The sequence below is a fragment of the Streptomyces tirandamycinicus genome (assembly GCF_003097515.1).
Taxonomy (GTDB): Bacteria; Actinomycetota; Actinomycetes; order Streptomycetales; family Streptomycetaceae; genus Streptomyces; species Streptomyces tirandamycinicus.
The window spans coordinates 5231789-5347131 of sequence record NZ_CP029188.1 but is presented as its reverse complement, the minus strand read 5'-3'; the positions used below and the strand labels follow the sequence as shown (position 1 = coordinate 5347131).

Genomic DNA, 115343 nt, shown 5'->3' with positions numbered 1-115343 from the left:
GCCGTGCGGGAATGGGCTGAGAGGGAGGCGTGATCCCCAGCGTGTGCCGCGGGGTCAGGGGACGGCCTTGACAGATGGCCGCGAAACTCTCCGGCTCCCAGTGGCAGTGCACCCTCACTTACGCCGCCACCTGCTCCCCCAAGACAGAGCGAGCCGAGGACGCGGCACGCGGCCGAGCCCACGCGATCGCCTCCGCCTTCGGCCTGCACGCCGACCGCAACTACCTCGCCCGCACCCGCCTTCGGCACCCCGAACCACACCTGACCGCCCGGCAGTTCCCGCCCACACGCCCCGCACTGCTGTCGGTACCGGAACTCGCCGCTCTCGCCCACCTTCCCCTCGACGCTGACGCGCCGGGTCTGCAACGGGCCGGCGCCCGCTCGGTTCTGCCGCCTCCGCAGATCCCCGAACCCACGCCCGGCAAGGGGGTCAAGCCCCTGGGCCACTCCGACACCGGCGCCCGCCGCGGCGTCGGCCTCGCCGTCCCCGACGCCCGCCACCACCTCCATGTCATGGGCGCGACCGGCTCCGGCAAGTCCACCCTCATCGCGAACCTCGCCCTGGACGACGTACGCAACCACCGCGGCGTCATCGTCATCGACCCCAAGGGCGACCTGGTCACCGACCTCCTGGACCGCCTCCCCGACACCTGCGCCGACCGCTTGGTGCTCATCGACCCCGACGACCCGCACATCCCGCCGTGCCTGAACGTCCTGGACGGCACGGACATCGACGTCGTCGTAGACAACATCACCGGCATCTTCCGCCGCATCTTCACCGCCTTCTGGGGACCACGCACCGACGACGTCATGCGCGCCGCCTGCCTGACCCTCCTCAAACACCGCGAGCGCACCCGCCAGCTGGTCACGCTCGCCGACGTCCCCCGCCTCCTGGGCGAGTCCGCCTACCGGCTGCGCATCATCCCCGCGCTCAAGGATCCGGTGCTGCGCGGGTTCTGGGCCTGGTACGAGTCGATGTCCGAGCCCTCCCGCGCGGCCGTGGTCGGCCCGGTGATGAACAAGCTCCGCGCCTTCCTGCTGCGCGACTTCGCCCGCCGCGCCATCGCCGCCGGCCCCTCCACCTTCGACCTCGCCAGCGTGCTCGACGGCGGCATCCTCCTCGCCCGCCTGCCCAAAGGCGCCCTCGGCGAAGAGACCGCCCGGCTCCTCGGCTCCTTCATCGTCGCCGGAACCTGGCAAGCCGCCGCAGCCCGCGCCCGAACCCCCGAACACACCCGCATCGACGCCACGCTCAGCATCGACGAGGCCCACAACTTCCTCACCCTCCCGTACCCGCTGGAGGACATGCTTGCCGAGGCCTGCGGCTACCGCCCGTCCATGATCCTGGCCCACCAGCACCTCGCCCAGCTCCCGCGCGACCTGCGCGAAGGCATCTCCGCCAACGCCCGCAACAAGATCTTCTTCAACGCCTCCCCAGAGGACGCCAGTTCGCTGGAACGCCACACCCTGCCGACGCTCGCCGCGCACGACCTGGCCCACCTCGGCCCCTACCAGGGTGCCGCCCACCTCCTCACCGCCGGCGCGGAGACAGCCGCGCTCACCCTCACCACCCGCCCCCTGCCGCCGCCAGTGCCCGGCAGGGCGGCCGATCTGCGTGCGGCAGCCGCCTCCCGCACCGGCCCCCGCCCTGCCACCTGCCCCTGAAGCACACCCCCGAAACCCCTCCGCCCGGTGGTGATCTGTCATGCCCGCACTCCCACGCCCCGCCCACGGCCCCGGCGCCCGCTACACCGCCCGCGCCGCCACCACTCGCACCCGACCCGGCCGGCACACCGACGTGGCCGCGCTCGCCCGCCGCCTCACCGACCGCGACCTGTGGCTCACCCGGATGCTGCACGAGCACCGAGTGCTCACCACCCACCAGATCGCCCGCCTCGCCTACACCTCACTGCGCTCCGCCCAGCGCCGCCTGCGCACCCTGCACCACCACGCCGTCCTCGACTCCTTCCGCCCCCTGACCACCTCGGGCTCAGCCCCCGAGCACTACACCCTCGGCCCCGCAGGAGCCGCCCTGCTCGCCGCACACGCCGGCCTCGACCTCGCCGCCCTCGGCTGGCGCCCCACCCACACCGGCCGCATCGCCTACTCCCCCTCCCTCGGCCACGACCTCGGCGTCAATGAACTCCTCACCCACCTCGCCGCCTACACCCGCAACACCCCCGGAGCCGGACTCGCGCTCTGGCTCTCCGAACGCTCCGCCACGCGCCGCTGGGGCGACATCGTCCGCCCGGACGCCTACGCCCACTGGCGCGACGGCGAGATGTTCCTGCCGTTCTTCCTCGAGTACGACACCGGCAGCCAGCCCCTCGCCCGCGTCGAGGCCAAACTCGCCAGCTACGCCGCCTTCACCTCCGCCACCAGCACCCGCCCGGCCCTGCTCATCCACACCCGCACCCACTCCCGCGACCAGGCCCTGCGCCACCGCCTGGCAGGCGCCGTGCGCGAGCTGGACCTGCAGGTGGCGACCTCGTCCGCGGACTTCACCACCACCGACCCGTGGGGCCCCTGGTGGGCCGCGCTCCAGCCCGGCGCCCGCCGATGCTCGCTCACCGACCTCGCCGCCCACCGGCCAAACCTCACCCCGGCCGCTGGCCTGGACCCGACCGACGCCGACACCGCCCTCACCCTCCCCGTGCCCCCGCTGCCACCCACCCCCGGGACCGGCGCATGAGCTCACTGCTCACCAAGGCCGTCGGCGGCATCGGGTGCACGGTCATCGCCCTGCCGCTGCTCGCCGCGCTCATCATCGCCGCGCTGCTTGGCAGCGCGATGCCCAGCAATGTGCCGGCGGCCCCGAGCAAGCACGCCGTGGCCGACATCCCGCCGCGCATGCTCGCCCTCTACCAGCGCGCCGCCCCCGAATGCCCCGGCCTGTCCTGGACGATCCTGGCAGCGATCGGCAAGGTCGAGACCGATCACGCCCGCCACCCCACCATGGTCTCCTCGGCAGGCGCCGCGGGCCCGATGCAGTTCTTGCCGTCCACGTTCAAGGCGTACGCGCACCCGGTGCCGCCCGGCGGGGTGAAGCCGCCCACACCCTGGGACCCCGTCGATGCCGTCTACGCCGCAGCCCGACTGCTGTGCGCCAACGGCGCCCGGAATGGCCGCAGCCTGCGCCGCGCGATCTGGCACTACAACCACAGCGAGGCGTACGTCGACCAGGTTCTGAAGATCGCCTCCGACTACGCGGCCGAAGCGCCCGCCCCCACCGGCGCTGCCGCCACGGCGGTCGCCTTCGCACGCGCCCAACTCGGCACCCCGTACGTGTGGGGCGGCGACGGCCCCGCCGAGGGAGGCTTCGACTGCTCCGGACTCACGCAGGCCGCCTATCGCGCCGCAGAAATCATCATCCCCCGCGTCGCCCAAGCCCAGTACGACCACGGACCTCGCCTTTCCAAGGGCACTGGGCTGGCGCCAGGCGACCTGCTGTTCTTCGGCACAAGCCCCCGCAACATCACCCACGTCTCCATCTACAGCGGCGGCGGCAGGGCCATCGACGCTCCACGCCCCGGAGCGGTCGTACGCGAAGGCCCCGCGAACACCAACGCCCCCTCCTTCCAGGGCTCTACAAGGCCGACAGCATCGCCGGGCGGTGGCACCCGGTGAAGCAGATCGACGCCCGCGAGGCCATCAGCCTGCTGCGAGCCATGACCAGGGTGCTGTGCGCGGTAGGGGTCCTGGCCCTGGTCTTCACCACGGTCAACGTCACCCGCTTCGCCACCAGCCGCGACGTCCCCCTGCCCGTCGCCATCCTCCTCGACCCGATGATCGGCACCGCGCTCGCCGGCGTGCTCTACGTGGACGCGCGCCTGGCCGCCTGGGGCATCCGGCCACCGACCTGGTCGGCCACACTGCGCTGGGGCGCCGGATGCACCGCCGCTCTCATGAACTCCTGGGAGAGCCTGTGGCCCGATGGACAGATCGGCTGGCCGCGGCGCGCCGATCCGGCAGCCGTCCTGCTGCACCTGACCCCAGCTCTACTCCTGATCGCCCTGACGGAAACGATCGCCGCGTATCGAAGGACCGTCACCGACCTCCTGGAACGGATCGGCCCCGCCGATCCTGTCGAGCACCTCACCCCGCCGACCACTGCCGCAACCCGATCGGCCATGCGCCCCACCGATCCGGAACCCGCCGATCCTCATGCGCTCAACTCCCCGCCCTTGGAGGACAGATCCGTTCCCGCTCGCGCCCCAGCCGATCACTCTGCCACCGGCGTCGACCACGACAGCCCCCACACTGGCGACAGCACGCCCGACAACCGGCCCTTGGTGCCCATTGTCGTACCGGCCGGTGAGAGCGCGTCAGACGCCGACGTCTGGCGGCGCGCTGTCACACTGGACGCCACGACCCGGGCCACTACTGGAAAACCAGTGAGCGTCTGGAGGCTGCGCACCGATCTGCGCATCGGACCACGGCGCGCCCGACAGATCCGTGACCAACTCCTCGCCCGCTACCCCGAACCACCACGCACGGCCGGATGAGCGGCTCTGGCTCACCGCCGGTCCGCCCCCATCCGATCGGGTGTACGGGGATCTCCCGACGCCCGCTCACCGATCGAGGCAGCGCCCTACGTCCCACACGCCCGACGTCCGTGACGCCCTCGCGAGCTGGCCCGATCCGGAAGCGATCGGGCCGCTTGACTTCCCGCACCACGCGAGCGTCCATGGTCGTGGCCGACGCACCGAGCGGGCTCACGGATCACCGTCCACCCGCCCGCGCCACGGCCATGTCCGCCCGGGAGAACCGCGCTGCGCACGCGCCCGGCGAACGCCTGCGGATCCGCATTGCGGGTCGGCACCCCGGCCGGGGACCTCAACCACCAGCAACCTCACGGAAACGAGGTTCCCTCATGTCCAACACCACCACCGACGGCACGCGTCCCCTGCACGCCGTGCCCGACCCCGAAACGCCGGGCTCACCGGCGCACCCGCAGCGATCTACACCCAACTGATCGGCCTCGCCGAAGACGCCACCGTCGCCGAGCTCGCCCTCGCCGCAGGCGTAGGCCGCTCCACAGCCGGAAAGGCCCTCACCGCCCTGGAGCAGCAAGGTCTGGCCGTACGCACCCCCGGCGGCCACGACGGCCCCCGCCGCACCCCCGACCGCTGGCACGCCGCGCCCACCCACAGCGACAACTCCCGTGACCAGGAACCTCTCGGCAGCAAGCCTGCATCCCCCGTCTCAGACGATCCGGAACCTGTCGGCTTCAGCTCGGCCCAAGAAGGTCCCCCCGCCGAAGAGGCCACACCGGACAGCCCAGCCCCGGATGACGGCCGCACGGATGCCACCACCGACTCGACCACAAAGGTTCCGCACGGCACACCGCTCGCGGACGCCGACCACGGCGAGGGTAACGACGACCGTGAGAACCGCCCGTCCGACGAGGACGCCGGCTACGACTCGGGCGACGAAGGTGTCCCTGCCCCGCAAGCACGCGCTGGACGGCAGGCGGCCCTGGCGAAATCGATCATCCTGCCGGGCCAGAGGAAGCGGCTCGCCCCTGGAGGGCTGCGGCAGTTGGTCATCGACCATCTGCAGGCGCATCCGAGTGAGGCATTCACCGCCACCAGGATCAGCCGCGTGATCGAGAAGTCCTCGGGGGCGATCGCGAACGCCCTGGCCACTCTCACTAGGCAAGGCATCGCCGAGCAGGTGAACGACAGGCCGCGCACTTACCGTCTGGCGGTACCGGAGGACGTCCGATAGCACGCCGGCCACAGCAATCCAGGCTGGTTCCCATGGGGGTTGGGAACCAGCCCTGCTGCTCGAGGCAGGCGAAGAACCACTCGATCGCACAGCGGTTTGTCACACGTTCCAGAATGCGACGCGCCCTTCCAGGCGGAAGTCGCCGAGGATGACGCTCGGCGATCCCGAGCCGTGCACTGCACACCACTTCGGAAGTTTTTCGCTATTTTGGACCTAGCATTGCGCTAGCCAATCATTATGCGGTGTGCAACCGTCGCGGCAATTCCACTTTGGACTCAATCAAGACCCAGAGCCGCCCCATATGCAGAAATTCCCGCCTCACGACCTTCCGTGTATCGCTTCAAGATTCGCTGCACCGGCCAGATCATACTTCCATTCGGCATGACAAGCGCAGCGTTGATCTCCCCCTCTGGGTCATCGTCATTGGCTTGCCAGGTTCCACCCGCTCGACGACGGATGGTTTCACCAACGTAGGCCCCCAGCGCGAAGAGCTTCATCCCGAGCCCCTCCGCAAGCAAGCCGTTGGGGTGAGCAGCACCCGGGGAGGAATTATCGTCGATGAATCGATCAATCTCCGCAAGGCTGGCAAAGGTGTAGTCAGCCGAGTATCCAGAGGATCGGAGAGCGTTTGCCATCCATTCCGACATCTGCGGCACATCATCCAAGATCCTGGACATCGAATACCTCTCGCTAGGTTCGAACGCCGAAGGGGGTGCCGACGCATCGTCGGCACCCCGCATACTAGCCGGTCTAGTCCATCTGGAGGATGGTGACGGTCACACCCTTGGCCACTGCGTCAGCCTTCACTTGATTGAGGACCTTCATCTGTTCAGCGGTTGCCGACTTCGGAACAGCGATCTGCAGCCCGCGGACCTTGATCTGCGACTTGTTCACCGTCACTCCGCTGTACGAAGCACCGTCGAAGTTCTCCATCTTTTTGACATAGCTGTTCGCAGTCCCCTTGAGCTTGGATGCTGTTTGATAGGTCTTAAGGGACGTGTCGATAGACTTGATGCTGGTTGCAACTCCGGATGCGGCATCCCAGTAGTCGATCGTTGGGAAATTGTTCGGCAGATTCCCGCCGAGTCGCCCCTCGATGGCGAATCCACGCTTGTTGGGCGGCAAGTCCCACGGAGAGTCTTTCTTGACGGCACCGCTCAGCAGCTTCTTGGCGAGGGACCTGACAAGCCCAACAAAGCCTGTGATGAAGCCTGCCGCTTCAGCCGCGGCATCACCCGCATCGAACGCTTTCGTATCCTTATCGACACCTTTACTGGTGACGAAGTCGTCGTACTGCTTCGTTCCTCCACTGCAGTCTTCGATATAGCACCAAGGGCTCAGTTTTGTGAGTGCTTCGCCGGCCTCCGCGAAGTTGTGCCCTATGCCGCCGAGGAAGTCCCCCCAACCACCCTGAGCCCTGGGGTCTTCCGGCTCCACATTTGTGTTGCATCCAGGCTTGTAGGCCGGATACGTGGAGCTGCAGTCCGTTCCGGTGCTGCTACTACTTCCGGTGCCCCAGGGGGAGATCCCGGAGCGTGAAGACGTCCTGGAGGCTCGCGTGCTGGACTGCTGCCGGTAGTAAGTGTGAATGACAGCGGTAACGTATCGAATGACGGCCTTGATCAGTTGGATGAGACCGAAGAGGAACTTGCCGTCGGGATCGGCGAAGGTTACCGGGTTGTTGTTGCTGTAGGCGTAGCCGTTGATCTGTTGCGGATCCTTCAAGTCCGAGATGGGGTCGGCGCTGATGAAGCGCCCGGTGGTGGGGTCGTAGTCGCGGGCGCCAAGGTGAGTGAGACCAGTCGGGTCCTGGGTTCCTCCGACGAATCCCCTATCTCCGACCCAGCTAGGCGGTGTGGCGCCACGGGTCTCACCGAAGGGCTGCATGTATCGCCGGGCAATCGCCTGCGTGGAGGCATCTATCTGCAGGTTGGCAGTGCCATTGTGGTCAGTGCACAGCCAGGTGAGCGCGTTAGGTGTGCGCATGGCCACGACCTGTCCGCCGTGGGTGTAGTACCTGGTGGCTTGAACCTTGTTCGTTACCTTGTCGAAGCGGAGTTCGGTCTCGCCCAGGTACAGGGTCGTACCAGCGGTGTCTCGGCGGATGAGCCTGTTGCCGGAGGCGTCGTTGAGGAACGACGTCTCGGAGTTGTCAGCCTCGGTGACTTTGGTGAGGTTGTTCTCCGGTCCCCAGTTCAGCGTCTGGGTCTTGGCGCCGATCGTGCGAGTAGTGGTGTTGCCCGCTGCGTCGTAGGTGTAGCTCGTGTTCGGCTTGGACGGGCTAGTGGGTGTAGTTGTGGTGCTTGCCAGCAGGTGTGGACGGGCCGTGTCGCCGTTCTTGAGGTCGTAGGAGTAGGTGGTGGTCGCCGGGCCGCCGGATGCCAAGTGGTTCGTGCCAGTCTTGCGGTTACCGGCGCTGTCGTAGGTGAACGACTGCCAGTACGGGGCGACGCCGCCGACATTGCCAGTGGTCGGCGCAGTGGCGCAGTCGGTGGTGGCAGTCCAGGCGCTCTTCAGGCGCCGGTGGCCATCGTACGTGAAGCACTGCTTGTCGCCCGCCGCGGTGGAGCGGTCATCGATTTCGATCGGGTTGCCGGCTGTGTCGTAACGGTAATAGATGTCGGCGTCGGTGCCGCTGTGGGTTTCCGAGACGACGGTCTGGCGCGCAAGACGCTTGGTGCCGTCCTGGTAGGAGTTGTTGATCTCAGTCCAGTTGGCGGTTGAGGAGACGCCGAGGGTGGTGCGGATCCTCTCGCCTGCCGGGAGGTAGGCAGTGGACTGCACGATGCCCGTCAGGCCCTTCAGGGTTTCGGGCATGCGCTGGGCGTTGTAGCCGTAGACGAGCACTTCTTGGGCAAGGCCGCCCATCGCGGGAATGGTGCGCTGCTGAAGGGTGCCGTCGAGGTTGTAGGCGTTGGTGATGGTGTAGACGCCGGTACCGGCGACTGCTCCTTCGCTGGTGCTGATCGAGTACTGCTCCTTCAGCACACGGTAGAGCTTGTCGTAGGAGGCGTTGGTGACTGCGTAGACCTTGCCATTCTTTCCGCCGTCGTAGCGGATGGCAGAGGTGGGCTGTCCCTTAGCGATGGTGTCGTAGGACCAGCGGGCCAGGTACTTGGAGTCGTCGATGACGGGGTTGCCGTTGACGACAGGGATGCGTCCGGTGAGTTTGCCCGTCGTACGTCCGAGGAGGTCGTAGGTGTAGCTCAGGACGTTACCGCGGGCGTCTTCGGTGACGCTGATCTGGTCGAGGTTGTTGTACTCGGTCTTGGTGGTGCCGGTCTCGGGATCACTAGCTGCGATCTTGCGGCCGAGGAAGTCGTACTCGTAGCTCCATGTGTTGCCGTCGCTGTCCTTGACTTGCGTGAACTGGTCGGACTTGTCGTAGGAGTAGGTGAGCTTGGTGTAGTCACCGCTGGCCTTGTTGCCGTCGTATTCCCGCTTCTCCGACAGGCGGCCGCGGCTGTCTACCTCTTCCCGCACTGCAGAGGCGCCCGTTGGCGGCTCCACGGTCGTGGCGTTGCCTTCGTAGATGGTCGTGGTGCGGGAGAATTCCTTGCCCTGCGCAAGGAGGATCTCGGTGGTGGGCCTGCCTGCTCCGTCGTAGATCTTCTGGGTTCCGGCCGGGGCCGCGGTCAGCAAATTGGCAAGGCCACCGGTGGGCGCGGTGGTGTCGATGTAGTCGGCGGCCGTTTCCACCTCTAGGCCGCGGGTGTCGTACTTCGTTTCCGTGATGACACGCCCGCCACCGACTGCCGGCGCCTGGGTCTGGCGAGGGCGCAGGAGTGCATCGTAGATGGCGTACGACGTCTGATAGGTGCTGCCGTCGTTGTTGAGCGACTTGGTGGCGACCCAGGATGTCTTGTCGCGCTGGACCTTGTACTCGAACTTGTTGCTGGGCGCCTGGTCGGCGGCGCGGTCGGCCAGCCAGATATCGGTGAGACGGCCAAGTGCGTCGTAGGCCATCTCGGTGCGCCCGTTGTTGGGATCGATGCTGGCCTTGTTCACGCCCCAGTCAGGAATGATCTCGGTGGTGACGGTGTGGCCAAGCGCGTTGGTCTCTTTGGTCGCGGTCAGCGGTCCGCCTGCTGCGGGTGTGTACTCGGTGTGCTTGGTGCGTGTGCCGTTGGTGTCATAGACGTCAGTGAGACGACCGAGACCGTCGAAAGTACCCGTGCTCACTGTCTGCAGTTGGGCGACACCAGATGCGTATCCGGTCACGCGGTGCGTGGCGGTGACGTCTCCTCGCGTGGGTGCGACGCCCCAGGCACTGCCGTCGTAGGACAGCCGGACGTCGGAGATGACGTCGGTAGTCTTGGGGTCGCCGGTCCGGATCGGTGTGGCGGCACAGCCGACGGAAACTTTCTCGACGCGCTTGGGGTAGGTAAGCATCCAGGCGGCATCGTTGGTGGCGTACTCGGTGCGGGTGCAGTCCTTCTGTCCGCCACCTTCCGTCTCGACGATCAGGGGCTGACCGCTCTTTGTGTCGTACGTTGTGGTCGTCGTCGAGGTGATTTCACCGCCCCCAGGGATCGGAGTGCGCTTGACTTCCTTGCCGGTGCGGACCATGTAGGCGTGGACGGTGCCGTAGGCGTGGGTTGCCGTGGCTGTGGTCCGGGACCAAGGTGTGGTGATGGTGCCGGAAACCTCCGCACCGGTCGTGCCGTTGTAGGTGATTTGCTCGCGCAACTGGCCGGCGAACTGCTCAGCGTCGGTGACCGCGGTGCCCTTGGAGTCGGTGACCGCCTCGTTGCGGGTGGTGCCGTCGGCCTGCTTGTCGCCGTGCATGCCACGGTAGAAGAGACTGACGCTCTTGGTCGGCGTTCCGGCGGCCTCACCGGTCGTGGTGGTTACCTTCTGGAAGCCGCGCCAGGTTCCCCATGTCCGGTACTTGGCCTGAGTGATCGGGGACTGGTCGTCGTACGCCCAGGCGCCGCCGCCGTGGTAGGTGTAGTCGGTCTGCTTCAGGGGGGCGCCACCGGTCGGGTCGGACTCATGGATCTGCTTGACCACGTACTTGTGGAACCAGTCCGTGCGCGGCTGCGGGTTTGTGCCGGGTGTGGGGTTGGATGGCGGGATCCATTTGACGGGGTAGCAAAGCTTGGTGTTCTTGTCGAGCGCGGCCGGGATGTTGCTGTCGGCGACGCACTCCGGGTTGGAGTAATTCACCGTCAGGACAGATCCGGTCTCCGATGTGATGGTGCGCACGCGCCACTTGATGAACGGCGCGACATCGTCACCGATCTTGTCGACACGGTTGGGCATCTGGACACCGGTGAACGTCACTGGGGGCAGTGTGATGGGGGTGCCGGACTTGCCGGTGTGCTGGATGGACTTCAGCCACAGGCCTGCGTTCGAACCGTCACCAGGGTCCGGGAAGGAGTGGTCCAGGGTCCAGGTGTTGACGTCGCGGTAGTCGGTGTCCGCTCCGGTGCCGGTGCCCTTGTAGACCTGGGTGGTGACGTCGGTCAGCCGCTTGCGGGAGAAGAAGGACGGCGAGGGCTGGTCGGTGCAGACGGTGTCCTTCTTGCAGATCTGGTCGAACGGTACGTCGGGCCAGGCGTTGCGATTGGACTCGGTCAGCGAGGTACAGGTCTCACCGCCGGAGACGGGGATGCAGCGTTCTTTGACAATGAACTTCACGCGGGCAGCGGCCGGCTGGGTGGTTGAGAAGATGGTGTCGGTGCGCTGGCCGTAGTCGATGCGCTTGAGGTAGCCGCCGCGGACGTACTCGGTGCCGTACCCGGTCGATGCGTTCTTGGCGTAGTAGTTGAGTTCCTTGTCGTACCAGTAGGTCATGACGTTGCCGTGCGGGTCGACGGCGTAGTCGAGGTTCCACCGCCATGCCTGGTTCTTGGCGCGTCCGGCGAAGCTGGTGCCGGACGAGTAGCCGGGTTCGCCCGAGTCGTCGCCGAAGACTGGCACAGTCCATACGGAGTTGGTCTCGGCCTTGCCGGTGGTCCAGCCTGGAAGGCGGTTCTTGCCGAAGATGTACTGGGTTCCGTCGGTGCCCGTGACGGTCCAGTACTCGCCGACGTCGCCGTTGGTGCCGGCGTCGCCGTCATCGCCATTGACCGCGCCGGTTCCGCGGACGACGCGCTCGGCGTCATCGCCCTGCACGTGCCAGGTGCCGGTGGTCTTGTCCTTGACGAGGGCGCTGGCCTTTCCGTTCAGGACGATGGAGGCGTTGTCCTCTTTCCAGCATTGGTCGTACTTCTGGTCCTGGCCGTCGTCGTCGCACGAGCCGTAAGAGCGCTCGATGTAGGAGGTTGGCAGGTCGAAGCCTTCGCCAATCCAGGACGGCTGGGCGCTCGTGGAGGAGGTGCGGCCGTCGACGCTCTGGGTCGAGTAGCTGAGCGACAGCGACGGTTCGGGACCCGCGGGGGCCTGTACGGCATCCAGGGGGTAGGACCAGGTGAAGTCGCCGTTGGAGCCGCCGCCTGACCAGGTCGCCGACGGGGACAGCGGGGTTGCCTCGTAGCCGCCTTGATCGGAGGCGGCACCTGCGGAGACCGCCAGAACGGTGAAGGCGCTCCGGGCCTGTGTCGTCTTGGGGGTGGTGACCTGGGCGGTGACCGTCTGATCTGCGGTGTTGTTGGTGGACGGCACCGGGTTGGTCGTGCGGCAGTCGGCCTTGGCCGGGGTTGTGAGTGCGCACGCCGGCAACTGGACCACGCGGAGGCGTGAGGCCCAGTTGCCGCTGTAGGCGTGGGCGAAGCCGCTGTAGTCGAGGCTGACGGACAGCTCAGACGGATCAGCCTTGCCGTCCGCGCGGCCCACGGTCATGACCACGCCGTCAATGCCGAGCTTGGCAGTCGTGCTGCGGTCCAGGATGCGCACACCAGCCTTTGCCGGCGCGGTCTGCCTCGGCGCAGGGGCGCGATTGGCCTTGCCGCCCTTGATGGACTTAGCCGGAAGCGGCTGAGCCAAGGTGACGGGCAAGTCGGCTGCGCGAGCGGTTGTGCTGGCTTTCGTCGGAACGGCGACGCTCGTGGCGCCGCCTGTGGGCCAGACGACCTTCTTCGTGGCCCGCTCGCGTGTCTTGGTCGCGGCCTGGCGCGTCGGGTCGGTGAGCTTCTTGTGCCGGGCCTTGAAGGGTTCGGCCTTGCCGAACTTGGCCTTCGCGAGGGCACTGTGATCGCGGTCGAAGCTCTGCGCGGGGGCGGCCCCCAGCAGTGTGGTGACGATGGCCGTGGTCACCGGGAGAGCGACGGCAGCTACGCGGCGCCGACTCGCTCTGCTCCATGACCATGACGGCAGCACTGATCTCGTGCTGGACAAATGGATTCTCCGCATCCTGGACAGCGCGGGGGTGTGTCCGGCTGCTGGGGCACACCCCCGCGTGTGGGGTGACTAGTGAGTGATGGGAACGCGCTGCAGAGGATCAGCCGATGTCGACCGGGGGCTCATCCACGGTCGCGAGCTGTTTGATCTCGGCGTCGGACAGCACGCCGGCGTAGACGCGCATGTCGTCGAGCTGCCCGTACAGGCGGTTGCCCCAGTCGCTGGTGTCGTGACGGCGTGCCTGGGCAACCATCAGTGGATGGTCGGACTGGAAGATGCTGTCGACGAAGACGCCTTCCTCGGCCCCCTCGCGCTGGCCGGCGAGATAGAGCTTGGCCGACTGGTTCGCGGAGTCGTACACGCCGACTACATGGATCCAGTTGCCGGGCGGGTTGACCTGCTCGGAGGTGACCGTCGCGGCCGGCCCTTGCAGCACGTCCGTCTCGTAGACGCCGAAGTTCCAGTCACCGACCACTTCGCCTACCTCTTGGCGGTACCAGAGGCGGAAGGCGTTGCGCTGCGCACCGGGATGGGCGAAGACCGTGGGCGAATGAGCGCCCGCGGTGTTCTCCAGAACAGTGGGGTCAAGGTTGACCCAGCCGGCCACGGTGAAGCTGCCGGAGTCATCGAGGGGGACCGGGGCGGTGGCGTATCCGCGCTGGGTACTTGGCAGGTCGAGCACGTTGCCGTGGGCGGGGTCGTCCGCCGCGGTGAATGCCGCACCTGAGAGCGACTGCAGGGTGTGGCCGCGGCCGGACTCGTCGGCGGCCGTGGTGCCGGAGGTGTTGTCCATGGTCCAGTGAGCCAGCAACGCAGCCTGCGGGTGCCCCGTGTCCGGGTTCTCCATGTTGGTCTGCACCCAGAGTTCGTCGGGGAACACCACACGGTTCCACGCCTGCACGTGGTCCAGGTCGCCCTTGAAGTAGCTGCCCATAGTGCCGCTGCTGGGGCTCTTCATCCGGCCGATCTCGAAAGCGCCCGTGGCCGCCCATGGTGTGGTGTACGCGGTGGTGGCCTCCAGACGGCCATTGACGTACAGGCGGATCTGCTGGGTATTCCTGTCGTAAACGGCCAGCAGGTGCGTCCACGCCCCGACGACACCCGGACGGGTGGAGATCGCCCGCACCAGGCTGGTGCCATCGGAGCTGTAGCGGTTGAACACCCACCGGTCGTAGGAGCTTGAGTAGTACAGCTGGAAGGCTCCGACCTGGGCGCCGCTCTGGCTGGCCACCGTGCTGATCTGGGTCCGGCTTCCCAGCCTGGTCCACGCGGACACGGAGAAGCTCCCCGTGGTATCCACCACGGGCCCGGATGTGGCCGCGTAGGCGCCGGTGCCGTTGAAACGAAGACCACCGTCCAGCCGGGCCGGAGTCGTCCATGCCGCACCGCCACCGAGAGTGAGGGCATGGTTCGAGCCGGCCGCGTTGAAGCCGGTGGCATCGAGCTTCCACTGGGCCACAGGATTCGAGGCCTTGGCCACCTTGAACAGGTAGTCCGCGCCCTCACTGACATTGCCCGCCAGGTCGAACGTCTGAACCCGCAGGACGTTGGAGAGCCGCTTGGTCGGGGTGACCTTGATCTCGTAGGTGGGCGTGTTGGCCGTGAACGTCTTGGTCTCCAGCAGCACACCGTTGAGCCAGATGTCGTAGCGCCGAACGTCGCTGGCGCCGGCGGTGATCTTGAACGTGCCGGTCTGCCCGACACTTCCGGTCTCCGGCGAGGCGTCACACGTGATCCCCGCGCACTGCGGATACTCCGAGGACGTCACAGTGGGCTTGGGCGGAGCAGTGGTGTCGACCTTGAAGTAGCAGTAGCCCGACCACGGTCCGTACAGGTAGCTCGTCGTGCCGTTGTACGTATAGCGGTACTGACTCCTGGCACGGAACTTGTATGTAGTGCCGCTCGTCAGCGTCGGGGTCGGGTCCGATCCGGGATGGCCGCTGACCGTCCATGTGTCCGGACTCAGGTTGGTCGGTGTCGTGCTCGATCCCGCGTACAGCTCGAAGTTGGGACGCAGACTCGCATTCGAGCCATCTGCCGACGTCGGCGTGGCCGTCACTCGCGGCGTGTTGTCCCGGATGAGTGCCGGACTCGTCGAGGCAGAGCAAGCGATGTTCGGCTCGGAAAGTTTCACCGCCGACGGAGCAGCCGTGAGTGGCGACACATACGTGATGGAAAGCCGCGGCTTGCGCTCCTTCGTCGCACGATCGTCGGCCGGTGACATGAACTGCTTCCACGCGATCGGGTCTGTGCTGCTCGCCGTCAGACCAAGTGTTGTGGTCGTCGACTTGGCCTTGGCTGTGTAGGCCACCGCGGCGGTCGCGTTGAACTCCACGTCGCCATCGGGGCAGCTTGACGAGTGACCCTTCGCCGCGGAGACCTTCGTGACGTAGGACCAGCCGGTGGGCGGCTTGTTCCACGTCGTCGAGCTGGAGATGGCGTTCGTGCGGTAGAGGTTGACATCCCTCTTCTCACAGTTCGCCGACCAGATCTCATAGGCCGTGAACGTCGCCCCCAGGATGTTCTTGCCCGCGACACTTCGGGTGTCGAACTGGAACAGCGACTTGGCCTGCTTGTTGTCGACGTACGCGTCGTAGCCGACACCAAGAGCATGCGAGGTCTTCCAGAACGACGTCCCCGACAGGTTCGACCAGATCGTCGTCCAACCGGTCAGCGTCGAGTTCACTGCCGGCGGGTCGATGACCACCGGGTACGACGTATCAGCGGCATCCAGGAAGGCCTGGTCAGGCGTCACCGACAGGGCATCGCTGGTCACGTCGACGTCCGCAATGGCGGTCTTCGAGCCCGGCTCAGGAAGCACTGGACTGTCCGCGTCAGCCTCGGCTTCGGCCGCAGCAGCGAACGACGCAGGCTTTGCCCCGGCCGGCCCGGACGGCGCTGGGGCCGTTTCCGCGGTGTCCCACATCAGCGCGGCGCTACTGGAGAACACCGCATGGCCACTGCCGTCGACGAGCGAAACGGTGCCGTTGTCCGCCGTCTTCACCGACAGGCCGGTGGTCTTGACAGGGAACTGGATCGAGTTCAGCGCCGGATCGGACGCGGCCTCACGGCTGTGGACCACCAGGTTCTGTGTGAAGCCATCCGGACGTACCTGGACCACCAGGTCAACGTCGGGACGCACAGATTCGTAGATCGCGAGGGAACCCGAGATCTTCGGCTCCGGCAGCGCCCAGGGAGTACCCAGCTCATACGCCTTGCCATTGCGCGTGATCTTCGCCAGCGGCGCCGTCGAACCGCCTCCCGACAGCACCACATCCTGCGCCGCCTTCGGCGCGAGCAGCCCGTCTTCACGCCTGACGAGCGACGTGTCGATGGGCACCCAGGAGCCGTCCTTGCGTACTCGCTCCGGACCTGCCGACGACTCGACGGTGAATGTCCCGTCGGGATTGGCGAAGACCTGGTTCGACTCGGTTGTGAGGCTGCCCACCTCGACGCGATGACCCTCGGCCACCGCCTTCTCCGAAGCCTTCTGCTCCTCGGACTTGGCAGGCAGAGAGTCGTCCTCCCAGAAGGCCTTACCGCGCGCAGCCTCATCCGAAGGCACACTCGAACTCGCCTCGGCAGCCTCAGCACCATCGTCCACACCCGCCGCCAGCGCGCTGCCGGACAACGGCTCGCTCGCCACACCGACAAGGGCCAGCAATGCAACGGCCGTTGACGCCACCCCTCGCGCCGCTCCCCAACGGCGCCTACGTCTTATCACTACGCAGCACTCACAATCTGAAAATTCCATGAAGATCAACGAAGTGGAGCGACCTTACTTATTAGTTGGGTTGGGGGTCCAGATCGACGCCTCGTCACATACCGGGCAGTTCACCTAGCATGAACGCAAACAAGGTGGTGATCCACCTCACATTGAAGTCTCGTGTAGGGCCACCTACTCACCCACCCCGGACCAGGGGATCTCGGGTCTGATGCACGATCGGGTGACATCTGAACTTGCTTGCCCTGCAGGGCAGGTGGGAAGGATGTCGCTGTGCCCAAGCCCTATCCGGAAGAGTTCCGCCAGGACGTCGTACGGGTCGCGAGAAACCGCGGCCCGGGGGTGACGGTCGAGCAGGTAGCCACCGATTTCGGGGTCCATCCGATGACGTTGTGGAAGTGGATGCGCCGGGCGGACATCGATGACGGTTCCAAGCCCGGGGTGACCAGCCAGGAGAGCGCGGAACTGCGGGAAGCGCGTCGGCGGATCAAGCTGCTGGAGCAGGAGAACGAGGTTCTGCGCCGGGCTGCGGCCTATCTGTCGCAGGCACATCTGCCGGGAAAAGGATCTACCCGCTCGTGAAAGAGCTGGCCGTGGACGGGGTGCCCGTCACGGTGACGTGCCGGGTGCTGAAGCTCGCCAGACAGCCCTACTACCGCTGGCTCGACAAGCCGGTGGCCGGCGCCGTGCTGGAGGAGGCGCATCGCGCGAACGCGTTGTTCGACGCCCACCGCGACGACCCGGAGTTCGGCTACCGCTTCCTGGCCGATGAAGCGCGTGGTGCCGGGGCCCGGATGGCGGACCGGACTGCGTGGCGGATCTGCCGGGACAACCGCTGGTGGAGCGTGTTCGGGAAGAGACGTGGCAGGGGCAGGAAGGCCGGGCCGCCGGTGCACGACGATCTCGTGAGCCGCAACTTCACCGCGACCGGCCCGAACCGGCTGTGGCTTGCCGACATCACCGAACACGCCACGGGTGAGGGGAAGTTGTACCTCTGCGCGATCAAGGATGTCTTCAGCAACAGGATCGTCGGCTATTCCATCGACGCGCGGATGAAGTCCCGCCTGGCCGTGACCGCCCTGGACAACGCCGTGACCCGGCGCGAACACGTCGACGGCTGCATTCTGCACAGCGATCGCGGATCGCAGTTCCGCTCCCGGAAGTTCGTCCGGGCGCTCGATCGTCACCGGATGGCCGGATCGATAGGGAGGGTCGGAGCTGCCGGCGACAACGCGGCCATGGAGTCCTTCTTCAGCCTGCTGCAGAAGAACGTCCTCGACCGCCAGGCCTGGGCCACCCGCGAAGAACTCCGGATCGCGATCGTGACCTGGATCGAGCGGACCTACCACCGACGCCGCAGACAAGCCTCACTCGGCCGACTGACCCCCATCGAATTCGAGACCGTCATGACCACACCGGCCCTCCAGGCCGCGTGACCAAACCTGTCACCCGAACCTGCATCAGACCCCTGATGATGGAGCGGCTCCCTGAGAGACCTCCGGCGTGGCTGCCCCGCGGTGAGCGAACCTTCGCGTACCCGTACAAGGACTGGAGGAAGCCACGCGTCTGGTGTCTCGCCTTCTTCACGGACCGTCACGCACGCTATGAGCAGCGCAAGATCATCGGGGTCGGCAGCGTCTTCCCTGGGAGACGATCGGGTACCTACGAACGGGCGCTGATCACACGCGACTTCACCGCACTCCAGTGGCCTCTGCCGCTTGTCGATCTCGAGGGCAGGATGGGGGCCAGCCGTCGATTTCTCCTCGACGACGGCCGTATGTCTCCTGCAGCCGGCGACAATCTACTCGACGCCGTCAGGCATCTGCGGCCGGAACTGAACGAGGCGCTGGACGGCCTGGAGGCCAGCCTGGGGGCCAATGCTCCGACAGGACGGGTGGGAGAACGGTTGAGCCTCGAGAAAGACGCGGTGGGAACCCTCCTTGAGACGTTCGGCACGGACCGCGATCCGCTCGAGGCGTGGCGGCCGCCATTCCGTGAGGACGATCCCCGCTCCCGATCCGTCCCCTTCCTCGAAGGGCTGCCCACCCTCCGACAGATTGAGGACCAGCAGATCGTCCATGACTACATGCGCTTCCCCGGCATGGAGGGCGAGGACGCCGTACAGGTCGGCTGGCGGATCTATCGCCGCAACTCCGAATCCCCCCACCGGCTGTTCGTGTACAACGCCAACCGCACACAGGCCGAGGCCGTCATGGGCGTCGACATGATCTATGTGAACGAGCACGCGCGCAGTGTGGCGACGGTCCAGTACAAGCGCATGCGCCAGAGCGGACGCAGCTGGGTCTACTGGCACGACGGTACCGGTGAACGGGAGCTGAAACGGATGGAGGCCGTGGACGACAAGTGCAGGGCAGAGGAGGAGTCGACTCGGACGAATCACCAGCGCTCCGGGGCGCTGGGAGATCCGCGCCTGGTCACCACGCCGAGCATGGTCAAGCTGTGCCGGACCGTTCCCTTCATGATGAACTCAGCGGCGCTCATATCCGGCATGTACCTCACACGGGAGCACTTCTGGGAGCTGCTCCAGCGCCCGGGGGCCGGTGGGCCGTCCGGCGGGACACGCATCGTCGAACACTCAGTTCCCCGCTATCTGAACAACACCACGTTCACCACATTGCTCAGGGACGGGTGGATCGGCACGCGCGGCACCAGCTCGGACTACGTCATCGACCTCATACGCGAGAGCCTGTCCGCCAAGGGGCCAGGCTCGGTCGTCGTCGGAATGCACCGCAGCGAGGTTCCGCCCGGCAATCGTCGAGTCAACTAACAGGCACCGCACTGTGCGGACGCCGAATCACGTAGCAGTCCCCACCGTCGACCACTGATCAGCCGATATCGTTCCCCCTACAGCCATCCGCCCACTACAAAGTGGTAAATCGCTCAAATTGTGACTTGCATCCCGGAAAACCGCTGGTCACTGACGGGACTCGAACCTGCGGTCAAGAGCATCCGCGCATCCTTGACAGAGCGGTAGCCAAAGCCTCTCGAACCAGAGATCAGGCCGAGGCGACCGGCAGTACGTCGGGCGAAAGCGCCGCCGCCCGCGCCGCGGCGCTCGTCATCCGTCGGCGATGGTGGCGACGGCACAGCACCTCGTAGCCGACGTCCTCGGTCGGCCGGTTCACGTCCCCGACCACGACCTGCTCCCCCTCGACCACCATCTCCCCGCCCACCGTACGGGCGTTGTGGGTGGCGCGGGCGCCGCACCAGCACATCGCCTCGACCTGCAGCGTCTCGAGGCGGTCGGCCAGCTCGATCAAGCGCTGCGAACCGGGGAACAGCCGGGTGCGGAAGTCCGTGGTGATACCGAACGCGAAGACATCCATGTCGAGGTCGTCGACGATGCGAGCCAGCTGGTCGATCTGCTCCGGCGCCAGAAACTGGGCCTCGTCCACGATCACGTAGTCGACCTTACCGCCCCGCGACAGCTGCTCCACCACGTACGCATACAGATCACAGTTCGGACCGGCCTCGACCGCCTCGGTCACCAGCCCGAGGCGCGACGACAGCTTGCCCTCCCCTGCACGGTCGTCGCGCGTGAAAATTACGCCCTGAAGACCCCGAGCCGACCTGTTATGCCCAATTTGTAGGGCCAAAGTACTTTTTCCACAGTCCATCGTTCCCGAGAAAAACACCAGTTCGGACATCAGTGGAGTGCGGCCTTTCGGGGCGAGCGAGACGAGACACGGACAACACCGGAACCACGTGCGACAACACCGTCCACAACACCATCAGTTGATGGCGAATACCCAAGGAAGTCGGTGCTCTTTCCGCAGTCCATCGTTCCGGAGAAGAACACCAGCTCGGGCATGGAGACGTGACAGCCTTTCCGTTGATTCCTGGGGACGGGTCGAGGTGGGCCGGACGTCAGGAGCGTACTTCGAGCAGGGGGACCAGCTGCTCGACGGGGGTCATCGACCCGTGCATGCCGACCATGGCCGACTCGTGGGGCTCGTTGACCGAGGCGGTGATCACGACGTCGTCGTGGGCCGCCGCGACGACGTCCCCAATGCGCCGGTACACCCGCTCGTCGGTCCGCGGTCCGAACCAGCCCGCCGCGATGGCCTCGTCCCGGCTCGCGATCCAGAACCGGTCACCCAGCACCTCGCGCCACACCGCGAGCACATCGGCCTCGGCACCGGGTACGGCGTAGACGTGCCGGGCGCGGCCCTCGCCGCCGAGCAGCGCGACGCCCGCGCGCAGCTCCCAGTCCTCGTCGAAGTCGATCCGCGACTCCTCGTCGAACGGGATGTCGATCATGCCGTGGTCCGCGGTGACGTACAGCGCGGCCCGGGGCGGCAGCTGCTCGGCGAGACGCTGGACGAGACAGTCGACGTATATCAGCTGGCCGCGCCAGGCGTCGGAGTCGATGCCGAAGCGGTGGCCCTTGCCGTCCAGCTCGCTGTAGTAGGTGTACACGAGCGACCGGTCCCCCGCCGCGAGCTGCTCGGCGGCGAGGTCCATCCGCTCCTCGCCGGTGAGCCGGCCGTGGAACGTCCCGCCGCTCAACGCGATCGTGGTGAGCGGGGTGTCCCGGAACGTCGGGGACGACACCTGGGCTGTGTGCACTCCCGACTCGTCGGCGAGCTGGAAGACCGTCGGGTACGGCTGCCAGACGCGCGGCGAGGTCCACGGCTTCCAGCGCAGCTGGTTCATCAGCTCCCCGGTCTCCGGGTTTCGCGCGGTGTAGCCGGGCAGGCCGTGTGCCCCGGGCGGCAGTCCGGTGCCGAAGGAGGCCAGCGAGGTGGCCGTGGTGGCGGGGAATCCGGCGGTCAGCGGCCGGCCGGTGCCGCCCAGCGAGCCGGCGAGGAGCGAGGTGAGGTACGGCGCGTCGTCGGGGTGGGCCCGCAGCTGCTCCCAGCCGAGGCCGTCGATCAGGAAGACGCAGTTCCGGTCCGCGGGCGTCAGCTCGGAGATGGCGGGGCGCAGGCCCGGCACGCCCTGCCCGGCGGCGAGCGTCGGCAGCAGATCGGCGAGCGAGGCCGTGCCGTACGCGGGGACGGGGGCCGTGTCGAGGCCGAGCGGGACGACGTCCTCGGGCCAGTCGGGACGGACCATCAGCGGGTGGCGGCCGTGGCCTCGGACAGCGCCTGCGCGAAGGCGAGCGTCTGGCGGACCGCCTCCGGGCCGTCGCCGGCCTCGCTGACCCGCAGGCTGAGGTCGTCGGCGGTGGAGCTGCCGGTGTAGCCGTGGTCGGCCTCGCAGTTGGTGTCGCCGCAGGCGGCGGGCTCCAGGTCGATCCGGGAGACCGCGCCCCAGCCGATGGTGAGGACCACCTCGCGGGGCACCGTGCCCGGGGTGTACGACTCCGGGTTGCCGACGACGCGGCTCACCACGACGGACGAGATCCTCGGGAGCTTCACCGACTCGGTGGAGGTCGTCGCGTAGGGCGTCGGGGAGCTGCCGTCGGCCGCCTGCTCGTCCGTGTGGCTCACGATGAAGCGGTTGCCGGTCAGCACGAGGACGGTGACATGGCGGCGCACCTCGTTGGAGTCGAAGGTCGTCTCCTGGTGCACGAGGTACGACGAGATCTGCTCGCCGCCCACCGCCGCCTCCACCGCCTCGGCCACGAGAGCCGGGTAGTAGCCGCTGCGCTCGATCGCCGTGCGCAGCCCCTGGGTCGTCGTACCGGTCTTCGCCATGGGCTCCATCCTACGGGGCCCGCGGACCCGGGAGTGCGCTCCGTGACCTCCCGTCCCGGCCCGCCGACCGGGGGTGCGCCCCCTGGCCTCCCGTCCCGGCCCGCCGACCGGTGGTGCGCCCCCTGCCTCCCGGCCACCTCCCGCCGCCGCCCCGCCGACCCGCCGACCCCGGGGACGCGCCCATGGCCTCCCGCCCCGGCCGGGCGCGACCGCGCCCGGTTCAGTAGCTCGGGAGGGTCCTGGGTCCCAGGTCGGTCCGGGCCGGCGGCGGGGCGAGCCGGACGGAGGCCCCGAGCACGGAGAGGCCGTGCGGGGCGACCACCACCGGTTCGAGCCCGACGCCGACGACCTCCGGGTGGTCATCGACCAGGCGGGAGACGCGGAGCAGCAACTCCTCCAGTGCGGCGGTGTCGACGGGCACGGACCCGCGCCAGCCGAAGAGGAGGGGGGCGGTCCGGATGGACCGGATGAGGTCGGCGGCGTCGCGGTCGGTGGCGGGGACGAGGCGGTGGGCCGTGTCGCCGAGCAGGTCCGTGGCGGGGCCCGCGAGCCCGAAGGACAGCACGGCGCCCACGGCGGGGTCGATCGCGGCGCGCACCACGGTGTCCACCCCCCGCGGGACCATCGGCTGCACGACGGGCCGGAGCTCCCCGGGCTTGCCGAGGTTCTCCGTCATCTCCGCGTACGCCTGGCGCACCTGCCGCTCGTCGGCCAGGTCGAGACGCACGCCGCCGAGGTCGGGGCGGTGGCGCAGATGGGGTGCGGTGGTCTTGAGGGCGACCGGGTAGCCCAGCCGGCCGGCGGCGCGGGCCGCGGTGTCCGCGTCGGGGGCGGGGAGCGTGGGGAGGACGGCGATGCCGTAGCGCGCCAGCAGCCGCAGCGCGTCGTCGTCGGGGAGGGTGACGCCGTCCTCGCCGGGGGCGGCGTCGAGCAGGCCCGCGATGAGCTCGGCGGCTCCGCTCTCGTCGATGTCGTCGTACTCCGGCACCTTGCCGGGTTCCGCCGCGTCGCGGCGCCACTGCGCGTACCTCACGGCCTCGGCCAGGGCCCGCACGGCCCGTTCGGCGGCGGGGTACGCGGGGATGCGGCCGGCTCCCCCGCGGGTCGCCGCGGGCGCGTCCCCACCGGCGGGCGCGTCCTCACCGGCAGGCCCGTCCGGGCGGGTGCCCGCGGCGGGCGCGGGCGCCAGGCCCCCGGGTGCCGAAAGGGTGGACGCCGCGGCGGGACCGCGCGCGCCCGGCCCACCGGCTGCGGGCCCGGCCGGGGGGACTGCCGGGGGGACTGCCGCGGACGGCGAGCCGCCCGGACCGGGCGCCGCACCGCGGGCGACCGCCGGGGAGCCACTCGCGGAGGGCCCGGCCTGCCGGACCGGCACTGCGCCCGGCGCCGCGGCCGGTGCGCGGCCCGAGCCGGATTCCGCCCCGGCGCCCGATCCGGCGTCCGATCCGGCGTCCTCGGGCGCCGGGGCGGGGTCGGCCGGGGCGCCCGGGGCGCGGTGCGGGGAGGCCGGGGCCGAACTGCTGGCCGCCGCGAGGGCGTCGGCGAGTCCGCCGAGTTCGACGTGGACGACGAGCACGGGCTTCGCCGGTGCGGAGGCGGTCGCGGAGAGCAGGGCGGCGGCGAGGACCTCGCCGTCACCGGACTCGGTGACGCCGTTCTCCCCCACCCACGGGATCGCGTTGACGACGACCGCGTCGCACGCGTCGTCCCGCAGCGCCGAGGCGAGCGCCCCGCGGAAGTCGTCCGGCGTCGCGGCCGTCGTCAGGTCGCGCGGCCGCAGCGGGCGCAGCCCCTCCGTCAGACAGGCGTCGTACGTCAGCAGGCCCAGGGACTCCGAGTTGCCGAGGATCGCCACCCGGGGCCCCGCGGGCAGCGGCTGGCTCGCCAGCAGTACCCCGGCGTCGACGAGTTCGGTGACGGTGTCCACGCGGATCACGCCGGCCTGCCTCAGCAACTCCGAGACCGTCGCGTACGGCACCCGTGTCGTCGGCACCGCGTGTCCCGGCGGAGCACTGCCGCTGTGCCGGGCGCCCTTCACCACGACCACCGGCTTGACCGCCGCCGTACGCCGGGCGAGCCGGGTGAACTTCCGCGGGTTGCCGATCGATTCGAGGTAGAGCAGGACGACGTCGGTGTCCGGGTCGTCGTAGCAGTACTGGAGGAAGTCGTTGCCGGACACATCGGCCCGGTTGCCCGCGGAGATGAACGACGACAGCCCGGCGCCCCGGCGGTGCAGTCCGCTGAGCAGCGCTATGCCGATGGCGCCGGACTGGGCGAACAGCCCGGTCCGGCCGCGAGCGGGCGACTCCGGCGCGAGTGAGGCGTTGAGCCGGGCCCCGGCCGCGGTGTTGATGATCCCGAACGCGTTCGGCCCGATGATCCGCATTCCGTGCGCACGCGCCTGGCGCACGAGCCGGCGCTGCCGTTCCAGCCCCTCCGGGCCGCTCTCCGCGTACCCCGCGGCGATCACGACGAGTCCCTGCACCCCGTGCTCGCCGCAGTCCTCGACGACTTCGGGGACGCGTTCGGCGGGGACGGCGACGACCGCCAGGTCGACCGGCTCCCCGGTCGCTGCGACGATCTCCCCCACCGAGCGGTAGGCGGGTACCCCGTCGATCTCGTCCATGTCGAGGACCAGGGAGCGGTTCACCGCGTAGGTCCGCCCGGTGTAGCCGGCGTCGAGCAGGTTGCGCAGCACCGCACGCCCCACCCCGCCCGGTGCGCGGCCCGCGCCGACCACCGCCACCGAGCGGGGGGCCAGGAGCCGCTGCACGGAGCGGGCCTCGGCCCGCTGCTCCCGGGCGCGCTGGACCGCGAGCGAGCGGGCGGTCGGCTCGAGGTCGAGGGTGAGGTGGACGGAGCCGTCCTCGAAGCTGCGCCGCTGGGTGTACCCGGCGTCCGTGAACACCTTGATCATCTTGTTGTTGGCGGGCAGCACCTCCGCCGCGAACCGCCTGATCCCCCGCTCCCGCGCGACCGCGGCGATGTGCTCGAGCAGCGTGGAGGCGACGCCCCGGCCCTGGTGGGCGTCCTGCACCAGGAAGGCCACCTCGGCCTCGTCCGCCGGGGCGGAGGCCGGCCGGCCCTGGGCGTTGATGCGGTCGTAGCGGACGGTCGCGATGAACTCGCCTCCGACGGTCACCGCGAGGCCCACCCGGTCCACGTAGTCGTGGTGGGTGAACCGGTGGACGTCCTTGGCCGACAGCCGCGGGTAGGGGGCGAAGAACCGGTAGTACTTGGACTCGTCCGAGACCTGCTCGTAGAAGCTGACGAGCCGCTCGGCGTCCTCGGTGGTGATGGGCCTGATGTGCGCGGTGCCACCGTCGCGCAGCACCACGTCGGCTTCCCAGTGGTCGGGGTACGCGTGATCCGACGGGGTCTGCATGGGGCAAGGGTAAGGCCCCGGCACGGGTCGCGTTCCCCGGAGTGCGGGGGCAGGCTGGGAGGGCCGATCCCGGCCCCGCACCGGCCGGATCCGGCGGCCGGGCACTCCGCACCTCATGAGAGACTGGTCTAGACAACCCGGGACTTCCCACCGAACTTCCCGCTGAGACCCGAAGGGCACCACCATGGCTGAGCGCCGCGTCAATGTCGGCTGGGCGGAGGGCCTGCACGCCCGCCCCGCGTCCATCTTCGTCCGTGCCGCCACGGCTTCCGGCGTTCCCGTCACGATCGCCAAGGCCGGCGGCACCCCGGTCAACGCCGCCTCGATGCTCGCGGTACTCGGCCTCGGCGCGCAGGGCGGCGAGGAGATCGTGCTCGCGTCGGACGCGGAGGGCGCGGAGGCGGCACTGGACCGTCTGGCGAAACTGGTCGCCGAGGGCCTCGAGGAACTTCCCGAGACCGTCTGAGCGCACCGGATTCATGAGCGGGTCGCGGTTCCGGAATTTCCGGGAACGCGGCCCGCATACATGACCAACCACTACCGGAATTCCTTTCCGGCAGCAGGAGAATACCCCCCGGGTTTTTCTTCCCCTCTTTGTATACGGCGCATGTGTTAAATGCGGTCGCCCGCCGTGTTTACGGAGTGTTGCGAGGCCCTCACTGCCGCCGGGATCCGAAGCCGGTGCGCGCCCGTCGTGCGCTCGGCGTGCAGCGCGGTCAGCGCGCGCGCCCGCTCCGCGTCCCCACGGGCCACCGCGTCCACGATCGCGCCGTGCTCGGCCCACGCCTCGAGCGGACGGGCGGGCTGCTCGACCGCGTACATCCACGCGATCTTGTACCGGAGCTGGGTCAGCAGCGCGGTGAGCCCCGGGCTCCCGCACGCCTGGGCCAGCGTCTCGTGGAACCAGGCACCGAGCGAGCGCAGGTCCTCGCCCTGGCCGCGCCGTGCCCGGTCCTGACCGAGCCGGACCAGTCCGCGCAGCACCTTGAGGTGCGCCTCGGTCCGCCGCTGGGCGGCCCGCGCGGCACCGAGGGGCTCCAGCAGCAGCCGGATCTCCAGCAGGTCGGCGGCCTCCTGCTCGGTGGGCTCGGCCACGCACGCCCCGGCGTGGCGGCGGGTGACGACGAACCCCTCCGACTGCAGGGTGCGCAGCGCCTCCCGGACCGGGACGCGCGAGACGCCGTAGCGGCGCGCCAGCTGCTCCTCGGTGAGCCGGCTGCCGCGCTCGAACACACCGGAGACGATGTCGTCGCGGATCGCCGTGCATACCGAGCGTGCGGGAACGCGCATACCGAACCTCCGCTTTAATCGCCGCGAAACCCCGTCGAGCGACGTCTGTTTCGGTGACTCTATGGCAGGTGGCCGGAATTTCCGAAGGCCTATCCTAATCCATGGATATCTTTTGGCCGGAATACGCCGAAAGCCCCGGCTCTGAGGAGCCGGGGCCTCGGTCGAAACGGTGCACGCGTCAGACGCGGACGCCGTGCGAGCGGAGGTACGCGATCGGATCGATGTCCGAGCCGTAGTCCTGTCCGGTGCGGGCCTCGAAGTGGAGGTGGGGACCGGTGGAGTTCCCGGTCGATCCGGCGAGGCCGATCTGCTGGCCCGGGGCGACCTGCTGGCCGACCGAGACGCTGATCGAGGACAGATGGCCGTACTGGGTGTACGTGCCGTCGTGCATGCGGATCACGACGTTGTTGCCGTAGGCGCCGCCCCAGCCGGCCTCCACGACGGTGCCCATGCCGACCGCGACGACCTCGGTGCCGGAGGCGGCGTGGAAGTCGACGCCGGTGTGGCTGCCGGAGGACCACAGGGCGCTTCCGGCGCGGTAGGCGGTGCTCACATAGGAACCTGCGACCGGGAGCGTGTAGGTCGTCAGGCGCTTGCGCTCGGCCTCGCGGGCGGCGCGCTCCGCGGCGTCGCGGGCGGCCTGCACCCGGAGCTCGGCCTTGCGCTTGGCCTCGGCCTCGGCCTTCTCCTGGGCCGCGGCCAGGGCGGCCTCCTGCTGCTGGGCATCCGCCTGGGCGCCGATCTGCTCGGCGAGCGAGTCGGCGGCGACGGCCTGGGTCAGTCCGGTGTCCTCGACGGGGGCGGGCCCGCCGGCCTCGGCGGCGAGGGCCGGGGAGGCGAGGGTACCGATGACGCCGGTGGTGGCGATGGCCGCGACGGAGGCGACGCCCGCCCTCCTGCGCGACAGGCGGCTCGGACCACGGTGCTTCCCGGTGGCACGGGTGAACGCCATGAAGTGGCTGATCCTTTCCTTCCTTCTCGCCTACCGGGTTAGCTGACGGGTTCGGAGCAGGAAGGTCTCCTACGAGCCCCTCCGCGCGAAGGCGAAGGCACCCGATTCACCCCAGGGGACATATGGGTCCCCGGCTCCCCAGGCTCGCGCCGGACGGGGACTCGGCGATGGCTGCCCGATGCCGCGGGTGCGGCGTGTGCAACTGGCGGACAGCGCAGAAGACGCTAAGCCGATCTTCGTTCAATCACCAAACAGACACGGATATTTGTAGTGCACGCCACAGGGCAGACACCGACCCTCCTCATCAAACCGGACATACGGGCGGATGGTCGGGGAGGTGTTCCGGGCAGGGGAAAGGGGGCCCCTCGGCGCGAAGCCGAGGGGCCCCCTTTCCCCTGCCCGGAGGAGGTGCGGTCAATCAGCCCGTGACAACGGTCACTTCGCCGATCCCGAGCGCCCGCACCGGCTCCTCGATCTCGGACGCGTCCCCGACGAGGACCGTCACCAGCCGGTCCACGGGGAAGGCGCTGACCACCGCGGCCGTCGCCTCCACCGTGCCGGTGCCGGCCAGCCGCGCGTACAACTGGGCCTGGTAGTCGTCCGGGAGACCCTGCTCGACCTGGTCGGCCAGCGTGCCGGCCACGGACGCGGCCGTCTCGTACTTCAGCGGCGCCACGCCCACCAGGTTCTGCACCGCGACATCGCGCTCCGCGTCCGTCAGGCCCTCAGCGGCGAGGGTGCGCAGCACCGTGAACAGGTCCTCGAGCGCGGGGCCCGTGTGCGGGGTGTCGACCGATCCGCTGATGGCGAGCATCGCGGCGCCGCCGGCTCCGCCCGGGGCCGCGGGGGCGTCGGAGCGCAGTACCTGGCCGAAGGCCCGTACGCCGTAGGTGTAGCCCTTCTCCTCGCGCAGGACGCGGTCCAGGCGGGAGGTCAGCGTGCCGCCGAGGCAGTAGGTGCCCAGGACCTGGGCGGGCCACACCCGGTCGTGGCGGTCGGGTCCGATCCGGCCGATCAGCAACTGGGTCTGCACGGCGCCGGGGCGGTCCACGATGACGACGCGGCCCGTGTCGTCCGCGGTGATCGGCGGCATCGGCCGGCTCTCGGCCGAGTCGCCCGTCCAGGCGCCGAGCGTGTCGGCCAGCACGGCGTCCAGATCCACGCCCTCGAGGTCGCCGACGACCACGGCCGTGGCCGTGGCGGGCCGGATGTGCGCCTCGTAGAAGGCCCGGACCGCGGCCGCGTCGATGCGCTCGACGGTCTCCTCCGTGCCCTGCCGAGGACGGGACATCCGGGAGGACGCCGGGAACAGCTGCCGGGAGAGCTCCTTGGCGGCCCGGCGGGCCGGGTTCGCGGTCTCGTGCGGGATCTCGTCGAGCCGGTTGCGGACGAGCCGCTCTACCTCGCTGTCGGCGAACAGCGGGGCGCGCAGCGCCTCGGCGAGCAGGCCGAGGGCCTTCGGCAGCCGGGAGACCGGTACCTCGAGGGAGAGCCGGACCCCCGGATGGTCGGCGTGCGCGTCGAGCGTGGCGCCGCAGCGCTCCAGTTCGGCCGCGAACTCCTCCGCCGTGTGCTTGTCGGTGCCCTCGGACAGCGCCCGGGCCATGATCGTGGCGACGCCGTCCAGGCCCTCGGGCTCGGCGTCCAGCGGCGCGTCGAGGAAGATCTCCACGGCCACGACCTGCTGGCCGGGGCGGTTGCAGCGCAGCACGGTCAGCCCGTTGCCCAGGGTGCCGCGCACCGGGGCGGGGAAGGCCCAGGGCTTGGCGTCGCCGGGCTGCGGCTGCGGATGGAGGTCCATGGTCACGGCAGCGTCGGTCACTGGTCCGTCCCCTCTGTGTCGTCGTTGCCCCCGGCCTCACCGGCACGACCGGTGCTCCCGGCGTCACCCGCGCTGCCGGCGTTTCCGGAGTCGTCCGCGGCCGCGGCGGGCTCGTACACCAGCACCGCCCTGTTGTCCGGGCGCAGCCGCGCCGCGGCGACGGCCCGCACCTCCTCGGCGGTGACGTCGAGCACCCGCTGGACGGCGGTGAGCGCCAGCTGCGGGTCGCCGAAGAGCACGGCGTACCGGCACAGCTCGTCGGCGCGGCCGGCGACGGTGCCGAGGCGGTCCAGCCACTCCCGCTCGAGCTGGGCCTGGGCGCGCTCCATCTCCTCCGCCGTGGGGCCCTCGGCGGCGAACCGCGCCAGCTCCTCGTCGACCGCGGCCTCGATGTCGGGGACCTCGACGCCCCCGGAGGTCTTCACGTCCAGCCAGCCCAGGGAGGGCGCGCCGGCGAGGCGGAGCAGGCCGAAGCCGGCGGCGACGGCCGTGCGGTCGCGGCGGACCAGCCGGTTGTGCAGCCGGGAGGACTCGCCGCCGCCGAGGACGGTCAGCGCCAGGTCGGCGGCGTCGGCCTCGCGGGTGCCGTCGTGCGGGAGGCGGTACGCGGCCATCAGGGCCCGGGCCGGAACCTCCTCCTCCAGCACCTCGCGTAGCTGCTCGCCGATGATCTCCGGGAGCGAGCCGTCGCGCGGCGGCTGCTTGCCGTCGTGCATCGGGATGGACCCGAAGTACTTCTCGATCCAGGCGAGCGTCCGCTCCGGGTCGATGTCGCCGACGACCGACAGCACCGCGTTGTTCGGCGCGTAGTAGGTGCGGAAGAAGTTCCGCGCGTCCTCCAGCGTCGCCGCGTCCAGGTCGGCCATCGAGCCGATCGGGGTGTGGTGGTACGGGTGGCCCTCGGGGTAGGCCAGCGCGGTCAGCTTCTCGAACGCGGTGCCGTACGGGACGTTGTCGTAGCGCTGGCGGCGCTCGTTCTTGACGACGTCCCGCTGGTTCTCCATGGACTCGTCGTCGAGGGCGGCCAGCAGGGAGCCCATGCGGTCGGCCTCCAGCCAGAGCGCGAGCTCCAGCTGGTGGGCGGGCATGGTCTCGAAGTAGTTGGTGCGCTCGAAGCTCGTGGTGCCGTTGAGCGAACCGCCGGCCCCCTGCACCAGCTCGAAGTGGCCGTTGCCGGGCACCTGGGCGGAGCCCTGGAACATCAGGTGCTCGAACAGGTGGGCCAGGCCGGTGCGGCCCTCGACCTCGTGGCGGGAGCCGACGTCGTACCAGAGGCACACCGCGGCGACCGGGGTCAGGTGGTCCTCGGAGAGCACCACGCGCAGGCCGTTGGCCAGGCGGTGCTCGGTCGCTGTCAGGCCTCCGGAGCCGGCCCGGGCTGTGGCCGTGTGACCCATGGGCATGTGGTCCCTTCGATCGCGTTGCAGGATGTCCTGCCACTGTATGCAAACCGTGCAGGTAACCGGCGAAGTTCCCGAGGCTTCCACCCCCCTGTCCCGGGTCGCGGTCCGCGTTGTCGGCGCGACGGTCCACAATGGTCGGCGTCAGATCACGTTCATGGTTCATGTTGGTGAAGGAGCCGCAGCAGCGATGGCCCGCCGCAGCACGAAGACGCCGCCGCCCGACGACTTCGAGGAGAGGATCCTCGACATCGACGTCGTCGACGAGATGCAGGGCTCCTTCCTCGAGTACGCGTACTCGGTGATCTACTCCCGCGCCCTGCCCGACGCCCGGGACGGCATGAAGCCGGTGCACCGCCGGATCGTGTACCAGATGAACGAGATGGGGCTGCGCCCCGACCGGGGCTATGTGAAGTGCGCCCGGGTCGTCGGCGAGGTGATGGGCAAGCTCCACCCGCACGGCGACGCGTCGATCTACGACGCCCTGGTGCGCATGGCCCAGCCCTTCTCGATGCGGCTGCCGCTGGTCGACGGCCACGGGAACTTCGGCTCGCTGGGCAACGACGACCCTCCGGCGGCGATGCGCTACACCGAGTGCCGGATGGCCGACGCGACGAGCCTGATGACCGAGTCCATCGACGAGGACACGGTCGACTTCGCCCCCAACTACGACGGGCAGGAGCGGGAACCGCTGGCGCTGCCGGCCGCGTACCCGAACCTGCTGGTGAACGGCGCGTCGGGGATCGCGGTCGGCATGGCGACCAACATGCCTCCGCACAACCTCGGCGAGGTGATCGCCGCCGCCCGCCATCTGATCAGGTACCCGGGGGCGGACCTGGAGACGCTGATGCGTCATGTGCCGGGCCCGGACCTGCCTACCGGCGGCCGGATCGTCGGCCTGGCCGGGATCAAGGACGCGTACGAGACCGGCCGCGGCACGTTCAAGATCCGCGCCACGGTCTCGGTGGAGACCGTGACGGCGCGCCGCAAGGGCCTCGTCGTCACCGAACTGCCCTTCAGCGTCGGCCCGGAGAAGGTGATCTCCAAGATCAAGGACCTGGTGGGCCAGAAGAAGCTGCAGGGCATCGCCGACGTCAAGGACCTCACGGACCGCGAGCACGGGCTGCGCCTGGTCATCGAGGTCAAGAACGGTTTCATCCCCGAGGCCGTCCTGGAGCAGCTGTACAAGCTGACGCCGATGGAGGAGTCCTTCGGCATCAACAACGTGGCGCTGGTCGACGGGCAGCCGCTGACGCTGGGCCTCAAGGAACTGCTGGAGGTCTATCTCGACCACCGCTTCGACGTGGTGCGCCGCCGCAGCGAGTTCCGACGGGGGAAGCGGAGGGACCGGCTCCATCTGGTCGAGGGCCTGCTCGTCGCGCTGGTCGACATCGACGAGGTCATCCGCCTGATCCGTTCCAGCGAGAACGCGGCGCAGGCCAAGGAGCGTCTGATGGAGCGCTTCTCCCTCAGCGACGTCCAGACGCAGTACATCCTGGACACCCCGCTGCGCCGGCTCACCAAGTTCGACCGGATCGAGCTGGAGGCCGAGCGCGACAAGCTCAAGGGCGAGATCGCCGAACTGACGAAGATTTTGGAGTCGGACGCCGAGCTGCGCAAGCTCGTCTCGTCCGAACTGGCCTCGGTGGCCAAGAAGTTCGGCACCCCCCGGCGCACGGTCCTGCTGGAGTCGGCCGGCGCCCCGGTCCCGGCCGCCTCACTGCAGGTCGCGGACGACCCGTGCCGGGTGCTGCTGTCCTCCACGGGTCTGCTGGCGCGTACCGTCACCGCCGAGCCGCCGCCGCAGGCGGGCAAGCGCGCCAAGCACGACGTGATCGTCTCCTCGGTGGCGGCCACGGCGCGCGGCGAGGTGGGCGTGGTGACCTCGTCGGGCCGGCTGCTCCGGCTGTCGGTGATCGACCTCCCGCAGCTCCCGGAGTCGGCGCAGGCGCCGAACCTCTCGGGCGGCGCGCAGGTCTCGGAGTTCCTGTCGCTGGAGGCGGACGAGACGGTCGTCTGCCTGACCGGCCTGGCGGAGTCCTCGCCGGGTCTGGCGCTCGGCACCCTGCAGGGCGTGGTCAAGCGGGTGGTGCCCGACTACCCGGCCAACAAGGACGAACTCGAGGTCATCGCACTCAAGGAGGGTGACCGGATCATCGGCGGCGCCGAACTGCGCACGGGCGAGGAGGACCTGGTCTTCATCACCTCCGACGCGCAGCTGCTGCGCTTCCAGGCGTCGCAGGTACGGCCGCAGGGCAGGGCGGCGGGCGGCATGGCGGGCATCAAGCTCGCCGAGGGTGCCGAAGTGATCTCGTTCACCACGGTGGACCCGGCAGCGGACGCGGTGGTCTTCACGGTCGCGGGGGCCGCCGGGACCCTGGACGACTCGGTGACGACGGCGAAGCTGACGCCGTTCGACCAGTACCCGCGCAAGGGCCGGGCCACCGGCGGCGTGCGCTGCCAGCGCTTCCTCAAGGGCGAGGACCGGCTGGTCTTCGCCTGGGCGGGAGTCAGCGAGGCCCGTGCGGCGCAGAGGAACGGCTCCCCGGCCGAGCTTCCGGAGATCGACCCCCGCCGCGACGGCTCGGGCACACCGCTGGACAAGCCGGTCGCGGCCCTGGCCGGTCCGGTGTCCTAGGCGCGGATACGCCGTCGCCCGGCGGGCCGCCGCCGGGTGACGGGATCGCCGCCCTTCCGTATGACGCCGCCCCCTTCCACGTCCCCGCGGAAGGGGGCGTTCCGCTTACCCGCGGAAGGAGGCGGCCGCCCCTCGAGGTGCCCATGGGGCCGGGGGTTCAGTCCCACGCCCCTTCCTCGGAGACGTCACGCTGCTCGGGTACATAGCGCAGCACACCCCACATGCTGTGCTCCTCCGGTCGGTCATCGGGACCGGTGATCCTGGCGGCGTCGAGCCCGCCGAGCAGCGACCCGGTGTCGGTGCCCGAACCGATGAGCACGAGCCGGGTGCCCCTCCCGGTGCCGTCGGCGGGCCAGGGCTCCGGGTGGAAACGCAGGAAGCGGCCGACCGCGTGGACCTCGTAGCGGTTGAGCGGATCGGCCTCGCCGAAGTCCACGAACCCCTTGATCCGGTACAGCCCTTCGGGCCGCGCGTCGAGGAAGTCCAGCAGCCTGCGGGGGTGGAGCGGTTCGGCGGCCTCGAACGACACGGTCTCGTAGGCCGCGTGCAGATGGTCGTGGTGGCCGTCGCCGTCCCTGCTGTCGCCGTCCCCTCCGTGGCCGTTGTGGCCGTTGTGGCCGTGGCGGTCACCGTGATCGTGGTCGTAGAGGTCATCGAGGTCGTCGAAGGAGAGCTGGCCCACCCGCTCGCCCGGAGGGCGGCAGTCGAAGAGCAGTTCCGGGTCGACACGCCCGTACCTCGCCTCGACCACCGCGGCCCCGCCCGCGAGCCGGGTGATCCGCTCCACCAGGCGCTGCCGCGCCTCGGCACCGACCCGGTCCGTCTTGTTGACCACCACCAGATCGGCGATGCCGAGATGCCGTTCGAGCTCGGGGTGCCGTTGCCGGGTCGCGTCGAACTCGGCGGCGTCGACGACCTCGACCAGGCCGCCGTACACGACCCGCTCGTTCTCGCTGGCGAGAACCATCCTGACCAGCTCCTGGGGTTCGGCGAGTCCGCTCGCCTCGATGACGATCACATCGAGGCGGGCGGCCGGCCGGGTGAGCTTGTCCAGGAAGACGTCCAGCTCGCTCGCGTCGACGGCACAGCACAGACAGCCGTTGCCGAGGGACACGGTGGAGTCGCCGAGTTGCCCGGCCACGGTCATGGCGTCGATCTCGATCGCCCCGAAGTCATTGACGATCGCGCCGATCCGGGTCCCGCGGCCGGCTCTCAGCAGATGGTTGAGCAGGGTCGTCTTTCCCGATCCCAGGAAGCCCGCGAGGACGATGACGGGGATCTGGGGACTGCTCAAGGCGGGACCTCCTGGGCTGCTCGTGCTTCGGCTCCCAGGATATGGGCGCGGCCCGGGCCGCCCGGGCCGCTCAGGAGGGCTCCGGGAACGGCCGGCGCGGCCGTCGCCGGACCTGCCGGTGACACCGGAGGGACCGGCCGCGGACCTGCCTGCGGCATCGGAAACGCCCGCGCGGAGTGGACGGGCAGCACACCCGACTCGTCCAGGTTCCGGGCTCGTCCGGGTTCCCGACTCGTCCAGGTTCCCGGCGCATCGTCCCGGCAGCCGCGGTACGGGGATTCCCCAACGCCGTCCGGCACGCATACCGTGCCTCGGATGAACCCCGCGTCGACCGGCCCCGCAGGCGTGCCCCCACAACGACGGCGGTTCCGCCGGCCACGGCGGGTCTTCGCCCAGGTCCTGCTGATGCAGCTGGCCACCGCCGCCGGTGTCGCCGTGCTGGCCACCGGCCTGTTCCTGGCACCGCTCAGCGCCCAGCTGGACGACCAGGCGATGCGCCGCGCGCTGGCCATCGCCGAGACGACCGCCTCACCGCAGGTGGCCGGGGCCCTTCTCGACTCGGAGCCGTCAGCGGACGGCCCCGTCCAGGCCGAGGCGGAGAGGATCCGGCGGAGCACCGGGGCCCGGTATGTCGTGATCATGGACAGGCGCGGGGTGCGCTGGTCCCACACCGATCCGCACAAGATCGGCGAGGTCGTCTCCACGGACCCCAGCCGGGCGCTCGCCGGCCGGCATGTGATGGGCATCGAGAGCGGGACGCTGGGCCGCTCGGCCCGGGGCAAGGTGCCGCTGCACGGCCACGACGGCAGGATCGTCGGCGCCGTCTCGGTCGGTATCGCCTACGACAGCGTCCGGGACCGGCTGCTCGCCGCGATCCCCGGGCTCCTCCCCTACGCGGGCGGCGCGCTCGCCGTCGGCGCCCTCGCCTCCTACGTGATCTCCCGCCGGCTGCAGCGGAAGACCCACGACCTCGCCTTCTCCGACATCTCGGCGCTGCTCGCCGAGCGCGAGGCGATGCTCCACGCCATCCGGGAAGGGGTGGTCGCCCTCGACGGGGCGGGCCGGATCAGGCTGTTGAACGACGAGGCGCAGCGGCTGCTGGGACTCGGCCCCGAAGCCGGCGGCGCTCTGCTCGAGGACGCGCTCGGACCGGGTCGTACCACGGACGTGCTGGCCGGACGGGTCGCGGGCGAGGACCTGGTGACGGTGCGGGGCCCTCGCGTCCTGATCGCCAACCGGATGCCGACGGACGACGGCGGCGCCGTCGCCACGCTTCGCGACCGTACCGAACTGGAGCGACTGGGCCGCGAACTGGACTCCACCCGTGGCCTGATCGACGCGCTGCGCGCCCAGGACCACGAGCACGCCAACCGCATGCACACGCTGCTCGGACTGCTGGAGCTCGGGATGCACCACGAGGCGGTCGAGTTCGTGACCGAGTCCGTGGGCGTGCATCGGGCCACGGCGGAGCAGGTCACGGAGAAGATCCACGATCCCCTGCTGGCGTCGTTGCTGGTCGGCAAGGCGACGGTGGCGGCCGAGCGGGGCGTGTCGCTGCGGATCGCGTCCGGCACGCTGCTGCCGGACCGGCTCGTCGACCCGCGCGGCCTGGTGACCGTCGTGGGCAACCTCGTCGACAACGCGCTGGACGCGGCCGCCACGTCCGAGGACCCGCGCATCGAGATCGAGGCGGTCGCCGAGGACCGGACCGTCGTCGTGCGGGTCTCGGACAGCGGACCGGGGGTGCCCGAAGAGCTGCGCGGACTGGTCTTCCTGGAGGGATGGTCCACGAAGGAGCCGCCGGCGCACGGCAGACGCGGGCTGGGGCTGGCCCTGGTCCGGCGGTTCGCGGAACGGCAGGGCGGTACCGCCCGGGTGGCCGAGGCCCGCGCGGCGGCCGGCGGGGGCGCGGAGTTCACCGTCGTCCTGCCCGAGGCGCTGGCCGACCCGGGACTGGTCCGGGCACTCGCGGCGGCGAACGAGGCGGGACGTCGGACGGGCCCGAGGCACTGACCGAGTTCCTCGTCCGCGGCGACGGCATGCGCCGTGCCGGGGCCGGCGGGAGCGGTGGCCGGGGGCCCGCCCCGGCTCAGACCGCTCCCGCTCCCGTCAGTGCCCGGACCTCCGTCTCCGCGTGCTTGGCCTCGTTCGGTTCCTCCGCGGACGTCACGGTGCCGAGCCAGCCGGCGAGGAAGCCGAGCGGAATGGAGACGAGACCGGGGTTCTGCAGCGGGAAGTACTGGAAGTCCAGGTGCGGGAACAGCGCCTCGGGGCTGCCCGACACCACGGGTGAGAGCAGCACCAGCAGCACCGCCGGAACGAGACCGCCGTACACCGACCACACCGCGCCCCGGGTGGTGAAGTCGCGCCAGAACAGCGAGTAGAGCAGCACCGGGAGGTTCGCCGACGCGGCGACGGCGAAGGCGAGGCCCACCAGGAAGGCCACGTTGAGGTCGCGGGCCAGCAGGCCGAGCGCGATGGCGACGGCGCCGATGACCGCGGCGGCGACCCGTGCCACCGCGACTTCGCTGTACCCCTTCCCGTGCCGCCTCTTCAGCGAGGCGTACAGGTCGTGGGCGACCGACGCCGACGACGCGAGGGTGATGCCGGCCACGACGGCGAGGATCGTCGCGAAGGCGACCGCGGCGACGACGGCGAACAGCACCGTGCCTCCGGTGGAGCCCGCCCCACCGCCGAGGTCGAGGGCGAGCAGCGGAACCGCCGTGTTCCCCGCGGCGTTCGACGAGCGCACCGCGTCGGTGCCGAGGATGGCGGCGGCGCCGAACCCGAGCACGATCGTCATCAGGTAGAAGCTGCCGATCAGCCCGATGGACCAGACGACCGAGCGGCGGGCCGCCCGCGCCGTGGGAACGGTGTAGAAGCGGGACAGGATGTGCGGCAGACCGGCGGTCCCGAGCACCAGGGCGAGCCCGAGGCTGATGAAGTCCAGACGCGCGGTCCAGTCCGTGCCGTACCGCAGTCCGGGCGAGAGGAAGTCCTTTCCGTGTCCGCTCTGCGCGGCGGCGGAGTCGAGCATTCCGTTGACATCGCCGTGGAAGCGGGTCAGGACGAGGACGGTGAGCGCGGTGGCGCCGGCCATCAGCAGCACGGCCTTGACGATCTGGATCCAGGTGGTGGCCCGCATCCCTCCCATCGAGACATAGACGACCATCAGCGCGCCGACGCCGACGACGGTCCACGAGCGCGCGGCATCGCTGGTGCCGCCGAGGAGCAGGGCGACCAGGCTGCCCGCTCCCACCATCTGCGCGACCAGATAGAGGACGGAGACGGCGACCGAGGACGTGCCGGACGCGATGCGGACGGGACGCTCGCTCATCCGGCTGGCGACGACGTCGGCGAGGGTGAAGCGGCCGCAGTTGCGGACCAGTTCGGCCACCAGGAACAGCACGACCAGCCAGGCCACGAGAAAGCCCACGGAGTAGAGCATTCCGTCGTAGCCGTACAGCGCGATCAGCCCCGAGATGCCGAGGAACGAGGCCGCCGACATGTAGTCGCCCGCGATCGCGAAGCCGTTCTCCATCGGCGAGAACAGCCGGCCGCCGGCGTAGAACTCCTCGGCCGAGCCGCGCCGGTTGCGGCTGACCCAGGTGGTGATGGCCAGGGTCACCGCGATGAACGCGCTGAACAGTACGAGGGCCAGCATCTGGTGATCGCCCGTCAACGCCCGTTCTCCCCCGTGTCGCCGTGCCAGGGATGGAAGGCGGCGGGACCCGCCCCCACGCCGTCCTCACCCGGTGCCTCGTCCGTGTCGCGCGTGCGGTCGAAGACCGCCCAGCGGAGGTCGAGTGCGGCACGGTCCCTGCGCAACCGGGCGTGACGCGCGTACGCCCAGGTCAGCAGGAAGGTGCTGAGGAACTGGCCGAGCCCGGCCACCATCGCCACGTTGACGGCGCCGATCACCGGTCGCGCCATCAGCGCGGGTGCCGCGGTGGCCGTGATCACGTACGCCACGTACCAGATGAAGAACGCAGTGGTCGCCGGTACGACGAACCGCCGGTAGCGGCTGCGGACCTCCTGAAAGGCCGCGCTGCGGTGCACTTCCAGGTAGATGTCGCTCGTCCGGTGGCCGTGCCCGCCGGCGGCCGCGGCCGGAGGCGCCGGGGGAACGGAGTCGTCCGCACCGCCCGGTTCGCCCCAGCCGGAGGCCAGCGCGTCGTACCACGGGTCGTCGATGCGGACCGCACCGTCGTCCCGGTCTTGCTGCTTCTCCACGCTCAGTTCTCCTTGTCAGCGAACCGTTACGGCCGCGTGCCCAAGGATGGACAGAACGGGGGGATCCCGGACTCTTCTCTTAAGCTCTTCACCCCATCAGGTGACGGAGGCTCACACTCCGCTCGCGGTCACGGAGGACGCACATCCAGCGCGACCCCGGCCGGGACCTCTCGGGCGCATCCTGCGCGCCCCGGGCCGGGACCGCTCGGGCACATCCCCCGCGTCAGGCGTCGATGCGCGAACGGTCCAGGGTCGCCGCGGAGCTGGTGATGAACTCCTTGCGCGGCGCCACCTCGTTCCCCATCAGCAGGTCGAAGATCTGCTCCGCCGCCTCCAGGTCCCCGATGTTGATCCTCCGCAGCGTGCGGTGGCGCGGGTCCATCGTGGTCTCCGCGAGCTGGTCGGCGTCCATCTCGCCGAGGCCCTTGTACCGCTGGATCGAGTCCTTGAAGCGGATGCCCTTGCGCTGGAACTCCAGCAGCGTGGAGCGGAGTTCGTTGTCCGAGTACGTGTACACGTACTTGTCCTGGCCCTTCCTGGGCTGGATCAGCTCGATCCGGTGCAGCGGCGGCACGGCGGCGAAGACCCGGCCGGCCTCCACCATCGGCCGCATATAGCGCTGGAAGAGGGTGAGCAGCAGGCAGCGGATGTGCGCGCCGTCGACATCGGCGTCCACCAGCAGGACGATCTTGCCGTAGCGGGCTGCGTCGATGTCGAAGGTGCGCCCGGAGCCCGCCCCTATGACCTGGATGATCGAGCCGCACTCGGCGTTCTTGAGCATGTCGGAGACCGACGACTTCTGCACGTTGAGGATCTTGCCGCGGATCGGCAGCAGCGCCTGGAACTCCGAGTTGCGGGCGAGTTTGGCCGTACCCAGCGCGGAGTCGCCCTCGACGATGAAGAGTTCACTGCGTTCGACGTCGTCGCTGCGGCAGTCCGCGAGCTTGGCGGGCAGCGAGGACGACTCCAGGGCCGTCTTCCGCCGCTGCGCCTCCTTGTGCTGGCGGGCGGCGATCCGCGTGCGCGCGGCGGCGACGGCCTTCTCCAGGACGGCCCGCGCCTGCGCCTTGGCGTCGCGCTTGGTCGAGGTCAGGAAGGCCTTGAGCTCCTTGGCGACCACAGTGGCGACGATGCGGTTGGCCGCGGAGGTGCCGAGGACCTCCTTGGTCTGCCCCTCGAACTGGGGCTCGGCGAGCCGTACGGTCACCACCGCGGTCAGCCCCTCGAGGGCGTCGTCCTTGACGATGTCGTCCTCTGCGACGCGCAGCAGTTTGGCGGAGCGGAGCACCTCGTTGACCGTCTTGGTGACGGAGCGCTCGAAGCCGGTGACGTGGGTACCGCCCTTGGGGGTGGCGATGATGTTCACGAACGACCGGACCGTGGTGTCGTAACCGGTACCCCAGCGCAGCGCGATGTCGACGCCGAGTTCACGGGTGACCTCGGTGGGTGTCATATGGCCGCGGTCGTCGAGGACGGGGACGGTCTCCTTGAACGTGCCGTGGCCGGTCAGTCGCAGGATGTCGCAGACCGCCTTGTCCTGGGCGAGGTATTCGCAGAACTCGCTGATGCCGCCGTCGAAGCGGAAGATCTCCTGCGACTTGCCCTCGCCCTCGAGGTCGCGCTCGTCGCGGACCACGATGGTGAGGCCGGGCACGAGGAACGCCGTCTGGCGCGCGCGCTGGTGGAGCGTCTCCAGCTGGAGCCGGGCGTCCTTGAGGAAGATCTGGCGATCCGCCCAGTAGCGGACCCTGGTGCCGGTGCGGTTCCTCGGCACCCGCTTGCCCTTGATCAGCCCGTTGGCCGGGTCGAACGGCGCGTCCGGGCCGGACTCGGTGAAGATGCCGGGGACGCCCCTGCGGAAGCTGATCGAGTGGGTCGCGCTGCCCCGGTCGACCTCGACGTCCAGACGGGCGGACAGCGCGTTGACGACGGAGGCGCCCACGCCGTGCAGGCCGCCGGAGGCCGCGTACGAGCCGCCGCCGAACTTGCCGCCGGCGTGCAGCTTGGTCATGACGACCTCGACGCCGGACAGCCCGGTCTTGGGCTCCACGTCGACGGGGATGCCGCGGCCGTTGTCGCGGACCTCGACGGAGCCGTCGTCGTGGAGGATGACCTCGATGTGGTCGCAGTGGCCGCCGAGGGCCTCGTCCACCGAGTTGTCGATGATCTCCCACAGGCAGTGCATCAGGCCCCGGCTGTCGGTCGAGCCGATGTACATGCCCGGCCGCTTGCGAACAGCCTCGAGCCCCTCGAGGACGAGCAGGTGCCGCGCGGTGTAGTTGGAACCGTCACGGTCTGCGGTCAGCAGCGCACTGGACGGCACGGACGTTTCGGCGGTCACGCGGTTCGCTCCTCGCTGAATTCGGATGGTGGCCGTGTGGGGGAGGCGGCCGGCGTCGGTCGACCGTCAGAGGGTACCGAGGCCTGGTAGAGCCGATGTAACGCCACCCTCATGATTCAACATGCTAGTCCACAGTCGCATACACGTTCGATACCTCGATGGAGTGACGTGCACATCACGTTCCCTTCCAGGCATGAACCATTTAGGCTCCGGGCACGTCCTCATGAACAACCGGCAACCCAGCCGGGGGGACCCAAGGCCCAGAGAGACCAAGCGAAACCGTAGAGCCAAGCAATACGGCACATTCGCCGCCAACCGGCAGCAGACAGCCACCTTGACGAAGAAGTTTCAGGGGAAAGGCACGAGCGGGAACGTTTTCGGCCTGGTTGGATGTTGACCCTGGTACGACAGCTCGTCGAGCTAGAGAAGAGGCGACGTGACTACTGTTCTGACCCCCGCGAGCCCGCTGACGGCCGCTGACCGCTGCGACCGCTGCGGCGCCCAGGCGTACCTGCGCGTCGTCCTGACAAGCGGCGGTGAGCTGCTCTTCTGTGCCCACCACGGGCGCAAGTTCGAGCCGGAACTCAAGAAGATCGCCGCTGAGATACAGGATGAGACGGACCGCCTGACGGCCGTACCGGCCAGCGCGGGAGACGACGAGCGCTGACCTCTCATTCGACGACGAGCCAGGGGCCGGTCCAGGACCGGCCGACGGGCGGCCGCCCCTCCCCGGGGCGGCCGCCCGTTCTCGTGCCCCCGCCGCGCCCGGTGACCCGGTGTGCACGCGCGGTGGCAGGTGGTGCGACGGGCCCCTCCAGCCCGGCCAACGGGGCGCCGTTCCCCGGCCGTCGGCGTCCGGCGGCGTCCGGCGGCACCGGATCCCCCGCCAACTGGCGCGGGGCTCAATGCCGGTCGGCCACCGTGGGCAGCACCTCACCGACCCGGGTGTAGACCCCGGGAGCGTCCGCCCGGCCGCAGCCGCTGCCCCAGGAGACGATCCCGATCAGCCGGCCCTGCGCCACCAGAGGGCCGCCGCTGTCGCCCTGGCAGGCGTCGCGGCCGCCTCTCGCGTCACCGGCGCACATCATGGTCGCCGGCATGTAGCGGCCCCCCATCACGCTTCCGGGGTACGCCCGCGCGCAGACCGCGTCCGGCTGGACCTGGACCCGGGCGGCGTGCAGCGTGCTGGAGTACGTCCCGACCCCCGTCGTATCGCCCCAGCCGTAGACCGTCGCCGGGGTGCCCGGCCGGTAGGCCGCGTCGCCGCGGCGGGCCGTCGCGATGGCGTAGTGCGCGGGCACCGCGGCTGCGAGGGTGAGCACGGCCAGATCCGCGGAGCTGGTCGCGGGGTCGTACCCGGGCGCGAGCCGGACCGTGCGCACGGGGATCTCGTGGCCGCCGGACCCGCGCAGGTCCTCGCGCCCCGCGATCACCCGGAGGTCCCGCACCTCGCTCACCGTCGTCCCCAGGACCTCGCGGCTGAGGCAGTGGGCCGCGGTGACCACCTGAGTGGGCGCCACCACCACGCCACCGCAGAACTGACCGGCCCTGGTACCCCCGAACCGGTCACGGCTGGACAACGCGACGACCCATGGGATCTCCGAGGAGCGCACCGCCGAGCCGCCGATGATCACGCTGTCGGCCGCCGCCGGGGCCTGGGTGACCAGTGGGGTCAGAGCTGCCACGGAGGCCAGGGCCAAGGCCGTCGGCAGGGGTCGGATGATGGGACGTCGCATGCGCTCTCCTGACTCTCCGGTGCTCTCCGTACACTCAGCGTCAGCCAGCCGGGCAGGGTGTGCACCCTCGCGGGAGCGGTACGCCCGGCGCCTGCCGGGCGGTCGGGCTTCGAAGCGGCCCGGCACGGGCAACGGCCGGGACGGCGAAGCGGGGAGGGCCCGGAAGCGGTTCGGCCGCGATGCCCCTGACATCCCGGATGCTCGCGCCGGCCCGCAACATCTGCGATGCCTGCGCTGCCTGGCGATGGCCGGGGCACCGTGTACAGTCCGCGGCGCCCCGGACACGGACAGTACCGGGCGCCGGACAGGCAGAGGGCCCGGCACCCTCCGGGACCTCCGGGTGCCGGGCCCTCTGCCTGGCGACTACGGCTTCGGCCTGCCCCGGCTAGTCCAGGTAGTCCCGCAGGACCTGGGACCGGGACGGGTGGCGGAGCTTGGACATCGTCTTGGACTCGATCTGGCGGATGCGCTCGCGGGTCACGCCGTAGACCTTGCCGATCTCGTCGAGCGTCTTCGGCTGGCCGTCGGTGAGGCCGAAGCGCATGGAGACCACGCCCGCCTCGCGCTCCGAGAGCGTGTCGAGCACCGAGTGCAGCTGCTCCTGGAGGAGCGTGAAGCTGACGGCGTCGGCCGGGACGACGGCCTCGGAGTCCTCGATCAGGTCACCGAACTCGCTGTCGCCGTCCTCACCGAGCGGGGTGTGGAGCGAGATGGGCTCACGGCCGTACTTCTGGACCTCGATGACCTTCTCCGGGGTCATGTCGAGCTCCTTGGCCAGCTCCTCCGGGGTGGGCTCGCGGCCCAGGTCCTGGAGCATCTGGCGCTGCACGCGCGCGAGCTTGTTGATGACCTCGACCATGTGCACCGGAATGCGGATGGTGCGGGCCTGGTCGGCCATGGCGCGGGTGATCGCCTGACGGATCCACCAGGTGGCGTACGTGGAGAACTTGTAGCCCTTGGTGTAGTCGAACTTCTCCACGGCGCGGATCAGACCGAGGTTGCCCTCCTGGATCAGGTCCAGGAACAGCATGCCGCGGCCGGTGTAGCGCTTGGCCAGCGACACGACCAGTCGGAGGTTGGCCTCCAGCAGGTGGTTCTTGGCGCGGCGGCCGTCCTCGGCGATGATCTCCAGCTCGCGCTTGAGCTTCGGGGCGAGCTTGTCGGAGTTGGCCAGCTTGTCCTCGGCGAAGAGACCCGCCTCGATGCGCTTGGCCAGCTCGACCTCCTGCTCCGCGTTGAGCAGGGGGACCTTGCCGATCTGCTTCAGGTAGTCCTTGACCGGGTCGGCGGTGGCGCCGGCCGCGGCGACCTGCTGGGCGGGGGCGTCGTCCTCGTCCTCGTCGGACAGGACGAAGCCGGCGCTCTCGGTGCCCTCCGGCTCGTCGCCGCCGGGCTTGCCGGCCTGCGGCTCCTCGAGCGCCTCCTCGCCCTCGAGCAGCTCCTCGGCGTCCTTCTTGGCCGCCGTCGTCTTCTTCGCGGCCGTCTTCTTCGCGGCGGTCTTCTTGGCGGGCGCCGTCTTCTTGGCCGCGGCCTTCTTCGCCGCGGTCTTCTTCGCCGGCGCGGCGGTCTCGCCGGCCGCCGTCGGGGCCTCTTCGGCGGCGGTGGCTGCCGCGGCGGAGGCGGCGGTCCTCGCCGTCGCGGTCTTGGCCGCGACGGTCTTGGTGGCGGTGCGCTTTGCCGGGCTCTTAGCTGCGACGCTCTTGCGGGTGCGCTTGGGCGACTCCGCGGCACTGACCATCAGCGTCACACCCTCTTCCTCGAGGATCTGGTTGAGGCTGCGCAGAACATTCTTCCACTGGGTTGGCGGAATCTGGTCAGCCTCGAAGGCCCGACGCACGTCATCGCCGGCGATCTGCCCATCAGCCTTTCCCCGCTCGATGAGCGCCATCACAGACTCGGACTCGGCGATCTCCGGCGGGAGCGTACGGGATGTGCTGGCCGACACGAACAACCTCTCGGAACGATGGAAACGGCTTCCGGCCCCGCCCGTGATCGGGCCGGAGCCGACGACCGCCGGCTGGGGATTACCGACGGCGCGGGCTGGACCTCGGAGAGTGAACAGCGCCGCGATCGGCGCCCGTATTCCCTCCTCGGCTGTCACCTCTTAGGTCATCGCGCTGTCTCGAGGAGTGTTACGCCCAATACGCGTGGCCCGAGTCACACCCCAAATGCGACTAAACAGCCGAATAGGGTGACCATTCGGCGTCCGGGCCCACGATCGTGTCGCCGGACCCCAGGGTCCGGCGACACACGACGGGTGCGCCTCGAACGCCCCGGCCGCAGCCGCGGGTCAGTGCTCGCGCGGCGCCGGGACCACGCGCTCCACCTCGGGGTGGGCGGTGAGAAGTTGCCGCATGGCCGACTCGGCGGCGTTCGCGTCGCCGGCGGCGAGGGCGTCCACGATCCGCGCGTGGTGCGCCAGGGAGGTTTCGGAAGGGCGGTCGCAGCCCGCGGCAGGCCCCCCGGACACCTGGAGCGCGGCGGCCACGATGCCGGAGAGGTGCTCCAGCATCCGATTGCCCGCGACCTGGATCAGGAGCGAGTGGAACTCGGCGTCGGCGCGGCCGAAGGTGATCCCGTCGCCCTGTGTGAGCGAGTGGCCCATGATCTCCACCATGTCGCCGAGGCGCTGCTGGACGTCCTCACGGCCGTGCCCCGCCGCCAACCGGGCGGCGAGCGGCTCGATCGTCCAGCGGAGCTCGGTCAGCTCGCGACGCTGGTCGTCGCGCTGGGGGCCGAAGGCGCGCCACTCGATGATGTCGGGGTCGAGCAGGTTCCAGTCGTTGACCGGACGGACTCTGGTGCCCACGTTCGGGCGGGCGCTGACGAGGCCCTTGGCCTCGAGGACCCGCAGCGACTCGCGGACCACGGTGCGGGACACCTCGAAGCGCTGGCCGATCTCCTCCGGCACGAGCGGACGGTCCGCTCCGAGGTCTCCGGAGACGATCATCTGGCCCAGTTGCTGGACGAGTTGACCGTGGAGCCCGCGGCCCCGGCTACCCGCGGCACGGCGGCCGACCCGGCCCAACTCGCTTTCCGCGGTGTCCCAGGCCGGGGGTCCGACCCGGTCGACGCCGGGCACCTCCGGGTAGGGGTATCGGTCGAGATCGCCCGGGCCGGCGAGGCCGGACTCGACGGGGCGGGCGGCGGTCATCATGGTGTGCGCAAGGGTACTCACGCATCCTTTGTCGGCGTGCCCTCAGCCGCCCTTGAGGTCTTTGGTGAAAAGCACACGAAAGGGTGATCGGCGCCCGCCCTGCAATTGACGCCTTATCGGGAAGAAACGGTCATTCTTCGGGGAGTTACGGGCAGCGCATCGCGCTGTGGTCGCACTCGGTCACCAACGAGCTTTGCCGCGAAGCCCGATGAGCAGGTACGAGCAGAGCAGAACAGAGAACGACAACGCCAGTGCCGCTCCCACAGGTTGAACGAGCGCTCGCAGCGCCACGAGCAACCAGCGGTCCACCTCATGCGGCCATTCCAGCCAGGTCAGCTCCCGCAGACGGCCCGGAAGTCCCACCACCGAGCGGCCGGACGGATCGGCGAAGGCCTTCCGCACGAGGGGGGCGACCACCATGGGTACGGCCGCCACCACGGCCACACCCGCGGCCGTGCGGCGGAAGGTGCCCGCGGCGAGCAGGCCCGACCATGCGGTGCCGACCAGGAGGCCAGCCCAACTCAAACTGAGAGTCGGCCAGTTGTGGAGCACGGGCAGGGGGTCGGACCCGTACAGAAGCCACAGCACCTGGGCGTCGAGCACGGCGACGGCGCCGCCGATCGCGAGGGCGGCCGCGGCCGTCACCGCCAGCTTGGCGAGGAGCAGGCCGAGCCGGCGGGGGACGGTTCCGCGGGCGGCGGCCAGCGCGGGGTAGCGGAACTCCTCCCCGAAGGAGAGGGCTCCGAGGACGCCGGCGCCGAGGACGGCCGGAGGCAGGGGCAGCGCATCGGGCCAGGCGGCGAGGAGGCCCGGCAGCGGGGTGCCGCCCGCGTACGCGAGCAGGGCGGAGAGCGCGGCCGAGGAGACCAGAACGGCGGCGACGACCAGGTATGTCGTGCGTACCCCGAGGAGGCGCCGCAGTTCGTACCGCAGCGGCTGGAGCGGCTGCGAGAAGGCCCGCCCGGCGCGGGACACCCCCCGGCGGGGTCGTACGGGGGGCTGCGCGTCCGCGACCGCCCGCACGTCGCACAGGGTCGCCGCTCCCCGACCGCCGCGGAGGGGTTCGGTGCGCGGTGCGCCGTCGGGGCCGGGGCCGTCGCAGACGTACGGACCGGACGCTCGGGGAGCTCGGACATGGAGACCGGGGGCCTCGGGGCCGGGGCCGTCGCAGACGTACGGACCGGACGCTCCGGAAGCCCTGGTGCCGGGACCGGGGGCCTCGGGGCCGGGGGCCTCGATACGCAGCGCGCCGGGTTCGAGGCCGGTAGCTCGGAGTGCCTGGCCGGGCGACGAGGCGGCCGGATCCGGGCCTGCGGCCGAGCGGCGCACGACCGGGAGGCCGGGCTCCGCAGGGTGACAGGCGGCCGGGCCGTGGCCCGGGTCCTGCGGCCGAGCGGGGCGGGGCTCCGAGCCGGGCGCGACCGCGGTCCCCGGGTCGTGGTCCGGGGATGCCGGCCGGGCGGCATCCCGCGCGGCGGGCCGCCGGCCTGCAGGACCGCCCGGAGAGGGTGCCGCGCCGGGTCCGGGCAACCCCACGAGGGCGGTGCCGTCCACGGCATCGCCCTCGTGCGCGGGTACGGATGCCGCACGGGGTCCCGCGTCACCGATCTCCTCGGCGAGCCCGTGGACGAGAACGCCGTGCCGAAAGGCGGCGTCGCCGATCTCCGCACAACTGCTGCCGTATACGGAGAGCCGGTTGCCGCCTTCCGCGACGACTTCGACGGAGCGGCGTGCGGCCCTCGACTCACGGCTGAGTGCAGCGGCGAGCCGGCCTGCCTGCGGAGTCCGGACCGCGACGCGGGGGCGGAGCCTGGTGCGGGCGAAGTCGGCTGCGTCCTGGTCGGCGACGAGACGGCCGTTGTCGATCGTGACCACGCGATCCGCGGTTCCGGCGGCCTCCTTGGGGTCCGCGGTCGTGTAGAGGACGGTCCCGCCCTGCGCGGCATGAGCGCGGAGCAGCCCGAACAGCCAGCTGTGCTCGCGCGGCGAGAGTCCCCGGGAGGGGGCGTCGAGCAGCAGCGTGTGCGGGTCCCCCAGCAGCGCGGAGGCCAGCCCCAGCCTGCGGTCCATTCCGAGCGAGAGCGAACCGAGCCGCGCGTCCCGCAGTGCGGCGATACCCACGAGGTCGAGCATGTCGTCCGCGCGCGACACCGGTACTCCGGCTGCCGCGCAGAGCATGCGGAGCTGCCCCCGCACGGTGCGCGCGGGGTGCCCGGGGACATCACCCAGCAGCACCCCCACCTCACGGGCAGGGCTCGCGACGGCGTGCAGGGGACGTCCACGGAAGTAGGTGACGCCCCGGCCGGCCTCGAGTTCGAGCATCAGCCGCAGGGCCGTGCTCTTGCCCGAACCCCTGGCCCCGAGAAGGGCGGTGACGTCGCCGGGCCCCGCCTCGAAGGTCAGGTCGTCCACGGCAGGCGCGAGGTACCTGCGGGAGGTGCTGGTGAGTCCGATGGCCTGGAGCATCGCTTCCCTTGCGGAGGTGAGACCGCTCGGCGGCTGTGCGGGTACAGGGCAGGTGCGGGTACCGCAGCACGATAACGCGACATTTCGAACTTTCTACGCAGCCATGAAGTGCCGGGTGTCAGGTGCCGTCACGGTTTGCGCAGCCCCTCCGCCCCTGTACGTCAGACCTCGGGACGCAGCATGGGCGGATTGAGCAGGGTCGCGCCACCGGCCCGGAAGAGCTGTGCCGGGCGGCCGCCCTGCCGGGTCGTGGTGCCGCCCGTGGGCACCAGGAAACCGGGGGTGCCGGTCACCTTGCGATGGAAGTTGCGCGGGTCCAGGGCGACTCCCCAGACGGCCTCGTACACCCGCCGCAGCTCGCCGACGGTGAACTCCGGTGGGCAGAACGCCGTGGCCAGCGACGAGTACTCGATCTTGGAGCGGGCCCGTTCCACGCCGTCGGCCAGGATCTGCGTGTGGTCGAAGGCGAGCTGACCGGACTGGTCCTCGCCATGTGCATCCGCCTCCTTGCCCAGCAGCAGCCCGACGGGCGCCCAGCGCGCCTGGTTCGCGTCACCACCGGCGCGCGGCGCCGGGAGGTCCGGAGCAAGTGCCAGATGCGCCACGCTCACCACGCGCATCCGCGGGTCCCGCTTCGGGTCGCCATAGGTCGCGAGCTGTTCGAGGTGGGCGCCCGTCGGGCTGCTGCCGGGCGCGGGTGAGTGGCGGTCGTGCACACACAGCCCCGTCTCCTCGGCGAGTTCACGCGCCGCCGCGGCCGTGAGGTCCTCGTCGGCCCTGACGAACCCCCCGGGCAACGCCCACCGGCCCTGGTACGGCTGCTCACCGCGTCGTACGACCAGAGCGCACAGCGCGTCGCGCCGTACGGTGAGCACCACCAGGTCGACGGTGACGGCGAAGGGCGGGAAGGCCGACGGGTCGTAGGGCATGCCGCGATCATAGTCGTCTTCCTGACGATAAACACTCCCTTCCATGCGGGAACGGCGACTTCCTGCGGGCCCCGGATGGACGGTCCCGTCGCGCGCCGCGCCGCGGCCATCACACCCCCCGACTACCCCGGCTGCTCGCTCGATTCGGGGGCCGGCTCGCCGATCCGGTCTGGGGACCGTTCACCGCCCCGCCCCGGCAGCACCGGGAACCGAGCGGCGCCGCTGCCGGGAGGGAGGCGCGTCGGGGCGAGAGGCGAACCGGGGTCCTGGCGCGCGGCGGGCCGGCCGGGGTTGAGGCGCAGGCCGGGGTTGAGGCATGCGGGGCCCGACCGGACGCCCGCGGCTCCCGGTGCCCTGAGGTACGGCATCACCGCTCAGCCGGACGGGGGCACCCGCTGCGAGACCGCGCCGATCACGCTCCGCCGCCTGTTCCTCTTCCCTTGGCGCTTCCCTTGGCGCTTCCCCTGCCGCTTCCCTTGGCGCCTCCCCTGCCGAGATCGCCCGAGCGGCCGACCGCGCGTGTCCGGTCGGCTGCCCCGGTGTCGCCGTCGATGCGTGAAGCGGCGCGCCGGTTGGAGGCCGTGTCCGCTCCCGAGGCGGCGGCGCCGGCTGACTCGTGCTGCTGACGGGCTGCCGGACGCGCCCTGGGCACGGGGCCCACCGGGCCGGAACGCGACCCGGGCCGGCGCACCTCGTCGGTCCGGCGGCAGGGAGGTCGTGCCGTGCCGGGGGTCCGCGGCAGGTCGTCACCCGCCCCGCCCGGCGTCGCCACGCGGGCGTTGGGCATGTCCCGGTCCGGCGAGGGAAGTTCGGCTGCGACGGGGCCCGGTGCCGCCGCTGCGGGACCCGGCACGGGAGAAGACGCGGGAGCCGGCACGGGAGAGGCGGGACTCGCAGCGTCCGGCTGTGAAACGGCCGGCTCCGTGACGGACCCGGAGGGAGCCTGATCGCTCCCGGCGGACCCGGCCGTGGGCTCCGCGACTGCCGGTCCGGACCCCGCGGACCCACACGTGAGCTCCGCGACAGCCTGCCGGCGCCCCTCGGAACCGGTCAGGGAGGCCTCGGCGGACGGGACGGGTGCGGACGTCCCCGCCCGCGGCGGCTCCTGCGCTCGCAGGCAGCGGCGCAGGTCCTCGGGATCCAGCCCGTCGTTGCAGGCCTGGTGGAGCAGGCGCGCGAACACGTACTCCGGATCGACGCGCAGGGCGAGGCTGAGGGCGACTCTCGCACTGGGCTCGTCACCCGTGGACCAGGACACCCAGCCGGCGAGCGAGAGCGGGGCGGCGGCATGCTCCACGTAGGGGCCGACGCAACGACGGGCGAGCGCGCGCCACAGCCTGAGTGCGCGATGGGCCTCCGGGCCCTCCATCCACGCGGCGGCCCGGTCCCGGGTGTCACGGTCCTGGAGTCCGAGGATCACCGCTGCGGCCTCGGCGTGGGAGAGGAGCCTGTCGTCGCGGGCGTCCGCCGAGGACCGGTCCATGTCCAGCGTCGCCCTCTCCCCCAGGCGCTTCATCAGCCGACGGGCGAGCCGCAGGGTCTCGGCCCCGACCTGCTCCCTGCTTCCTTCGTGCAGGATCCTCGGCAGAAGGGCCGCGCCGGCGGAGTCCAGGGCCCGCTCCTGGTCGGCCATGGACGGGGTCCCCAGCGGCTCCAGACGCGACTCCATCTCCCGCAGAGAGCCCCGGACCTGAATGCCCGCGTAGGCCGCGGCGGCGGCCATCACCGAGGTGCCCGGAATCGCCGTCGCCCTCCCCTCCGCCGGACAGCAGCGGGAGTCCGGGCAGCAGTAGCTCCAGAAGCGGCCGCCGGAGATGCACAGCGCCTCGGGGACCGGAACGTCGAGCGCGCCGCAGGAGGTCCGGAGCCACTGCGCGAGCGGGCGCAGCCGCTCCATCACCTCGCGGCCGGACTCCCCTTCCGCCGGGTCCCGGCACAGGAAGACGACGATGCCGTCGGGCCGGGCGCCGCGGCGCTCGCTGCCCTCGACGAGGCACTCGGCGAGGTGCCGGGCGACGGGCAGCCACTCGTGCGGCGATTCGGGGATGCCCAGGCGGAGCCGCCCTCCGAAGCGGCCCCGCCTGCCGTGGACCGCGACGAGCACGATCGAGTCGGTCGGGTGGAAGCCCAGCATGTACGGCAGGGCGTCGACGAGTTCGGCCGGCCCGCGCAGGACGACCTGCTGCTCGTCGCCGGCCGGCCCGGTGGGTTCGTGGTGCTTGTTCATGGCACGACGGTCCCGCGGACCTCGGCGGGACCGCGACCCCTGTGGATAACGTTATCCACAGGTGGACCGGCCCGTTCGCGGATTGTCCGCGCCATCGGGTTGCATGGGGGCATGACCAACGCAGATCGCGCACAGCTCAGGGTGTCGGCCGACGCAGTACTCGCACGCCTCATCGGGGACCCCGCCGGCGCCTCGGCACTCCGTGAGGACCAGTGGCGGGCCATCGAGGCGCTCGTGGCGGAGAAGCGCAGGGCGCTGGTCGTGCAACGGACGGGCTGGGGCAAGTCCGCCGTGTACTTCGTCGCCACCGCCCTGCTCCGCGAGCAGGGCAGCGGTCCGACGGTGATCGTCTCGCCGCTGCTCGCGCTCATGCGGAACCAGGTGGAGGCCGCCGCTCGGGCGGGTATCCGGGCGAGGACGATCAACTCGTCGAACCCGGAGGAATGGGAGTCCGTCCAGGGCGAGATCGCGGCGGGCGAGGTCGACGTGCTGCTGGTCAGCCCCGAGCGGCTGAACAACCCGGATTTCCGGGACCGGGTGCTGCCGGAGCTCTCCGCGGCGACCGGTCTCCTCGTGGTGGACGAGGCGCACTGCATCTCCGACTGGGGCCATGACTTCCGGCCCGACTACCGGCGGTTGCGCACGATGCTCGCCGACCTGGCGCCCGGTGTCCCGGTGCTGGCCACGACGGCGACGGCCAACGCCCGTGTGACCGCCGATGTCGCCGAGCAACTGGGCACGGGGGCGGGCACCGACGCGCTGGTGCTGCGCGGGCCGCTCGACCGGGAGAGCCTCAGCCTCGGCGTGCTCCAACTCCCCGACGCCGCACACCGGCTGGCCTGGCTGGCCGATCATCTCGGCGAACTGCCCGGGTCGGGGATCATCTACACGCTCACCGTCGCCGCCGCGGAGGAGGTGACGGCGTATCTGCGGCACTGCGGGCACTCGGTGGCGTCGTACACGGGCCGCACGGAGAACGCGGACCGGCAGCAGGCGGAGGACGACCTGCTCGCGAACCGGGTGAAGGCCCTGGTCGCCACCTCCGCGCTCGGGATGGGGTTCGACAAGCCCGACCTCGGCTTCGTGGTGCACCTCGGATCGCCCTCCTCCCCCATCGCCTACTACCAGCAGGTGGGTCGGGCCGGGCGCGGTGTGGAGCACGCCGAGGTTCTGCTGCTGCCGGGCAAGGAGGACGAGGCGATCTGGCAGTACTTCGCCTCGGTCGCCTTCCCGCCGGAGGACCTCGTGCGGCGCACCCTCGACGTCCTGGCGCAGGCGGAGCGACCCCTCTCGCTCCCGGCGCTGGAGCCGCTCGTCGAGCTGCGACGCACACGGCTGGAGACCATGCTCAAGGTCCTCGACGTGGACGGAGCGGTGCACCGGGTCAAGGGCGGCTGGACGACGACGGGCCAACCCTGGGTGTACGACTCCCGGCGCTACGCGTGGGTGGCGCGTCAACGCGAGAGCGAGCAGCAGGCGATGCGTGACTACGCCTCGGCCGTCGGCTGCCGGATGGAGTTCCTGCGCCGGCAGCTCGACGACGAGACGGCCGCGCCGTGCGGACGCTGCGACAACTGCGCGGGACCCCGTTTCGACGCCTCGGTGTCCACCGCCGCGCTGGACGCCGCGCGCGGGGAACTGGGGCGCCCCGGCGTGGAGGTGGAACCCCGCAAGATGTGGCCCACGGGTCTTCCGGCGGTCGGTGTGGACCTCAAGGGACGTATTCCCGTGGGCGAGCAGGCGTTCACGGGCCGGGCGCTGGGCCGGCTGTCCGACATCGGCTGGGGCAACCGCCTGCGGCCGATGCTCGCAGCGCAGGCTCCGGACGGCCCGGTGCCCGCGGATGTGGCCGAAGCCGTCGTCAGTGTGCTGGCCGACTGGGCCAGGGGACCGGGTGGTTGGTCCTCCGGAGCCCCGGACGCACCGGCCCGCCCGGTCGGGGTCGTGACCGTCGCCTCCCGTACCAGGCCTCAGCTCGTCGGATCGCTCGGAACCCGCATCGCGGAGGTCGGGAGGATGCCCTTCCTCGGCACGGTGGAGTACGCGGCCGGTTCGGAGGACCGGCACATCTCGCGTACGAACAGCGCGCAGCGGGTACGCGGGCTGCATGAAGCCTTCGTCGTTCCATCGGATCTGGCGCGGACGGTGACGGAAGCCGGTGGCCCGGTGCTGCTCGTGGACGATCTTTCGGACAGCGGCTGGACCCTTGCCGTAGCGTCACGGCTGTTGCGGCGGGCGGGAGCTGAGGGGGTGTTTCCGCTGGTCCTGGCAGTTCAGGCGTAAGGGTTGCGTGACAGGGCGCAGCGGCGGGCAGGGAAATGAGCACCATTTCCGCGCATTCCAGTCAGCGGCCTCAATTGCTCGTTGCCGCCCGCCCCTGGGCCCGCAAGAATTGGAACCACCGCCCTCCGCCCGGTCCGGTCGCGGTCCGCAAGGGCTATGCCGCGGTGCGCCCTCACCCGACCCTGCCCGCACTGTGGGCGCGTATGCGAAGGGAGGACCGTGACCTTCGGATTCGCCTCGTCCGCAGCCACATCGTTCAATGGATCGGCCGGCTCCGCCAGTCGTCTCGCCAGACTGCTGGAACCCGCGGAGTGGGCGGAAGCGGGGATACCTCTCCTTCGCAACCCGCGCGAGGTGGTCAGCGGCCTGCATGTCCGCCACGAACCCACGCCCTCGACCGCCGTCGTCGCCGTGCTCGATACCGAGGAGCGGCTGATCGCCAGTGCCTCGTTCGCGCGGCGCCCCGTCCCGGCCGACGGCTGGGAGTTCCGCAACACCCTGCTCGCCCAGCTGCGGCGGGTCATCCCTCACGATCTGCGCCGCCGTTCCCCCGTGCGCACCGCCGTGCTGCTCTACTGCCGCGAGGGCGACGAACGCTGGACGGAGGAGGACGGCGCCTGGATGTGGGGACTGCGGGACGCGTGCACCTTGCACGGACTGCGCTGCGGTGCGTACATCACGCTGACACGCGGAGGTTGGCAGGTGCTGGGCGAAGGGCGCGGCGGCCGCCGGCCCAGCTCCCAGTCGCGGTCCGGCGGTTTCGCCGACCTGGTCCCGGGCCCGGGGACGGAGCCCTTGCGTACGGCGAGCGGCGCCGCCGAAGCGATGCGCCGTACGGCGGCCCGCTGAGACGCGCCGGGAGCCGTTGCCCGGCCTGGTGAGTCCGGGTGGGGCGGCGCCGGCCAACCGTTCACCCCGGCCGGCAGCCGCGACGCCGACCGCCACTCGCCGGCGCCACCGGGCGAAGGGTGCGGGCGGCTCTTCCTGGCGAGGATGCCGCCGCCACTCGCCGGCGCGCGACGGGTCCCGCGGGCGCGGAGGCAGGGGCGCACTGGCCGGCGGTGCCCCGCACGGCGTACCGCACGGCCCTGAGCCGGCGCCCACCCGCACCGCGCCGGGCTGGAGCAGCCCGTCAGGGCAGAGCACGGCGCCGGACGCGCTGCGAGCGCAGCCCGGTCCGGGCGTACGCCCCGCCGGTCCGCTCAGACACCCGCGCCGAGCGCCGCGTCGATCCGCTTCGGGTCACCGCACACGATCAGCAGCGCACGCGCGTGCCCCAGGGCGACGGGCAGCACCCGCGCGGCGGCGTCGGCGGCGTCGTCACTGTTCATGGCGACGACGACCACGGGCCGGGGCGAAGCACGCCCCACCGAGGCGGCGTCCGCGTAGAAGACGTCGTCGGCGGCATCGTGCTGGGCCCAGTAGGCGCTCTCGCCGAAGGACAGCTCGTGAACGGCCCAGGGGTGCTGCTCACCCGTGGTCAGCACCAGGATCTCGCCCGGAGCACGCCCCGAGTCGAGCAGCAGGTCGACGGCCTCACCGGCCGCGTCGAGCGCCCCCTCGGCGGAGGCGGGAATGAGCTGGATCTGCGGCGCGGAACGATTCTGCTTCCGGGGCGACGCCGGAGTGGCGGAGCCGTGCGTGCGCTGCGCGGGCGGAGCGGGCCTGGCCGGACCGGGGCCGGGGCGCCCGGGACGGGGAGCGGCCACGCTGCGCGGACCGGGTACGGGACGGGGGGTCGGCGCGGTACGGCCTGCGGCCGAGGCTGCGCGGGGACCCTGGGCACTCTCGTGAATCTGAGGCTCCTCGGGGATGAGAGGCATGGGTGGATTTTTATCAAACGCCGGTGCGACGGGCATCGGCGGGTGGCACATAAGTTAAGTGCGACCGGCGGTCGGGCCGGTCGGCACAGTACTCCTGGTACGGCCGGTTCAGAAGTCGAAGCCGAGTTGGCCCCCGCTTTCCAGAGCGGCCGCCTCCGCGGCGATCCGGACCTTCTTCAGGTGCCGCCAGCGCGGCATCGCGTCGAGGTAGGCCCAGGAAAGCCGGTGGAAGGGCGTGGGACCGAGGTCGTGCAGTGCCGCCTTGTGCACCGGTGACGGGTAGCCGGCGTTCTCGGCGAACGCATACGGCTCAACGGCCGCCGATTCCAGCCCGAGCTCGGCCATCAGCTCGTCCCGCCGCACCTTGGCGATCACCGAGGCGGCCGCGACGGCGATGCACGACCGGTCGCCCTTGATGACCGTCCGGACCCGCCACGGCGCGCCGAGGTAGTCGTGCTTGCCATCGAGGATCACCGCGTCGGGCCGGACCGGAAGCCCCTCCAGGGCCCGCGACGCCGCCAGACGCAGGGCCGCCGTCATACCCAGGTCGTCGATCTCCTCCGGGGAGGCGTGGCCGAGCGCGTGGCAGGTGACCCAGCGCTCCAGTTCCGCCGCCAGGGCGGCACGGCGCCTGGGTGTGATCAGCTTGGAGTCGGTCAGACCCTCGGGTGGCCGCCGCAGCCCCGTGATGGCCGCGCACACCGTGACGGGACCGGCCCAGGCCCCTCGCCCGACCTCGTCGACACCAGCGATGATCTTGGCACCGGTGGTGGCGCGAAGAGAGCGCTCGACGGTGTGCGTGGGTGCTTCGTAGGGCATGGCGCCAGACAGATTACGCCGCGCGGCGCGGCCGCGACACCCCGGCTCCCCGTTCCCCGGACGCTTCCGCCGCCGCCCGCCGCCCGGACCCGGCCGCGGCACCGTGGCCCGGCCGGCGGCAGACGGCGAGAGCCCTGTCCGGGTATTCGCTTCCGCACACTCCGGATCGCTGTGGCGTCATCACCGGGGCATGTCCAGGACCCGGTGGGCGCATGAATCCGGGTGCACCGCCGACACCGCCGGTACCCAGGCGCATGACCTGCCGAAGGCGGTCCGCGGGACGCTCGACGGCACCGCCGACGTCCAGCCGGTGGAAGCACCCCTTACCGGCGTATCGCATTCGTGAAGGACCATACACGGGGCGCATCCGGGGTTCGGAGTGCGTCACCACCCCCGGACACGGGGCGAGTTGGCAGAGGTCCCTCGCGATGGCGCGGGTGCCACGCGTCACCCGGTAGAGGTGGCCTGTCACCCGGCCGGCAAGCCGGCCCCGGCACCGACGAACGCCACGTAGCGGCCCCGTCGAGGCACGACGGCGAGACGGCGCCGTGACGGCAGGGTCGCGGGACGGCAGGACGCGTGACGGCGAGACGGCGACGGGACGACGGGGCGGGGCAGTGCCTCACCGCGCCGGGGTGCCTCCCGGGGTCAGGCAGCCGGGGCGGGCAGCCAGTCGGGCAGGGCCTCGGTCTGCGCCAGCCAGGCCGCCGGCGGAGCCCCGGCCCCGGCCGCCGCGACCACTCCCCCCGCGATGGCGCAGGTCGTGTCGACGTCCCCGCCCACCTGCGCGGTGGTCCAGAAGGTCTCCTCGAAGTCCCCGAGGGCCCGGGCCGCGGACCAGAGAGCGAACGGAACGGTGTCGTGCGCGCTCGTACGGCGTCCCCGGCCGAGCACCGCCGCGACCGTGTTGACGTCGCCGTAGTCGAGCATGTCGCGCGCCCGGCGCAGCCCCTGCCCGACCGCGCTGCGCGGCACGAGTGCGATCACCCCGTCGAGCAGCTCGCCGGGCGACGGAGGCCCGTCCGGGGAGGCCGCGAGCGACGCGGCCGCCGCGACGGCCATGGACCCGACGACGGCCTCGCGGTGCTGGTGCGTCGTGTACGCGGAGATCTCCGCCTGGTGGGTGGCCTGCTCGGGGTCGTCGGCGTACCAGGCGCCGAGCGGGGCGATGCGCATCGCGGCGCCGTTGCCCCATGAGCCCTGCCCGTTGAAGAGCTCCGCAGCCAGCTCGCGCCAGTCGCCGCCCTCGCGGATCAGCCTCAGCATCCGGTTCACGGCGGGACCGTAGCCGCGGTCGAAGTCGTGGTGCTCGGCGAAGGACCGGGCGAGTGCGTCCTGGTCGATCCGGTTGTGCGCGGCCAGCACGGCCACCACCGAGCAGGCCATCTCGGTGTCGTCGGTCCACTGCCAGGGTCCGGACGGCGGCACGCGCCGCTTCAGCAGGGAATGGTTGGAGGGTACGAAGAACTGGGAGCCCAGGGCGTCTCCCACGGACAGCCCGCGCAGGCTGGCCAAGGCGCGGTCGAGGCGCCGGTCGAGAGTGGAGTGAGCGGTCATCGCACCGCCACTCTATCCGGTGACCCCGTACCACTCGGGTGTGCACCAGCGCTCGAAGGGCCTGTCCAGGGTGTACCTGCCGTCCTCGCCGAGCAGCAGCATCCTCGTCTCGCCGTTGTCGGGATTCGAGAGCGACTCGAATTCGGGCACCGTCCAGTGGAACCAGCGCATGCAGAAGAGGCGCATGGTCAGCCCGTGGGTGACGAGGAGGACGTTGGGCGGGTGCTCGGGCGACTCGAAGCTGCGGTGGAGACTCTCCAGGAACGCTCCGACCCGGTCGTAGACATCCGCTCCCGACTCGCCCTGCGGGAATCGGTAGAAGAAGTGGCCGTAGGCGTCGCGGTAGGCCTTCTGCAGCCGCACGGCGTCCCGCTCCTGCCAGTTTCCCCAGTCCTGCTCGCGCAGTCGCGGTTCCTCCCTGACCCGGACGAGCCGGGAGTCGAGCCGGAAGGCGTGGAGGGTCTGGTGGGTGCGTCGATAGGGCGACACATAGACACTGACGCGTTCATGACCAAACAGGGTGCGCAGCCGGCCGCCGGTGTCCTCGGCCTGGCGCCACCCCCGGTCGGTGAGGCTCAGCGCGTGATCGGGCTTGCGCTCGTACACCGAGTCGTCGGCGTTGCCCTCCGACTCGCCGTGCCGGACGAGGACGATGCGCCGTGGTCGTGCCATAGGACAAACCCTAACTTGATCTTTAACGTGTGCGGCGGCCGTCCGCCGCGGGCGTCGTCCGGTACCACGGTGGCGCCGTACACCTCCCCTGGCGGCGCCCCGGCCGGCCGGGGCGGGGCGCCGCCGGCCGGGGGGTAGCGCCGCAGGCATAGGCGTTCGGCAGGCCCCGCCTCCTCGCCGATCTCACCGAGGCCATCGCGACGGCGGGGGCGGCGGTCGTCTCCGCCATCGTCGAACCGCCGAGCGAGCAGCGCGTGCGGCACACGTACACGCTCCGGCTCCAGGACGCCGCCGGGCTTCCCGCGCTGATGCGCGCGATGCGTGATGTGGCGGGGGTGTACGACGTGAGCCGCGCCCGGCACCCGGCCCTGCCCTGACGGGGCGCCGCCGGCCGGGGCGGGGCGCCGCCGGCCGGGGCGGTCACACGGTCCAGGACGGCTCCAGTTCCACGACGTCACCGGCCAGCGCCGCGATGTCCGCCTCCGTCTGCGCCCTGAGGGACAGCCGCTCCACCCGCTCCACCCGGTACTTGCCGTGCTCCGCGGCCGACTGCCACATGGACAGCACCAGGAACTCGTTTCCCGGGGCTTCGCCGAAGAGCCCCCGCACCATGCCCGGGGACCCCGCCATGGCCGGGTTCCACACCTTCGCCTGCATCAACGAGAAGTGCTCGACCCTGTGCTCGTGCACCCTGCAGTGCGCCACGCGCACCACGTCCGCGTCCGTGAACCGGGGCTCGAATCCGGTCTTCACGTCGAACCGGTGATCGAAGAGCTTCGCCTGGAGATTCCTGTACGTACCCGACTGGGCGGACGCCAGGCGGTCGTGCGACCGCGCCATGAAGGAGTCGTAGAACGCACGGGTCTCCCAGAACGCGAACACATGCGCGACGTCCGGCCGCCCCCGGCTCCAGCCGCCGCCCTGCCCCCGGAAGCCCGGCTCTCCCAGTAGCCCCGCCCATTTCCGCTGCCCGCGCTCGAACCCCCGCCGGTCCACGACGGTGCAGCGAATCCACTTGACCAGCACCGCGCCATCGTACGGCCAGGGGCCGTGGCCTCGGTCACTCTCCCGGGTGAAGGAGTACCCGCAGTCGCCCTCCTCACCGGATCACGCCGGGTGAAGGAGCACCCGCAGTCCCCCCCACCCGATCACCCCGGGTGAAGGAGCTGCTCCGGTCACCCTCCCCACCGGATCAGGCCTCCCCATCCCGGTCGATCCCGGGCCGCGCCGGTCACATGACACGATGACAGTTCGCACACGGGGCCGGGAGTTGCCGGCACGCAGCCGGGCGGCCCGCGGGGAGCCTCCGCCGTCCACGAGGAAGGGAATTCGGGTGAGCAGTCTCAGCAAAGGGCTCCGGAAGGTCCAGGTGACGCTCAAGTGGGACCCCAGCCCCATCGGAGCCGCCTCCCACGACCTCGACATCGTCGCGGCCACCTACACGGCGGACGCCCCCCACGGCGCGCCCGCCTATCTCGTGCACTTCGACAGCCGGTCGCCGGACGGCACGATCACCCTCGACAGGGACAGCCGCACCGGGCAGGGCTTCGGCGCCGACGAGGTGATGACCCTGGAGCTCGAGCGGCTTGCCTCGGCCTACGCGAGGGTCGTGGTCGGCGTGGTCATCCAGCAGCCGTCCGCGGAGAAGACCTTCTCCGACATCCCGAACACCGGGACCCGGATACTCGACGGGCCGGTGGAGCTGGCGAGCGACGACCTCTCGGGCATGCCGGACGCCTCGGCCGCCACGATCGCGGAGTTCACCCGGGACGAGTCGGGCGCGTGGCGGCTGCGGCCCGTCCTGCGCGGCTTCACGGCTTCCCCGGCCGAGTTCGCCGAGCTGATGGGTGCCGCACCGGCCTGAACGGAGCGTCGGGACGTGCCCGGGGCGCGCCCCAACCCGCCGCCTCCCTCCCGGCCGGAGGCTTGCGCCGCGGACCGTTCTCCCCCGCGGCGGCTGTACGGCTCCGGGGAGGGGCGCCGGCACGAAGCCGGCGCCCCTCCCCGGGGGTTCACACCTCAGTCAGCGGCGTCCAGGATCAGCTGCAGCCGCTCGTCGAGCCGCAGCCCTCGCAGATGTAGCAGGAACCGGCGCGCTGCATCTTCGTGCCGCAGGAGAAGCACAGCGGGGCGTCGGCGCTGATGCCGAGCTGCATCTCCACGAGCTCCGCGCTGGTGTGCGCCTGCTGCGGGGCCGGTGCCTCGGCCTTCGGTTCGGCCACCGGCCTCGGGGGCTCCTGCCGGCGCGGGGCGGACTGGGCCAGGCCCTCGACGTCCACCTCGTCGTCGGCGGGCTCGTACGAGCCCGTCTCCAGGTGCCGCTGCCGCTCCTCGGCGGAGTGGATGCCGAGCGCCGAGCGGGTCTCGAAGGGCAGGAAGTCCAGCGCCAGGCGGCGGAAGATGTAGTCGACGATCGACTGGGCCATCCGCACGTCCGGGTCGTCCGTCATGCCGGCCGGCTCGAAGCGCATGTTGGTGAACTTCGAGACGTAGGTCTCGAGCGGAACGCCGTACTGCAGACCGACCGAGACCGCGATCGAGAAGGCGTCCATCATGCCCGCGAGGGTGGAGCCCTGCTTGGACATCTTCAGGAAGACCTCGCCGAGACCGTCGTCCGGGTAGGAGTTGGCGGTCATGTAGCCCTCGGCGCCGCCGACCGTGAAGGACGTCGTGATGCCGGGACGGCCCTTCGGGAGGCGCTTGCGGACCGGGCGGTACTCGACCACCTTCTCCACCGCGCTGCGGATGGTCTCCTCGGCCTTCTCTGCGATCTCGGCCTTCTCCTCCTTCTTCTTGGCGGAGAGCGGCTGGCCGACCTTGCAGTTGTCGCGGTAGATCGCGAGGGCCTTGACACCCATCTTCCAGGCCTCGAAGTAGATCTCCTCGACCTCCTCGACGGTCGCCGACTCCGGCATGTTGACCGTCTTGGACAGGGCGCCGGAGATCCACGGCTGGATCGCGGCCATCATCCGGACGTGGCCCATCGGGGAGATGGCCCGCTCGCCCATCGCGCAGTCGAAGACCTCGTAGTGCTCGGTCTTCAGGCCCGGGGCGTCGATCACGTTGCCGTGCTCGGAGATGTGGGCGACGATCGCCTCGATCTGCTCCTCCTGGTAGCCCAGGCGGCGCAGCGCCTGCGGCACGGTGCCGTTGACGATCTGCATCGAGCCGCCGCCGACCAGCTTCTTGAACTTGACCAGCGCGAGGTCGGGCTCCAGGCCGGTGGTGTCGCAGGACATCGCGAGCCCGATGGTGCCGGTCGGGGCGATGACGGACGCCTGCGCGTTGCGGAAACCGTTCTTCGCGCCGAGGCGGACCACGTCCTGCCAGGCCTCGGTGGCCGCGGCCCAGATCGGGGTGTCCAGGTCGTCCATGCGGACGGCGGCACCGTTGGCGTCGGCGTGCTGCTTCATCACCCGCTGGTGCGGTTCGGCGTTGCGGGCGTAGCCGTCGTACGGGCCCACGACCGCGGCGAGCTCGGCGGAGCGCCGGTAGGAGGTGCCCGTCATCAGCGAGGTGACGGCACCGGCCAGGGCGCGGCCGCCGTCGGAGTCGTACGCGTGGCCGGTCGCCATGAGCAGGGCGCCCAGGTTGGCGTAGCCGATGCCGAGCTGGCGGAAGGCGCGGGTGTTCTCGCCGATCTTCCGGGTCGGGAAGTCCGCGAAGCAGATGGAGATGTCCATCGCGGTGATGACGAGCTCGACGACCTTCTGGAAGCGCTCGACGTCGAAGGACTGGTTGCCCCTGCCGTCGTCCTTGAGGAACTTCATCAGGTTCAGCGAGGCCAGGTTGCAGGACGTGTTGTCCAGGTGCATGTACTCGCTGCACGGGTTCGAGCCGTTGATCCGGCCGGACTCGGGGCAGGTGTGCCAGTGGTTGATGGTGTCGTCGTACTGGATGCCCGGGTCGGCACAGGCCCACGCGGCCTCGGCCATCTTGCGGAAGAGCGACTTCGCGTCGACCTCCTCGATGACCTCACCGGTCATCCGGGCGCGCAGGCCGAACTTCCCGCCGGACTCGACGGCCTTCATGAACGCGTCGTTCACGCGGACCGAGTTGTTGGCGTTCTGGTACTGGACGGACGTGATGTCGTCGCCGCCCAGGTCCATGTCGAAGCCCGCGTCGCGCAGCGCGCGGATCTTCTCCTCCTCCTTGACCTTGGTCTGGATGAAGTCCTCGATGTCCGGGTGGTCGACGTCGAGGATGACCATCTTGGCGGCCCGCCGGGTGGCACCACCGGACTTGATCGTCCCGGCGGAGGCGTCGGCGCCGCGCATGAAGGAGACGGGTCCGGAGGCGTTGCCGCCGGAGGAGAGCAGTTCCTTGGAGGAACGGATCCGGGAGAGGTTCAGGCCGGCGCCGGAGCCGCCCTTGAAGATCATGCCCTCTTCCTTGTACCAGTCGAGGATCGACTCCATGGAGTCGTCGACGGACAGGATGAAGCAGGCGGACACCTGCTGAGGCTGGGGCGTGCCGACGTTGAACCACACCGGCGAGTTGAAGCTGAAGACCTGGTGCAGGAGGGCGTACGCCAGCTCGTGCTCGAAGATCTCCGCGTCGGCGGGCGAGGCGAAGTAGTCGTGCTCCTCACCGGCCTTGCGGTACGTCTTCACGATGCGGTCGACGAGCTGCCTCAGGCTCGTCTCGCGCTGCGGGGTGCCGACCGCCCCGCGGAAGTACTTGCTGGTGACGATGTTGACCGCGTTGACCGACCAGAAGTCGGGGAACTCGACGCCACGCTGTTCGAAGTTGACCGAGCCGTCGCGCCAGTTGGTCATGACGACGTCACGGCGCTCCCAGGCCACCTCGTCGTACGGGTGTACGCCGGGGGTGGTGTGGACGCGCTCGATGCGCAGGCCCCGCCGGGCCGCGGCAGCCTTGGTTCCCTTGGCTCGGGAGCCTCGTGCCGGGCCGCTCGCCGTCTCTGTCATGCCGCCTCCCATATACGGGCAAAAACGCCCTGAAGTGCCCAGATCTTCCCGGGGCACAGTCTCTGTCTGACGTCCCGGGCACCGCGCCACGCAGTACCTGGGACACATCTGCTTCAGCCGCTCTGCGGCCGGTCTCCGCCCGCCCTCGCGGGACGGTCGATCAGCCGGCGGCTTCGACGGGCTCGGGGGCCCCGTGGGGCGCACCGGGCCCGCTCCGCCCTGCGGGCGGCCGCTGCTCACGGAGCTCCGTGATGGCGGCCTCGAAGTCTTCGAGCGAGTCGAACGCTCGATACACGGACGCGAAGCGCAGGTACGCGACGAGGTCGAGCTCCTGCAGGGGACCGAGTATGGCCAGACCCACGTCGTGGGTGGTCAGCTCGGCGCTGCCGGTGGCGCGCACCGCCTCCTCGACCCGCTGGCCGAGCTGGGCGAGGGCGTCCTCGGTGACGGGCCGTCCCTGGCATGCCTTGCGCACGCCGGAGATGACCTTGGTACGGCTGAAGGGCTCGGTCACCCCGCTGCGCTTGATCACCATGAGCGACGCCGTCTCGACCGTCGTGAAACGACGGGAGCAGTCGGGGCACTGGCGGCGGCGGCGGATCGACGTGCCGTCGTCGGTGGTCCGGCTGTCGACGACACGACTGTCCGGGTGCCTGCAGAAGGGGCAGTGCATGGCTCCTCGACCCTCCTTCACAGCACGACTGAACAGCCTCGCAGAGGCGCGTCAGCCCCCTTGAAGCAGCCACAAGCATAGGCGATCGCCGCGACCTTCAGCGGACCGGGGACCACAACTTCTGGGCGGCCGGGACAATCCAACCACTAGATCTGGGGTTTGACCGCCAATCGCCCCTGACGCGTGTCGCGCGGCGGGGGCGCGCCGCCCAGCGGCCGAGACCTCTGCACCGGTCGGCGACGAGGGTACCCGGGGGCACCCGGCACGCCCGGCCCCGGGGGGCCGGGTCACCCCTTTGCGGGGCATCGGGTGCCAGACTGGGGGTGGGCACGCCCGGCCCTGTGGACCGCCGCGCACCCCCGCGGACCACGGCGCAAACGCAGGCCTCTATACACCCAGCCCCAGGCAAGCGTAAGGTGATCTGCGTTTTTTCACTCGAACGTGTGTTTGGCGCAACCTTTCGAAAGCAACTACCGTTGTCCAGCTAGGGAGACCATCTCGAGAGGGGCCGACGTGACCACCACCGCTGACAGTGCCACCATCACTGCCCAGGACAGCTCCCAGAACCGATTCGAGCCGGTGCATGCCATGAATGACGCAGCCACGAACCCGGAGGGCGCGGAGCCAGCGCGCCCCGCGCGCTCGCTGCCCGGTCGACCTCCCGGGATCCGCGCCGACAGCTCCGGACTCACGGACCGCCAGCGCAGGGTCATCGAGGTCATCCGCGACTCGGTGCAGCGCCGCGGATACCCGCCGTCGATGCGCGAGATCGGCCAGGCGGTGGGACTGTCCAGCACGTCGTCCGTGGCCCATCAGCTGATGGCACTGGAGCGGAAGGGCTTCCTCCGCCGCGACCCGCACCGGCCCCGGGCCTACGAGGTGCGGGGCTCCGACCAGCCGGCCACGCAGCCCACGGACGCCACGGGCAAGCCCGCCGCCTCGTACGTGCCGCTGGTCGGCCGGATCGCCGCCGGTGGCCCCATCCTCGCCGAGGAGTCGGTCGAGGACGTCTTCCCCCTCCCCCGCCAGCTGGTCGGCGACGGCGAACTGTTCGTCCTGAAGGTCGTCGGTGACTCGATGATCGAGGCCGCGATCTGCGACGGCGACTGGGTCACCGTCCGCCGTCAGCCGGTCGCCGAGAACGGCGACATCGTCGCGGCCATGCTGGACGGCGAGGCCACCGTCAAGCGCTTCAAGCGCGAGGACGGCCACGTATGGCTGCTGCCCCACAACGCGGCGTATCAGCCGATCCCCGGTGACGAGGCGACGATCCTCGGCAAGGTGGTGGCGGTGCTTCGGCGGGTGTGAGCGCACCTCGTCGGCTCTGGCCGGGCCCCGGGACCCACTGCGCCGGTCCCGGGGCCTGTTTGTACCCGCGGCCCGGGCCCGGTGACCCCGATGGGTCCCGCCGGCCGATGCCCGCACTCATGTGCGCCGGCCGCACCGCCCCGGCGGCGTCACGGCGGCCCTCCCGACCCCGGTCTACGCCCCGTCCGCCTTCGCCGCCGCGTCGATGGCCGCGAGGGAACGACGTACCTGGTTACGGTCCGTGGTGTACCAGAAGTCGGGCAGTGACGCCTTCAGATAGCTCCCGTACCGGGCGGTGGCGAGCCGCTGGTCGAGCACGGCGACCACACCGCGGTCTCCGGTGGCCCGCACCAGCCGTCCCGCGCCCTGAGCCATCAGCAGTGCCGCATGGGTCGCCGCCACGGCCATGAACCCGTTGCCACCGGCCTCCTCCACCGCCTTCTGGCGCGCGCTCATCAGCGGATCGTCGGGGCGCGGGAACGGGATCTTGTCCATCACCACCAGCTGGCAGCTCGGACCGGGGACGTCGACGCCCTGCCAGAGGGAGAGCGTGCCGAACAGGCACGTCCTGGGATCGGCCGCGAAGTTCTTGATCAGCTCCCCGAGGGTTTCCTCGCCCTGCAGCAGGATCGGGAACTCGGGGATACGGGACCGCAGTTCCTCGGCGGCGAGCTGGGCCGCCCGCATGGAGGAGAACAATCCGAGCGTGCGCCCACCGGCCGCCTGGATCAGCTCGGTGAGCTCGTCGAGCATGTCGTCACGCCCGCCGTCCCGGACGGGGCGGGACAGATGCTTCGCGACGTAGAGGATGCCCTGTCTCGGGTAGTCGAACGGCGAGCCGACGTCGACGCCCTTCCAGACGGGCAGGTCGTCGCCCTCGGCGCCCTCGGGGGCCAGCCCGAGCGAGGCCCCCACCCCGTTGAAGTCACCGCCCAGTTTGAGCGTCGCGGAGGTGAGCACCACCGAGCGTTCGGCGAAGAGCTTCTCCCGCAGCAGGCCCGACACCGAGAGCGGGGCCACGCGCAGGGAGGCCCCGAAGCGGTCGTGGCGCTCGTACCAGACCACGTCGTACTCGGAGCCGTTGCTGATCCGCTCGGCGACCTCGTGCACGGACTCGACCGAGGCGAGCGCCTGCTTGCGGACGGCGTCCTCGTCCTGCACGGACTTGTCGCGGGTGGCGCCCAGCGCCGAGGTCACCGTGCGGGCGGCATCGCGCAGCGCCAGCAGCGCGTACCCCAGGTCCTCCGGGATCTCGTCGAGGCGGCCGGGCAGCGCGAGCTCCATCAGCCTCTCGAAGCCCTCGGCCGCCGTCTGGAGCCGGTCGGCCGCCTTCTCGTCGACCAGCTTGGCCGCGCGCCGCACCGCGCGGTGGACCTGACCGGGGGTGAGCTCGCCGGTGGCGACCCCGGTGACCCGCGAGACCAGCTCGTGGGCCTCGTCCACGATCAGGACCTCGTGCTGCGGGAGCACCGGAGCGCCTTCGATCGCGTCGATGGCGAGCAGGGCGTGGTTCGTCACGACGACCTCGGCGAGCTTGGCGCGCTCCCGCGCCATCTCCGCGAAGCACTCCGCTCCGTAGGCGCACTTGCTCGCGCCGAGGCACTCCCGTGAGGACACGGAGACCTGCGACCACGCCCGGTCGGAGACGCCGGGGGTGAGGTCGTCCCGGTCGCCCGTCTCCGTCTCGTCGGACCAGTCGCGCAGACGCACCAGGTCCTGCCCCAGCCTGCTGGTGGGGGCGGCCGCCGAGGTGGGGTTCCCCGCGCCGAAGGCCAGGGGATGGTCGAAGAGCCCGTCCTCCTCTTCCTGCGGGACGCCCTCGTGGAGCCGGTGCAGGCAGAGGTAGTTCGACCGGCCCTTGAGCATGGCGAACTCCGGTCTGCGGCGAAGCAGCGGGTGCAGGGCATCCACCGTTCGCGGAAGGTCCCGCTCCACGAGCTGGCGCTGCAGCGCGAGCGTCGCCGTGGCGACCACCACACGGTCCCCGTGGGCCAGGGCGGGCACCAGGTACCCGAGCGACTTGCCCGTACCGGTGCCGGCCTGGATGAGCAGATGCGACCCGTCGTCGATGGCCTCGGAGACGGACTCGGCCATGGTGACCTGGCCAGGCCGCTCGACCCCGCCGACGGCGGCGACGGCGGCGTGGAGGAGCTCGGGGAGGGATGCCTTCGTCATAGAGCGCCCACCCTACGGGGCGCCGCCGACAACGCGATCCGGTTCCGGCCGGCACCCGGTGTCATAACGTGCTCAGGGGGTTGCGGACCGTGCCGTGGACGGCGGCATGCGGGCGCTCGGAGCGGTCGCGGTAGCCGTCGAGGTGGAGCCGGTTCCGGTTCAGGCAGAGGCGCTCGATCCGCGGAGTAAGCAGGTCGAACAGCTCGAAGCGGTCCTTGAGCTCGGGGAAGCGGGACTGGTGGCGCAGGATCTCCGCGCGGACCAGCGACCAGAACCGGTCCTCGGGGAGCCCCAGCTGCTCCTCGCAGAGCGGGGCGAGATAGCGGAACACCCCGACGAAGAGCCCGGAGTGGATGAACTGGGTGAGGAACGCGGGCTCCTCGGTGAGCAGGACCGCGCGCACGTCCCCGGGCATGGCGGCCAGTTCCGGCAGCGGCCTGGCGCAGACGTTCACGTCGTCGACGAAGTCCTTGATCGCGAGACGTACGGGCACGTCGTGGTCGTCGAAGACGACGATCGCGTTCTCCCCGTGCGGCGAGAACACCGTGCCGTAGCGGTACAGGAAGTGCAGCAGGGGCGGGAGCAGGGCCGCGAAGAGGTGGCGCAGCCATGCGGCCGCCGGAAGTCCGGAGCGTTCGACCAGCTCGGCCGTGAAGGCGCGCCCCGCGGGGTCGGTGTGCAGGAGCGAGGCGAGGGTGCGGGCGCGCTCTCCCGCGGGCAGCCGCAGGGGCTCACGCCAGATGGCCCCGAGCAGTTCCCGGTACTGGTAGGGCACTTCGGGCAGCCGGTCGTAGTGCGGGTGCTCGACGGTGACCGAGGCGACCTCCCCCAGCAGGACCACCCGGCACTCGTCGCGGAGGAAGGGGTCGGCGTCGCGCACACCGTGCACCCATGCGGTGACGGCGGGTGCGGCGAGCGTGCGTTCGGTGGGCAGCCCGCGCCAGACGAGGGTGTTGAGTACGGACAGGGGGAGCTTCACGGTGTGGCGGTCGGGCCGGCTGGTGTTGAGGAAGGTGCGGATGGACTGCTGGGGCAGCCGCAGGTCGCCGTCCGTGGTGAGCGGGACGATCTCACCGCGGGCGATCGAGGGGGCGTAGAGGGGCAGCAGCACCTGGTCCCACTGCCAGGGGTGCACGGGCAGGAAGAGGAATCCGGCAGGGTCGTGGCCGCGGTCCCGCAGCGCGGCCGAGAAGGCGTCACGGACCGGTGCGTCGAGTTCCGCGGCGTAGAGGCGCTCGGGCGTGTCGAGACCCGAAACGCCCCGGTAGGCGGCGAGGCCGGTACGGACGGCGATCCAGGGCAGCCGCGCCGGGGTGCGTGCCTCAGGGGCCCAGCGGGCGGTGTCGCGTGCCGAGAAGCCGAGGCGGCCCTTGTTGAGGACGAGCCAGGGGTGACCGGTCTGGTGGCCTTCCAGGGCGGCGTAGTCGAGGTCGGCGAGCCGTGCGGCGGGGAGCGCGGTGCTGTCGAGCCTGCAGTCGGCGGCCAGGGTGGTGCTCAGTTCGCGTACGAGGTGGCCGAGCGTGGCGCCGTCGAGTGCGAGGATATGGCGGGCCTCGGCCAGGAACCGGAGCGGATCGCAGAACGGGGACCCGTCGCACCGGACGGAGCCGGGTACCACCCGCCAGCCGCCGTACGCGCCGCGCCGGGCGCGGAAGGTGAGGTTCTGCCCGTCGTCGAGGCGGAGCGTGTAGCCGTCGTCGTGCCCCTGGGGCACCGGCTCGATGATCTCTTCGTAGGCGAACTCGCCGAGCATCTTGGCGAGCAGGCGGGAGGACGCCCGCTGCCAGGTCTCCGGAGTGAGCTCGGCGGGCGCGAGCAGGGCGTACGGCTCGGCGGAGTCTGGGGCGGCGGGGGAATTCGGCACGGGGGCTCCTCGGATGGAACCGATGCGGTTCGGGCGGTCTTGCGAGCGGTCTGTAGGGCGGTCGGCGGCGTGCGGCGGGTCGTTCACAGCACCTTGCTCAGCGCCCGGTCGCGGACCATGAGCGCGGCCCGCTTGCCGGGGAGGTCGACCTCCGCGGAGAAGCGGAAGCCGGCGCTGAGGAAGGCGGCGACGGAGGGGGTGTTGCGCAGGTCGGGTTCGGCGACGACACGTGCGCAGTGGGGGCGGCGGTCGAGTACGTGGTCGGCCGTGGCCCGGAGCAGGGCCGTGCCGACGCCGCGGCCCCGGTCGGCGACGCCCCCGATGAGGAGGTGGATGCCGGTGTCGTGGGGCCGGGCGGGGTAGTGCCGCGCGAGCGGGTCGAGGTCGGCGCGGTAGATCTCGAAGTAGCCCGTCGGTACGCCGTCGAGGACGCCGAGGCAGGGGACGCTGCGGCCGTCCCCCGCCAGCTGGCTGCCGAGATGGTGTTCGGTGACGGACTCGGGTCCGGCCAGCTCCCAGAAGGCCGCGACGGCGGGGTCGTTCATCCATCGGCTGATGAGTGGCAGATCGCGTTCGATCCGGACGGGCACGAGCTGGAAGGAGCCGATGGGGGTGGCGACCGCGCCCCACTCGGGGAGGGCGTCGAGCAGGTCCTCGCCGGGGAACGGCCCGTGGCCGGGGTTCTCTCCCTCGGAAGCGTCGCCGGGCGTGGCGCCCGGCGGTTCCCGGTCGGCCGATGCCGGTTCCCGGTCGGCCGGTGCCGGTTCGCGGGAGTCCCGGTCGTGCCCGAAGAGCGCCACGAATTCGCCGGGCAACCGCAGTTCGAGGGTGTCCTCCACGCCGTCCCCGCCGGCGGGGGTGTCCGGGCCGTCCGGTTCGGCGCTCGCTCCGGTGGGCGACATGTGGCGCTCTCCTCTCAGCAGTTCGGACGGGCCGGTCGTCGGTGGTGCCGGTCCCGGCGGCCGGCCTCCTCGGGTGGCGGATGCCCTTCGCGGTCGGCGCCTGCGAGGACGGTGCCCTTCGCAGGCGGCGCCCTCCGGGGACGGCACGCCTTCCGGGGACGGAACGCCCTTCGGAGACGCACGCCCTCCTCGGAGGCGGGTGCCGGGCGGGAGTTCCCTCAGGGATGCAGGGGGTTGGCGATGGTGACGTAGACGGACTGGGTGTCGACCGGGCCGACCAGTTCGTCGAGGCCGTGGAGGCGGGTGAGCAGGTTCGCCTTGCAGCGCAGGGTCGGGCTGTCCAGGAGCTGCGCCGGCAGCGGCGAGCCGAGGTGGCGGACGGCGTCGAGGAAGCGGCGGAAGCCGGCGATGAGCACCCGCTCGTCGGCGAGCCGCTGGGATCCGAAGGCGCCGATCAGACCGAGGACGTTGTTGATGCCGAGGTAGTAGGCGAAGCGTTCGTCCGTGACGGCGTCGTCCACGAAGGTGTCGCTGAGGGCGCCGATGCCCGGAAGCCGGCGGTCGAGCTCGGCACGGCGCGACTCCCGGAAGTAGTACCCCTGGTTGTCGCGGTAGCGGCCGCCGGCGGGCCAGCCGTGGGGGTCGAGGATCACCAGGGTGTTCTGCTGGTGGGCTTCGAGGGCGACACCCGCGGTGGCGTCCAGCCAGAGCACCGGGCGCACGACCTGGTCGAGGTAGCGCAGGAACCACTCGGCGGCGACGGCACCGGCGGGGCGGCCCGTCCTGGTGGAGAGCGCGCCGATGACCTCGGCGAGACGGGAGTGGGTGCCCGTCCGGCCCGGCCAGGGCCGGGGGGCGGTGAGGCCCGCGAGGCAGACGGCGTCGTCCCCGGCGCCGAACGGGTTGTGCCGGATCATGACGTCGAGTCCGGGCAGCGGCGCTCCGTCCGGGGTGTCCACGGCGAGCCATGCCGGGTCGCGGACGATGTCGAAGCGGGGGTGCGCGGTCCGCCACTGCGTGCTCAGGCCGCTGCGGAGAAGGCGGTGCACCTCGACCCCGCGGTGGAGTTCCTTGCGGAGGTTCTCACGGCGGGAGTTGGTGATGCGCAGGCCGAGGGAGAGCTTGAGCATGGCCGGCGCGCCGGACCGGTGGACGGTGCGGACGGAGGAGGTGGGATGCCAGGGTTCACCGGCGGGGCCGAGGTCGTGGAGCAGGCCGGAGTCGAGGAGCGCCGCGACGTCCGGCCGGTGGATCACCTCGCGGGCCTGCCAGGGGTGCAGCGGCAGGGCGGCGGTGCCCGGAGGGAGGGGCAGGTCGCCCGCCAGCCGGGAGGTGATCCGCTCGGCTGGCACCGCGCGGCCTTCCTCCGTCCAGGCCGAGTCGGCGGCCAGTACGGACCGGTCCACGGCGAGCCAGTGGAGGGGGAAGGAACCGTGCAGCTCCGGTGAGTAGAGCCGGGCTTCGGCGTCGGAGAGCCCCTCCCGGCTCTTGGGAGTGGGGTGCAGTGGATGCCCCAGGACCAGTGACTGCTCGGCGTTCAGGAAGAGGTCGGCGCCGTGCCGGGGGCCGGGGTGCCGCCGGCGGTCGTCGATGAAGCCGGCGGTACGGATGACGGAGTCCGCGACGCGTCCGGCGAGGTCGGCCGCTTCGGTCCGGCGCCCCTCACCCTCTCCCCGTACCGGACCGCCGGGACCGGAGGCGGCGTGGTGACCGCCCGGCTCGCGGGTGAGGAGGACCGCGACGGTGACGGCGTCGGCGGGCGGCGCGTCCGCCGGCGCACCCTCCAGCACGGGCGGGCCGAAGCGGTGCCAGCCGGCGGGGGACCAGTGCAGGACCGGCACCAGCAGGGCGGTGCCGCTGGCGCGGAGCGGGATGCGCAGGAGGTCCCCGGCGGGCTTCGGGAGGTCGTTCTCCCGGACCCAGCAGCGCAGCAGGTTCTCCACGGTGCCGGCGTCGGCGGCCACCAGCGGGTCGGGGTGGTCGAGCGGGTCCGCCGCGGCTCCCTGCGGAGTCGCGGTGGGCGCTGCCGCCCGTTCCGCGGCCGTCCCGGCCGCGGAACCGCCGCGCTGGTCGCCGGCCGACCCCGGCGACTGCCGCGGTACCGTCGCGGGCCCGGCCGCGGCGGGGGCGGCCGTCGTGCCGTTCCGCCCCGGGTGGTGGCCCGCGGTGGGGCGGCGGTCGGGTTCTGGGGTGCCGGCAGCGGGGGTGGGGTTCACGGGGACTTCCTTGAGGTGTCGTCCGGGATCACAGGGACGGTCCGGTGTCGTTGCGGCGGTGCGGTGCGCGCACGGCCGCTTCCAGGGAGTCGGCGAAGCGGTCGAGGACCGCCTCGGCCTGCTCGTCGGTGAGCGTGAGGGGAGGCAGCAGACGGACGACCCCGGAGTGGCGTCCGCCGAGTTCGACGATGAGCCCGCGGCGCAGGCACTCCCGCTGCACGGCAGCGGCCAGGACGGGGTCGGCCGGCGGGACGTCGGCCTGCGGGTCGCCCATGTCGGGGCGGACCAGCTCGACGCCGATCATCAGCCCTCGGCCGCGTACGTCGCCGACACAGCGGTGGGTCGCGGCGAGCCCCTGGAGCCGCCCCAGCATGCGCGCGCCGAGAGTGGCGGCCCGGTCCGCGAGCCGGTTCTCCCGTACGAAGGCCAGGGTGGCCGCGCCGGCCGCCATGGCGAGCTGGTTGCCCCGGAACGTGCCGGCGTGGGCGCCGGGCCGCCAGACGTCCAGGTCGGCGCGGTAGACGATCACGGCGAGTGGGAGGGAGCCGCCGATGGCCTTGGACAGCACCATCACGTCGGGGACGATCCCGCTGTGCTCGACCGCCCAGAAGGCCCCGGTGCGGCCCACCCCGGTCTGCACCTCGTCGGCGATCAGCGGGATGGAACGGGCCGCGGTGAGCTCCCGCATCCGCCGCAGCCAGCCGTCGGGGGCGGGGATGACACCGCCCTCGCCCTGCACCGGTTCGAGGATCATGCCGGCGGGTGTGGGGACGCCCCCCTTGGGGTCGTCCAGCAGGTTCTCGGTCCAGCGGGCGGCGAGCTCGGCACCGCGTTCACCGCCGACCCCGAAGGGGCAGCGGTAGTTCTGCGGAAAGGGCAGCCGCGTCACCCGGACGTCGGCGGCGCCCCCCGAGGCGTCCAGCGCCCCGGCCGTCATGCCGTGGTAGGCGCCGGTGAACGCCAGGAGCCCGGTGCGGCCCGTCGCGGTGCGCACCAGTTTGAGGGCGGCCTCGACGGCGTCCGTGCCGGCCGGCCCGCAGAACTGGATGCGGGCGTCGTCGGCGAGCGGCCGCGGCAGGGTGGCGAACAGTTCGGTGGTGAAGGCGTCCTTGACCGGGGTGGCGAGGTCGAGGACGTGCAGCGGCGCTCCGGAGGCGAGCACCTTCTTGATCGCTTCCAGGACCACGGGGTGGTTGTGGCCGAGGGCGAGGGTCCCGGCGCCCGAGAGGCAGTCGAGATACCGCCGCCCGTCCGCCCCCTCGATCGTCAGCCCCCTGGCGCGCACCGGGACGATGGGCAGCGAGCGGGCGTAGGTCCGCGCCGCGGACTCACGGAGCGACTGGCGGCGCAGGATGCCTTCGTGCGCGAGGGGCTGTGCCGGCGGAGCGGGTTCGGTCACGGCCACGGCTGTTCGTCCTCCGACTGTCACGGTTGTGTCGCACCTCGGTACGGCGGTCGACCGGCACCGGCACGACGGTGGACGCTGGAACCCGCGTCCCCCGTCCGTACCAACGACTCCGGAAGCGGCGGATCACGGTCATTCCGGAAGATCCTTGGACCCGGGAACCACGGCCCTGCCGCTCGCCGCCCCCACCGGCACCGGCATAGTGGGGGCCGCATCGCGGCACCGGCGGCGCCGCCGGACCGTGCGCGGTCAATCTCGTTCCGTTCGCCCGCACCTGACGAAGTCCCAGGGGGATCACCACATGCGACCCAACCGCCCGACCTTCGCGACACGCCGCGGGGGGAACGCCGCTCGCCGGCCGGTGCTCGCGGCGGCCGCGCTGGCCGCCGTGCTCACGCTGACGGCGACGGCCTGCGGCTCCGGTGAGAACGGTGCGGCGGACGGGCCGAGCGCCCCGGCGGCGGCCGGCGGCACGGCCGACGGGAAGATCACCATTCCGGACGATCTCAAGGACCGGCTCAAGGAGCACGGGATAGACCTGGACAAGTGGCGCGACGGGGAGTGGAAGGACTGGGACCGGGAGACCTGGCTCCGCGAGGCCAAGGACTTCGTCAACCCCATCATCGAGGACCTCTGGAACCCGGACCGGATGCGGGAGGCCGAGGAGCCCGACGAGCCGGTCACGGAGGAGGACATCTCCGGTGAGGAGGGTGTCACCGACCCGGCGCCCCGGCCGGTCGAGGCCACGGCGGTGGCCGCGCCCTACCACGGCAGCGCCCCCGAGGCCGGGAAGGTCTTCTTCGACGGCCCCAAGGGCTCGATGGTCTGCTCCGCGACCGTGGTGGAGGACCCGGCCAACCCCGGCAGGTCCAACCTGGTGTGGACCGCCGGACACTGCGTCCACGCGGGCAAGGAGGGCGGCTGGTACCGCAACATCGCCTTCGTGCCGTCCTACAACAACAGCGGCGGCACCTCCACCGAGGGGGACTCGAAGGAGGAGGTGGCCCCCTACGGCGTGTGGTGGGGCGACTGGGCGCAGACGTCCGAGCAGTGGATCTCGCAGGGCGCCGCGACGGGCGGCCGGGGCGCGGCGTACGACTTCGCCGTGATCCATGTGACGCCCGAGAAGGGCGGTTCCGGCAAGTCCCTGGAGGAGACGGTCGGTTCGGCGCTTCCGGTCGACTTCGAGGCTCCGGCCGTGTCGAGGATCGGCAGCATGAAGGCGACCGGCTTCCCGGCGGCGCCGCCGTTCGACGGCGAGCGGATGTTCCAGTGCGAGGACAAGCCGGGGCGGCTGTCGCTGAAGGCGGAGGAACCGACCATGTACCGCATCGGCTGCACCATGACCGGTGGTTCGTCCGGTGGCGGCTGGGTCGCGGCCGGCAGGGACGGCAGGCCGGCGCTGGTCTCCAACACCTCGATCGGACCGGTGTCGGCGGGCTGGCTCGCCGGACCGCGTCTCGGCGAGGAGGCCGAGGGCGTCTACGACGCCGTCAGCAGGAAGTTCGCGGGCCGGTAGCCCCGCCGCGGGCAGCGGACGCCACGGGCCCTTCCGGCGCGGTGCCGGAAGGGCCCGTGGCTCGTGTCCGGGTCCTGCTGGTGGCGGGCGCCGCACCCCGTGCCAGGGGGCGTGCCCTGCCGCGGCGCGGCGGCCGCACGGTGCCGACCGCCCGCGTCGCGGTCGTACGGCGCCACTGCCCGCGGTCGTACGGCACCACTGCCGGCACCGCGGCCGTACGGCGCCGGTCGCGGAGGACTCAGCGTGCCGCCGGTACGTACGGCCCCAGCGCGGCCGCGAGTTCCTCGTGAACCCGGGCCCTGAGCAGGGTGCCCTCGAGGGTGTGCTCCTCCGACAGCACCTCACCGTCGGCGTGGACCCGCGAGACGAGCGCTCCCTGCGTGTACGGCAGCAGGACCTCGATCTCGACCTGCGGGCGGGGCAGTTCGGCGTCGATGACCTCGAGGAGTTCATCGATCCCCGAGCCGGTACGGGCCGAGACGGCGATGGCGCGCCGCTCGATGCGCAGCAGGCGCTGCAGCACCAGCGGATCGGCCGCGTCCGCCTTGTTGATCACGACGATCTCGGGCACGTCCACCGCGCCGACGTCCCGGATCACCTCGCGCACGGCGGCCAGTTGCTCCTCCGGCGCGGGGTGCGACCCGTCGACCACGTGCAGGATGAGGTCGGACTGGCCGACCTCCTCCATGGTGGAGCGGAACGCCTCGACGAGGTGGTGCGGCAGGTGCCGGACGAAGCCGACGGTGTCGGCCAGCGTGTAGAGCCTGCCGCTGGGCGTCTCGGCCCGCCGCACGGTCGGGTCCAGGGTGGCGAACAGCGCGTTCTCCACCAGGACACCGGCGCCGGTGAGGCGGTTGAGCAGCGAGGACTTGCCCGCGTTGGTGTAGCCGGCGATCGCCACCGACGGGACCCGGTGCCGCTTGCGTTCCTGCCGCTTGATCTCGCGGCCGGTCTTCATCTCCGCGATCTCCCGGCGCATCTTCGCCATCTTCTCGCGGATCCGGCGCCGGTCCGTCTCGATCTTGGTCTCACCGGGGCCGCGGGTGGCCATGCCGCCGCTGCCGCCGCCCATCTGCCGGGACAGCGACTGGCCCCAGCCGCGCAGCCGGGGAAGCATGTACTGCATCTGCGCCAGGGCCACCTGCGCCTTGCCCTCCCGGGACTTGGCGTGCTGCGCGAAGATGTCGAGGATCAGGGCGGTCCGGTCGACCACCTTGACCTTGGCGATGTCCTCGAGGTGGATCAGCTGGCCCGGGCTGAGCTCACCGTCGCAGACCACGGTGTCGGCTCCGCTGTCGAGCACGATGTCGCGCAGCTCGTTCGCCTTGCCGGAGCCGATGTACGTCGCCGGGTCCGGCTTGTCGCGGCGCTGGATCACGCCGTCGAGTACGAGGGCTCCCGCCGTCTCGGCGAGGGCCGCGAGCTCGGCGAGGGAGTTCTCCGCGTCCTGGACGGTCCCGGAGGTCCACACGCCGACGAGCACGACGCGCTCGAGGCGCAGCTGCCGGTACTCGACCTCCGTGACGTCCTCGAGCTCGGTGGAGAGGCCCGCCACACGCCGCAGCGCGGCGCGGTCGGAGCGGTCGAGCTGATCGCCGTCCCGCTCTCCGTCGATCTCGTGGCTCCAGGCGACGTCCTCTTCCATCAGGGCATCGGCCCGGAGGCTCTCGGTGCGGGTGGTCTCCGCGAAGCTCTGCGCGTCCTGGGAAGTGGATGAAGAGGAGGTCATTGGATCCTTACGTCGATGGAGAGCCGATGCGGAACGCATGCACCCGGCATGCTTCCACGGTAGTCACAACGCGTCACGGTCCCGGAACATTCCCGGTGTGCCGCGCCCGGGCGGACGCGCCGGTGCGGGCCCGTCCGCCTTTCGGAGGACCGGCCCGGCGGCGGCGCCGCCGACCTGTCGATGGTCCCACGGCGCCGCCGCGGCCGTCACCCCGGTTTCGCCGCCCTCGCCAGGGCTGCCGGGCCTCCGCGGCCGGAGGGTCAGTGCTCCTCGGCCGGGGCTGCGGGCCCCCGCTCCAAGGGAGGTTCGCTGCGCCAGTCCGGGTGTCCCGGCATCTTCGGCGTCGTCGCCCCGTAGAGCCAGCCCTGGAAGAACCCGGTCAGGTCGCGGCCGGAGATCCGCTGTGCCAGGGCGGTGAAGTCGGCCGTCGTCGCCGTGCCGTCCCGGTGCTCGGCGACCCAGGTCCGCTCCAGCGTTTCGAACGCGTCCTTCCCGATCTCCTCGCGCAGCGCGTAGAGGACCAGCGCGCTGCCGTCGTACACGATGGGCCGGAACAGGCCGAGCTGCCGGCCGGGGTCCGCGGGCTTGGGGGCGGCGGGCGGTCCGCCGGCGGCGCGCCAGCGGTCGGACTGCGCGTACGCCTCGCGCATCCGGTCCTCGAGCGGCTGCGCGGCGTGCTCGTCCGCGTACAGCAAGCCGTACCAGGTGGCGTGCCCCTCGTTGAGCCAGAGGTCCGACCAGGTGCGGGGCGAGACGCTGTTGCCGAACCACTGGTGGGCGAGCTCGTGCACCATGACGGACTCGACGTACCACTTCGGGTGCCGGTCGCCGGTGAACATCGACATCGCGAAGAGCGAAAGGGTCTGGGTCTCCAGCGCGAAGCCGGTCTCGGCCTGTGCCAGGAGCACGCCGTACGTCTCGAGCGGGTAGCGCCCGACCTTGTTCTCCATCCAGGTGATGTGCGCGGGCGTCTTCTTGAGCCAGGGCTCGAGCCGCACGGCCTGCCCCGCGGGGACGACGTCCCGCAGGGGCAGGCCGTGCGGGCCCTCGCGGTGGACCACGGCGGACCTGCCGATGCTGACCTGGGCCAGCTCGGTCGCCATGGGGTGGCGGGTGCGGTACACCCAGGTCCTGGTGGCGGACGTGGCGCCGCCGTCCCCGGCGGCCGGGACCGGGAGGCCGTTGGCCACGGCGGTCAGCCCCGCGGGGGCGGTGACGCGGAAGGTGAAGTGCGCCTTGTCGGCGGGGTGGTCGTTGCAGGGGAAGACGCGGTGGGCGGCGTCGGCCTGGTTGGCCATCGCCAGGCCGTCGGCGGTGCGCACCCACCCGCCGGCCTCCCCGCCCTTCGGGTCGCTGGTGTGGGTGACGGTGATGGCGAGCGGGGTGCCGGCGTCCACGGTCTCCCGCGGGGTGATCACCAGGTCCTCGCCGGCGGTCGTGAAGGCGGCACTGCCCCCGTTCACCTCCACCGCCCTCACGGTGCCGCTGGTGAAGTCGAGGTTGATGCGCTCCAGGCGCGAGGTGGCCCGTGCGTCGATCTTCGTGACGGCGTCCAGCGGCTTGGTGTTGGCGCCCCGGTAGGTGAAGGCGATGTCGTAGGTGAGGACGTCGTACCCGGGGTTGCCCAGGTGAGGGAACAGCGGATCCCCGATTCCCAGCGGTTCCGGGCCGGGCAGTACGGCGGCGACCAGCGCGGCCGAGGCGGCGGCGAGCGACGCGGCCCGCAGGCGTCGTGAGGTGAGGAGCATGCCTCACCGCTACCAGCGCGGGGAACCCGGAGCGTGACGGCTCGCTCCGCGCACACCCGAACGGCGTCAGGCGGCCGGGCGGGAGCGCTCGCGCCCGGTCGCGTACGGGCCGGCGGCGGCCCGCTCAGGGCAGGGCCGGGTGCCGGGCGCGGCTCACGTCGTACACCCCCGCCACATCACGCATCGCGCGCATCAGCGCGGGAAGCCCGGCGGCGTCCTGGAGCCGGAGCGTGTACGTGTGCCGCACGCGCTGCTCGCTCGGCGGTTCGACGATGGCGGAGACGACCGCCGCCCCCGCCGTCGCGATGGCCTCGGTGAGATCGGCGAGGAGGCGGGGCCTGCCGAACGCCTCGGCGACCAGCGTGACGCGGCACTCCGCCGCCCGGCCCCAGCGCACCTCGACGGGTTCCCGCCCCATGGCACGCATCCGGGACACGCCCGGGCACTCGCCGCGGTGCACGGTGACCGCGCCACCGCGGACCGGGAACCCCGTCACCGCGTCGGGCGGCACCGGGGTGCAGCACCCGGCGAGCCGGACGGTGGCGCCCGGGAGTCCGGGCGCCTCGGCCACGGCGTCCGCGCCCGCCCGCCGACCGCCGCGGAGGCGCGCGAGCCGCAGGCGGCCGCGCGGGGCGCGGGCCTGGCTTGGCGGCCTCGGGGTGCTCGGCGAGCCAGCCGGTGATCGCGATACGGGCCGCCGGGGTACGGGCGTGCTGGAGCCACTCCGGCGAGGGTCCGGAGGCCGCGTCCTGGGCGAGCAGCGGCTCGACCGTGTCGCCGTCGCCCAGCCGGGTGGCGAGCGCGGCGAGCCGCCCGTTGACCCGGGCCCCGACACAGGCGTGCGCCGCCTCGCCGTACTGGGCGTAGGCGGCGTCCACACAGCTCGCTCCGGCGGGCAGCCCGAGGGTGCCGCCGTCGGCGCGGAAGACGGTGATCTCGCGGTCCTCGGCCAGGTCCGCCTGCAGCGAGGTCCAGAAGGTGTCGGTGTCGGGGGCCGACTCCTGCCAGTCCAGGAGCCGGGAGAGCCAGCCCGGCCTGGTGGGGTCCGCCCGCTCGCCGTCGGCCCCGGCGCAGGCGTCGTCCGCCCCGGGGGCACCGGCCCCGTCCGAGGTGTCCGCCGTGGACGGGTTGCCGAGGGCGACGACGCCGGCCTCGGCGACCCGGTGCATCTGGTGGGTGCGGATGAGGACTTCGGCCACGGCGCCGTCGGTTCCCGCGACTGCCGTGTGCAGCGACTGGTACAGGTTGAACTTGGGGGCGGCGATGAAGTCCTTGAACTCGGAGATCAACGGCGTGAAGCAGGTGTGCAGTTCGCCGAGGACGGCGTAGCAGTCGGCGTCCTCGCCGACCAGGACGAGGAGGCGGCCGAAGTCCGTGCCGGACAGGTCGCCGCGCTTGAGCCGTACCCGGTGCACGGAGACGAAGTGGCGCGGCCGGACGAGGACTTCGGCCTGGATGCCCGCGTCCCGCAGGACGGCTCTGACCTTCTCGGCGACGGCGGCCAGGGCGTCGACGGCGTCGGCGTTCTCCGCGATGAGCGCGCGGGTGCGTTCGTACTCCTCCGGGTGGAGGATCGCGAAGACCAGGTCCTCCAGTTCGGTCTTGAGCGCCTGGACGCCGAGCCGCTCGGCGAGCGGGATCAGCACGTCGCGGGTGACCTTGGCGATGCGCTCCTGCTTCTCGGGGCGCATCACGCCGAGGGTGCGCATGTTGTGCAGCCGGTCCGCGAGCTTGATGGACATGACCCGGACGTCGTTGCCGGTGGCGACGAGCATCTTGCGGAAGGTCTCGGGCTCGGCGGCTGCGCCGTAGTCGACCTTCTCCAGTTTGGTCACTCCGTCGACGAGGTAGCAGACCTCCTCGCCGAACTCCTCACGGACCTGGTCGAGGGTCACCTCGGTGTCCTCGACGGTGTCGTGGAGCAGCGAGGCGGTCAACGTCACGGTCTCCGCGCCGAGTTCGGCGAGGATCAGGGTCACGGCGAGCGGGTGCGTGATGTACGGCTCCCCGCTCTTGCGGAACTGGCCGCGGTGCGAGGACTCGGCGAGGAGGTACGCCCTGCGCAGGATGGCCAGGTCGGCGTCGGGATGGTGGGCGCGATGCGCCTCGGCGACATGGCCGATGGCGTCCGGGACCCGGCCCCGTGGTGCGGGACCGAGCAGCGCGGCTCGGCCCAGCCGACGGAGGTCGAGCCTGGCACGGGCGCGTCGGCGGCTGGGAGCACCAGGGTTGGTGGCCTCTGCACTCATGGGGCACCTCCGGCAGCGTCGACCGGCGGTGGGTGAGCAGGGGTGCCCTCCCTGCCGGTGCTTGATGCTACCGAGCCCACCACGCGGCCGAGTTCACCTCTCGCTCAGCGTGAATCGGATCACCCATTCGAGCGACGCTTCCGGCGACGGCCGTTCCCGGGCCGGAGCGGAAGGTGCCGGAGAGCCCCGGAGAGCCCCGGAGAGCGCTGACGGGCGCAGGAGAGCGCCGGCGGGCGCCGGCAGGCGGAACAACGCGGGGGCGGACGAGCGCTGACCAGCGAGGGCCGTGCACGTACGGGCGCGCCCGCGCCGAGGAGCACGCAAGCGCACGGGCGCGCGCCCGGGTCGCGGGTCGCGGGTCGCGGGCTGAACGCGGGTCAGAGGGCCGCGAGCCAGGCGGGGTCGATGCGGCCCTCGGCGACGATGACCGCGGGACCGGTCATCTCGATCTCGCCGTCCGGATGCTCGGTGACGGCCAGCCGGCCGCCCGGGAGGTCCACCAGGTAGGTCACGGGGGAACCGGTCACGGCCGGGTCCGCACCGTCCCTGCGCGCCGCCGCGACGGCGACGGCGCAGGCGCCGGTGCCGCACGAGCGGGTCTCGCCGGAGCCGCGCTCGTGCACCCGCACGGCGAGGTGGCGCGGGCCGCGGTCGACGGCGAACTCGACGTTCACCCCGTCCGGGTACACCGAGGCCGGGGCGAACGGCGGGGCGGTGAACAGGCCGCCCGCGTGGTCGAGGTCCTCGACGAACGCGACCGCGTGCGGATTGCCCATGTTCACGTTGCGGGCGGGCCAGCTGCGGCCGTCGACGGTGACGGTGACGCCCTCCTCGGGGAGCAGGGCCCGGCCCATGGCGACGGTGATGTCGCCGCCGTCCTTGTCGATGTGCACCCGCTTGACGCCGCCGCGTGTGACCACCGCGAGATCACCCGCGCCGACGAGGCCCGCGCGCTGCAGGTAGCGGGCGAAGACCCGCACTCCGTTGCCGCACATCTCGGCGATCGAACCGTCGGCGTTGCGGTAGTCCATGAACCACTCGGCCTCGCCGGCCAGGGAGCGCGCCTCGGGATGCGCGGCGGAGCGCACCACGTGCAGCAGCCCGTCGCCTCCGATGCCCGCCCGGCGGTCGCAGAGCGCGGCGACCGCGGACGCCGGCAGCCGGAGCTCGTTGCCCGGGTCCGGAACGATCACGAAGTCGTTCTCGGTCCCGTGGCCCTTGAGGAAGGCGATCGGCGGGAGCGGTGGGGCGGAGGGGGACGCGTCGCTGGTCACCGGACCATCGTACGGGGCCTCCCCGGCGCCCGGCGGAACCGGGCCAGGGGCCCCCGGGCACTCAGCGGAGCCGGGCCACACGCCACACGGCGAGGGTGACGAGGACCGCCGCCACCACGACGTACAGGGCGATCACGCGCCAGTCCGGGCGGTCACCGGAGGTCCGCTCGGGCAGTCCCGGCCAGGTGTGGCCGACCCGGCGGGCGGCCATCATGCCCCAGCCGGCGGCGCAGCAGCTGATCAGGAGGCCGAGCATGGCGACCACCGCGCCGCCGTCCCCGGAGCCGAACGCGAGCGGGAACGCGAACATCAGCGAGCCGACGGCGGCGAGACCCACGATGGGCGCGAGCTGCCAGATCCTGAGCCGCCGCGGCGGACGCAGCTCCACCTCGACCTCGACCGCGTCGTCGGCGCCCGAGCCGCCCGCGAGCAGGTCCGCGGCCTCGTCCGGGCCGTCTGGACTCAGACGGCTCAGTTCGTTCTGTGCCTGCTGTTCTCTGTCGCGAGGGCCGGCCTCCATCGCCACGCGCCCTCCCAACTCGGACCACTAGTCGATCGATGCTCGATGATGGCACGGCCCGAGGCGCGGGATTGACGGCCGTGGCGTCCCGATGCCATCACGTGATCAGGCTGTAACCGGTCGTTCGACCAACGAGAGAGCACGGCCCGGAAGTTCCTCGCGGTCCGCGGCGGCGCCGCTCAGCCAGTGCACGCGTGGATCACGCCGGAACCAGGAATCCTGGCGGCGCGCGAAACGCTTGGTGGCGCGCACGGTCTCGGCGCGTGCCTCCCCCTCGGTGCACTCCCCCGCGAGCGCCGAGAGCACCTGCTGGTAGCCGAGCGCGCGCGAGGCGGTGCGCCCGGTACGCAGCCCCCGCTCCTCCAGGGCCCGCACCTCCTCGACGAGACCCTCCTCCCACATCCGGTCCACGCGCTGCGCGATGCGCTCGTCGAGCTCGGGGCGGGCGACGTCGACGCCGATCTGCAGGGTGTCGTACACGGCGTCGTGGCCGGGGAGGTTGGCGGTGAAGGGCCGCCCGGTGATCTCGATCACCTCCAGGGCCCGGACGATCCGGCGTCCGTTGCTGGGGAGGATCGCGCGGGCGGCGTCCGGGTCGGCGACCGCCAGGCGTGCGTGCAGCACCCCCGAGCCGCGCTCGTCCAGCTCGGTCTCGAGCCGGGCGCGGACCTCGGGGTCGGTGCCGGGGAACTCCAGCGCGTCGATCGCGCCGCGCACGTACAGTCCCGATCCGCCGACGAGGACGGGGGTGCGGCCGTCGGCGAGCAGCCGGTCGATCTCGGCACGCGCCAGTCGCTGGTACTCGGCGACGCTCGCCGTCTCGGTGACGTCCCAGATGTCGAGCAGGTGGTGCGGAACCCCGCCGCGTTCCTCCTCGGTCAGTTTCGCGGTGCCGATGTCCATCCCGCGGTACAGCTGCATCGAGTCGGCGTTGACGACCTCGCCGCCGAGCTGCCGGGCCAGGTGGACGCCCAGATCGGACTTTCCGGCCGCGGTGGGGCCGACGACGGCGATGACCCGCGGTGCGGGGGCTGTGCTTCTCACCGCCCCAGTCTCGCAAACGACCCGGCCGTCCCCGAAAGAGCTACGTGACGGTGCCCCCGCGGGGTCGTTGCCTGTTGCGAGGTTCCGGGTGCCGGTCGCTGGACCGGCCCCTCCGGGGCGAAGCGACGGGCCGCTCCGACGGCGCGGGAATTCGCCCGCACGAGTTAGGCTATGGAGTGAATATGGGCGTTTTTGCAAGGTTTCGCCGGAAGGCCGAAGCGGCTGTGGAGGTGCCGGCCGAGGAACGCGCGACCGGCTGTGCGGCGGCCCGCTCCGAGGGTGGCGCCGACGGGGAACCCGCCAAGGACGCCGTGCGGGCGAAGCAGCCGGTGGAGGCGTCCGCGAAGCAGCCGGTGGAGGCGTCCACAGGCTCGGCGGGCGGCGGCGAGGAAGGCGGCGAGACCGAGGACCGCGCCGGGTCCGGTGCCGACGAGGCCCCCGCGGCCGGCGCATCCCGGCCGTCGGACCCCGCCGGGTCCCCCGGGGCGGAGCACGTCGAGATCCCCAAGCAGCAGTCCGTCGACGAGGCCGCGGACAACGAAGCCGGTGAAGGCGCCCGTCAGTAGATCCGGATGAGCGAAGGTGACCCATGGGCATCATGGACACGCTGAAGGCCAAGCTCGCCCCCGCCAGGGAGAAGTTCTCCGACCTCGCCCACCAGCACGGGCACAGGATCGAGCACGGTTTGGACAAGGCCGCACAGACGGTCGACCATCGGACCAAGGGCAAGTACAGCGACAAGATCGAGTCGGGTACCGGCAAGGCCAAGGAGGCCCTGGACCGCCTCGCCCACAAGGACGACGGCACCCCGAAGGGCGGCGAAGGCACCCCGCCACCGGCTTCCTGAGAGTGCGCACGGCCGACGGCCGCGGGGCCCCTGGCTCCGCGGCCGTCGGCCGACGGCCGCCGCGCACCGTGCACCGGCCACGTCCGGTGCACGGTGCGCGTGGGCCCCGTTCATGGGTCCCGTCCCTGGGTCCCGTCCGTGAGTCCCGGAGGGGGTTCGGACACGCGGCACCGGCGCGGCACGCGGACAGCGGTCTCGGGCGGCCCGGAGTGCGGTCTCGGGCGGCCCGGAGTCAGGACCAGGTGGCGACGACGTACCCGACGCCGTACGGGGCGTCCTCGTAGAGAAGCCTTCCGCTCAGGCGGGCGCCCTCGGCCGCTCCCGCGAGGACCTGCCACGGTGCGCGGCCGGCCGCCCCGAGCTCGCGGGCCAGTGCCTCGTCGAGGGAGGCGAGACCCGCGGTATCCGCGGCGCCGAGCGCCCGGGCGGCCTGCGCGTCGAAGGGCGCCGCCCGCTCGTCCAGATACCCGGGCGCCTTCCGGCTGCGGCAGGCGCTGCCGTCGCCCATGACGAGCAGCGCGACCCGCGGGGCCCGCCCGGCGAGCTGGCGCCCGGTCTCCAGGCACGTCGCGGCCGGCAGACCGGTGTCCACGGCGAGCCCCTCCACCGGGGCGCAGGACCAGCGCGCCCGGTCCAGGAGCCAGGCTCCGACGGCCAGTGCCGCGGGCAGCCTCCCCTCCGGCAAGGGCCCCGCGGGGGCACCCAGGCGCACCGGGACGGGCACGCCGAAGCCCTCGAAGGATCCGGGTGTCCCCTGGACACGGGGTCCGGGCAGCTCACCGGGGCCGGCGGGGCCCACCACGAGCAGCACTTGGGGGCGCGAGGCAGCCAGCACACCCAGCGCGTCGACGCACGCGGTCCGGGCCGTGTCGAGCTCGGGTGCGGCGCCGGCGGCCACATCGGGCACCAGGAGCGGAGGGCTGGGGCAGATGGCGGCGGCGACAAGCATGATCGCAGCCTAAGGGGCCGCCCGGTGCGGGTCCCGGCCGCCCCGGCGCTGACGCGCGCCGGCGTCGCGGCCGTGCCGCGCCGGGTCCCGGCGGGTCGGGTGGGTTCGGGTGGGGTCGGGTCGCGGGTCAGCTCACCGCCGAGCAGCCGCCCGTCGGGGCAGGCAGCGGGGCGGGGACGCCGACCGCGGGGAGGCCCAGCATCACGCCGGCGGGCTGCTGCGGGCCGGCGTGCCGCTTCTCCCAGGCGTCGCCGGCCCGGGTACGGCGCACGGAGATCGCCTCGCCCTCGGCCAGCAGATGGTGCGGGGCCGCGTACGTGATCGCGACGGTCACGACGTCGCCCGGCCGCACCTCTTCGGCGGGCTTGGTGAAGTGCACCAGGCGGTTGTCCGGCGCGCGGCCCGACAGCCGGTGCGTGGCGCCGTCCTTGCGCCCCTCGCCCTCGGCCGCCATCACCTCCAGGACCCGGCCGACCTGCTTCTTGTTCTCCTCCCAGGAGATCTCCTCCTGGAGGGCCACCAGCCGCTCGTAGCGCGCCTGGACGACCTCCTTCGGGATCTGCCCGTCCATCTCGGCGGCCGGGGTGCCGGGTCGCTTGGAGTACTGGAAGGTGAAGGCCTGGGCGAAGCGGGCCTCGCGGACGACGTGCAGGGTCTCCTCGAAGTCCTCCTCGGTCTCGCCGGGGAAGCCCACGATGATGTCGGTGGAGATGGCGGCGTGCGGGATCGCCGCGCGGACCTTCTCGATGATCCCGAGGTAGCGCTCCTGCCGGTACGAGCGGCGCATCGCCTTGAGCACCGTGTCCGAGCCGGACTGCAGCGGCATGTGCAGCTGCGGCATCACGTTGGGGGTCTCGGCCATCGCGGCGATCACGTCGTCCGTGAAGTCGCGCGGGTGCGGGGAGGTGAAGCGGACGCGCTCCAGGCCCTCGACCCTTCCGCAGGCGCGCAGCAGCTTGGAGAACGCCTCGCGGTCTCCGATGTCGGAACCGTACGCGTTGACGTTCTGGCCGAGCAGGGTGATCTCCGAGACGCCCTCGGAGACCAGCGCCTCGACCTCGGCGAGGATGTCGCCGGGGCGGCGGTCCTTCTCCTTGCCGCGCAGCGCGGGCACGATGCAGAAGGTGCAGGTGTTGTTGCACCCGACGGAGATGGACACCCATGCCGCGTACGCGCTCTCGCGGCGCGTCGGCAGCGTGGAGGGGAAGGCCTCCAGCGACTCGGCGATCTCGACCTGCGCCTCTTCCTGTACGCGGGCGCGCTCCAGCAGCACGGGCAGCTTGCCGATGTTGTGCGTGCCGAAGACGACGTCGACCCACGGCGCCTTCGTGACGATGGTGTCGCGGTCCTTCTGGGCCAGACAGCCGCCGACGGCGATCTGCATACCCGGCCGCCGGGCCTTCATCGGGGCGAGCCGCCCGAGGTTGCCGTACAACCTGTTGTCGGCGTTCTCCCGGACCGCGCAGGTGTTGAAGACGATGACATCCGCCTCGCCCTCACCCGTGCCCTCGGGCGCCCGGACATAGCCCGCGTCCTCCAGCAGGCCGGACAGCCGTTCGGAGTCGTGGACGTTCATCTGGCACCCGTAGGTGCGCACCTCGTAAGTCTTCGCGCTCATCTCGCCCACCAGGGTACGGGGTCACGGCCGCCCGCCGCCCCGGTGTTCCCGGGCGGGAACCGGGAGACCGGCCACGACGGGGAGGAGCGCCCCCGGTGGGCCGGGCAGGCGGGGCCTGGCCAGCACCGCGGGTGAACTGGCAGGATCGCGCCATGCTCCCCGCTTCGTCCCGGACCGGACGGCGCCGCGCCCTACAGGGCTCCGCGGCGCTGGCCGTCGTGTGCGGGCTGTTGCTGTGGTGGCTGCTGCCGGCGGGCGATGACGGCCCGAGCGGCCGGCTCACGTTCAGTACGGGCGTGAAGAGCGGTGTGTACCAGCGGTACGGAGACCTGCTCCAGGACGCGCTGGCACACGATCTGCCGAGGGTCTCGATAGATCTCCGTACCAGCGAGGGCTCCCGGCAGAACCTCGAGCGGCTGGCGAGCGGCGAGGCCGACTTCACGGTCGCGACCGCCGACGCGGTGGCGAAGTACCGGCTCGACCGCAGGCCCGGCGCCGACCGGCTGCGCGGCTGCGCGCGGCTGTACGACGACTACGTGCAGCTGATCGTGCCCCAGGGCTCCCCGGTGGAGACCCCCGCCGATCTGCGCGGCAAGCGCGTGGGCGTCGGCCATCCCGGCTCCGGTGTCCGCCTCATAGCGGACCGGGTGCTCACGGCCGCGGGCCTGGACGCCCGCCGGGACATCGAACCGGTGTCCGCCGGCATCGACACCGTGCCGGGCCGGCTGGAGCGGGGCGAGCTGGACGCCTTCTTCTGGTCCGGGGGGCTGCCGACCGGCGCGATCCGGAACCTCTCGGAACGCTTCCCCGTACGGCTGGTCCCGGTCGGCGACGAGCTCATCGGCCGCGTCCACGCGACGGGCGACGCGACGCGCTACTACCACTCGGCGGTGATCCCGTCCGACGCCTACCCCCGGATGGGCGCGCGGGCCTCGGTGCAGACCGTGGCCGTGGCCAATCTGCTCGTCACGACCGACAGGGCGGACCCCGAGCTCACCGAGCGGCTCACCCGGACCGTGATCAGGAGCCGGGACCGGATCGGCCGCCAGGTGCACCCGGCGCAGCTCGTGGACCTGCGAACGGCGATCTACACGGACCCGCTGCCGCTCCACGAGGGCGCCCGGCGCTACTACGGCTCGGCGAAGCCGTAACGCGGGCCCGGCCGACTGGGCCGGGAGTCCGATGCGGTCGTCGGCCCGCGGCGTTCGCGACGCGGTCGGCCCGCGGCCGTGGCGGACACCCGGCACGTCAGCCCACCGCGTCCTCACCGGGGACACCCCGCGCAGGCGACCGGCGATCCGGGCGGGCCGCCGGGGCCGGAGCGCCGTTCCGTACCCGGCCGGACCGTTCACCGGACGGGCTACGGCCTGGAGCGGGCCGTCGCCGACCGCGAGTGGCCGGCGCCGCACCGTACGTTCACCCCGTTCACGCTGCACCCGGTGCCCGGGCACCCGGGCACCCGTGCCTGCGCGAGTGGGTTCGCCCGGGACCGGTCCCCGTCCCAGCCGTCCCGGCCGGCCCCGTCGGCGCTCAGGCCGTCGGCGGATTGCGCGGCAGCGTGACCGTCACCCGCAGCCCGCGGGGCTCGTTGTGCGCGTACGCGATCGACCCGCCGCCCGCGGAGAGCAGAGCGCGGGTGATGGAGAGTCCGAGACCGGAGCCCTTGACGTTCTGGTGGCGGCCGCTGCGCCAGAAGCGGTCGCCGACCCGGGTGAGCTCCTCCTCGGTGAGCCCCGGCCCGCCGTCGGCGACCACGATCGTGGAGGTCCTGCCGTCCGCCGAGGCGGTGACCGTGACCTCCTCCCCCTCGGGGGTGAACTTCAGCGCGTTGTCGATCACGGCGTCCAGGGCGCTGGAGAGCGCGATCGGGTCGGCCCAGGCGGTGACGGCCGGCCCCTGGCCCCGGAGCCGCACCCCCTTCTCCTCCGCCAGCGGCCGCCAGGCGGCGACGCGCTCGGCGGCCAGCTCGCCGATGTCGGTGAGCCGGATGTCGGTGAGCCGGATGTCGGCGGAGGCGTGCTCGGCGAGGGCCAGGTCCAGCAGGTCGTCCAGGACCCGGGCGAGCCGCTTGCCCTCCGTGCGCACCGAGGCGATCTCCTCGTTGCCCTCGGGCAGTTCGAGGGCGAGGAGCTCGATCCTCAGCAGCAGGGCGGCGAGGGGGTTGCGGAGCTGGTGCGAGGCGTCGGCGACGAACGCGCGCTGTTGCTCCAGCACCAGCTCGACGTTGTCGGCCATCTCGTTGAACGAGCGGGCCAGCCGCCGGAGTTCCGGCGGGCCTCCGGCCGCGGCGACCCGGGAGTTCATCCGGCCGGTCGCTATGCCGTGGGTGGCGGCGTCCAGGATGCGCACCGGCCTCAGCACCCACCCGGTGAGCCGGAACGCGGCGCCCACGGCGACGAGCATCGCCGCGGACTCGCCGGCCGCGATGAGCAGCCAGCCGCGCAGGATGCGGGAGCGCAGCTGCCCCGTGGGCGAGTCGGTGACGACGACCGCGACGACGTCGCCGTCGCGCACCACCGGCGAGGCGACCACGATCCGGCCGTCCTGCTGCCACGGCCAGACCTGCGGCGGGTCGTGGCTGCGCCGGCCGAGCAGGGCCTCGGCGAACGCCTGACGGCCCACCCCCGTCTCCGGGACCTCCCAGTGCCGGGGGGCCCGGGCCATGGCGTCGTCACTGCGGTGGAAGACGCCGGCGTGGATCCCGTACACGTCGTTGTAGCGGGTCAGCTCCTCCTCGAGGGTGGTCCGGCGTTCGGCATGCCCCGTGACGCCCTCGGTGACGAACTGGGCCTGGGCGGCGAACCGTGCCGTGTCGTCCAGCCGGTCGACCACCACCCGCTGCTGCTCGGCCGCCGCCAGACTCACGGCGAGCGGGAATCCCAGAGCCAGCAGGACGCCCGCCATGAGGACGATGAGCAGCGGAAGAAGGCGGGTACGCAAGGGGAGCGCGGGCCCTCTACGCGGCGGGGGCGACCAGGCGGTAGCCGACGCCGCGCACGGTCTCGATCAGGGCGGGCATGCGGAGCTTGGAGCGCAGCGACGCCACGTGCACCTCGAGCGTGCGGCCGGTCCCCTCCCAGCTGGTGCGCCACACCTCGCTGATGATCTGCTCGCGGCGGAAGACGACGCCGGGCCGCTGCGCGAGCAGCGCCAGCAGGTCGAACTCCTTGCGGGTCAGCTGGACGTCCGCCCCGTCGACGCTGACGCGCCGGGTGGGCAGTTCGATGGTGACCGCGCCGAGCCGGAGTGCGCTGCCGGAGGCCGGCGCGGTCTCCTCGCCGGAGGCGGTGCGCCGGCTGACGGCGTGGATGCGGGCGAGCAACTCGCCCGTGTCGTAGGGCTTCACCACGTAGTCGTCGGCACCGAGGTTGAGCCCGTGTATGCGGGAGCGCACGTCTCCGCGCGCGGTGACCATGATCACCGGCGTGCTGGTGAGCTTCCGGATCTTCCCGCACACCTGGTAGCCGTCCTGGTCCGGCAGCCCCAGGTCGAGCAGCACGACGCCGAAGGGCGCCGTGCCCTCGGCGGCCGCCGGGAGCACGGCCCGCAGTGCCTCCTCGCCGTTGCGCGCGTGGGTGACCTGGAAGCCGTGCCGTGCCAGCACCGCGGACAGGGCCGCGGCGACGTGGTCGTCGTCCTCGACGAGCAGCAGTCTCATACGGCCCCCTCCCGGTGGTGAGCTCGTGCGTTGGTTACCAGGGCATAAAGACCGATAGGCCCACCATGCGTCAAGAGGCACCCCGGCGACCTGGGGTTTTTCGTTATCCACCCGGTACTGCGACCGCCGCCCCGTTCACCCAGAGTGTCCGGTTGCAGCCGGATCGTTATGCTCAATTTCCGCTCAGATGTAATGACGGTGGTCGCAGCGCCTCATTAAGGTCCTCCCAACCGAGGAGGACGGAGCAAGAAGCCGATGAGCGGAGTGTCAGTCACCAAGGGCGCCGAGGACGCCGTGCCGGCCACGACGGACCTGGTCGTACTGAGCAACGTCAACAAGCACTTCGGCGCGCTGCATGTACTCCAGGACATCGACCTGACGATCACGCGCGGCGAGGTCGTTGTCGTCATCGGGCCCTCCGGGTCCGGCAAGTCCACGCTGTGCCGCACCATCAACCGGCTGGAGACGATCGACTCCGGTTCGATCACGATCGACGGAAAGCCGCTGCCCGACGAGGGCAGGGAGCTGGCCCGGCTGCGCGCCGATGTCGGCATGGTCTTCCAGTCGTTCAACCTCTTCGCGCACAAGACGGTGCTGGAGAACGTCATGCTGGGCCAGCTGAAGGTCCGGCGGACGGACAAGAAGTCCGCCGAGGAGAAGGCCCGGGGCCTGCTCGACCGGGTGGGCGTCGGCTCGCAGGCCGACAAGTACCCGGCGCAGCTCTCCGGCGGTCAGCAGCAGCGGGTCGCGATCGCACGGGCCCTGGCGATGAACCCCAAGGTCATGCTGTTCGACGAGCCCACGTCCGCGCTCGACCCCGAGATGATCAACGAGGTCCTCGAGGTCATGCAGCAGCTGGCACGGGACGGCATGACGATGGTCGTCGTCACCCACGAGATGGGTTTCGCACGCAGCGCCGCCAACCGCGTCGTCTTCATGGCCGACGGCCGGATCGTCGAAGAGGCGACACCGGAGGAGTTCTTCAGCAACCCGCGCAGCGACCGGGCCAAGGACTTCCTTTCGAAGATCCTGCACCACTGAACCGGTCCTTTCCTGGGCATCGTTGGCCCCGGGCAGGTTCTGCTGATCGCACACATCACGTCCAACCAAGGGAAGTTCACATGAAGCTCCGTAAGGCCTCCGCCGCCGCGGCCGCCGCCGTCGCGCTCGCTCTCACCGTCACCGCCTGTGGCTCCGGCAAGAAGGACGACGCCGCGGGCGGCGGTACCGCGGGCGGCGGCGACAAGATCACGATCGGCATCAAGGTCGACCAGCCGGGCATCGGCCTGAAGACCCCCGACGGCAAGTTCGTGGGCTTCGACGTCGACGTGGCCACCTACGTGGCCAAGGAGCTCGGTTACGACGAGGGCGACATCGTCTTCAAGGAGACCAAGAGCGCCGACCGCGAGACGGCGATCGAGCGCGGGGACGTCAAGTTCATCGTCGCCTCCTACTCGATCAACGACAAGCGCCTGGCCAAGGTGGACTTCGCCGGCCCGTACCTGCTGGCCCACCAGGACATCCTGGTCCGCGCCGACGACGACTCCATCAAGTCCCCGGCGGACCTGAACGACAAGAAGCTCTGCTCGGTCACCGGCTCGACCTCGGCGCAGAACGTCAAGGACAAGCTCGCCCCGAAGGCGCAGCTCCAGGAGTACGGCGGCTACTCCGAGTGCCTGACCGGCCTGGAGAACAAGGTCATCGACGCGCTGACCACGGACGACTCCATCCTCGCCGGCTACGCCGCGCAGGACGCCTTCAAGGGCAAGTTCAAGCTCGCCGGCTTCAAGATGAGCAACGAGAACTACGGCATCGGCCTGAAGAAGGGCGACACCGAGCTCAAGGAGAAGATCAACAAGGCCCTGGAGAAGATGGTCCAGGACAAGTCCTGGGACAAGGCCGTGGAGGCCCACTTCGGCCCGGCCGGGTACAAGAACGAGCCCGCTCCGAAGATCGGCGACATCGTCAAGTAGCCCCTGACCGACCGGGCGCGTCGCCGCCGGCGGCGGCGGCGCGCCGAGTCCTTCCCACACGCAGACGCGGAAGCGCGGGAGATCGTGTTCGACTTTCTTGATATGGACGCCCTGCTGGGCGCCTTCTGGGTGACGGTGAAGCTCACCGTCTACTCGGCCATAGGCTCCCTGATATGGGGAACCCTGCTGGCCGGCATGCGGGTCAGCCCGGTGCCGCTGATGCGGGTCGTCGGCACCGCGTACGTGAACGTCGTGCGCAACATCCCGCTCACCGTCGTCATCCTCTTCACCTCGCTGGGCCTCTACTCCACCCTCGGCGTCGCGCTGGGCGGAGCCGACTTCGAGGCGATCAACTTCCGGCTGGCGGTGCTCGGCCTGATCGCCTACACCGCGGCCTTCGTGTGCGAGGCCCTGCGGTCCGGCATCAACACCGTGCCCGTCGGCCAGGCGGAGGCGGCCCGGGCCCTGGGGCTGAGCTTCGGCCAGGTCCTCACGCTGATCGTGCTTCCGCAGGCCTTCCGGTCGGTCGTCAACCCGCTGGCCAACGTGCTGATCGCACTGACCAAGAACACCACCGTCGCCTCGGTGATCGGGGTCGCGGAGGCCGCGTACCTGATGAAGGGCTGGATCGAGACGTACGCCGCCCTGATCCCGATCGCCGCGGTCTTCGCGTTCGGCTTCATCTGCCTCACGCTGCCGACCGGACTGGTGCTCGGCTGGGTGAGCAGGAAGGTGGCGGTGAAGCGATGACTTCCGTTCTCTACGACGCTCCGGGCGCCCGCGCCAAGGTGCGCAACGTCGGATACACGGTTCTGTTCGTCGCCGTGCTCGCGCTGGTCGCGTGGTGGGTGTACGACGGCCTGAACTCCAAGGGCCAGCTCGACTGGGCCAAGTGGGAGCCGTTCTTCACGAGTTCCCAGCCGTACACGGCGTACCTCTGGCCCGGACTGCAGAACACCCTGATCGCCGCGACGCTCTCACTGGTCATCGCGCTGCCGCTCGGTGCGGTCTTCGGCATCGCCCGGCTCTCCGACCACCGGTGGGTCCGCGCCGTCGCCGGCACGGTGGTGGAGTTCTTCCGCGCCATCCCCGTGCTGATCCTGATGCTGTTCGCCAACCAGGCGTACTCCGACTTCACCGACATCAGCAGCGATGTGCGCCCGCTGTACGCGGTGGTCACCGGCCTGGTGCTGTACAACGCCTCGGTCCTCGCGGAGATCGTCCGGGCGGGCATCCAGTCCCTTCCGCGGGGCCAGACGGACGCCGCCAAGGCGATCGGCATGCGCAAGGGGCAGACGATGCGGTACGTGCTGCTGCCGCAGTCGGTGACGGCCATGCTCCCGGCGATCGTCAGCCAGATGGTGGTCATCGTGAAGGACACCGCCCTCGGCGGCGCGATGCTCTCCTTCTCCGAACTGCTCTCCTCCGTCCGGCCGATGAGCGCCAACTACGGCGCCAACACCATCGCCAGCTTCACCGTCGTCGCCGTCATCTTCGTCGCGCTGAACTTCGCCCTCACCTCCGCGGCGGGGTGGCTGGAGCGCAAGCTGCGGCGCGGCAAGAAGAGCACGGGCGCCGTCGTCCACGCCGGTCCGGGCGGCGGTCTGGAGGCCGTCAAGGCTCCCGGCGGCGGCGTCTCCACGCGGGGCGACTTCACGTCCGGCGCCGGAGGCGGCTGAATGTGACCCGGTGAAGGGCAGGACTCACCGGAGGGCGGCGGCGCGCAGGCGTCCGCCGCCCTTCGTCGTGGCCCTGGGCCGCACCACCGGTATCCCGGAGAGGGCCGGCGCACCGGCGGCGGGAGGGTCGCGGCCGCCCGCGCCGCTCCGCCCGTCACGTCTCCGGCAAACCCACCACGGCCAGCAGACCGCCGAGCAGGGCGAACAGGGTCAGCACCACCAGGGTGCCCGCGGCGCCGACGTCGTTCTCCACCACATACCCTCCGGCGAACGGCCACGCCACCGAACACCCGATCACCATCAGGTGGTTGCCCCTCTCGCGTACCGCGCGCCTCCCCGCCCAGAGCAGCAGCGGCATCGCCGCCACGCCGGCGACCGTCGCCAGCACCGACTCGAGGGCCCCGGCGAGGAAGGCGTCCGAACCGGCCCGGCCCACTCCTTGGGCCCACTCCCTCCCGGCCGTCCAGATCCAGTAGGCGGCGGTGGCGGCCAGGGCCGACACGGCAGCGCCCTTCAGCCCGAGGACGGGGTACGTCTTCGTCATGTATCCAGCCTTTCACGGCACGGCGGCGGGGATCCGGGCCCATGGGCCCGGATCCCCGCCTGTTCCGGTTCTTCCCTACAGCGAGCTCTCCAGGCTGTCGGCGTACAGCCGCGCGCCCGGGACCTTCGGGTGGAAGGACTTCATGGACGGCGCCACATTGCCCGGCAGCCAGTTCCAGTCGCGGTTGTCCGCCTTGGAGTGGCCGGACAGGACGATGCCGTGCACCGTCTCGGGGTCGCCGCAGATCGCCTTGCCGGCGAACTCGTCACGCGGGTCGGAGAAGACCGCGTTCGCGCTGTGCCGGAGGTTGGCGTCGTCGACCGCTCCCTGCATCTCGGCGGCCAGCGTGTCCGCCATCTCGTTCAGCCAGGGAGCCTCCTCCGTGCCGATGCCGATCACGCACTGGCCGTTGTTCTCCAGGAGCCTGGGATAGCCCATGAGCACGATCTTCGCGTTGGGAGCCCGCTGGTGGATCTCGTTGAGCGTGGTCACCAGACGCGGCCGCACCGTGTCGCGGGCCCAGACCGGTGCCCACTGGTCGAGCGGACCGGTCTCCTGCCCCTCGATCTTCTTGCCGGTGTCCGGGTCGACGGCTTCGATGGAGTTGTTGTTGCACACGGTCGCGGCCGTGATGCACTCCCGCATGATGTCGGCGAACCGCATGTCGTTGCCGCCGATCGACAGGGCGACCAGGGTGGTGTTCTGATCGAGGTAGCCGTGTTCGATCTGCCCCAGTTCGCCGTTCTGGCCGTCGCCGATGATGTTGTAGTGGCGGGCTCCGGAGCAGGCGACGAACTGGTAGTCCATGCCGGGGTTCATGCTGTCCGCCAGCGCTCCGATCGAGGACGCGTGGCCCGGCAGGGTCGCCTGCCGCGACCAGGCGTGCTTCGAGCGGTGGCAGGTGTTCTCGGTGTTCGGCCGGGACGCGTCGTAGTAGTCGGACTCGCGGTAGTAGTCGTCCCCGCCGTTCTCCGAGGCGCCCTCACCGGAGGCGTACGAGTCCCCCATGGCCACGATCTGGTTCGCCGGCTTGCCGGCCAGCGGCTCGAACCCCACCGCGTCCCAGGCGACGTCCTCCGTTCCGTCACCGTCCTGGGTCACGTTCGACAAGGACACCGTGGGGGTGCCGGTGAAGTTGAACGCACCCAGCGGCACCCAGGTGTTCGCCAGCACGCGCTGCGGCTTCGCCCGGGCGGGGCTGGTGGAGGTGGTGCCGCCCACCGTGTACATGGCCTGGCGGGTGTGGGCACCGTGGTCCGGCAGGTGCACCCAGACACGCATCCAGCCGCGGTCCGATGTGCCCAGCGTCCACTTGCCGGTGGTCTTCAGACGGTCGGCGACGGCTGTGCCCTCCTTGTTGGTGTGGGAGAACCAGAAGTGGTTTCCGTACGCCGCCCCGATCTGGTGCAGGTCGATCCTGGCCGAGGACGTGCCGAAGGTGAGGTCGAACGTGCCCGAGGACGAGGCGGCCCCGCAGGAGCGGGACGTGGACCCGGCCGGGGTGACACCGTTCGGGACGTCATCGACGATCCTGGTGCCGGAGGGCAGTCCCGCCGAGCACCGCGGCGGGTAGGAGTTCGCGTCCGGCTGCTCGGGATAGGTCGTGTTGAACCGGTGGACCGGGTGTCCGCACTGTGCGCTTGACGTGCAGTTCTTCCACGTGACGGGGTTGTGGAACCAGCATTTGAGGTACAGCGGGTCCGATTCGTTCGGGTCGCCCGGCAGCAGGCAGGGGCCGCCTCCGGTGTCGTTGCTGGCACCCTCGCTGATCTTCGACGGGTCGCAGTCGTTGCTGCTGTCGCAGAACAGTCCGATCGGGGGCTTGGCCGCCGTACGGTTCTGGACCGTGGTCCACCACGCCGCCCGGTAGCCGGGCTGGAAGTCACCGGGCCCGAACATCGCCGAGATCGGGCGGGCCGCCCAGCCGATGACCTTCTCCTCGTACGGCCAGTCCTGCGGGTGGGCGGCGTGGCTGTAGTCGTCGCCGCCGGCGGAGTTCTCCAGGAACGGGGTGCGGTTCTCCTTCCACAACGGGTTCGCCGGGTTGTTCGTCCAGCCCACGCCCCACTTGCCCGAGGTGCTGCCGGCCGACGACTGCGGGTAGTAGCCGCTGTTGTAGGCCCAGAGGGCGAAGAACCAGTTCTCGATGTACTTCGGGTGCCCGTCGTTGACGATCAGACCGTCGGCGCGGGTCTGGTTCCACTTGTCGACCAGGATGTTCACGCCGGCCGCGATGTTCGCCGCGTAGTCGAGCGCGACGGCTTCCTGCTGCGCCACCGTCATCGTCGGCTGCCCCTTGCCCGGCAGCCGCATCCCGTCGGTGACCTGGGTGACTCCGTAACCGCAGTCCGACTCGGACCAGTCGATCGCCCAGGGGTCGTACTGCGTACCGTCCGAGGCGTACTTGACGCCGTAGAAGTTCCCGATCAGCGGGTTCGCCGTGACACCCGGCACCGCGAACCGGGTCGCCTGCCACATGTTCGACTCCTGTGCGGTGATGCCGAGCATCACCTGAGCCGGGATGTGCCAGTCCGTGCCGCTGCCGCCGCTCATGGCCTTCAGCGGGAACAGCCCCTGCGGGGAGTACGCGGACATGCCCGTGTTCTTCCAGTTGGAAGGCCGGCTGGCGTGCGCGTTGAGGTTGCCGACCACGGCCTGGTCCACGGCCCACTCGATCTGGCGCGGAGTCGGCTGGAACGCCTGCTTCTCGGGGTCGTTGCGGGGAACGGAGCAGGTGCGGTCGGTGTCGATGGTGGTGGCGGTCGCCGACATCCCGCCGGACGCCTCGGGCCCGCTCAGGGCCGGGCTCGTCGCGGTCGCGGAGCGCTGGGCGGCGGCGCTGCCCAGCCGGTCGCCGGGCATGGCGTCCAGGACGGCCGCCCCGCCGGTGTCCAGGGCCTTCAACGTGATCCTCACGGGTCGTGCCGCGAGGGACTCCCGCTGGGAGACCCGGGAGTCCCTGCCGTCCGCCCACGCCGTGGTCAGCGCGGCGGCGCCGCGGCTGGAGACACGGGCGTCCTTGTCGATACCGCCGGGATTGCGGACGCTACCGGGCAGCTTCGCGCTGGTGCGGGCCTCGCCGGTGACGTACACCGCCCCCTGGGGGGTGCGGGTGAGGTCGAAGCGGGTGAGCGCGCCGCGGGCGAGCTGTGCCGCCTTCGCCTTGCCGTCCGCCGCTCTCACCGCACCCGCGGTGACGCGGGAGACCGCGGCCTGGTCGTCGGCCGAGGACCGCTTGCTGCCGCCGGGGAGGCGGTCGATGAAGGTGACGCCTCCCTCGGCGTCGGGCTTCAGCTGGAAAGGTACGGCGTGGGTACGGGCCACGGTCTTCACCGCGGATCCGTCGATCCGCACGATCTGCCGGCCGCGGGCGGCCACGATCGTGCCGTCCACCGGGACCGCCGAGGTGACCTGGCCGGCCACCGTCGTGCTGTCGGCCCGGCCCGTACGGGCGTCGGCCGAGATCAGCCGGGTCTCGTTCTTCTTCGACGTCAGCTCGTCGGTGAACTGGGAGAACACCACGTCCTCAGCCGAGCCGCAGCCCGGGGAGAAGTACCCGAGCGTGGCCTGGAAGGGCAGCTTGCGCACACTGCCGCTGCCCAGATCCACCACCGCGGTGAACGCGCCGCGGCTCATCAGCGCCGGCTTGTTGGTGAACGTGCGCGGCGCGTACGCCACGGCGGCGTACCTGCCGGAACCGGTCACACAGGCGTTCCCGATCCAGGTGTCCGTCTCGAATCCCGGCTCCAGGAGCGAGGCGGCGGTCTTCCACCGGTAGCCGTTCTTCTCGTCGGCCACCATCACGTGGAATCCCGTGCCGTCACCGGAGGTGGTGAACGCCCGGTCGGATGAGTTCCGGTAGTTCTTCCCCAGGACCTCGGAGCGCTTCTCCTGGGGGACCGAGCGGGGCTTGTCTCCGGGCTTCGCCCCGTCGTCCGGGCGGGACGGCTGCGGGGACCACCCGTCGGCCGCCCCCGGCGGCACCGCGTCCGCGTAGGCCTGCGTGGTACCGATACCGCAGGCCACCGCGAGCGCGGCGATGGCGGCCACCGGAATGCGCGCGTATCTGGAAGTGCTGCGTCTCAACATCCTGTCCTTCTTCCGGGGATCACGCCCGGGCAGGGCGTGCGACCGCACCCGGAACCCGCCGCTCACGGCAGACGAGGGCGGGCCTGGGGTGCGGATGTGCGGGCGGAGGCCGGCACGGTCGCCGGCACGGACAGGTCGGTGCGCACGCGAGTGGCCGCCCCCGTCCGGGACGGCGTCATGCGGGCCTCACGGGCCCTTCACGGCGCCCGCCGCACCGCCGCGGCGGGTCAGGGCCGTTCTCTGCTGCCGCACGGCTGCCGCCGTCCTCGCACCTTCACACCACAACCCCCACGCTGGGAAAGGCGGATGGCTCCCGTCCCCTGTGGGGGCGGGAGCCATCGTGGCATCGCACGCTCTTCTGCCTCTCTCGCCCTGCTCCACGCCGCCGGTCCCGCCGTCTCAGGTCAAGCTCGGGGAGACTACGCCGCCTTCGGGACCGGCGTGCCGGGAGGCTCGGTGGGCGGGCCCCCGGATCACCGCTGCAGGACGGCCTTCATCACGCTCCGGGCGATGGGGGCGCCCAGGCTGCCGCCGGAGATGTCGTCCCGGGAGATGTCCATGGCGGTGGGGTCGATGAAGACGGCCACGGCCACGGAGGCACCGTCGGCCCTCTCGCCGTACGAGACGAACCAGCCGTAGGGCACCTGCTCGTTCACGTCCACGCCCCGCTGTGCCGTTCCGGTCTTGCCGCCCACCGTCACGCCGTCGATCAGGGCCTTCTTGGCGCTGCCCTCCTTGGCGGTGAACTCCATCATCTCGCGGACCTTCCGGGCCGTGGCGGCGGAGACGGCCTGGCTCATGAGCTGTGGCTCGGGCTTCTCCAGGGTGTTCAGGTCGGGCGATCGCAGCTCGTCGACGATATGGGGCTGCATCAGCTTGCCGTCGTTGGCCACGGCGGCGGTCACCATGGCCATCTGCATCGGCGTGCTGGTGAGGCTGCCCTGGCCCATGCCGGTCAGCGCCGTTCCGGGCTTGTCCAGATCCCGGGGGTACAGGCTCTTGGTGGCCCTGAGGTCGCCGAAGACGTCCGAGTAGACGTCCTTGTTGAAGCCGAACTTCTCGGCCGTCTCGCGCAACCTGTCCTGCCCGAGCTTCACCGCGGCATCGAGGAAGACGTTGTTGCAGGAGTGCTGCATGGCGGTCTTCAGCGACGCCTTGCCGCAGACGGCGTCGCCGGCCTCGCTGCCGACCCTGTTGGTCGACTGCGGCAGGGGATACGGCGACACCGCCTTTGTGGCGGCGTCCACGTCGGTCACCACGCCGTGCTCCAGCGCCGCGGCGGCGGTGAGGATCTTGAAGGTGGACCCGGGCGGGAAGGTCTCCCGCAGCGCACGGTTGGCCAGCGGCTTTCCCTTGTCGGCGTCGAGCGCCTGGAACCTGTCGCTGTCCTTGAAGGTGTTCCCGGCGAACGCCGAAGGGTCGTACGACGGAGTGGACACGAGGGCGAGGACCCTCCCCGTCCGCGGGTCGAGTGCCACGACCGAGCCGCGGGCACCGAGGCCGGTGAGTCCCTTGTACGCGGCCTCCTGCGCCCTGGGGTCGATCGTCGTGATCACGTCTCCGCCGCGCCGTTCCTCGCCGGTGACCACGTCCGTGAAGCGCTGGAACGCGAGCCGGTCGTCCTGGCCGCTGAGCACGCCGTCGTACGTCCGCTCCAGCAGGGACATGCCCATGGCCTGCGAGGCGTACCCCGTGACCGGTGCGTACATGGGGCCGTTGCGGTACGTGCGCTTGTACTTGAAGTCCGTCCCGTCCACCTCCGTGGAGCCGGTGATCGCCCTGCCGCCCACCACGATGTCCCCACGCGGCGTCGCGAACTGATTGATCTGCACGCGTCGGTTCTTCTCGTGCGTGGCGAGCTCGTCGGCCCGCATGTACTGGAGCCAGTTCGCCTGGAGCAGCAGCGCGAGCATCAGCAGCCCGCAGAAGACCGAGACGCGCCTCACCGGCCTGTTCACACTCCACCGCCCTCGGCCGCCCGGACACCGGTGGCCGGGCGGCCCGCCGTCGTGGCCGCCGGGCATCCCGGCAGGACTGATCGGGAGTGGGTTGGCGTGGAAGTATCCAATTCAGCACCTTCGTCGAGCATGATGCGGTACGCATCGCTGGGAGGGTCAGGTGGCGGACCTGCCGTGGTCGGCACCGACCTGCGACGGGCCGCCGCCCGGCCGCAGTCCCCTGCGGGCGGGCCGGAGCTGCGCGGGCAGGAGGGTCGCGAGCGCCGCCAGGGCCAGCATGATGGCGGCCATGCCCTGGAACGCGTGTCCGAAGCCGTCGACGATCGCGGCGGGCGTGTCGGCGGAGTCGTTCGCGGTGGCGGTGAGCAGCACGGCGAGGCCGAACGCTCCGCCGAACTGCCGCGTGGTGTTGACCAGACCGGAGGCGGCACCGGCGTCGGCGGACCCGACCCCCGAGGTGACGGCCGTGGTCAGCGGGGTGCTCACCAGGCCCGCCCCGAGGGAGATCACCACCGCCGGGCCGAGGATGCCGTCGAGGTAGCCGCTGTCCGCGGTCACCCCGCTCTGCCACAGGAAACCGGCGGCTGCGACGAGCGCACCGGCGGATATCAGGGTGCGAGCCTGCACGTACCGCATCAGCCGCGGTGTCGCGAACAGCCCGACCAGCAGCATCACCACCGTGTGCGGGAGGAACCCCAGCCCCGTCTGCGCGGCGCTGTAGTGCAGCACCTCCTGCATGGTCAAGGTCAGGAAGTACCAGACCGGTATGTGGAATCCGGCGCCGGCCAGCAGCATCGCCAGGTTGCCCCAGCCGACTCCGGGCAGCCCGAACAGGCTCGGCGGGACGAGGGGTTGCCGGGCGAACCTCTGCTCGAAGACCACGAACGCGGCGAGGGCGACGCTCCCGCCCGCGACGGGCAGTGCCGTGGCGGGGTCGGTCCAGTGGTGTGTACGGGCCTGGGTGATGCCCAGGGTGATCAGGGCCAGGGCCACGGTGGCCAGCAGCGCGCCCGGCACGTCGAGCCGGCCGCTCCGCCGCGGTCCGTCACGCCGAGCGAGCCGGCGGGCGGCGAACAGCAGCACCGGAACCCCGATCGGCACGTTGGCCAGCAGCACGGTCCGCCAGGACAGGTACTCGGTGAGTATCCCGCCGAAGAGGTTGCCCGAAGCCCCGCCGGCCAGGCTCACCGCGGTCCAGACGGCCAGCGCCCTGGTCCGCCGGTGGCCCTCGGGGAAAGTGGTGGTCACCATCGTCAGGGCGAGCGGCGCGAGTACGGACGCACCGGCTCCCTTCACCGCGCGGGCCGCGATCAGCACCGCGGGGGTGGTCGCGAGACCGCCGATCACACCGGCGACGACGAACACCGAGAGGCCGCCGAGGAAGACGCGCCGGTGGCCGTACACATCGCCCAGCCGTCCGCCCAGCAGCAGCAGTCCCGCGAAGGCCAGGGCGTAACCGGTGACCACCCACTGCAGGTTCGCCGGGTCGAACCCGAGGTCCTCCTGCATCGAAGGCAGCGCGACGGTGATCACCGAGACGTCGAAGAGCACGATGAACTGCGCCACGCACGCCAGCGCGAGAATCGTCCTGGGTGTTTCCCTGCCTCGCATGTCCTCCCCCGGAAACGTTTCGCCGGCTGGGAATTCCCCTGGGAGCCGGGCCGCCGCCTGAATCCCCCGTTCCTTTCCGCCGGTCTACTGGGAGAAGTCCACCCCCTGCGCCAGCGCCACCCGGCCCGAGTAGTTCACCGTGTTGGTCGCCCGGCGCATGTAGGACCGCCAGGCGTCGGAGCCGGACTCGCGGCCGCCACCGGTTTCCTTCTCCCCGCCGAAGGCACCGCCGATCTCCGCACCCGACGTGCCGATGTTGACGTTGACGATGCCGCAGTCCGCGCCGTCGGCCGCCATGAACCGCTCGGCCTCGCCCTGGTCGCCGGTGAAGATCCCGGCCGACAGCCCCTGCGGTACCTCGTTGTTCAGCCGGATCGCCTCGTCGAGGTCGCGATAGGTCAGGACGTACAGGATGGGGGCGAAGGTCTCCTCACGCACGACGGCGGTCTGTGCGGGCATCCGCACGATGGCGGGCCTGACGTAGCCGGCGTCGGGCGCCTCCTCCGTGAGCTGCCGCTCGCCGCCGGTGCACAGAATGCCGCCTTCCTCGACGGCGCGGTCGAGGGACTCTCGCATCCTGGCCTGGGCCTCCGCGTTCACCAGCGGTCCGACCAGGGTCGTCTCCGGGAACGGGTCGCCGATCGGGAGCCGCTGGTACGCGGCGACGAGCCGCTCGACCACGGCGTCGGCGACATCGGCGTGCACGATGAGCCTGCGGAGGGTGGTGCACCTCTGTCCCGCCGTGCCCGCGGCGGCGAAGACGACGGCGTTCACGGCGAGATCGAGGTCGGCCGAGGGCGTCAGCACGGCCGCGTTGTTCCCCCCGAGTTCCAGGATGGTGCGTCCGAACCGGGCGGCCACCCGCGGGCCCACCGCGCGGCCCATCCGGGTCGAGCCCGTCGCGCTGACCAGTGGCACCAGCGGTGAGTCCACCAGTCGCGTGCCGGAATCCGCCGTACCGAGCACGACCTGGCTGAGGCCGGCCGGGGCTCCGGTGTCGGCGATGGCGCGGTCCAGCAGTGCGGTGCAGGCCAGCGCGGTCAGCGGGGTGAGCTCGGACGGCTTCCAGACCACGGTGTCACCGCAGACAAGGGCCACCGCGGTGTTCCATGCCCACACGGCCACCGGGAAGTTGAAGGCACTGATCACGCCGACCACGCCGAGCGGGTGCCAGGTCTCCATCAGGCGGTGGCCGGGGCGCTCGGAGGGCATGGTGCGGCCGTAGAGCTGCCGGGACAGGCCCACCGCGAAGTCGCAGATGTCGATCATCTCCTGCACCTCGCCGAGCGCCTCGGAGCGGATCTTGCCCGCCTCCACGGTGACCAGGTCGGCAAGGGACTCCTTGTGCTCGGTGAGCAACTCGCCGAACCGCTTGACCAGCGCGCCCCGCACCGGAGCGGGGACGGTCCGCCAGACGAGGAACGCCGCGTGCGCGGCCTCGACGGCCCGATCGACGTCCGCCGGGGTGCCTGCACGCAGACCGAACAGCTCCTGGCCGGTGATCGGGGTCCGGGCGGACAGGGAGTCGCCCTTCACCGCGGTGAGTTCGACCCCGCAGCGTGCGAGAGCGTCCTCCGCCCTGGTACGGATGTGGTCGGTGCTGCTGACTGCTGTCATGACTACTCCTCGTCGTTCAGGTCGAGTCCCGGTTCCACTGCTGGGTCACCGGACCCCGGTCAGCTCCCGCAGCGCCTCGGCCAGGAAGTCGATCTCGGCCTCGGTCGTGTAGAAGTGGGCGGAGACCCGGATCAGAGACCGGTCGGGCCGCTCGGCCACCGCGGTCTCGATACGGAAGCGCTCCCAGAGACCGCGGCGCAGTTCGGCCGCTTTCGTTCCCTCGGGAAGTCGGAACGCCACCATCCCGCCGGACAGCGCCGCCGGCTCGGGCGTGGCCGGTTCCATTCCGAACCCGTCACCGAGCTGCCGGCGCGCATGGTCGGCGAGTTCGCGCATGCGCCTGCGAATCCCGTCGTGCCCGAGTTCCGCCTGGAAGTCGATGGACTCCGGCACCGCGAGCCACGGGCAGATGTCCCGCGTTCCCTCGCATTCCAGCCTGCGCAGCCGCGGGGTGCTGCCGAACTGATCGGGCTCGTCCGGATGTCCGCTTCCCTCCGGGGTCTGGTACGCCCAACTCACCTGCATCGGCTGAAGGCTTTCCCCGAGACCCTCTCCGAAGTGCAGAAAACCGACACCAGTGGGTGCCAGCAGCCATTTGTGCCCACTGCCCACGTAATAGTCGCACGGTATTCCGGACAGCTTCAGGTCGAGGAAGGCCGGGGCGTGGGCACCGTCGACGACGGTCACCACGCCCCGCCGACGGGCCTCTTCGCACAACTCCTCTGCCGGAAGTACCAGTCCGGTGGAGGAGACCACATGGCTGAAGAACAGCAGCCGTGTGCGCGGGGTCATCGCGGCGACGGCGGCGTCGACGACCTCACCGGCGTCGGAGGGCATGGCCGGCAGCCGGAACGTCTTCAGCTCCAGTCCCAGCCGCCGGGCCACTCGCTCCCAGCACCACCTCATCGGCGCGTACTCGTGGTCGGTGAGCAGGATTTCACCCGGTCCGGCGATATCGAGGGACGAAGCCACCAGGTTGACGGCTCCGGTCACATTGGTGGTGAGCACCAGGCGGCGCGGGTCCCCGCCCAGGAAGCCGGCCAGCCGCTCACGCGCCTTCCACAGCAGCGGCGGGACACCGCGCAGCAGAAAGTCCATCGGGGCATCGGCGAGCCGGCCGCGGAGACCGGTGACGCGCTCGAAGACGCGGCGCGGAAGCGGCCCGCCGGACCCGGTGTTGAGGTTGACGGCCGTGGGGTCGAGCATCATGCCCGCACGGGCAGCGGCCCAGCCGGAAACGCTCATATTCGTGGTTCCCCCACCCAGAGAATTCTGCCTGCCGTGCGCACCCGGTGGAATGCGCCGCACAAAGGAGCGTCGCCGCCGTGGAACTGAAGGACCTTCCGGAGGCCAAGGGCCACCCCTTGACCGAAGGGGAGCCAGGTCAGCTTAGGCATCCACTCGGGGGCTGTCCATCCGATCTTCCGACGTTCACAGAAATGGCACGCCGGGCGAGCGAGTTGCGGCACTTCAGGTCCATCCGAAAGAGAGCGCGGAGAGTTTCCGGAGAGATCCTCGAGAGTGGGGAGCACCGCAACGCCGGAACGGGCCGCCGACTCGCACCACATCACTTCCGTGCCTCCCGAGGGCGCTCCTGAACGGAATTTCCGCGGCGTGCCCGCGGATGCGCGGCCCGCGCTCCCACATCGCCCCGCACGGTCCGGCCCGAAACCGCTTCCGGATCGCCGCACGGCCATATCCTGGGCGGTTGCCGCCGCCTCCCACTCCCCCGTTCCTCCGAACTCGGGCCCGTGCACCTTCGAACTCACCGAGCGCACCCGCGACCGCCGGTGGCGGGAAACCGCCTATGTCGGTGAGATCGGTACGCACCTCCACATAAGCGGATTTGACCGCGTCGGAGCACGGGCGGAATGATGACCGATCGTGATCGCCCCTCGGGATGGGGCGGTCGGTCACATCCTTCGTGCGCGCTGCGTACGGGGCCGCCCGGAGGTTTGCATCGTGCAGTATGTCCGCGCCCGGCGCGCCGTCGCCGCGGTTCTCACCGTGGTCGCTCTCGTCCCGCTGGCCGCCTGCGGCGGCGACGGATCCCCTGCCACATCGGCTCCCCCCGGATCGGCGTCTCCCGTCGCCACGACGCCGGGAGCGGGACCCACCGCGACGTCGGCCGTCCGCGAGTTCGCCGAGCTCGAGGACAGGTTCGAGGCGAGACTCGGCGTCTACGCGGTCGACACCGGCACCGGGCGGGAGGTGGCACACAACGAGGACGAGAGATTCGCCTACGCGTCCACGTTCAAGGTCCTGGCCGCCGGCGCCGTGCTGCGCGAGCACTCCCTGAGCGGGCTGGACCAGGTGATCACGTACTCGGCGGACGACCTGGTCCCTCATTCTCCGGTGACCGCGAAGCGCGTGGGGACCGGGATGAGCCTGGCCGAACTGTGCGACGCCGCCGTCCGCCTCGGCGACAACACGGCGGCCAACCTGCTGCTCGACGAGCTGGGCGGCCCCCGGGGTCTCGACGCCGCACTGGAGGAGATCGGCGACGACGTCACCCGGATGGAGCGCCGTGAGACGCAGCTGAACGAGTGGTCCCCGGGCTCCCTTTCCGACACGAGCACCCCGCGGGCGCTGGCCCGCGACCTGCGCGCGTACGTACTCGAAGACGCCCTCGGCAAGGGCGAACGCGCCCAGCTCACCGAGTGGCTGCGCACCAGCGCCACGGGATCCGAGCTCATCAAGGCCGGGGTGCCCAAGGACTGGATGGTCGGCCACCGGGCCGGAGCCGGGAGCAGCTACGGCGTCCGCAACGACATCGCCGTGGTGTGGCCCCCCGACTCCGCGCCCATCGTCATGGCGATCATGTCGAACGGCCTGCGCCGGGACGCCGACCACGACGACCGGCTGATCGCGGAAGCGGCTTCCGTGGTCGCCGACACACTGGGGTAGCGGCACGGCGGGGCCGGCCGGCCCCGCCACCGTGTGCCCCGGCCGGTCGCGGCCGGCGTCCACCGCCGGGGGCGACGAAGAGCGTGGTGAGGAACGGCGCAAGCGCGCGTCCCACGGAGATCGGGCGCCTGGAGGCCGCTCGCCGCACCGGCACTCGGACCGCCCCTCAGGAGCAATGGGATTCAGCCATTTCGGCTCTACTGAGAGATGATTCCGAGGCAACTCCCACCAGTGGTCTAGCCCAATCGAGCCGGCGCGGACGCTGACCGATTCATGCGCACCTCTCCCTGTACGCATGGCCGGCGGAGCCCCTTGAAACCGCCCCACCAGCGGCTTCGGTAGACCTGCCAGCTCATCGACCGCCGGTTCTTTCACGCCTCAACTGGCTTGAACGAGGCTCGGGGAACGGTCGCGGCCGAGCGAGCACACTTACCCTGGGCCGCATGACGGGTTCCGACATCCATGGCGAATTCCCGCTGTACCGCAGACGTCGATCTTCAGTTCGGATGGTTGTCTCCGCGGTCGCCGCGCTGGCCGTGACGGGAGGGGTCGGCTACTGGGCGTACACCGCACTGTTCGGCGACGACGGCGAGGATCCCCGCGTGGCGGCCGCGACCGCGGAACTGGAGCGGTTCCTCAGCGCATGGGAGGCGGGTGACGCCCGACGGGCAGGCCTGCTCACGGACACCCCGGGCAACGCCGAGTCGTTGATCACATCCGTCATGACGAACCTCGAGCCGTCGAGGACCGACATCGGCGCCGGCCGCGGCGAGCGGAAGGAGGGAGGGGAGGTAGAGGTTCCGTTCACCGTGAGAATGGCCCTTCCGGGGGCCGGCGACTACGCCTGGCGCTCCAGGGCGAAGCTCGTCGAGCAGGGTGACGTATGGAAGGTCGAGTTCCACTCCGGGCTGGTGCATCCCGCGGTGGTTCCGGGGCAGACGCTCGCCCTGAAGTCGCGGGAGCGCGCCGCCGTCCTCGACGCCAACGGCGACGAGCTGCGGGCCGCCTCCCTCGTCGGGGCGGTCGACCCCAAGACCGGTAAGGGAGTGTCAGGTCTGCAGGCGCGTTACGACCGCCGGCTCATGGGCGGCTCGGGCCCGTCGAAGTCGGTCGTGGTGGTCGACCGCCGCTCGGGCCAGGTGGTGAAGCAGCTCACCGCCGCCGAGGAGCCCCCGGGCCAACCGGTGCGGACGACCGTCGAACCGGAGGTGCAGGAGGCCGCCGCCGAGGCCTTGGACGGAGTGGCGAAGAACGCGGCGATCGTGGCCGTCGAACCCTCCAGCGGTCACATCCTGGCCGCCGCGAACACACCCGCCGGGATGAACCGGGCGCTGGCAGGCCGTTACCCCCCGGGCTCCACCTTCAAGGTGGTGACCGCCGCTGCCCTGCTGAAGCAGGGCATGAAGCCGTCGGACCGCGGCGAGTGCCCGAAGTTCGCCTACGTCAACGGCCAGCGCTTCGAGAACCAGGACCAGTTCGTACTGCCCGCCGAAGCCACGTTCCGGGACAACTTCGCCCACTCCTGCAACACCTTCTTCGTCAACGCCCGCAACAGGCTCTCCGGATCCACCCTGCATGAGACCGCCGAGGCGTTCGGCATCGGCGGGGACTGGGACGTCGGCGCCACCACGTACGACGGCAGCGTCCCGGTCTCCACCAGCGACAACGACAAAGCCGCAGCCGCCATCGGGCAGGCCCGGGTGCAGGCCTCACCCCTGGTCATGGCCTCGGTCGCGGCAACGGTGAAGGAGGGCGCCTTCAAGCAGCCCCTCCTGGTACCCGACGCGGTGAAGAACCGGTTCGAGCCCCACGCCCGGCTGGACGAAGGGGTCGTCCGCGCCCTGCGCTCCATGATGCGCGCGACCGTCACCGACGGTGCCGGACGGGCCCTCAGGGGCATCTCCGGCGAGCCGCACGCGAAGACGGGCACGGCGGAGTTCGGCACCGCGACCCCGCCGCCCACGCACGCCTGGATGATCGGGTACCAGGGTGACCGCGATCTCGCCTGGTCGGTCCTGCTGGAGGACGGCGGTTCGGGCGGCTCCGACGCGGGTCCGATCGCGGCGAGGTTCCTGAGGAACCTCGCCCGGTGACACGCCGGGAATCCCCGCGCTCCCGGTACTGAACAGGGCTGCCGGAGCGCGACGGTGGAGCGCGCACGGGCCCCGCCCCGATGAGCACGCCCGTCCTCCCCGGAGGACCGGCGCACGGCCGCTCGACGGCCCCCTTTCCCCCACGTCTGACACGTCAGTACACGCCGATGCCATGTCCACCCCTTCTCGGGCGAGGGCGTGGTTCCTTCACAAGAGGGACCGCCATGAACACCTGGAATGATGTGACGATTCGGCTTCTCGGCCCGGTGAGCCTCATGAGGGACACCGTGCCGACTCCAATCCGCGGACAGCGGCAGAGGCGGTTCCTCGCCTCCCTGGCGCTGCGTCCCGGACAGGTCGTCTCCAAGGAAACGATCATCGAGGACTCCTGGGACGGTGAGCCGCCCCTGACCGTTTCGGGACAGCTGCAGACCTCGGCCTGGATGGTCCGTACGGCCCTGTCGGACGCGGGGCTTCCCCGCGACGTCCTCGGATCCCACGAACGCGGCTACGAGTTGCGAACACCGCCCGAGTCCGTCGACCTGTTCGCCTTCCGGGAGAAGGTACGCGCCGCCCGGGAGCTGCACGCGCGCGGAGAGCACAAGGAGGCGGCCGAGCGGCTCGACTCGGCGCTGGCCCTGTGGAACGGGCCCGCCATCGCCGACGTCACCTCCAGCCGGCTGCGGCTGAGGGCGGAGACCCTGCAGGAGGAGCGAACCGCGGCGTTCGAGCTGCGCGCCCTGGTCGACGTCGGTCTCGGGCGCTACGGCGATGCGATCGCACAGCTGTCGGAACTGGTCTGCCGCGACCCCCTACGAGAGGACCTGTGCGTCAGCCTGATGAAGGCCTACTACGCGGAGGGGCGCCAGGCCGACGCGATACAGGTGTTCCACCGGGCGAAGAACATCCTGCGGGACCAGGTCGGGATCAGCCCCGGGGAGAGGATGACGAGAGTCATGCAGGCCATCCTGCGGCAGGACGAGAAGGCCCTGCACAACAGCGCCGGCGTGAACTGAGCAGAACCATTCGGGAGGACCGGCCGGAGCGCTGCCCCGTGCGCTCCGGCTCTTCCGTTCCGGCGGTTTCACCGCCCCTGACGCTTGGGCACCCGCGGGCCCGGCGCCGTATGCCCGGGAAGCGGGTCCGGGTCGGCCCGATCCCCTCCGGACGGACACCGGCGGCAGTCTCCGGACGCCTCGAAGGCCGAATGCCGCCGTGCCCACCGTGCCGGCGAGCAGTTCCCAGAGGAAACGTTCAGCCGGCGGCATTCGCCCGGCGACACCGACCGGTCCGCGACAGACGCACGCAAAGGACGACCCCCGAACCACGAACCACCCCAAACCCGGCAGAGGTGCCTTGACGAAAGAAACAGAGGCACCTCCCACCCCTTTTCCGAAAACCCGAAAGAGAACACAGAGAGAGCAAAAAGAGGCCACCGAGAGCAGTGCCCGTTAGCGTCACAGTGCGGAATTCCGATCTGCCGCCGGACAATTCCAGCGACAACCCGAACCATCCCCGCCCTTGCCGCCGCAGCCGGACAGCGCGTGAAAGTCCTGGCACTTCATCATGCTCTACGGGAGTTTTCACAACATGGGTGAACAAGAAATCCGACCCGATCTCGCCCCTTCGGAAACGGCAAGCCTGCAGGCTCGGGACGTTCATCGCGCACTCGAGTCTCATGTGCTCGTCGACGGCTACGACCTCGTTTTCGACCTCTCCGCCAGTTCGGGCACCTGGCTGGTGGACGCGATCACGGGGAACCGCTATCTCGATCTCTTCTCCTTCTTTTCATCGGCTCCGCTCGGCATTAATCCCTCCTGCGTTTCCGACGACCCGGAGTTCATGCGGGAGCTGGCCGCAGCAGCCGTCAACAAGCCTTCCAACCCGGACATCTACTCGGTCCCGTACGCGAGGTTCGTCGAGACCTTCGCCAGGGTGCTCGGCGATCCCCGGCTGCCGCATCTGTTCTTCGTGGACGGCGGGGCGCTGGCCGTGGAGAACGCGCTCAAGGTGGCCTTCGACTGGAAGGCGCAGAAGCTGGGTCTGGACGAGCGGGCCGCCGACGGCCTGCAGGTGCTGCACCTGGAGCGGTCCTTCCACGGCCGCAGCGGATACACCATGTCGCTGACGAACACCGAGCCGGCGAAGACCGGCCGTTTCCCCAAGTTCGCCTGGCCGCGCATCCCCTCGCCCGCCCTGCGGCACCCGCTGGGCGAGCACGCCGACGCCAACCGGCAGGCCGAGGGGCGGGCCCTGGAGGCCGCCGAGACCGCCTTCCGCGCGGCGGACGGGATGATCGCCTGCTTCATCGCCGAGCCGATCCAGGGCGAAGGCGGGGACAACCACCTCAGTGCCGAGTTCCTGCAGGAGATGCAGCGGCTCTGCCACGAGTACGACGCCCTCTTCGTCCTCGACGAGGTCCAGAGCGGCTGCGGGATCACCGGCACCGCGTGGGCCTACGAGCAGTTCGACCTGCAGCCCGACGTGGTGGCGTTCGGCAAGAAGACCCAGGTCTGCGGCGTGATGGGCGGCGGCCGGGTCGACGAGGTGCCGGACAACGTGTTCACCGTGTCCTCCCGCATCAGCTCGACCTGGGGCGGCAACCTCGCCGACATGGTGCGGGCCACCCGGATCCTGGAGACGATCGAGCGGACGGGGCTCCTCGACACCGTCGTCCATCGCGGCAAGTACCTGCGCGACGGCCTGGAGGCCCTGGCCACCGGGCACCCCCGGAGCCTGACCAACGCCCGGGGCCGCGGGCTGATGTGCGCGATCGACCTGCCGGACACCGGACGCCGCGACGAGGTCCTGGCACGGATGTACCGGGACCACCGGGTGATCGCCCTGCCGTGCGGCGAGCGCAGCCTCAGGTTCCGTCCTCCGCTGACGATCAGCGAGAACGAGATCGACCAGGCCCTGGAGGCACTGGCGCGCGCCGTCGAGCCACTCGCCCCCTGACGCGCCGCGTGCGGTCCCCACCGCGGGGAACCGCACGGCACACGGCATGCGGCCCCGTACCCCCACGCCACCGGGCCGATTCCCCGCGCCATCCCGACGGCGCGTTCGCATACATCCCGCACGACGGAGAGCCCACGAATGATGTCAGCACGGTATCCGACGACCGCCGCGGACTGGACTGCCCGAATTGATGGAGTGTCAAGCGAGCGCTGCGACCTGGAGATGCTCCTCAAGGACGAGTGGCGCAACAGGATCGCGGTACGGGACGACGACTCCGGTGTCCGGGCGACCCGGCACCGGGAACTGCGCGTCGGCGGGCGCGACTACGCCGCGCTGAAGGAGTCCCTGCGCCGCCATGACGGCGTGTCGGTCGGTGCGTACGCGCTGGCCACCCTGCACAGCGTGATGCGCGCCTACGGCCATGGGAACCAGACGGTCGCGGCACTCGTCGACGCCTCCGGTTCGGGCGACCCGCAGCGCGCCGACGTCCTCCCGGTCGTGGTGGACCACAGCGAACAGGCCGGGATCACCTGCCTCGACGCGGCCGGGCAACTCGACGAGGCACTGCGCCGGAAGGACTCGTACCTCGATCCCGGCGAGATCCTGGGGCGCGGCCTGTTCGACGCCCTGCTCGTGCTCACCGACCGTGAGGTGGCCCTGGGCGATCTGCCCCCCGCGCCGCTCGCCCTCGTCGTGCGGGATGCCGAGGCCGACGGGTGCCTTGAGTGGACGCTGGCCTACGCGGGTGACCTGTTCGAGGACAGGACGATCGACGGCGTCCTCGACGTCGTGCGCGAGGTGTTCGGCCAGTTCGTCGGCCGGCCCGCAGACCGCGTCTTCGACATCGAACTGGTGTCGGCCGAGCAGCGGGAGCAGCTGCGGCGGTGGAACGACACCGACGGCGACTTCCCGCAGGGGAAGCGGCTCAACCAGCTGTTCGAGGACGCCGCGCGGCGGTCCCCGGACCGTGAGGCCGTCGTGTTCCGCGACACCAGCCTGACCTATCGGGAGGTCGACGAGCGGTCCAACCAGGTGGCGCACTGGCTGCTCGAGGACACGGGTGTACGGCCGCAGGAACTCATCGGGCTGTACCTCGACAAGAGCGACCTGGGCGTCGTCGCCACTCTCGGCATCTGGAAGGCCGGCGCGGCCTATGTGCCGATCGACCCCGCCTACCCGGCCGACCGGGTGCGCTTCATCGTCGGTGACACCGGCCTCTCCGGCATCGTCACCAACCGGCACCACGCGGCGCGGCTCCGGGAGATGCTCGGTCCGCAGCACGCCTCCGTCCGCGTCATCGAGATCGAGACCGTGCTGGCGCGGCAGGAGACCGCGGGGAGTGCGGTACGCGAGGCTCCGCGGCTCTCCCTGGACAGCCGGGACCTCGCCTACGTCACCTACACCTCCGGCACCACCGGAGTGCCGAAGGGTGTCCCCAAGTACCACGACAGCGTGGTGAACAGCATCACGGACCTGTCCGAGCGGTACGACATGCGGCGCCCCGGCGAGGAGCGCGTCGCGCTCTTCGCCTCGTACGTCTTCGAACCGCACCTGAGGCAGACGCTGATCGCGCTCGTCAACGAGCAGACCCTGGTGATCGTCCCCGACGACGTCAGACTGGACCCCGACGGCTTCCCCGCGTACGTCCGGGAGCACTCGGTCACCTATCTCAACGCCACGGGATCGGTTCTCCACCACTTCGACCTGAGCGGCTGTACCAGCCTCAGAAAGCTGCTGCTGGTCGGCGAGGAACTGACGGCGGCGGGGCTGCGCCAGCTCCGCGAGAGGTACTCCGGTCTCGTCATCAACGAGTACGCCTTCACCGAGGCGGCCTTCGTCACCGCCGTCAAGGAGTTCGCAC

The 115343-nt window shown here is 71.1% G+C and carries 75 protein-coding genes, 3 pseudogenes and 1 riboswitch (2 of these 79 running past the window's edge); of the genes and pseudogenes, 29 read left to right on the top strand and 49 right to left on the bottom strand.

The window, feature by feature from the left end:
• The 5 genes and pseudogenes from DDW44_RS23500 to DDW44_RS23480 form a co-directional block, all read left to right on the top strand.
• On the top strand, positions 1 to 33 hold the 3' portion of the coding sequence (locus DDW44_RS23500) for a hypothetical protein (protein WP_108907638.1). The gene continues 348 nt to the left of window position 1, outside the view; only the last 33 of its 381 coding nucleotides appear in the window; its start codon lies beyond the left edge, outside the window; the stop codon is at positions 31 to 33.
• A gap of 38 nt (positions 34 to 71) precedes the next feature.
• A pseudogene (locus DDW44_RS23495) lies at positions 72 to 1664 on the top strand (type IV secretory system conjugative DNA transfer family protein); the annotation flags it as partial.
• A 40-nt stretch (positions 1665 to 1704) separates the two neighbouring features.
• A complete protein-coding gene (locus DDW44_RS23490) occupies positions 1705 to 2691 on the top strand; it encodes a replication-relaxation family protein (RefSeq protein ID WP_108907637.1) in 987 nt (328 codons plus the stop codon).
• Positions 2688 to 3626, top strand: coding sequence for a C40 family peptidase (locus DDW44_RS23485; protein ID WP_108907636.1), 939 nt, complete (start codon positions 2688 to 2690; stop codon positions 3624 to 3626). Before DDW44_RS23490 ends, DDW44_RS23485 begins: the two co-directional genes overlap by 4 nt.
• A complete protein-coding gene (locus DDW44_RS23480) occupies positions 3623 to 4504 on the top strand; it encodes an extensin (protein ID WP_108907635.1) in 882 nt (293 codons plus the stop codon). The genes DDW44_RS23485 and DDW44_RS23480 overlap by 4 nt, the downstream gene beginning before the upstream one ends.
• Positions 4505 to 6004: 1500 nt before the next feature.
• Here the strand turns inward: DDW44_RS23480 and DDW44_RS31780 are convergent.
• From DDW44_RS31780 to DDW44_RS23460, 3 genes are all read right to left on the bottom strand, one after another.
• Positions 6005 to 6406 (bottom strand): hypothetical protein, encoded by a 402-nt coding sequence (locus tag DDW44_RS31780; RefSeq protein ID WP_146207050.1) that lies wholly within the window; start codon positions 6404 to 6406, stop codon positions 6005 to 6007.
• Between the two features lie 73 nt (positions 6407 to 6479).
• Positions 6480 to 12929, bottom strand: a complete 6450-nt coding sequence (locus DDW44_RS23465) for an endonuclease toxin domain-containing protein (protein WP_244224091.1) — start codon at positions 12927 to 12929, stop codon at positions 6480 to 6482.
• Between the two features lie 184 nt (positions 12930 to 13113).
• Complete coding sequence (locus DDW44_RS23460) at positions 13114 to 16698, bottom strand: LamG-like jellyroll fold domain-containing protein (RefSeq protein ID WP_244224090.1); 3585 nt, start codon at positions 16696 to 16698, stop codon at positions 13114 to 13116.
• 312 nt (positions 16699 to 17010) lie between these two features.
• On the opposite strand from DDW44_RS23460, the gene DDW44_RS23455 reads away from it, so the two are divergent.
• Both DDW44_RS23455 and DDW44_RS31775 read left to right on the top strand, forming a co-directional pair.
• Positions 17011 to 18173 (top strand): IS3 family transposase gene (locus tag DDW44_RS23455; protein ID WP_108907632.1). Its coding sequence is split into 2 segments (ribosomal slippage): positions 17011 to 17295 and positions 17298 to 18173, totalling 1161 coding nucleotides; the frame shifts between segments, so codons are not numbered across the junction.
• Positions 18174 to 18208: 35 nt separating this feature from the next.
• Complete coding sequence (locus tag DDW44_RS31775) at positions 18209 to 19525, top strand: hypothetical protein (RefSeq protein WP_146207049.1); 1317 nt, start codon at positions 18209 to 18211, stop codon at positions 19523 to 19525.
• Positions 19526 to 19754: 229 nt separating this feature from the next.
• Here DDW44_RS31775 and DDW44_RS23440 read toward each other — a convergent pair whose 3' ends face one another.
• From DDW44_RS23440 to DDW44_RS23420, 4 genes are all read right to left on the bottom strand, one after another.
• On the bottom strand, positions 19755 to 20405 hold the full coding sequence (locus tag DDW44_RS23440) for a thymidine kinase (RefSeq protein WP_108907629.1): 651 nt from the start codon (positions 20403 to 20405) through the stop codon (positions 19755 to 19757).
• Between the two features lie 220 nt (positions 20406 to 20625).
• Complete coding sequence (locus DDW44_RS23430; RefSeq protein WP_108907628.1) at positions 20626 to 21816, bottom strand: alkaline phosphatase family protein; 1191 nt, start codon at positions 21814 to 21816, stop codon at positions 20626 to 20628.
• A complete protein-coding gene (locus tag DDW44_RS23425; protein WP_018888409.1) occupies positions 21816 to 22400 on the bottom strand; it encodes a DUF5998 family protein in 585 nt (194 codons plus the stop codon). Before DDW44_RS23425 ends, DDW44_RS23430 begins: the two co-directional genes overlap by 1 nt.
• A 220-nt stretch (positions 22401 to 22620) precedes the next feature.
• Positions 22621 to 25785 (bottom strand): bifunctional acetate--CoA ligase family protein/GNAT family N-acetyltransferase, encoded by a 3165-nt coding sequence (locus tag DDW44_RS23420; protein ID WP_108907627.1) that lies wholly within the window; start codon positions 25783 to 25785, stop codon positions 22621 to 22623.
• Positions 25786 to 25969: 184 nt separating this feature from the next.
• On the opposite strand from DDW44_RS23420, the gene DDW44_RS23415 reads away from it, so the two are divergent.
• A complete protein-coding gene (locus tag DDW44_RS23415) occupies positions 25970 to 26251 on the top strand; it encodes an HPr family phosphocarrier protein (RefSeq protein ID WP_018888407.1) in 282 nt (93 codons plus the stop codon).
• Positions 26252 to 26397: 146 nt separating this feature from the next.
• On the opposite strand, the gene DDW44_RS23410 is transcribed toward DDW44_RS23415, so the two are convergent.
• The 4 genes from DDW44_RS23410 to DDW44_RS23395 form a co-directional block, all read right to left on the bottom strand.
• Positions 26398 to 27075, bottom strand: coding sequence for a GntR family transcriptional regulator (locus DDW44_RS23410; RefSeq protein WP_017949370.1), 678 nt, complete (start codon positions 27073 to 27075; stop codon positions 26398 to 26400).
• A 178-nt stretch (positions 27076 to 27253) separates the two neighbouring features.
• Complete coding sequence (locus tag DDW44_RS23405) at positions 27254 to 28027, bottom strand: M23 family metallopeptidase (protein WP_108907626.1); 774 nt, start codon at positions 28025 to 28027, stop codon at positions 27254 to 27256.
• A 13-nt stretch (positions 28028 to 28040) separates the two neighbouring features.
• A riboswitch (cyclic di-AMP (ydaO/yuaA leader) is annotated at positions 28041 to 28204 on the bottom strand.
• A 241-nt stretch (positions 28205 to 28445) separates the two neighbouring features.
• Complete coding sequence (locus DDW44_RS23400; protein ID WP_425275700.1) at positions 28446 to 29828, bottom strand: M16 family metallopeptidase; 1383 nt, start codon at positions 29826 to 29828, stop codon at positions 28446 to 28448.
• A 17-nt stretch (positions 29829 to 29845) separates the two neighbouring features.
• Complete coding sequence (locus DDW44_RS23395; RefSeq protein ID WP_018888404.1) at positions 29846 to 31246, bottom strand: M16 family metallopeptidase; 1401 nt, start codon at positions 31244 to 31246, stop codon at positions 29846 to 29848.
• Between the two features lie 193 nt (positions 31247 to 31439).
• Between DDW44_RS23395 and DDW44_RS23390 the strand changes: the two genes are divergently transcribed.
• Positions 31440 to 33887: a DNA gyrase/topoisomerase IV subunit A gene (locus DDW44_RS23390; RefSeq protein ID WP_108907624.1), complete on the top strand. Its 2448-nt coding sequence runs from the start codon at positions 31440 to 31442 to the stop codon at positions 33885 to 33887.
• Between the two features lie 157 nt (positions 33888 to 34044).
• On the opposite strand, the gene DDW44_RS23385 is transcribed toward DDW44_RS23390, so the two are convergent.
• Complete coding sequence (locus tag DDW44_RS23385) at positions 34045 to 35181, bottom strand: CobW family GTP-binding protein (protein ID WP_108907623.1); 1137 nt, start codon at positions 35179 to 35181, stop codon at positions 34045 to 34047.
• Positions 35182 to 35496: 315 nt separating this feature from the next.
• Here DDW44_RS23385 and DDW44_RS23380 point away from each other — a divergent pair, with 315 nt between their 5' ends.
• Entirely contained in the window at positions 35497 to 37194 is a 1698-nt protein-coding gene (locus DDW44_RS23380; protein WP_108907622.1) for an ATP-binding protein, read from the top strand.
• Between the two features lie 76 nt (positions 37195 to 37270).
• On the opposite strand, the gene DDW44_RS23375 is transcribed toward DDW44_RS23380, so the two are convergent.
• The 3 genes from DDW44_RS23375 to DDW44_RS23365 form a co-directional block, all read right to left on the bottom strand.
• Positions 37271 to 38863 (bottom strand): solute symporter family protein, encoded by a 1593-nt coding sequence (locus tag DDW44_RS23375; RefSeq protein WP_108907621.1) that lies wholly within the window; start codon positions 38861 to 38863, stop codon positions 37271 to 37273.
• Positions 38860 to 39414: a DUF485 domain-containing protein gene (locus tag DDW44_RS23370; protein WP_108907620.1), complete on the bottom strand. Its 555-nt coding sequence runs from the start codon at positions 39412 to 39414 to the stop codon at positions 38860 to 38862. The genes DDW44_RS23375 and DDW44_RS23370 overlap by 4 nt, the downstream gene beginning before the upstream one ends.
• 223 nt (positions 39415 to 39637) lie before the next feature.
• Complete coding sequence (locus DDW44_RS23365; protein ID WP_017949379.1) at positions 39638 to 41755, bottom strand: DNA gyrase/topoisomerase IV subunit B; 2118 nt, start codon at positions 41753 to 41755, stop codon at positions 39638 to 39640.
• 436 nt (positions 41756 to 42191) lie between these two features.
• On the opposite strand from DDW44_RS23365, the gene DDW44_RS23360 reads away from it, so the two are divergent.
• Positions 42192 to 42422, top strand: coding sequence for a DUF7455 domain-containing protein (locus DDW44_RS23360; RefSeq protein ID WP_017949380.1), 231 nt, complete (start codon positions 42192 to 42194; stop codon positions 42420 to 42422).
• A gap of 235 nt (positions 42423 to 42657) precedes the next feature.
• Here DDW44_RS23360 and DDW44_RS23355 read toward each other — a convergent pair whose 3' ends face one another.
• From DDW44_RS23355 to DDW44_RS32435, 6 genes are all read right to left on the bottom strand, one after another.
• Positions 42658 to 43491 carry a S1 family serine peptidase gene (locus DDW44_RS23355; protein ID WP_108907619.1) on the bottom strand — a complete coding sequence of 278 codons (834 nt, stop codon included), beginning with the start codon at positions 43489 to 43491 and terminating at the stop codon, positions 42658 to 42660.
• A gap of 385 nt (positions 43492 to 43876) precedes the next feature.
• Positions 43877 to 45442 (bottom strand): RNA polymerase sigma factor, encoded by a 1566-nt coding sequence (locus DDW44_RS23350; RefSeq protein ID WP_017949382.1) that lies wholly within the window; start codon positions 45440 to 45442, stop codon positions 43877 to 43879.
• A 339-nt stretch (positions 45443 to 45781) separates the two neighbouring features.
• Positions 45782 to 46669, bottom strand: coding sequence for a FadR/GntR family transcriptional regulator (locus tag DDW44_RS23345; RefSeq protein ID WP_108907618.1), 888 nt, complete (start codon positions 46667 to 46669; stop codon positions 45782 to 45784).
• 159 nt (positions 46670 to 46828) lie between these two features.
• Positions 46829 to 49114 carry an ATP-binding cassette domain-containing protein gene (locus DDW44_RS23340; RefSeq protein WP_108907617.1) on the bottom strand — a complete coding sequence of 762 codons (2286 nt, stop codon included), beginning with the start codon at positions 49112 to 49114 and terminating at the stop codon, positions 46829 to 46831.
• A gap of 161 nt (positions 49115 to 49275) precedes the next feature.
• Positions 49276 to 50043, bottom strand: a complete 768-nt coding sequence (locus DDW44_RS23335; protein WP_018888394.1) for an NUDIX hydrolase — start codon at positions 50041 to 50043, stop codon at positions 49276 to 49278.
• Positions 50044 to 50455: 412 nt separating this feature from the next.
• Positions 50456 to 52270, bottom strand: a complete 1815-nt coding sequence (locus DDW44_RS32435; RefSeq protein WP_208648002.1) for a DUF4192 domain-containing protein — start codon at positions 52268 to 52270, stop codon at positions 50456 to 50458.
• 111 nt (positions 52271 to 52381) lie between these two features.
• Here DDW44_RS32435 and DDW44_RS23325 point away from each other — a divergent pair, with 111 nt between their 5' ends.
• Positions 52382 to 54553, top strand: a complete 2172-nt coding sequence (locus DDW44_RS23325) for a RecQ family ATP-dependent DNA helicase (protein ID WP_108907616.1) — start codon at positions 52382 to 52384, stop codon at positions 54551 to 54553.
• A 219-nt stretch (positions 54554 to 54772) separates the two neighbouring features.
• On the top strand, positions 54773 to 55402 hold the full coding sequence (locus tag DDW44_RS23320) for a hypothetical protein (protein WP_026165516.1): 630 nt from the start codon (positions 54773 to 54775) through the stop codon (positions 55400 to 55402).
• A 353-nt stretch (positions 55403 to 55755) separates the two neighbouring features.
• Here the strand turns inward: DDW44_RS23320 and DDW44_RS23315 are convergent, their stop codons facing one another.
• From DDW44_RS23315 to DDW44_RS23300, 4 genes are all read right to left on the bottom strand, one after another.
• Complete coding sequence (locus DDW44_RS23315; protein ID WP_108907615.1) at positions 55756 to 56376, bottom strand: hypothetical protein; 621 nt, start codon at positions 56374 to 56376, stop codon at positions 55756 to 55758.
• 108 nt (positions 56377 to 56484) lie between these two features.
• Complete coding sequence (locus DDW44_RS23310; protein ID WP_108907614.1) at positions 56485 to 57195, bottom strand: ribonuclease HII; 711 nt, start codon at positions 57193 to 57195, stop codon at positions 56485 to 56487.
• Between the two features lie 648 nt (positions 57196 to 57843).
• A complete protein-coding gene (locus DDW44_RS23305) occupies positions 57844 to 58752 on the bottom strand; it encodes an ADP-ribosylglycohydrolase family protein (RefSeq protein ID WP_108907613.1) in 909 nt (302 codons plus the stop codon).
• Positions 58753 to 58764: 12 nt separating this feature from the next.
• Entirely contained in the window at positions 58765 to 59424 is a 660-nt protein-coding gene (locus DDW44_RS23300; RefSeq protein ID WP_017949392.1) for a histidine phosphatase family protein, read from the bottom strand.
• Positions 59425 to 59576: 152 nt separating this feature from the next.
• Here DDW44_RS23300 and DDW44_RS23295 point away from each other — a divergent pair.
• Positions 59577 to 59801 (top strand): annotated as a pseudogene (locus tag DDW44_RS23295) (ACT domain-containing protein); the annotation flags it as partial.
• Positions 59802 to 59844: 43 nt separating this feature from the next.
• Here DDW44_RS23295 and DDW44_RS23290 read toward each other — a convergent pair.
• Positions 59845 to 60450: a YdbC family protein gene (locus DDW44_RS23290; RefSeq protein WP_017949393.1), complete on the bottom strand. Its 606-nt coding sequence runs from the start codon at positions 60448 to 60450 to the stop codon at positions 59845 to 59847.
• Between the two features lie 307 nt (positions 60451 to 60757).
• Between DDW44_RS23290 and DDW44_RS23285 the strand changes: the two genes are divergently transcribed.
• Positions 60758 to 61288 carry a TerD family protein gene (locus tag DDW44_RS23285; RefSeq protein ID WP_108907612.1) on the top strand — a complete coding sequence of 177 codons (531 nt, stop codon included), beginning with the start codon at positions 60758 to 60760 and terminating at the stop codon, positions 61286 to 61288.
• Positions 61289 to 61463: 175 nt separating this feature from the next.
• On the opposite strand, the gene DDW44_RS23280 is transcribed toward DDW44_RS23285, so the two are convergent.
• Both DDW44_RS23280 and nrdR read right to left on the bottom strand, forming a co-directional pair.
• Complete coding sequence (locus DDW44_RS23280; protein ID WP_108907611.1) at positions 61464 to 64355, bottom strand: vitamin B12-dependent ribonucleotide reductase; 2892 nt, start codon at positions 64353 to 64355, stop codon at positions 61464 to 61466.
• A gap of 160 nt (positions 64356 to 64515) precedes the next feature.
• Positions 64516 to 65028, bottom strand: coding sequence for a transcriptional regulator NrdR (gene nrdR, locus DDW44_RS23275; protein ID WP_018888383.1), 513 nt, complete (start codon positions 65026 to 65028; stop codon positions 64516 to 64518).
• A gap of 513 nt (positions 65029 to 65541) precedes the next feature.
• Between nrdR and lexA the strand changes: the two genes are divergently transcribed.
• Positions 65542 to 66336, top strand: a complete 795-nt coding sequence (gene lexA, locus DDW44_RS23270) for a transcriptional repressor LexA (protein ID WP_018888382.1) — start codon at positions 65542 to 65544, stop codon at positions 66334 to 66336.
• A gap of 174 nt (positions 66337 to 66510) precedes the next feature.
• On the opposite strand, the gene DDW44_RS23265 is transcribed toward lexA, so the two are convergent.
• The 5 genes from DDW44_RS23265 to DDW44_RS23245 form a co-directional block, all read right to left on the bottom strand.
• Positions 66511 to 68511, bottom strand: coding sequence for an ATP-dependent DNA helicase (locus DDW44_RS23265; protein ID WP_108907610.1), 2001 nt, complete (start codon positions 68509 to 68511; stop codon positions 66511 to 66513).
• A gap of 61 nt (positions 68512 to 68572) precedes the next feature.
• Positions 68573 to 70375: an IucA/IucC family protein gene (locus DDW44_RS23260; protein WP_108907609.1), complete on the bottom strand. Its 1803-nt coding sequence runs from the start codon at positions 70373 to 70375 to the stop codon at positions 68573 to 68575.
• An 83-nt stretch (positions 70376 to 70458) separates the two neighbouring features.
• On the bottom strand, positions 70459 to 71277 hold the full coding sequence (locus DDW44_RS23255) for a GNAT family N-acetyltransferase (protein ID WP_108907608.1): 819 nt from the start codon (positions 71275 to 71277) through the stop codon (positions 70459 to 70461).
• 218 nt (positions 71278 to 71495) lie between these two features.
• On the bottom strand, positions 71496 to 73493 hold the full coding sequence (locus tag DDW44_RS23250; RefSeq protein WP_108907607.1) for an IucA/IucC family protein: 1998 nt from the start codon (positions 73491 to 73493) through the stop codon (positions 71496 to 71498).
• Positions 73494 to 73521: 28 nt separating this feature from the next.
• Positions 73522 to 74898, bottom strand: coding sequence for a diaminobutyrate--2-oxoglutarate transaminase family protein (locus DDW44_RS23245; RefSeq protein WP_108907606.1), 1377 nt, complete (start codon positions 74896 to 74898; stop codon positions 73522 to 73524).
• A gap of 301 nt (positions 74899 to 75199) precedes the next feature.
• Between DDW44_RS23245 and DDW44_RS23240 the strand changes: the two genes are divergently transcribed.
• The gene (locus DDW44_RS23240) at positions 75200 to 76417 is read left to right on the top strand and encodes a trypsin-like serine peptidase (RefSeq protein ID WP_208648001.1); all 1218 of its coding nucleotides are present in this window, start codon (positions 75200 to 75202) and stop codon (positions 76415 to 76417) included.
• 238 nt (positions 76418 to 76655) lie between these two features.
• Here the strand turns inward: DDW44_RS23240 and hflX are convergent, their stop codons facing one another.
• The 6 genes and pseudogenes from hflX to miaA all read right to left on the bottom strand — a co-directional run bounded on the left by hflX (position 76656) and on the right by miaA (position 84981).
• Complete coding sequence (gene hflX, locus DDW44_RS23235; RefSeq protein ID WP_017949404.1) at positions 76656 to 78146, bottom strand: GTPase HflX; 1491 nt, start codon at positions 78144 to 78146, stop codon at positions 76656 to 76658.
• Between the two features lie 260 nt (positions 78147 to 78406).
• Complete coding sequence (locus DDW44_RS23230; RefSeq protein WP_108907604.1) at positions 78407 to 79894, bottom strand: M1 family metallopeptidase; 1488 nt, start codon at positions 79892 to 79894, stop codon at positions 78407 to 78409.
• Positions 79895 to 80018: 124 nt separating this feature from the next.
• A pseudogene (locus DDW44_RS23225) lies at positions 80019 to 82143 on the bottom strand (RelA/SpoT family protein).
• A gap of 377 nt (positions 82144 to 82520) precedes the next feature.
• Complete coding sequence (gene dapF / locus DDW44_RS23215; RefSeq protein ID WP_108907603.1) at positions 82521 to 83417, bottom strand: diaminopimelate epimerase; 897 nt, start codon at positions 83415 to 83417, stop codon at positions 82521 to 82523.
• Between the two features lie 61 nt (positions 83418 to 83478).
• Positions 83479 to 83937 carry a hypothetical protein gene (locus DDW44_RS23210; protein ID WP_108907602.1) on the bottom strand — a complete coding sequence of 153 codons (459 nt, stop codon included), beginning with the start codon at positions 83935 to 83937 and terminating at the stop codon, positions 83479 to 83481.
• A gap of 105 nt (positions 83938 to 84042) precedes the next feature.
• Positions 84043 to 84981 (bottom strand): tRNA (adenosine(37)-N6)-dimethylallyltransferase MiaA, encoded by a 939-nt coding sequence (miaA, locus tag DDW44_RS23205; RefSeq protein WP_017949409.1) that lies wholly within the window; start codon positions 84979 to 84981, stop codon positions 84043 to 84045.
• Between the two features lie 182 nt (positions 84982 to 85163).
• On the opposite strand from miaA, the gene DDW44_RS23200 reads away from it, so the two are divergent.
• Both DDW44_RS23200 and DDW44_RS23195 read left to right on the top strand, forming a co-directional pair.
• Positions 85164 to 85547 carry a hypothetical protein gene (locus DDW44_RS23200; protein WP_425275657.1) on the top strand — a complete coding sequence of 128 codons (384 nt, stop codon included), beginning with the start codon at positions 85164 to 85166 and terminating at the stop codon, positions 85545 to 85547.
• Positions 85548 to 85570: 23 nt separating this feature from the next.
• On the top strand, positions 85571 to 85828 hold the full coding sequence (locus DDW44_RS23195; protein ID WP_017949411.1) for an antitoxin: 258 nt from the start codon (positions 85571 to 85573) through the stop codon (positions 85826 to 85828).
• 232 nt (positions 85829 to 86060) lie between these two features.
• On the opposite strand, the gene DDW44_RS23190 is transcribed toward DDW44_RS23195, so the two are convergent.
• Together DDW44_RS23190 and miaB are read right to left on the bottom strand one after the other, a co-directional pair.
• On the bottom strand, positions 86061 to 86777 hold the full coding sequence (locus DDW44_RS23190) for a class III extradiol dioxygenase subunit B-like domain-containing protein (RefSeq protein WP_108907600.1): 717 nt from the start codon (positions 86775 to 86777) through the stop codon (positions 86061 to 86063).
• 127 nt (positions 86778 to 86904) lie between these two features.
• Complete coding sequence (gene miaB, locus DDW44_RS23185) at positions 86905 to 88395, bottom strand: tRNA (N6-isopentenyl adenosine(37)-C2)-methylthiotransferase MiaB (RefSeq protein WP_018888368.1); 1491 nt, start codon at positions 88393 to 88395, stop codon at positions 86905 to 86907.
• Positions 88396 to 88547: 152 nt separating this feature from the next.
• Here miaB and DDW44_RS23180 point away from each other — a divergent pair, with 152 nt between their 5' ends.
• The gene (locus DDW44_RS23180) at positions 88548 to 89546 is read left to right on the top strand and encodes a TAXI family TRAP transporter solute-binding subunit (RefSeq protein WP_108907599.1); all 999 of its coding nucleotides are present in this window, start codon (positions 88548 to 88550) and stop codon (positions 89544 to 89546) included.
• Positions 89547 to 89925: 379 nt separating this feature from the next.
• Here DDW44_RS23180 and DDW44_RS23175 read toward each other — a convergent pair whose 3' ends face one another.
• Both DDW44_RS23175 and DDW44_RS23170 read right to left on the bottom strand, forming a co-directional pair.
• Positions 89926 to 91335 (bottom strand): sensor histidine kinase, encoded by a 1410-nt coding sequence (locus tag DDW44_RS23175; protein WP_017949415.1) that lies wholly within the window; start codon positions 91333 to 91335, stop codon positions 89926 to 89928.
• A gap of 16 nt (positions 91336 to 91351) precedes the next feature.
• Positions 91352 to 92053: a response regulator transcription factor gene (locus tag DDW44_RS23170; protein ID WP_108907598.1), complete on the bottom strand. Its 702-nt coding sequence runs from the start codon at positions 92051 to 92053 to the stop codon at positions 91352 to 91354.
• 255 nt (positions 92054 to 92308) lie between these two features.
• On the opposite strand from DDW44_RS23170, the gene DDW44_RS23165 reads away from it, so the two are divergent.
• From DDW44_RS23165 to DDW44_RS23150, 4 genes are all read left to right on the top strand, one after another.
• Positions 92309 to 93094 (top strand): amino acid ABC transporter ATP-binding protein, encoded by a 786-nt coding sequence (locus DDW44_RS23165; protein WP_017949417.1) that lies wholly within the window; start codon positions 92309 to 92311, stop codon positions 93092 to 93094.
• Positions 93095 to 93174: 80 nt separating this feature from the next.
• Complete coding sequence (locus DDW44_RS23160; protein ID WP_108907597.1) at positions 93175 to 94026, top strand: glutamate ABC transporter substrate-binding protein; 852 nt, start codon at positions 93175 to 93177, stop codon at positions 94024 to 94026.
• An 84-nt stretch (positions 94027 to 94110) separates the two neighbouring features.
• Positions 94111 to 94776, top strand: a complete 666-nt coding sequence (locus DDW44_RS23155; RefSeq protein WP_026165520.1) for an amino acid ABC transporter permease — start codon at positions 94111 to 94113, stop codon at positions 94774 to 94776.
• Complete coding sequence (locus DDW44_RS23150; protein ID WP_108907596.1) at positions 94773 to 95705, top strand: amino acid ABC transporter permease; 933 nt, start codon at positions 94773 to 94775, stop codon at positions 95703 to 95705. The genes DDW44_RS23155 and DDW44_RS23150 overlap by 4 nt, the downstream gene beginning before the upstream one ends.
• Positions 95706 to 95859: 154 nt before the next feature.
• Here the strand turns inward: DDW44_RS23150 and DDW44_RS23145 are convergent, their stop codons facing one another.
• The 6 genes from DDW44_RS23145 to DDW44_RS23120 all read right to left on the bottom strand — a co-directional run bounded on the left by DDW44_RS23145 (position 95860) and on the right by DDW44_RS23120 (position 106769).
• A complete protein-coding gene (locus DDW44_RS23145) occupies positions 95860 to 96249 on the bottom strand; it encodes a hypothetical protein (protein WP_108907595.1) in 390 nt (129 codons plus the stop codon).
• 75 nt (positions 96250 to 96324) lie between these two features.
• A complete protein-coding gene (locus tag DDW44_RS23140) occupies positions 96325 to 100338 on the bottom strand; it encodes an SGNH/GDSL hydrolase family protein (RefSeq protein ID WP_108907594.1) in 4014 nt (1337 codons plus the stop codon).
• Between the two features lie 473 nt (positions 100339 to 100811).
• The gene (locus DDW44_RS23135) at positions 100812 to 102296 is read right to left on the bottom strand and encodes a peptidoglycan D,D-transpeptidase FtsI family protein (protein ID WP_108907593.1); all 1485 of its coding nucleotides are present in this window, start codon (positions 102294 to 102296) and stop codon (positions 100812 to 100814) included.
• A 156-nt stretch (positions 102297 to 102452) separates the two neighbouring features.
• Entirely contained in the window at positions 102453 to 103907 is a 1455-nt protein-coding gene (locus tag DDW44_RS23130; RefSeq protein WP_240800740.1) for an MFS transporter, read from the bottom strand.
• 84 nt (positions 103908 to 103991) lie between these two features.
• Positions 103992 to 105524: an L-piperidine-6-carboxylate dehydrogenase gene (gene amaB, locus DDW44_RS23125; protein ID WP_108907591.1), complete on the bottom strand. Its 1533-nt coding sequence runs from the start codon at positions 105522 to 105524 to the stop codon at positions 103992 to 103994.
• A gap of 45 nt (positions 105525 to 105569) precedes the next feature.
• Entirely contained in the window at positions 105570 to 106769 is a 1200-nt protein-coding gene (locus DDW44_RS23120; RefSeq protein WP_208648000.1) for an aminotransferase class V-fold PLP-dependent enzyme, read from the bottom strand.
• A 717-nt stretch (positions 106770 to 107486) separates the two neighbouring features.
• On the opposite strand from DDW44_RS23120, the gene bla reads away from it, so the two are divergent.
• From bla to DDW44_RS23095, 5 genes are all read left to right on the top strand, one after another.
• On the top strand, positions 107487 to 108431 hold the full coding sequence (gene bla / locus DDW44_RS23115; protein WP_108907589.1) for a class A beta-lactamase: 945 nt from the start codon (positions 107487 to 107489) through the stop codon (positions 108429 to 108431).
• Between the two features lie 506 nt (positions 108432 to 108937).
• Positions 108938 to 110524 (top strand): penicillin-binding transpeptidase domain-containing protein, encoded by a 1587-nt coding sequence (locus DDW44_RS23110; protein ID WP_108907588.1) that lies wholly within the window; start codon positions 108938 to 108940, stop codon positions 110522 to 110524.
• A 224-nt stretch (positions 110525 to 110748) separates the two neighbouring features.
• Entirely contained in the window at positions 110749 to 111540 is a 792-nt protein-coding gene (locus DDW44_RS23105) for an AfsR/SARP family transcriptional regulator (RefSeq protein WP_166802852.1), read from the top strand.
• A gap of 574 nt (positions 111541 to 112114) precedes the next feature.
• On the top strand, positions 112115 to 113482 hold the full coding sequence (gene lat / locus DDW44_RS23100; RefSeq protein WP_108907586.1) for an L-lysine 6-transaminase: 1368 nt from the start codon (positions 112115 to 112117) through the stop codon (positions 113480 to 113482).
• Between the two features lie 222 nt (positions 113483 to 113704).
• On the top strand, positions 113705 to 115343 hold the beginning of the coding sequence (locus DDW44_RS23095) for a non-ribosomal peptide synthetase (RefSeq protein ID WP_208648053.1). The gene runs 9566 nt beyond the window's last position; 1639 of the gene's 11205 nt are visible here — the first part of the coding sequence; the start codon lies at positions 113705 to 113707; its stop codon lies off the right edge, out of view.

Coding starts and splice junctions, on each gene's coding strand:
- DDW44_RS23300 (WP_017949392.1), bottom strand. CDS start 59,424: ATGGCACGACCACGGCGCATCGTCCTCGTCCGGCACGGCGAGTCGGAG.
- DDW44_RS23110 (WP_108907588.1), top strand. CDS start 108,938: ATGGTTGTCTCCGCGGTCGCCGCGCTGGCCGTGACGGGAGGGGTCGGC.
- DDW44_RS23490 (WP_108907637.1), top strand. CDS start 1,705: ATGCCCGCACTCCCACGCCCCGCCCACGGCCCCGGCGCCCGCTACACC.
- DDW44_RS23145 (WP_108907595.1), bottom strand. CDS start 96,249: ATGACGAAGACGTACCCCGTCCTCGGGCTGAAGGGCGCTGCCGTGTCG.
- DDW44_RS23240 (WP_208648001.1), top strand. CDS start 75,200: ATGCGACCCAACCGCCCGACCTTCGCGACACGCCGCGGGGGGAACGCC.
- DDW44_RS23105 (WP_166802852.1), top strand. CDS start 110,749: ATGAACACCTGGAATGATGTGACGATTCGGCTTCTCGGCCCGGTGAGC.
- DDW44_RS31775 (WP_146207049.1), top strand. CDS start 18,209: ATGATGGAGCGGCTCCCTGAGAGACCTCCGGCGTGGCTGCCCCGCGGT.
- lat (WP_108907586.1), top strand. CDS start 112,115: ATGGGTGAACAAGAAATCCGACCCGATCTCGCCCCTTCGGAAACGGCA.
- DDW44_RS23160 (WP_108907597.1), top strand. CDS start 93,175: ATGAAGCTCCGTAAGGCCTCCGCCGCCGCGGCCGCCGCCGTCGCGCTC.
- DDW44_RS23395 (WP_018888404.1), bottom strand. CDS start 31,246: ATGGGTCACACGGCCACAGCCCGGGCCGGCTCCGGAGGCCTGACAGCG.
- hflX (WP_017949404.1), bottom strand. CDS start 78,146: ATGACCTCCTCTTCATCCACTTCCCAGGACGCGCAGAGCTTCGCGGAG.
- DDW44_RS23130 (WP_240800740.1), bottom strand. CDS start 103,907: ATGCGAGGCAGGGAAACACCCAGGACGATTCTCGCGCTGGCGTGCGTG.
- DDW44_RS23120 (WP_208648000.1), bottom strand. CDS start 106,769: ATGAGCGTTTCCGGCTGGGCCGCTGCCCGTGCGGGCATGATGCTCGAC.
- DDW44_RS23180 (WP_108907599.1), top strand. CDS start 88,548: ATGCTCCCCGCTTCGTCCCGGACCGGACGGCGCCGCGCCCTACAGGGC.
- nrdR (WP_018888383.1), bottom strand. CDS start 65,028: ATGCACTGCCCCTTCTGCAGGCACCCGGACAGTCGTGTCGTCGACAGC.
- DDW44_RS23410 (WP_017949370.1), bottom strand. CDS start 27,075: ATGCGCGTTCCCGCACGCTCGGTATGCACGGCGATCCGCGACGACATC.
- DDW44_RS23200 (WP_425275657.1), top strand. CDS start 85,164: ATGGGCGTTTTTGCAAGGTTTCGCCGGAAGGCCGAAGCGGCTGTGGAG.
- DDW44_RS23390 (WP_108907624.1), top strand. CDS start 31,440: ATGGCCCGCCGCAGCACGAAGACGCCGCCGCCCGACGACTTCGAGGAG.
- DDW44_RS23310 (WP_108907614.1), bottom strand. CDS start 57,195: ATGCCCTACGAAGCACCCACGCACACCGTCGAGCGCTCTCTTCGCGCC.
- DDW44_RS23165 (WP_017949417.1), top strand. CDS start 92,309: ATGAGCGGAGTGTCAGTCACCAAGGGCGCCGAGGACGCCGTGCCGGCC.
- DDW44_RS23380 (WP_108907622.1), top strand. CDS start 35,497: ATGAACCCCGCGTCGACCGGCCCCGCAGGCGTGCCCCCACAACGACGG.
- DDW44_RS23230 (WP_108907604.1), bottom strand. CDS start 79,894: ATGCTCCTCACCTCACGACGCCTGCGGGCCGCGTCGCTCGCCGCCGCC.
- DDW44_RS23210 (WP_108907602.1), bottom strand. CDS start 83,937: ATGGAGGCCGGCCCTCGCGACAGAGAACAGCAGGCACAGAACGAACTG.
- miaB (WP_018888368.1), bottom strand. CDS start 88,395: ATGAGCGCGAAGACTTACGAGGTGCGCACCTACGGGTGCCAGATGAAC.
- DDW44_RS31780 (WP_146207050.1), bottom strand. CDS start 6,406: ATGTCCAGGATCTTGGATGATGTGCCGCAGATGTCGGAATGGATGGCA.
- DDW44_RS23425 (WP_018888409.1), bottom strand. CDS start 22,400: ATGGCGAAGACCGGTACGACGACCCAGGGGCTGCGCACGGCGATCGAG.
- DDW44_RS23415 (WP_018888407.1), top strand. CDS start 25,970: ATGGCTGAGCGCCGCGTCAATGTCGGCTGGGCGGAGGGCCTGCACGCC.
- DDW44_RS23485 (WP_108907636.1), top strand. CDS start 2,688: ATGAGCTCACTGCTCACCAAGGCCGTCGGCGGCATCGGGTGCACGGTC.
- DDW44_RS23190 (WP_108907600.1), bottom strand. CDS start 86,777: ATGCTTGTCGCCGCCGCCATCTGCCCCAGCCCTCCGCTCCTGGTGCCC.
- amaB (WP_108907591.1), bottom strand. CDS start 105,524: ATGACAGCAGTCAGCAGCACCGACCACATCCGTACCAGGGCGGAGGAC.
- DDW44_RS23355 (WP_108907619.1), bottom strand. CDS start 43,491: ATGCGACGTCCCATCATCCGACCCCTGCCGACGGCCTTGGCCCTGGCC.
- DDW44_RS23420 (WP_108907627.1), bottom strand. CDS start 25,785: ATGCAGACCCCGTCGGATCACGCGTACCCCGACCACTGGGAAGCCGAC.
- DDW44_RS23170 (WP_108907598.1), bottom strand. CDS start 92,053: ATGAGACTGCTGCTCGTCGAGGACGACGACCACGTCGCCGCGGCCCTG.
- DDW44_RS23400 (WP_425275700.1), bottom strand. CDS start 29,828: ATGGACCTCCATCCGCAGCCGCAGCCCGGCGACGCCAAGCCCTGGGCC.
- DDW44_RS23335 (WP_018888394.1), bottom strand. CDS start 50,043: ATGCCCTACGACCCGTCGGCCTTCCCGCCCTTCGCCGTCACCGTCGAC.
- DDW44_RS23340 (WP_108907617.1), bottom strand. CDS start 49,114: ATGCTCCAGGCCATCGGACTCACCAGCACCTCCCGCAGGTACCTCGCG.
- DDW44_RS23405 (WP_108907626.1), bottom strand. CDS start 28,027: ATGGCGTTCACCCGTGCCACCGGGAAGCACCGTGGTCCGAGCCGCCTG.
- DDW44_RS32435 (WP_208648002.1), bottom strand. CDS start 52,270: ATGAACAAGCACCACGAACCCACCGGGCCGGCCGGCGACGAGCAGCAG.
- DDW44_RS23140 (WP_108907594.1), bottom strand. CDS start 100,338: ATGTTGAGACGCAGCACTTCCAGATACGCGCGCATTCCGGTGGCCGCC.
- DDW44_RS23440 (WP_108907629.1), bottom strand. CDS start 20,405: ATGTCCGAACTGGTGTTTTTCTCGGGAACGATGGACTGTGGAAAAAGT.
- DDW44_RS23255 (WP_108907608.1), bottom strand. CDS start 71,277: ATGTCGCCCACCGGAGCGAGCGCCGAACCGGACGGCCCGGACACCCCC.
- DDW44_RS23280 (WP_108907611.1), bottom strand. CDS start 64,355: ATGACAGAGACGGCGAGCGGCCCGGCACGAGGCTCCCGAGCCAAGGGA.
- DDW44_RS23195 (WP_017949411.1), top strand. CDS start 85,571: ATGGGCATCATGGACACGCTGAAGGCCAAGCTCGCCCCCGCCAGGGAG.
- DDW44_RS23315 (WP_108907615.1), bottom strand. CDS start 56,376: ATGCCTCTCATCCCCGAGGAGCCTCAGATTCACGAGAGTGCCCAGGGT.
- DDW44_RS23265 (WP_108907610.1), bottom strand. CDS start 68,511: ATGACGAAGGCATCCCTCCCCGAGCTCCTCCACGCCGCCGTCGCCGCC.
- DDW44_RS23305 (WP_108907613.1), bottom strand. CDS start 58,752: ATGACCGCTCACTCCACTCTCGACCGGCGCCTCGACCGCGCCTTGGCC.
- DDW44_RS23150 (WP_108907596.1), top strand. CDS start 94,773: ATGACTTCCGTTCTCTACGACGCTCCGGGCGCCCGCGCCAAGGTGCGC.
- DDW44_RS23325 (WP_108907616.1), top strand. CDS start 52,382: ATGACCAACGCAGATCGCGCACAGCTCAGGGTGTCGGCCGACGCAGTA.
- DDW44_RS23430 (WP_108907628.1), bottom strand. CDS start 21,816: ATGGTCCGTCCCGACTGGCCCGAGGACGTCGTCCCGCTCGGCCTCGAC.